110 protein-coding genes, 10 tRNA genes and 2 riboswitches (1 of these 122 only partly in view) are annotated in these 115,343 nt (G+C 29.2%); of the genes, 12 read left to right on the plus strand and 108 right to left on the minus strand.

Annotation, left to right across the window (positions count from 1 at the left end; genetic code table 11):
• From P8F83_RS13845 to P8F83_RS14005, 33 genes are all read right to left on the minus strand, one after another.
• On the minus strand, positions 1–689 hold the 5' portion of the coding sequence (locus P8F83_RS13845) for an N-acetylmuramoyl-L-alanine amidase (RefSeq protein WP_326511615.1). It extends 736 nt beyond the left edge of the window; the window shows 689 of its 1,425 coding nt (coding positions 1–689); it begins with the start codon at positions 687–689; the stop codon falls past the left edge of the window.
• A 314-nt stretch (positions 690–1,003) separates the two neighbouring features.
• Positions 1,004–2,080, minus strand: coding sequence for a glycosyltransferase family 4 protein (locus tag P8F83_RS13850; RefSeq protein ID WP_326511616.1), 1,077 nt, complete (start codon positions 2,078–2,080; stop codon positions 1,004–1,006).
• Positions 2,081–2,092: 12 nt separating this feature from the next.
• Positions 2,093–2,995, minus strand: coding sequence for a glycosyltransferase family 2 protein (locus tag P8F83_RS13855; protein WP_326511617.1), 903 nt, complete (start codon positions 2,993–2,995; stop codon positions 2,093–2,095).
• A gap of 181 nt (positions 2,996–3,176) precedes the next feature.
• Positions 3,177–4,076, minus strand: coding sequence for a glycosyltransferase family 2 protein (locus P8F83_RS13860; protein ID WP_326511618.1), 900 nt, complete (start codon positions 4,074–4,076; stop codon positions 3,177–3,179).
• Positions 4,077–4,104: 28 nt separating this feature from the next.
• Positions 4,105–5,484, minus strand: coding sequence for a hypothetical protein (locus P8F83_RS13865; protein ID WP_326511619.1), 1,380 nt, complete (start codon positions 5,482–5,484; stop codon positions 4,105–4,107).
• Positions 5,485–5,534: 50 nt separating this feature from the next.
• A complete protein-coding gene (cps2T, locus tag P8F83_RS13870) occupies positions 5,535–6,683 on the minus strand; it encodes a beta 1-4 rhamnosyltransferase Cps2T (protein ID WP_326511620.1) in 1,149 nt (382 codons plus the stop codon).
• Positions 6,680–7,816 (minus strand): glycosyltransferase family 4 protein, encoded by a 1,137-nt coding sequence (locus tag P8F83_RS13875; protein ID WP_326511621.1) that lies wholly within the window; start codon positions 7,814–7,816, stop codon positions 6,680–6,682. The genes cps2T and P8F83_RS13875 overlap by 4 nt, the downstream gene beginning before the upstream one ends.
• Before the next feature lie 148 nt (positions 7,817–7,964).
• Entirely contained in the window at positions 7,965–8,618 is a 654-nt protein-coding gene (locus P8F83_RS13880) for a sugar transferase (RefSeq protein WP_326511622.1), read from the minus strand.
• Between the two features lie 598 nt (positions 8,619–9,216).
• Entirely contained in the window at positions 9,217–10,617 is a 1,401-nt protein-coding gene (locus P8F83_RS13885) for an oligosaccharide flippase family protein (protein WP_326511623.1), read from the minus strand.
• Positions 10,614–11,732 carry a glycosyltransferase family 4 protein gene (locus P8F83_RS13890; RefSeq protein WP_326511624.1) on the minus strand — a complete coding sequence of 373 codons (1,119 nt, stop codon included), beginning with the start codon at positions 11,730–11,732 and terminating at the stop codon, positions 10,614–10,616. Before P8F83_RS13890 ends, P8F83_RS13885 begins: the two co-directional genes overlap by 4 nt.
• Before the next feature lie 980 nt (positions 11,733–12,712).
• Complete coding sequence (gene rfbB, locus P8F83_RS13895; RefSeq protein ID WP_326511625.1) at positions 12,713–13,762, minus strand: dTDP-glucose 4,6-dehydratase; 1,050 nt, start codon at positions 13,760–13,762, stop codon at positions 12,713–12,715.
• 18 nt (positions 13,763–13,780) lie between these two features.
• A complete protein-coding gene (locus P8F83_RS13900) occupies positions 13,781–14,887 on the minus strand; it encodes an alginate O-acetyltransferase AlgX-related protein (protein ID WP_326511626.1) in 1,107 nt (368 codons plus the stop codon).
• 10 nt (positions 14,888–14,897) lie between these two features.
• Complete coding sequence (locus P8F83_RS13905; protein ID WP_326514848.1) at positions 14,898–16,151, minus strand: MBOAT family O-acyltransferase; 1,254 nt, start codon at positions 16,149–16,151, stop codon at positions 14,898–14,900.
• 158 nt (positions 16,152–16,309) lie between these two features.
• Positions 16,310–16,885, minus strand: a complete 576-nt coding sequence (rfbC, locus tag P8F83_RS13910; RefSeq protein WP_326511627.1) for a dTDP-4-dehydrorhamnose 3,5-epimerase — start codon at positions 16,883–16,885, stop codon at positions 16,310–16,312.
• Between the two features lie 9 nt (positions 16,886–16,894).
• Entirely contained in the window at positions 16,895–17,788 is an 894-nt protein-coding gene (gene rfbA, locus P8F83_RS13915; RefSeq protein WP_326511628.1) for a glucose-1-phosphate thymidylyltransferase RfbA, read from the minus strand.
• Between the two features lie 20 nt (positions 17,789–17,808).
• Entirely contained in the window at positions 17,809–18,696 is an 888-nt protein-coding gene (locus tag P8F83_RS13920) for a glycosyltransferase family 2 protein (protein WP_326511629.1), read from the minus strand.
• A gap of 34 nt (positions 18,697–18,730) precedes the next feature.
• Positions 18,731–19,933, minus strand: coding sequence for a glycosyltransferase family 4 protein (locus tag P8F83_RS13925; RefSeq protein ID WP_326511630.1), 1,203 nt, complete (start codon positions 19,931–19,933; stop codon positions 18,731–18,733).
• 57 nt (positions 19,934–19,990) lie between these two features.
• Entirely contained in the window at positions 19,991–21,010 is a 1,020-nt protein-coding gene (locus P8F83_RS13930) for an O-antigen ligase family protein (RefSeq protein WP_326511631.1), read from the minus strand.
• Between the two features lie 298 nt (positions 21,011–21,308).
• A complete protein-coding gene (locus P8F83_RS13935; RefSeq protein WP_326511632.1) occupies positions 21,309–22,418 on the minus strand; it encodes a glycosyltransferase family 4 protein in 1,110 nt (369 codons plus the stop codon).
• On the minus strand, positions 22,419–23,531 hold the full coding sequence (locus tag P8F83_RS13940; protein ID WP_326511633.1) for a glycosyltransferase: 1,113 nt from the start codon (positions 23,529–23,531) through the stop codon (positions 22,419–22,421). It lies immediately after the preceding gene.
• On the minus strand, positions 23,531–24,469 hold the full coding sequence (locus P8F83_RS13945; RefSeq protein ID WP_326511634.1) for a GDP-mannose 4,6-dehydratase: 939 nt from the start codon (positions 24,467–24,469) through the stop codon (positions 23,531–23,533). Before P8F83_RS13945 ends, P8F83_RS13940 begins: the two co-directional genes overlap by 1 nt.
• Before the next feature lie 33 nt (positions 24,470–24,502).
• The gene (gene gmd / locus P8F83_RS13950) at positions 24,503–25,540 is read right to left on the minus strand and encodes a GDP-mannose 4,6-dehydratase (protein ID WP_326511635.1); all 1,038 of its coding nucleotides are present in this window, start codon (positions 25,538–25,540) and stop codon (positions 24,503–24,505) included.
• Positions 25,541–25,546: 6 nt separating this feature from the next.
• The gene (locus tag P8F83_RS13955; protein WP_326511636.1) at positions 25,547–26,614 is read right to left on the minus strand and encodes a mannose-1-phosphate guanylyltransferase; all 1,068 of its coding nucleotides are present in this window, start codon (positions 26,612–26,614) and stop codon (positions 25,547–25,549) included.
• Between the two features lie 23 nt (positions 26,615–26,637).
• Complete coding sequence (locus P8F83_RS13960) at positions 26,638–27,252, minus strand: sugar transferase (protein WP_326514849.1); 615 nt, start codon at positions 27,250–27,252, stop codon at positions 26,638–26,640.
• Between the two features lie 249 nt (positions 27,253–27,501).
• A complete protein-coding gene (gene rfbD, locus P8F83_RS13965) occupies positions 27,502–28,380 on the minus strand; it encodes a dTDP-4-dehydrorhamnose reductase (RefSeq protein ID WP_326511637.1) in 879 nt (292 codons plus the stop codon).
• A 179-nt stretch (positions 28,381–28,559) separates the two neighbouring features.
• Positions 28,560–28,635: transfer RNA gene (locus P8F83_RS13970), tRNA-Trp, on the minus strand.
• Positions 28,636–28,707: 72 nt separating this feature from the next.
• Complete coding sequence (locus P8F83_RS13975) at positions 28,708–29,919, minus strand: EAL and HDOD domain-containing protein (RefSeq protein ID WP_326511638.1); 1,212 nt, start codon at positions 29,917–29,919, stop codon at positions 28,708–28,710.
• A gap of 115 nt (positions 29,920–30,034) precedes the next feature.
• Positions 30,035–30,205, minus strand: a complete 171-nt coding sequence (locus P8F83_RS13980; protein WP_021800523.1) for a small, acid-soluble spore protein, alpha/beta type — start codon at positions 30,203–30,205, stop codon at positions 30,035–30,037.
• A gap of 291 nt (positions 30,206–30,496) precedes the next feature.
• Positions 30,497–31,249 (minus strand): chitin disaccharide deacetylase, encoded by a 753-nt coding sequence (gene chbG / locus P8F83_RS13985; RefSeq protein WP_326511639.1) that lies wholly within the window; start codon positions 31,247–31,249, stop codon positions 30,497–30,499.
• Between the two features lie 34 nt (positions 31,250–31,283).
• Positions 31,284–31,790, minus strand: a complete 507-nt coding sequence (locus tag P8F83_RS13990) for a DUF3284 domain-containing protein (protein WP_326511640.1) — start codon at positions 31,788–31,790, stop codon at positions 31,284–31,286.
• A gap of 114 nt (positions 31,791–31,904) precedes the next feature.
• Positions 31,905–33,044 (minus strand): DEAD/DEAH box helicase, encoded by a 1,140-nt coding sequence (locus P8F83_RS13995; RefSeq protein ID WP_326511641.1) that lies wholly within the window; start codon positions 33,042–33,044, stop codon positions 31,905–31,907.
• A 12-nt stretch (positions 33,045–33,056) separates the two neighbouring features.
• Entirely contained in the window at positions 33,057–33,551 is a 495-nt protein-coding gene (locus P8F83_RS14000; protein ID WP_326511642.1) for a hypothetical protein, read from the minus strand.
• Between the two features lie 11 nt (positions 33,552–33,562).
• A complete protein-coding gene (locus tag P8F83_RS14005) occupies positions 33,563–34,936 on the minus strand; it encodes a VgrG-related protein (protein WP_326511643.1) in 1,374 nt (457 codons plus the stop codon).
• Between the two features lie 189 nt (positions 34,937–35,125).
• Between P8F83_RS14005 and P8F83_RS14010 the strand changes: the two genes are divergently transcribed.
• The gene (locus P8F83_RS14010) at positions 35,126–36,193 is read left to right on the plus strand and encodes an NAD(P)H-dependent flavin oxidoreductase (protein WP_021800519.1); all 1,068 of its coding nucleotides are present in this window, start codon (positions 35,126–35,128) and stop codon (positions 36,191–36,193) included.
• A 413-nt stretch (positions 36,194–36,606) separates the two neighbouring features.
• Here the strand turns inward: P8F83_RS14010 and P8F83_RS14015 are convergent, their stop codons facing one another.
• Complete coding sequence (locus P8F83_RS14015; protein WP_326511644.1) at positions 36,607–38,091, minus strand: sensor domain-containing diguanylate cyclase; 1,485 nt, start codon at positions 38,089–38,091, stop codon at positions 36,607–36,609.
• A 177-nt stretch (positions 38,092–38,268) separates the two neighbouring features.
• On the opposite strand from P8F83_RS14015, the gene P8F83_RS14020 reads away from it, so the two are divergent.
• Together P8F83_RS14020 and P8F83_RS14025 are read left to right on the plus strand one after the other, a co-directional pair.
• Positions 38,269–38,676, plus strand: a complete 408-nt coding sequence (locus P8F83_RS14020) for a hypothetical protein (RefSeq protein ID WP_021800517.1) — start codon at positions 38,269–38,271, stop codon at positions 38,674–38,676.
• Between the two features lie 29 nt (positions 38,677–38,705).
• The gene (locus P8F83_RS14025) at positions 38,706–38,891 is read left to right on the plus strand and encodes a Spo0E family sporulation regulatory protein-aspartic acid phosphatase (RefSeq protein ID WP_021800516.1); all 186 of its coding nucleotides are present in this window, start codon (positions 38,706–38,708) and stop codon (positions 38,889–38,891) included.
• A 108-nt stretch (positions 38,892–38,999) separates the two neighbouring features.
• Here P8F83_RS14025 and P8F83_RS14030 read toward each other — a convergent pair.
• Positions 39,000–39,074: transfer RNA gene (locus tag P8F83_RS14030), tRNA-Trp, on the minus strand.
• Between the two features lie 63 nt (positions 39,075–39,137).
• Positions 39,138–40,031, minus strand: coding sequence for a metal ABC transporter substrate-binding protein (locus tag P8F83_RS14035; protein WP_326511645.1), 894 nt, complete (start codon positions 40,029–40,031; stop codon positions 39,138–39,140).
• 176 nt (positions 40,032–40,207) lie between these two features.
• Between P8F83_RS14035 and tsaE the strand changes: the two genes are divergently transcribed.
• Genes tsaE through rimI form a run of 3 tightly spaced genes read left to right on the plus strand, consistent with a single transcriptional unit; the run spans position 40,208 to position 41,825 of the window.
• Entirely contained in the window at positions 40,208–40,669 is a 462-nt protein-coding gene (tsaE, locus tag P8F83_RS14040) for a tRNA (adenosine(37)-N6)-threonylcarbamoyltransferase complex ATPase subunit type 1 TsaE (RefSeq protein ID WP_326511646.1), read from the plus strand.
• Positions 40,666–41,370, plus strand: a complete 705-nt coding sequence (tsaB, locus tag P8F83_RS14045) for a tRNA (adenosine(37)-N6)-threonylcarbamoyltransferase complex dimerization subunit type 1 TsaB (RefSeq protein WP_326511647.1) — start codon at positions 40,666–40,668, stop codon at positions 41,368–41,370. Before tsaE ends, tsaB begins: the two co-directional genes overlap by 4 nt.
• Entirely contained in the window at positions 41,370–41,825 is a 456-nt protein-coding gene (gene rimI, locus P8F83_RS14050) for a ribosomal protein S18-alanine N-acetyltransferase (RefSeq protein ID WP_238906605.1), read from the plus strand. Before tsaB ends, rimI begins: the two co-directional genes overlap by 1 nt.
• A gap of 61 nt (positions 41,826–41,886) precedes the next feature.
• Here the strand turns inward: rimI and P8F83_RS14055 are convergent, their stop codons facing one another.
• Together P8F83_RS14055 and P8F83_RS14060 are read right to left on the minus strand one after the other, a co-directional pair.
• Entirely contained in the window at positions 41,887–42,462 is a 576-nt protein-coding gene (locus P8F83_RS14055) for an ECF transporter S component (RefSeq protein ID WP_073022608.1), read from the minus strand.
• 110 nt (positions 42,463–42,572) lie between these two features.
• A riboswitch (FMN riboswitch) is annotated at positions 42,573–42,692 on the minus strand.
• A 59-nt stretch (positions 42,693–42,751) separates the two neighbouring features.
• Complete coding sequence (locus P8F83_RS14060; RefSeq protein WP_326511648.1) at positions 42,752–44,920, minus strand: Tex family protein; 2,169 nt, start codon at positions 44,918–44,920, stop codon at positions 42,752–42,754.
• Between the two features lie 129 nt (positions 44,921–45,049).
• Between P8F83_RS14060 and P8F83_RS14065 the strand changes: the two genes are divergently transcribed.
• Positions 45,050–46,420: a M28 family metallopeptidase gene (locus P8F83_RS14065; RefSeq protein ID WP_326511649.1), complete on the plus strand. Its 1,371-nt coding sequence runs from the start codon at positions 45,050–45,052 to the stop codon at positions 46,418–46,420.
• A gap of 299 nt (positions 46,421–46,719) precedes the next feature.
• On the opposite strand, the gene P8F83_RS14070 is transcribed toward P8F83_RS14065, so the two are convergent.
• The 12 genes from P8F83_RS14070 to recD2 all read right to left on the minus strand — a co-directional run bounded on the left by P8F83_RS14070 (position 46,720) and on the right by recD2 (position 62,532).
• Entirely contained in the window at positions 46,720–48,117 is a 1,398-nt protein-coding gene (locus P8F83_RS14070) for an FAD-binding oxidoreductase (RefSeq protein WP_073022612.1), read from the minus strand.
• A 4-nt stretch (positions 48,118–48,121) separates the two neighbouring features.
• A complete protein-coding gene (locus P8F83_RS14075) occupies positions 48,122–49,315 on the minus strand; it encodes an electron transfer flavoprotein subunit alpha/FixB family protein (protein WP_315114767.1) in 1,194 nt (397 codons plus the stop codon).
• 13 nt (positions 49,316–49,328) lie between these two features.
• Positions 49,329–50,117 (minus strand): electron transfer flavoprotein subunit beta/FixA family protein, encoded by a 789-nt coding sequence (locus P8F83_RS14080; protein ID WP_073022614.1) that lies wholly within the window; start codon positions 50,115–50,117, stop codon positions 49,329–49,331.
• A gap of 54 nt (positions 50,118–50,171) precedes the next feature.
• Positions 50,172–51,695: an L-lactate permease gene (locus tag P8F83_RS14085; RefSeq protein WP_326511650.1), complete on the minus strand. Its 1,524-nt coding sequence runs from the start codon at positions 51,693–51,695 to the stop codon at positions 50,172–50,174.
• 244 nt (positions 51,696–51,939) lie between these two features.
• Positions 51,940–52,626, minus strand: a complete 687-nt coding sequence (locus tag P8F83_RS14090; RefSeq protein ID WP_315114771.1) for a FadR/GntR family transcriptional regulator — start codon at positions 52,624–52,626, stop codon at positions 51,940–51,942.
• A gap of 98 nt (positions 52,627–52,724) precedes the next feature.
• Positions 52,725–53,832 (minus strand): peptide chain release factor 2 gene (gene prfB, locus P8F83_RS14095; protein ID WP_326511651.1). Its coding sequence is split into 2 segments (ribosomal slippage): positions 52,725–53,759 and positions 53,761–53,832, totalling 1,107 coding nucleotides; the frame shifts between segments, so codons are not numbered across the junction.
• A gap of 82 nt (positions 53,833–53,914) precedes the next feature.
• On the minus strand, positions 53,915–56,431 hold the full coding sequence (gene secA, locus P8F83_RS14100) for a preprotein translocase subunit SecA (RefSeq protein WP_326511652.1): 2,517 nt from the start codon (positions 56,429–56,431) through the stop codon (positions 53,915–53,917).
• Positions 56,432–56,588: 157 nt separating this feature from the next.
• Entirely contained in the window at positions 56,589–57,437 is an 849-nt protein-coding gene (locus P8F83_RS14105; protein ID WP_326511653.1) for a DegV family protein, read from the minus strand.
• A 125-nt stretch (positions 57,438–57,562) separates the two neighbouring features.
• Complete coding sequence (gene hpf, locus P8F83_RS14110; RefSeq protein ID WP_286906447.1) at positions 57,563–58,105, minus strand: ribosome hibernation-promoting factor, HPF/YfiA family; 543 nt, start codon at positions 58,103–58,105, stop codon at positions 57,563–57,565.
• A 516-nt stretch (positions 58,106–58,621) separates the two neighbouring features.
• Complete coding sequence (locus P8F83_RS14115) at positions 58,622–59,299, minus strand: ComF family protein (protein ID WP_326511654.1); 678 nt, start codon at positions 59,297–59,299, stop codon at positions 58,622–58,624.
• Positions 59,272–60,288 (minus strand): hypothetical protein, encoded by a 1,017-nt coding sequence (locus P8F83_RS14120; protein ID WP_315114783.1) that lies wholly within the window; start codon positions 60,286–60,288, stop codon positions 59,272–59,274. Before P8F83_RS14120 ends, P8F83_RS14115 begins: the two co-directional genes overlap by 28 nt.
• A gap of 15 nt (positions 60,289–60,303) precedes the next feature.
• Complete coding sequence (gene recD2, locus P8F83_RS14125; RefSeq protein WP_326511655.1) at positions 60,304–62,532, minus strand: SF1B family DNA helicase RecD2; 2,229 nt, start codon at positions 62,530–62,532, stop codon at positions 60,304–60,306.
• A 142-nt stretch (positions 62,533–62,674) separates the two neighbouring features.
• Here recD2 and nagA point away from each other — a divergent pair, with 142 nt between their 5' ends.
• Positions 62,675–63,817, plus strand: a complete 1,143-nt coding sequence (gene nagA / locus P8F83_RS14130) for an N-acetylglucosamine-6-phosphate deacetylase (RefSeq protein ID WP_326511656.1) — start codon at positions 62,675–62,677, stop codon at positions 63,815–63,817.
• Positions 63,818–63,879: 62 nt separating this feature from the next.
• Here the strand turns inward: nagA and metK are convergent, their stop codons facing one another.
• From metK to P8F83_RS14180, 10 genes are all read right to left on the minus strand, one after another.
• Positions 63,880–65,055: a methionine adenosyltransferase gene (metK, locus tag P8F83_RS14135; protein WP_326511657.1), complete on the minus strand. Its 1,176-nt coding sequence runs from the start codon at positions 65,053–65,055 to the stop codon at positions 63,880–63,882.
• 77 nt (positions 65,056–65,132) lie between these two features.
• Positions 65,133–65,235: riboswitch (SAM riboswitch) on the minus strand.
• 106 nt (positions 65,236–65,341) lie between these two features.
• Positions 65,342–65,426: transfer RNA gene (locus P8F83_RS14140), tRNA-Tyr, on the minus strand.
• A gap of 8 nt (positions 65,427–65,434) precedes the next feature.
• Positions 65,435–65,509: transfer RNA gene (locus P8F83_RS14145), tRNA-Thr, on the minus strand.
• Between the two features lie 63 nt (positions 65,510–65,572).
• A tRNA-Val gene (locus P8F83_RS14150) sits at positions 65,573–65,648 on the minus strand.
• A gap of 14 nt (positions 65,649–65,662) precedes the next feature.
• Positions 65,663–65,747, minus strand: a tRNA-Tyr gene (locus P8F83_RS14155).
• Positions 65,748–65,755: 8 nt separating this feature from the next.
• Positions 65,756–65,830, minus strand: a tRNA-Thr gene (locus P8F83_RS14160).
• 63 nt (positions 65,831–65,893) lie between these two features.
• Positions 65,894–65,969, minus strand: a tRNA-Val gene (locus P8F83_RS14165).
• A 14-nt stretch (positions 65,970–65,983) separates the two neighbouring features.
• Positions 65,984–66,068: transfer RNA gene (locus tag P8F83_RS14170), tRNA-Tyr, on the minus strand.
• Between the two features lie 9 nt (positions 66,069–66,077).
• A tRNA-Thr gene (locus P8F83_RS14175) sits at positions 66,078–66,152 on the minus strand.
• 173 nt (positions 66,153–66,325) lie between these two features.
• On the minus strand, positions 66,326–66,937 hold the full coding sequence (locus P8F83_RS14180) for a hypothetical protein (RefSeq protein WP_326511658.1): 612 nt from the start codon (positions 66,935–66,937) through the stop codon (positions 66,326–66,328).
• Positions 66,938–67,088: 151 nt separating this feature from the next.
• Between P8F83_RS14180 and yyaC the strand changes: the two genes are divergently transcribed.
• Positions 67,089–67,628 (plus strand): spore protease YyaC, encoded by a 540-nt coding sequence (yyaC, locus tag P8F83_RS14185; protein ID WP_073022500.1) that lies wholly within the window; start codon positions 67,089–67,091, stop codon positions 67,626–67,628.
• A 58-nt stretch (positions 67,629–67,686) separates the two neighbouring features.
• Here the strand turns inward: yyaC and mreB are convergent, their stop codons facing one another.
• From mreB to P8F83_RS14360, 35 genes are all read right to left on the minus strand, one after another.
• Positions 67,687–68,709 (minus strand): rod shape-determining protein MreB, encoded by a 1,023-nt coding sequence (mreB, locus tag P8F83_RS14190; protein ID WP_326511659.1) that lies wholly within the window; start codon positions 68,707–68,709, stop codon positions 67,687–67,689.
• Positions 68,710–68,801: 92 nt separating this feature from the next.
• Positions 68,802–69,053 carry a sporulation transcriptional regulator SpoIIID gene (spoIIID, locus tag P8F83_RS14195; RefSeq protein ID WP_021800490.1) on the minus strand — a complete coding sequence of 84 codons (252 nt, stop codon included), beginning with the start codon at positions 69,051–69,053 and terminating at the stop codon, positions 68,802–68,804.
• Positions 69,054–69,153: 100 nt separating this feature from the next.
• On the minus strand, positions 69,154–69,921 hold the full coding sequence (locus tag P8F83_RS14200) for a M23 family metallopeptidase (protein WP_238906096.1): 768 nt from the start codon (positions 69,919–69,921) through the stop codon (positions 69,154–69,156).
• A gap of 154 nt (positions 69,922–70,075) precedes the next feature.
• On the minus strand, positions 70,076–71,137 hold the full coding sequence (gene spoIID, locus P8F83_RS14205) for a stage II sporulation protein D (RefSeq protein ID WP_326511660.1): 1,062 nt from the start codon (positions 71,135–71,137) through the stop codon (positions 70,076–70,078).
• Between the two features lie 94 nt (positions 71,138–71,231).
• A complete protein-coding gene (murA, locus tag P8F83_RS14210) occupies positions 71,232–72,491 on the minus strand; it encodes a UDP-N-acetylglucosamine 1-carboxyvinyltransferase (RefSeq protein ID WP_326511661.1) in 1,260 nt (419 codons plus the stop codon).
• Positions 72,492–72,512: 21 nt separating this feature from the next.
• Positions 72,513–73,163 carry a hypothetical protein gene (locus P8F83_RS14215; RefSeq protein WP_326511662.1) on the minus strand — a complete coding sequence of 217 codons (651 nt, stop codon included), beginning with the start codon at positions 73,161–73,163 and terminating at the stop codon, positions 72,513–72,515.
• A gap of 153 nt (positions 73,164–73,316) precedes the next feature.
• Positions 73,317–73,721: an ATP synthase delta/epsilon chain alpha-helix domain-containing protein gene (locus tag P8F83_RS14220; RefSeq protein ID WP_238906087.1), complete on the minus strand. Its 405-nt coding sequence runs from the start codon at positions 73,719–73,721 to the stop codon at positions 73,317–73,319.
• A gap of 23 nt (positions 73,722–73,744) precedes the next feature.
• On the minus strand, positions 73,745–75,142 hold the full coding sequence (atpD, locus tag P8F83_RS14225) for a F0F1 ATP synthase subunit beta (RefSeq protein WP_073022506.1): 1,398 nt from the start codon (positions 75,140–75,142) through the stop codon (positions 73,745–73,747).
• A 15-nt stretch (positions 75,143–75,157) separates the two neighbouring features.
• Positions 75,158–76,006, minus strand: coding sequence for an ATP synthase F1 subunit gamma (gene atpG / locus P8F83_RS14230; RefSeq protein ID WP_326511663.1), 849 nt, complete (start codon positions 76,004–76,006; stop codon positions 75,158–75,160).
• 125 nt (positions 76,007–76,131) lie between these two features.
• On the minus strand, positions 76,132–77,646 hold the full coding sequence (gene atpA / locus P8F83_RS14235; RefSeq protein WP_326511664.1) for a F0F1 ATP synthase subunit alpha: 1,515 nt from the start codon (positions 77,644–77,646) through the stop codon (positions 76,132–76,134).
• Between the two features lie 10 nt (positions 77,647–77,656).
• On the minus strand, positions 77,657–78,196 hold the full coding sequence (locus tag P8F83_RS14240) for a F0F1 ATP synthase subunit delta (RefSeq protein WP_326511665.1): 540 nt from the start codon (positions 78,194–78,196) through the stop codon (positions 77,657–77,659).
• 1 nt (position 78,197) lies between these two features.
• Positions 78,198–78,677, minus strand: coding sequence for a F0F1 ATP synthase subunit B (locus P8F83_RS14245; RefSeq protein ID WP_326511666.1), 480 nt, complete (start codon positions 78,675–78,677; stop codon positions 78,198–78,200).
• A 58-nt stretch (positions 78,678–78,735) separates the two neighbouring features.
• Positions 78,736–78,966, minus strand: coding sequence for an ATP synthase F0 subunit C (gene atpE / locus P8F83_RS14250; RefSeq protein WP_326511667.1), 231 nt, complete (start codon positions 78,964–78,966; stop codon positions 78,736–78,738).
• Between the two features lie 28 nt (positions 78,967–78,994).
• Positions 78,995–79,678, minus strand: a complete 684-nt coding sequence (locus tag P8F83_RS14255; protein ID WP_326511668.1) for a F0F1 ATP synthase subunit A — start codon at positions 79,676–79,678, stop codon at positions 78,995–78,997.
• 4 nt (positions 79,679–79,682) lie between these two features.
• Positions 79,683–80,039 (minus strand): hypothetical protein, encoded by a 357-nt coding sequence (locus tag P8F83_RS14260; protein ID WP_326511669.1) that lies wholly within the window; start codon positions 80,037–80,039, stop codon positions 79,683–79,685.
• A gap of 492 nt (positions 80,040–80,531) precedes the next feature.
• The gene (locus P8F83_RS14265; RefSeq protein WP_326511670.1) at positions 80,532–80,792 is read right to left on the minus strand and encodes a F0F1 ATP synthase subunit delta/epsilon; all 261 of its coding nucleotides are present in this window, start codon (positions 80,790–80,792) and stop codon (positions 80,532–80,534) included.
• A gap of 17 nt (positions 80,793–80,809) precedes the next feature.
• Complete coding sequence (atpD, locus tag P8F83_RS14270; protein ID WP_326511671.1) at positions 80,810–82,207, minus strand: F0F1 ATP synthase subunit beta; 1,398 nt, start codon at positions 82,205–82,207, stop codon at positions 80,810–80,812.
• Positions 82,208–82,229: 22 nt separating this feature from the next.
• Positions 82,230–83,066, minus strand: coding sequence for an ATP synthase F1 subunit gamma (gene atpG, locus P8F83_RS14275; protein WP_326511672.1), 837 nt, complete (start codon positions 83,064–83,066; stop codon positions 82,230–82,232).
• 29 nt (positions 83,067–83,095) lie between these two features.
• Entirely contained in the window at positions 83,096–84,688 is a 1,593-nt protein-coding gene (gene atpA, locus P8F83_RS14280) for a F0F1 ATP synthase subunit alpha (RefSeq protein WP_326511673.1), read from the minus strand.
• Positions 84,689–84,705: 17 nt separating this feature from the next.
• Positions 84,706–85,254, minus strand: a complete 549-nt coding sequence (atpH, locus tag P8F83_RS14285; RefSeq protein ID WP_326511674.1) for an ATP synthase F1 subunit delta — start codon at positions 85,252–85,254, stop codon at positions 84,706–84,708.
• The gene (gene atpF, locus P8F83_RS14290; protein WP_326511675.1) at positions 85,242–85,754 is read right to left on the minus strand and encodes a F0F1 ATP synthase subunit B; all 513 of its coding nucleotides are present in this window, start codon (positions 85,752–85,754) and stop codon (positions 85,242–85,244) included. Before atpF ends, atpH begins: the two co-directional genes overlap by 13 nt.
• Positions 85,755–85,782: 28 nt before the next feature.
• Complete coding sequence (gene atpE, locus P8F83_RS14295; protein ID WP_326511676.1) at positions 85,783–86,049, minus strand: ATP synthase F0 subunit C; 267 nt, start codon at positions 86,047–86,049, stop codon at positions 85,783–85,785.
• A 24-nt stretch (positions 86,050–86,073) separates the two neighbouring features.
• The gene (gene atpB, locus P8F83_RS14300; RefSeq protein WP_326511677.1) at positions 86,074–86,763 is read right to left on the minus strand and encodes a F0F1 ATP synthase subunit A; all 690 of its coding nucleotides are present in this window, start codon (positions 86,761–86,763) and stop codon (positions 86,074–86,076) included.
• Positions 86,764–86,795: 32 nt separating this feature from the next.
• Positions 86,796–87,191, minus strand: a complete 396-nt coding sequence (locus tag P8F83_RS14305) for an ATP synthase subunit I (protein ID WP_326511678.1) — start codon at positions 87,189–87,191, stop codon at positions 86,796–86,798.
• Positions 87,192–87,416: 225 nt separating this feature from the next.
• On the minus strand, positions 87,417–88,598 hold the full coding sequence (locus P8F83_RS14310; RefSeq protein ID WP_326511679.1) for an acetyl-CoA C-acetyltransferase: 1,182 nt from the start codon (positions 88,596–88,598) through the stop codon (positions 87,417–87,419).
• A 386-nt stretch (positions 88,599–88,984) separates the two neighbouring features.
• Positions 88,985–90,139, minus strand: coding sequence for a non-hydrolyzing UDP-N-acetylglucosamine 2-epimerase (gene wecB, locus P8F83_RS14315; RefSeq protein WP_326511680.1), 1,155 nt, complete (start codon positions 90,137–90,139; stop codon positions 88,985–88,987).
• A 16-nt stretch (positions 90,140–90,155) separates the two neighbouring features.
• Complete coding sequence (locus tag P8F83_RS14320; protein WP_021800475.1) at positions 90,156–90,647, minus strand: dCMP deaminase family protein; 492 nt, start codon at positions 90,645–90,647, stop codon at positions 90,156–90,158.
• 101 nt (positions 90,648–90,748) lie between these two features.
• Positions 90,749–91,378 (minus strand): uracil phosphoribosyltransferase, encoded by a 630-nt coding sequence (gene upp, locus P8F83_RS14325; RefSeq protein WP_238906079.1) that lies wholly within the window; start codon positions 91,376–91,378, stop codon positions 90,749–90,751.
• An 18-nt stretch (positions 91,379–91,396) separates the two neighbouring features.
• Positions 91,397–91,846 carry a ribose 5-phosphate isomerase B gene (gene rpiB / locus P8F83_RS14330; protein ID WP_021800473.1) on the minus strand — a complete coding sequence of 150 codons (450 nt, stop codon included), beginning with the start codon at positions 91,844–91,846 and terminating at the stop codon, positions 91,397–91,399.
• A 60-nt stretch (positions 91,847–91,906) separates the two neighbouring features.
• Entirely contained in the window at positions 91,907–92,365 is a 459-nt protein-coding gene (locus P8F83_RS14335) for a low molecular weight protein arginine phosphatase (RefSeq protein WP_326511681.1), read from the minus strand.
• An 11-nt stretch (positions 92,366–92,376) separates the two neighbouring features.
• Entirely contained in the window at positions 92,377–93,429 is a 1,053-nt protein-coding gene (locus P8F83_RS14340) for an L-threonylcarbamoyladenylate synthase (protein WP_326511682.1), read from the minus strand.
• A gap of 10 nt (positions 93,430–93,439) precedes the next feature.
• Positions 93,440–94,027, minus strand: a complete 588-nt coding sequence (locus tag P8F83_RS14345; RefSeq protein ID WP_073022516.1) for a hypothetical protein — start codon at positions 94,025–94,027, stop codon at positions 93,440–93,442.
• Between the two features lie 200 nt (positions 94,028–94,227).
• On the minus strand, positions 94,228–95,313 hold the full coding sequence (prfA, locus tag P8F83_RS14350) for a peptide chain release factor 1 (RefSeq protein ID WP_073022517.1): 1,086 nt from the start codon (positions 95,311–95,313) through the stop codon (positions 94,228–94,230).
• Between the two features lie 83 nt (positions 95,314–95,396).
• Positions 95,397–97,160 carry a peptide chain release factor N(5)-glutamine methyltransferase gene (gene prmC, locus P8F83_RS14355; protein WP_326511683.1) on the minus strand — a complete coding sequence of 588 codons (1,764 nt, stop codon included), beginning with the start codon at positions 97,158–97,160 and terminating at the stop codon, positions 95,397–95,399.
• Positions 97,161–97,164: 4 nt separating this feature from the next.
• On the minus strand, positions 97,165–97,773 hold the full coding sequence (locus tag P8F83_RS14360; RefSeq protein WP_326511684.1) for a thymidine kinase: 609 nt from the start codon (positions 97,771–97,773) through the stop codon (positions 97,165–97,167).
• Between the two features lie 183 nt (positions 97,774–97,956).
• Between P8F83_RS14360 and rpmE the strand changes: the two genes are divergently transcribed.
• Together rpmE and P8F83_RS14370 are read left to right on the plus strand one after the other, a co-directional pair.
• Positions 97,957–98,163 (plus strand): 50S ribosomal protein L31, encoded by a 207-nt coding sequence (rpmE, locus tag P8F83_RS14365; protein ID WP_021800466.1) that lies wholly within the window; start codon positions 97,957–97,959, stop codon positions 98,161–98,163.
• A 218-nt stretch (positions 98,164–98,381) separates the two neighbouring features.
• Entirely contained in the window at positions 98,382–99,503 is a 1,122-nt protein-coding gene (locus P8F83_RS14370) for an MGDG synthase family glycosyltransferase (protein ID WP_315112323.1), read from the plus strand.
• On the opposite strand, the gene rho is transcribed toward P8F83_RS14370, so the two are convergent.
• From rho to P8F83_RS14435, 13 genes are all read right to left on the minus strand, one after another.
• On the minus strand, positions 99,500–100,939 hold the full coding sequence (gene rho, locus P8F83_RS14375; RefSeq protein WP_326511685.1) for a transcription termination factor Rho: 1,440 nt from the start codon (positions 100,937–100,939) through the stop codon (positions 99,500–99,502). The genes P8F83_RS14370 and rho overlap by 4 nt on opposite strands.
• Positions 100,940–101,164: 225 nt before the next feature.
• A complete protein-coding gene (locus tag P8F83_RS14380) occupies positions 101,165–102,772 on the minus strand; it encodes a CTP synthase (RefSeq protein WP_073022522.1) in 1,608 nt (535 codons plus the stop codon).
• A gap of 163 nt (positions 102,773–102,935) precedes the next feature.
• On the minus strand, positions 102,936–103,298 hold the full coding sequence (locus tag P8F83_RS14385; RefSeq protein ID WP_326511686.1) for a hypothetical protein: 363 nt from the start codon (positions 103,296–103,298) through the stop codon (positions 102,936–102,938).
• Positions 103,299–103,354: 56 nt separating this feature from the next.
• Positions 103,355–103,777: a YwiB family protein gene (locus P8F83_RS14390; RefSeq protein WP_021800461.1), complete on the minus strand. Its 423-nt coding sequence runs from the start codon at positions 103,775–103,777 to the stop codon at positions 103,355–103,357.
• A gap of 136 nt (positions 103,778–103,913) precedes the next feature.
• On the minus strand, positions 103,914–104,555 hold the full coding sequence (gene spoIIR, locus P8F83_RS14395) for a stage II sporulation protein R (RefSeq protein WP_315112315.1): 642 nt from the start codon (positions 104,553–104,555) through the stop codon (positions 103,914–103,916).
• A gap of 58 nt (positions 104,556–104,613) precedes the next feature.
• Positions 104,614–105,459, minus strand: a complete 846-nt coding sequence (ispE, locus tag P8F83_RS14400) for a 4-(cytidine 5'-diphospho)-2-C-methyl-D-erythritol kinase (RefSeq protein ID WP_326511687.1) — start codon at positions 105,457–105,459, stop codon at positions 104,614–104,616.
• A 168-nt stretch (positions 105,460–105,627) separates the two neighbouring features.
• A complete protein-coding gene (gene cphA, locus P8F83_RS14405) occupies positions 105,628–108,240 on the minus strand; it encodes a cyanophycin synthetase (RefSeq protein ID WP_326511688.1) in 2,613 nt (870 codons plus the stop codon).
• Positions 108,227–109,054: a cyanophycinase gene (locus P8F83_RS14410; RefSeq protein ID WP_073022528.1), complete on the minus strand. Its 828-nt coding sequence runs from the start codon at positions 109,052–109,054 to the stop codon at positions 108,227–108,229. The genes cphA and P8F83_RS14410 overlap by 14 nt, the downstream gene beginning before the upstream one ends.
• 137 nt (positions 109,055–109,191) lie before the next feature.
• Positions 109,192–110,757 (minus strand): DUF3794 and LysM peptidoglycan-binding domain-containing protein, encoded by a 1,566-nt coding sequence (locus P8F83_RS14415; protein ID WP_326511689.1) that lies wholly within the window; start codon positions 110,755–110,757, stop codon positions 109,192–109,194.
• 327 nt (positions 110,758–111,084) lie between these two features.
• Positions 111,085–111,321 carry a Veg family protein gene (locus P8F83_RS14420; RefSeq protein ID WP_021800455.1) on the minus strand — a complete coding sequence of 79 codons (237 nt, stop codon included), beginning with the start codon at positions 111,319–111,321 and terminating at the stop codon, positions 111,085–111,087.
• Between the two features lie 345 nt (positions 111,322–111,666).
• On the minus strand, positions 111,667–111,903 hold the full coding sequence (locus tag P8F83_RS14425; protein ID WP_073022563.1) for a Veg family protein: 237 nt from the start codon (positions 111,901–111,903) through the stop codon (positions 111,667–111,669).
• Between the two features lie 58 nt (positions 111,904–111,961).
• Entirely contained in the window at positions 111,962–112,822 is an 861-nt protein-coding gene (gene yabG / locus P8F83_RS14430) for a sporulation peptidase YabG (protein ID WP_073022530.1), read from the minus strand.
• 111 nt (positions 112,823–112,933) lie between these two features.
• The gene (locus P8F83_RS14435) at positions 112,934–113,938 is read right to left on the minus strand and encodes a CotS family spore coat protein (protein ID WP_315112304.1); all 1,005 of its coding nucleotides are present in this window, start codon (positions 113,936–113,938) and stop codon (positions 112,934–112,936) included.
• A 106-nt stretch (positions 113,939–114,044) separates the two neighbouring features.
• Here P8F83_RS14435 and P8F83_RS14440 point away from each other — a divergent pair, with 106 nt between their 5' ends.
• A complete protein-coding gene (locus tag P8F83_RS14440) occupies positions 114,045–115,169 on the plus strand; it encodes a glycosyltransferase family 4 protein (RefSeq protein ID WP_315112301.1) in 1,125 nt (374 codons plus the stop codon).
• The last annotated feature ends 174 nt before the right edge of the window (positions 115,170–115,343 follow it).

Consider the following 115,343-nt stretch of genomic DNA (forward strand, 5'->3'; position numbering starts at 1 on the left):
AATTGTCCAGATGAAACCCAATTTTGCCATCCTATATTCTCTACGTGTCCTTGATAAGATAGTTTCATGTCTGCTGGAGCACCTAACAAATCAACCACTACCCCTTCAACTCTCTTAGAGTATCCTGGAGCTCCTGAAACCTCTCCTTGTGATACTCCATCTTGCCATCCTATATCTTGTACATGAGACTTATAATTAATATTGAGAGAGTTATCTTTTTTAATTTTTATTCTTACCGCTTCTATTCTAAGTGCTTTACCTGTAGTACCAGCAACTTGTCCATCTTTGACCCAATCCATCCAGCCTATATTCTCTACATGCACCTGATATTCAATATGTACCCCTGCTGGTGGATTAACTACCTCAACTTTCAAGGCCTCTACTCTTAAGCACTTTCCTGTAGTTCCAGCTATTTCTCCCCCATTAACCCAATTTTGCCAACCTATATTCTCTACATGTGCTTGATATCTTACATTTAAATTAGTTGGATTATCAATTTTAATTGCTTCTACCCTCAATGCCTTTGCTGTAGTTCCAGACAATTCTCCATTTGCTACATTATTCTGCCATCCTATATTTTGTACATGAGTGGAATACTGAATGCTATACTCTTCACTAGCATACGCCTTCTCACTATTTATACCAATTATAGATAACAATAGTACAATTATAAATATGAATTTTTTCATTTTATTCTATACCTACCCTCCTTTTTATATTTCTACATATTAATTATAACTATCTACATTTTAATTGTCTATAAACTTAATAAAAGACAATATTATACATTTAATTAATTGTCTAGTTCATGTTACATTTAATCAAATAAGTTAGATAGGAGGAGTCATAGAAAAAAATGAGGAGTCCGTTTAACTGCGAACCCCTCCTTACTATATAGTAATTTATTTATTTTTTAAAACACTTAAACTTGAATAAGTCGACTTATTATTATGCTTTATATATAAATCATAACAGAGTTAGTACTATATCTGAACTCTTATACTTAATATAAAAATTTATATATTTTTTTGCATAAACTATCCCATGAAAAATTATCATTAGCATACTTTATTATATTATTATTTAAATTATAATTAATTGTATTTGAATTACAAACACTTAATAGCGCCTCTGCTAAATTGCTATCATTTATATCATCTATTACCTTTCCATATTCACCATTATTAGTAATATCACTAGCTGATAGGATATTTGATGTAATAACATAGCATCCACTTCCTATAGCCTCAGCTAATGCTAAACAAAAGCTTTCATATTTGGAAGTTATACAAAATACTTTTGCTTCATTATATATATCTGATAATTTTTGTTTTTCATTTACTTCGCCACTTACTTCAATATATTTGCTCATCTCAGAATTATCAGATATTTTTTTATTAACTTCCTCCACAAATTCCTTTGTTATTGGCCCTACAAACTTAAGCTTCCATCCTGGAATTTGTTTATATATACTACAAAATGCATTTAATAAAATCTCATTTTGTTTCTCTGGAGCCCCAACTCTTCCAACAAAAAGAATAATATTTTTCTTATTTTTAGTATTAATTTCTTTATCTTGCTTTATGAATCCATTAGGAATATATTCAACCTTTACAGGCCAATTATTATTTAACCACGAATGTAAAGCAATGGTCTCTACACTTATTAAATCTATTTTTTTTAATATTTTATTTGATAAAAAACCAATCTTACTATTTCTTATTGACTCATTAGCATCTAATTTCATAAATACTTTCCCATTAGGTCTTAAAAGTTTATATACCAAAACATATACTAAGTGTATTTTTCTAAAGTGATATAAATTTAAAATATCTATCTTTTTTGAATTTAAAAATAAATATATAATTGAATCTAAGTTCTTATTATTACTTATTTTCTTTAATTTTTCAAGCTTTAATCCCTTAACTTCATTATCCAAATAGTCATATTTATCAGTTTCATAACATATTATACGTGATTCAATCCCGTAATTCTTATGCATTAAATATGGTATATATCCAACATCCTTTGTTAAATGATAATTCATCGCATCGGGAAAAAGTGTATACCATGTTTTCAAAATAACTCACCCTTATAAAATATTTTTTAAAACTGTTTTATAATAATTTAATTCACTAGTATAAGTATTAAACTTCTTAATATATTTATTTCTAAACATATATATAATGGTAAACTTAATATAATGTTCCATGATTTTAACCATTGTCATTAAAATAGCTTCCACTTTGTTTACATTTTTCTTTAAATATTTTATGTTACTCTCTAAAAACACTTTCCTTGAAAATTCAGATACCTTATCTGTACTTGTTCCTTGTAAATGTATAATTCTTGCTTTAGGAAATATGTAATTCTTATAGCCTTTATTCTTAATTGCTAAAGCAAAATCAGTTTCATCAAAATATAAAAAGTATCTTTCATCCATATAACCCACTTCATTAATGAGCTCTTTTCTAAATACAAAATCCGCCCCACAAGGTAAATCAACTTCAATTTTTTCTTTGCTTAAATCAGGCAAATAAAATTTATCTTTTCTAATTTTTGTCGTTCTTATTAATGTATCATATAGTGATGGAAATGAACCTAAACTCATATTTAAATTTAAATCTTTGGTAAAAAGTGCTCCGCCACAAGCCCCTACATTTTTGTCATTTTTCATCTCCTTCAAAATAATAGAAAATGCATCATTTAATAATATTGTATCTGGATTTAATAATGCTATAAATTCACCATTAGCTATTTTAATTCCTCTATTATTTGCTGAATTAAATCCCAGATTAGGAGATTTAATTAATTTAATATTATTATTCAAATCTATAATATTATTTACAATTTCTGTGGTACCATCTGTTGAAGAATTATCTACAACGATTATCTCATAATTTATTTCCAAGGTATTTTTAATAATAGATTCTATACAATTCTTAATATCATCCTTTGAATTATATGTAACAATAATTATTGAAATATCAATCACAAAATTTTCCTCCAAATTTTATATTAAATTTCTTTAAAATAAATTTAAGTATGTAACCTTTTAAATTTAATGTCACTGTAAAGTATAGTACTATCTAAATCATTATGTAAGTTAATAGCAAGTCCATGAAAAACATTCATAAATTACTCTTATATACGTTTCAAGTTCTAATACTTTTATTTTAATAAAAGTATTTCTTTATTTTTATTCCTTCTTTAATACCTGAATATATTGCTTTGGCCTTTTCTCTATTTTTAAATAAGAACTGAATAATTCTTATAAATCTAGTTAAATAGAAATATATATAAGCTCTCAAATATTTTGAATTCCTTACTTTATATCTATACTTTTCCATGAATATTATTTTATTACGCGTTAACCATTTTAAAGTGAAAGGTGAATCTTCACCCCCACTAGAAACACTAACTTTATGATAAATAATTGATTTAGGATTATATACCAATCTATATCCTGCATCAGATACATTTATACAAAACTCAACATCCTCATAATACATAAAATACTCTTCTGGTAAATATCCAACTTTAAGTATTACTTCTGTTTTTATTAACATACAGCATCCAGTAATAAAGCTCACATCTGAAACCTTATTATAATTACCATTATCTTTAATTCCTTTTCCATCGTTTAACCCAACGAAATTAAACCAATCAACATACCCACCGCCATACCAAATTACATCTTTTTGCGGATAATATAATATCTTAGAACCTACAATCCCTATACGTTCTTCTTCATAAAATATAGAAATCATTTGATTTAAAAAGTCTTCTTCAACTATAGTATCATTATTTAATAATAGGATATACTCTGCTCCATTACTAATTGCATACTCAATTCCTATGTTATTACCTTTTGCAAATCCTTCATTTTTATCCGCTTTTAAATATACATATTCTTTATTATTTGAAAGAATACTATCTGAATCATCTGTAGATGCGTTATCTACAACTATAATCCTTAAGTTGTTGTAATTAACTTTTTTCAATGATTTTACACATTCTAATGTATCTTTATAACCATTATAGTTTAACAATATAACATATATCTTTGGTTGCAAAGTAATATCTCCTTATATTTTATTTATATTATTTCACGTATACTTTATTTCTATATATAATACCAATCAGTATAAAATACAAACTAGTCCCCAAGAAACTTATGGCTGATTCTGATAAAAAACACTCAATTAATATACCTATTAGTAAACTAAAAGTAATACAAATAGTATCTTTATCAATAGTTTTACTCTCATAAATTTTTTTTACAAAATATAGATTGTATAATATGTACGCTACAAATCCTACTAATCCTATTTGTCCTAATAAAGTTCCTATAAAACTTTCACCTGAAATAACTTCACTAGAAGGACTTCCAAAAATCTTGGCAAAATTTCCAGACTTTCCAACTCCATTACCTAATATCTTTATATTACTAAAATTATCTATTAAACCATCTATATGATATCCGGTAGAAGTATTCTTTCCGTATGAAGAAATCAATATAAAAGATATAGCTAAAACACCTATTATTCCAATAATTAATGTGAGTTTCTTTTTGTCATAATAAAAATACATCATAAATACAATAAATATTGCCAACAAAAGAATTACACCCTTTGAAATTGTTAGTATTATTGCTAATAATAGTATAGTACATAATATATATTTAATCACTTTTTTGCCATTGTATTTTAAGAAGGTAATAACTAATGAAAAAAATAAAAAATGACCAGTTGATAAAGCTTCTCCAAAAATTGATACTAACCTTCTTACTGGATAATTTACTATGAAACTTAAATCATATGTATAGAAACTCCCCATAATCCCATTCTGTGACCAATCTTCAATTCCTTTATTTCTAAAATAATTTTCACTTCCTATATACTTCCAAAAATTATCTCCTAAAAAAAACAATTCAATTATACCAAAAATAGCGATAAATATACCTACATAAGTCATAACTTCATAAAACTTATTTAAGGATTTATTATTAATGTTTATTTGTTTTCCATATATCATACAAATTACTGGTAATAAAAGTTGCCTTATACACACTATTTTAGCTGTAAAAGTTGCATCTGACATAAAAAATGAAATTATTATAACTATAGCATAAGCAATTGCCAACATATCTATTTTTTCTATTTTTTGTTTACGCTTAACAATATACGTAAAAAATATGGATAAGTATAGTAAAGCTTCTTTCATAATAGTAATCAATTTTGTATCTGTTGCTGTTAAATTTGAACTGAAAATTATCATAATAATATTTTGTAAAACAATTAATATTATGAGAAATTTAAGAGATCTATAATCATTAGTGTAACTATAATAAAAAACAAGTGCTGATAAAATACAAATTGATACAATAGGATAATTCATTATTAATCCCATAAGTATAGATAGTATTACTAAAGAATATATTGCAGCTTTTTTATTATTTTTCATTATATTTATAATATTCATTTTTCACCTCATAATATTTTCTAAAACTTAATTTTTATAAACTAAACAATTTATATATTTTTAAATAAGTCTTCATATGATTTAACTATTGTTATCCATGAATAATATTTAGTAATTCTATTTTTTGCTTTACTCTCAAGCTCATCTATTTCTTCATTACTAAAGTTATCTACCAAATCAATTGTTTTACTAAGTGAACCTTCTTCTTTAGTAAAATATATTGCTCCATCCTCAGCTACTTCTTTGTTAAATCCAACTCCTAACAAAATATTTATTTTAGTTGAACTTAATGCTTCCAATAGAGATGGGTTTGTCCCTCCAACTTCATGGCCATGGATATAACCATAGGCATTTTCTCTAATTATTTTTAATAGTTCTTGTTCATATACTGTACCTACAAATTTTATTCTTTTATCATTATCTATAGTTTTTAATTTATTATAAAATTTATTATTTTCAAGATTAGTTATTATAACTAAATCTTTTTTACTTTTAGATCTTATAAATTCTTTAATAATTAATTCGTAATTATTTTCAGGTACAAATCTTCCGACAATTAAATAGTATTCATTTTGTTTTATACCTTTATCAGTATACCAATTTTTAACCAAGTCATTCTCATATGTTAGCATAGATGGTTCTAAATCTGCCCCATATGATATATATTTTGTTTTAGGATTATATTGTTTATAATCTTCTTTTATATATGCTTCTATATTTTTAGAATCACATATCAAAATGTCAGCATCTTTTACCATTAGCTTCTCTGAAATTTTCCAATATAATCTAATAGCCTTATTCCATTTTGCTCTTTTCCACTCATGACCATCAGGATTAACAAATACAGTAATACCTAATCTATTCAGTTTTCTTTTGAACCCCCACATAAAAGGCCCTATCCGACAAGCTAAAATGTAGATAATTGCATTTTCAATTCTATTATCTTCTATATATCTAATTGTATAACTTAAAGCTTTAACATCATATGCTATAGCTTTTGCTGCACCAATATTAGGCACTTTAATATTAAAGCACCTTGCTTTATTAAATTCAAACTCACTATTAACGTCTGCTAAGCATGAAACGTGATATTTTATTTCATCACTTTTTCTTTTCTCGGTTAATTTATGTACAAATGTCTCAAATCCGCCATAATTAGCTGGAATTCCCTTACTTCCTATTATAAATATGTGTTTCATATTTTTCCTCCAACCTCTTCATATATAGCTGCTACACTCTTTGCTATCTTATCCCATGAAAATTTATCTTCAATATAATCATAGCCTTTTTGTCCCATTTCACTTAAATCATATTGACCATTAAACAATTCTAAAATTGAACTACTTAATTCCTCAGAATTTTTAGTTTCAAATAATTTTCCAGAAATATTATCTAAAACAACTTCTCTAAAAGATGGGATATCTGATGCAACAACTGGTTTCCTATGAGCATAGGCTAGTTGAATTACGCCACTTTGATATACATTTAAATAAGGTAATGCGTTTAAATCACATGCTGAATAGTAATAACTTATATCATTGTCTGGTATATATTTTATATCACATCTTACTACATTAGTAAGTTTATTATCATCAATTATTTTTCTATATTTATCAAATTTATCTTCCCAAACCTTTCCTGCTATAACAAGAATTATATCATCTCTTATTTTATTTATTTTTACCATAGCATTCAATAAATAATCTAATCCTTTTACTTTTTTAATTTGACCAAAGAAAAGAATTATTTTCTTATCTTGAGGAAGGTTCAAATAATCTCTTGCCTCTTTTTTATTAATTTGCTTTGCATAATTCACAAAATTTCCATGAGGTATGTATACAACTTTATTATCTAACCCATCAAATAATTTTATTATTTTCTCTTTATTAATTTGAGCTTGAACAATTATTTTATTAGCTAATTCATAAATTTTCTTATGATACTTATAGTCATAAAATTTTTGATTAAAAGGTAATATATCATGCACAGTAACTACTATTTTTACGCCTTTTGAATTAAGTTTTTTTAGATATAACCAATCTATAGGAGATAAAATGAACCATTGAACATGTATTAAATCAATATCTTCTTTTTCACATTTCTTTACTATATATCTCCAAGTTTTTATATAATTAATTGCCTTTTTAATTTTACTTAAACTTTTATCTGTAGTATTAAACTTCATTTCGACACCACAGTTAACTTCTTTAAAGTCTTTTTTTTCATCTGACACTAATTGAATATTTACATCATATTTATATAAGTTATTTATTAAATTAACTGTATATTTATAATTAACACTCAATATTTGATCTACTATTAAACTTTTCATCGCTAACCCTCAACCTATCTCATTCTTATGTAAAATAATTTTTGAAATTTCTTAAAACTTAAAATTCATCATTAAATACTTTACGATTACTTGGATTAAAATTAATTACCACTACAGAAAGTACACTGAAATCTCCTGTTTTGTATCATTAACTAGCATTCTTATCTCCAAACAAAATAAAAAATGTTTTTAAAATAAGTTTTATATCTATACATATAGATCTATCCTGTACATATTTTATATCTAACTTCATCCATTCTTCAAAGTCTATATTATTCCTTCCGCTTATTTGCCAATAGCAAGTTAACCCTGGTTTTATTTCTAACCTTTTCATCATCCATACTTCAAATTTTTCTACTTCTTCTGGCAAGCTTGGCCTAGGTCCAACTAGGCTCATCTCACCTTTAAGCACATTAAAAAGCTGTGGTAGTTCATCAATGCTTGTTTTTCGAATAAATTTACCTATCTTAGTGACCCTTGGATCATCTTTTATTTTGAACATAGGTCCTGACATTTCATTTTGTTTTAGAATTTTTTTCTTTAAATCTTCAGCATTAACTACCATACTTCTAAATTTATACATTTTAAATAACTTGCCATCTTTACCTATTCTATTCTGAGAGAAAATAACTGAGCCTTTAGAATCTATTTTTATTAATATAGCTACTATAAAAAATATTGGACTTAATAAAATTAATCCAACCAAAGAACCCAAAATATCTATTAATCTCTTAACAACAGTATAAAAGTCATATTTTTTTTCTCTATACAGTATATTTCCCCTTGAATCCTCGAATTGCATAATTCCTCCTCCATACACCAAAATTTTATTATTTTATATAATATAACAAATTCTACTAAAGAATACCTTACTTCAACACGAAAATATATATTTAGCAATCATTTAATAATTATATATTTTTTATCTTATTTATTCAATGGTACACACTATATTATATTAAAGTTTAATATAACAATTTTCGACTTTAACTGTAATTTTTTTCATTTATTTAGTGTAAGATAAGATAGCCTTTTTTCTATCATGTCTACATTTAACATTTTGTCTATAACACTTTAATTATTGGTTTCACTAGTGGAAATCATTGACTATTCTATTTTTTATTATTTTTTATAATAAAACTTGCTTTTTTATAAAGTATCTTTCAATACAAAACCTTTCACAGTTATTGAACATTTATAGGAATTAGATTTATTTATATATTTCTTTTAGACTTAATTATCTAATTTCCTATCACTTAGTATCATCTAAATTAATAGATATTAGGCTATAATCTTATTAATAGATGATGAGATTATGTACTTAATTTTTTAAGTTTATACTTTCGCAAAATAAAATAACCCATATAAAATGAGCCATTTCACCTATTAGAAATAAATTTCTATCTTTTTTTTATTATATTAAACATCTCTTTAATATCTTCTTTATGCTTAATTATTATATAAATTCCAATGAAAAATAAGTAAACTATTAATCCTAATAACCAATTTAAGAAAATAGCACAAATTAAAAAAACAATTACAACATATATATCTAATAATTGACTTTTTAATATATGAATGTCTAACTTTTTCTTAAAATAATAGTCAGAGTAAGCAACCCATAGTATAAATGCGACTAAAGTTGCAATAGAAATAGTAATTACATCTTTATATATAATAATCCCAATGACATTGGTTACAATTGATAATACTAGTGCAATAATATTATTTTTAGTATAGTCTTTAGTTTCTTTCAAAACTTTGTAAAAATTTGATATCAATATAGATATTTGAGCACTGTAAAGTACTGTTGGAACTAAAAATAATAATATGCCAAATGAATCAGTGTATTTAGGGAGAAACTTTATTACTATGACTTTTATTAAAAAATATGATGCCATAGTTATAGCCATTAATATTGTGATTAAAATTCTACTCCTCTCATAAACATTATTAAAATTTTCTTTTTTTGCTCGTGCTAAGTATGGGTATACAACCATAGTGATCGAACCTAAAAGTATGCTAAATAATGAAATAAGCGTGTAAGCAAAAGAATACATTGCAAAATCATTTATTGCAAAGAACTTATCCACAAAAAATCTATCTATTCCTAGAACTAATTGTGTCATTAGATTTCCTATCATTACAAAAAAACCACTTTTTATTAAATACTCATACTCTTTAAAATTTGCAAGAATACTATCTGAATGTCCAAACACAATTTCTTTATTGAAGTACAAATATATAAGCAATATAATTAAATTCACAATTGTTTGCATTATTATAAATTCATTATATCCTTTTATATTGAAGAAAATAAATAAAACACACCCTACAACATAAAAAAGCTTAGTAAATACCATATTTATAGAGTATAATTTAAATCTCTTTGTAAACTGATGTATAAATGCAAACATAGTTGTTAAATTTAAGATTACTATATTAGCTACTACATAATAAAAAACAATACTTCTGTTATATTCTTTTGAAAAAATAAATATCCCAATCGCCATAATTACACTTTCAACTAATTGGAATAAGAACATGAATCTAACATATCCCCTGAATTTTTCTTTAGGTAGTTCTCCATAATCATAGGAACCATATTTCAGATAAATCCCATCTAAAAAACCTAAGTGCAATATACCAACATATCCAGCGTAAAATCCAAACAACTTAATATAAGCATAATTATCTACATCTAAAAATCCAGGAATCAAAAATCCTGTAATAAACCCCATCAAAAAATTAAGTATATTGGCTCCAAATGTATATATAAAGTCCCTTATTTTCTTATTCATTTCATCTCCTTGTAAATATCTCTAATTAATTCATTAATTTTATTAGAAATAATATCCCAGCTAAAATTTTCATAAGCATGTTCTATTATTTTCATGAAGAGATTTTCTAACATTTTTTCATCATTACATGCATTCTGTATATATTCTTCTAACTTAAGTTTATCATTTGACTTAAATATTTTCCCAAACTGTCCATTATTAGTTATGTCATTAGCAGCGAGAACATCTGTAGTTAGTATATAACAACCATTTTTGATTGCCTCAACTAACACTAACCCAAAACTTTCATACAATGAAGTTAAGCAAAATATTTTTGCTTCTCTATAATATTCGTCAAGAACTTCTCTATCTGCTACATGTCCTACTAGGATAACTTTTTCTTTAAATTCTGGCTCTTTATCTACATAATTTTGTAGATATTTTTTAAATGAACCAGTATATTCTCCTACAAATTTCACTTTCCAATTGGGTAATTTCTTATATATTTTGAAGAAAGATTCGATTAGCATTTCATTGTTTTTTTCTGGAGCTCCTATTCTACCTACGCTTAATATTATATTCTTCTTATTTCTAAATTCACTAATATTTGAAATCCTTGATGGAATAAATCCATTAGGAATGTATTCTACATTGACCTCCCAATTTTGCCTTAACCAATTATGAAGAATCTTAGTCTCTACAGTAATTAGATCAACTTTTTTCAACACTCTAAGATTAAACTTATCAAAAAGAGATTTAAATTCTATATTTTTTATATCATCATTCGTATCTAACTTTAAAAAAACTTTACCTTGTTTATTTATTTTTTTATATATCCATATCCATATTAAATGTCCTCTTGTAAGATGATATACTTGAAGAACATCTATATTTCGGGAATTCATTAATAAATATATAGCAGAATCAATAGTCTTTTGTTTGAAAATTCTTTTAATGAAATCAATTTTAAGCCCTTTTACATCTTTATCTAAATAATCATATTTATCATTATTATAACAAACGACTTTACTGTTATATCCATAATTTTTATACATTATATATGGAATATAGCCTACATCTTTTACTAAATGAAAGTTCTTCGCTTGAGGAAAAATTGTTACCCATGTCTTTCCCATATTATTACCTCTTTATTTTTTTATTTACTGTTATGTAAAATTGCAATTACTCTTTACATCCATCAACTCTAGTCAACAAATCTTTTTTATTATATTTATTATTATTAACTTAACTCTATATTCCAATATTTTAACCAAGGTCATTAATCTAGCTTCTAAATAAGAAATATTCATTTTCAAATATTTAACATAACTCTCTAAGAATACTCTTTTAGAAAAATCCGACATAGATTGCGTGCTCTGTCCTTCTAAATGAATGATTTTAACTTCTGAAAAAGAAAACTTTTCAACCCCAATTTATTTATATGATAAGCATAATCTGTTTCATCATAATACAGAAAATAGCTTTCATCCATATATCCTATTAATTCAACAATTCTTCTATCAAACACAAAAGCTGGTCCACATGCTCCTAAATTGTTTAATATTATATATTATTATTGAAAAGGAATCATTGAACTATAGTATCCGTATTAAGTAAAGCTATATATTTACCTTTACTTATTCTAATTCCTTTATTATTACCAACATTAAACTCATCATTTATAGATAATATAACTTTTATATTTTTGTATTTACACTGTATTCTGTAATAACCCCAAATGTTTTATCATTGGACGAATTGTCTACTACTATTATTTCATAGCTTATTCATTTTGTTTTATTAATAATAGAATCCAAACAAATCTTTATATCTCTTTCAAAATTATTAGTAACTATTATTATAGATAAGTAATACAAAAAAATCTACATTCCTTTATTAATTAATATTGAGTCAGTATCTTTTTATTATAAATAAAACTGAGTTCACACACTAGTTTTTCCTTTATAGTCATACTTTTTAACATTAAATTAGGATACTCTAACAAATTTTAAATTATAATTCATCAATCTTAAGAATAAAAAGTAAATGTATGTAATCTTCTTTAGCACACATTTACTTTTTATTTACATACTAAGAATATAGTTGCTTAATTTTTCTATTCATACATCTTTTCATAATACTTCTGATAGTCTCCAGATGTTACATGTTCCATCCATTCTTTATTCTCTAAATACCACTGTATAGTTTTTACTATTCCTACTTCAAATATTGTTTCTGGATACCATCCTAAGTCATTCTTAATTTTTGTTGGGTCAATACCATATCTTCTATCATGGCCTTTTCTATCTTCTACATATTTAATTAAATCTTCTGTTATAGTTTTATCAACATTTTCATGTAAGTAAGCTAGTACTGTTTTAACTATTTGTATGTTTGTTCTTTCATTATGTCCACCTACATTATACACTTGGCCTGTTTTACCTTCTCTAACTACCATATCAATTGCTTTACAATGATCTTCAACATATAACCAATCTCTTATATTCAGTCCATCTCCATACACTGGTAAATCCTTATGATTTAAACAGTTGTTTATTAATAGCGGTATTAATTTTTCTGGGAAATGGTATGGCCCATAGTTATTAGAACATCTAGTTATAGTTACTGGCATCTTGTAAGTATCTGAATACGCCTGAACCATAAAATCTGCTCCAGCTTTACTTGAGGAGTATGGACTATGAGGGTCTAATGGTGTTGTTTCCATAAAGTATCCAATTTCTCCTAGTGATCCATATACTTCGTCTGTAGATACTTGGTGGTATCTAACCCCTTCTTTCCAGCCATCTTTTGTTTCCCATGCATTTTTAGCACAGTTAAGTAAGTTAACAGTTCCTAATACATTCGTTTGAACAAAAATTTCTGGCTCCTTAATACTTCTATCCACATGTGATTCTGCTGCAAAGTTAACTACATAATCAATATCATATTTCTCAAATAAAGATGTAACTAGTTCTTTATCGCATATATCCCCTTGAACGAATATATGCTTTTTATTTCCTTCCAATGATTTTAAATTTTCTAAATTTCCTGCATAAGTTAATTTATCTAAATTTATTATTTTAACATCGTTATATTTATTAAGCATATATATAACAAAGTTCGATCCTATAAATCCAGCTCCCCCAGTTACTAAATAAGTTTTCATTTTTTTATCTCCCTTCATTTAATTATCATTTAATAAATTATCTATATATCTCTCTAAGATAGAGTAAATAAAAACATCAGGTTTTTCTCGTTCTATTAGACTATAATCAAAATTATACTCCCATTTATAAGTTATCCTACTAAAACTATTAGATAAGAATGGTTTCATTGCAATTGTGAATGAATCCCGTTGCATAACACACTTAGGCAGATCCGAGTTTTCTATCTCTGTTATAAGTTCCTTATTGTTTGAAGTTTCAACCTCTTTATATGAGTATTGTTCTTTCGGTTTAAATTCATAGTCCAAATCATTAAAATATCCGTTTAGTGCCAACATATTTTGAAGATCACCAGTTTTTATATTAACAGAATTAATATAAAAATCATCTTCACTTAGCATAGGTGTATTCTCATATACTTTATTAACTGCTTTTATCAACTTCTTATAACCAACAAATCCCCCCATATTATTCCAATGTGTATCTGTAAGATAGTACAATGTCTTTTCTGACTTTAATCTCATTAAGTCATCCCTTACATCAATAACCTCTAAATCTGTATTTTTTGATAAGTAATCCATTAATTGATCTAACTTAGAATAACTTGAAACTTTTAAAATTTTATCAGGATAATATTCATTATAAATAGTCTCTTTATTGGGTGGTATCATCAATATCATCTTACAATTAAAATTATCTAAATATGCCTTATGCTTTAATAAGTTGTTTTTGATTTTTAAAAGTTCTTCTTCACTATACAACTTCGAATTTCTATAAAACTCTAATGATTTTTCTCCAGAATAAAATAGCCAATTATCTTTTCCTACCAGTACCTTGTCTTCATTTGGACTACTTTTGAATAACTTAATATTTATGAAAGAATTAATCCCCGATAATTCTTCTCTAAATAATACATTATCATTAACCCAATTTTCTGTATCTCTCCCTAAGTCACTATTAAAACTCTTATCTTTCATAATTTTAGGTTTTTCACTTTTTCTTCTATTTTCACTCTCTAAGTTACCTCCAGATTTTTTTAATCCTGTTAGAGGTATTAGCATAAGTATAAATATAACTATTATATATATCACCTTAATAACTGAGCTACGCTTTACATCTCTATTCATGACTTTCTCCTTAGAACCTAAAATATATAAATGACTGTGTTGTTGATGTTATAATTAGCATTATACTAATAAATAATATTAGCACTGTATAAATATTAATTAAAACCCTACCTTTAATCAGTTTATCAAATCTATTCAACAAATTATTTATATTCGGATTACTTCCTATTACTGCAATAATAATTATAAATATTATTTTGTTATTAATATATAAATCCGAATAATATACAGTACTCATTCCCTGCCCAAATCCAAACATAGCTTTAAGATAATATAAAGCGTATTCAAAAGAGTTGCTTCTAAAAAACACCCATCCCACCATAACTACTAAAATCGTATATATTCTATTCAGTATTTTTATTCTTGCTATTTTCATATTTGTTATTTTCTCAAAAACTATGAAAAATCCATGAAATAGTCCCCAAAAAATAAAATTCCAGCTTGCTCCATGCCATATTCCAGTACATATAAATACTATCAGTAGATTAATATAATTTCTAATTTTTGCAACTCTGTTTCCACCTAATGGTATGTATAAATAATCCTTAAACCATGTTGATAATGAAATATGCCATCTTCTCCAGAACTCTGTAATACTTTTAGATATATAAGGATAATCAAAGTTTTCTTTAAAACTAAATCCAAACAACCTTGCTAAACCAATAGCCATATCTGAATATCCAGAAAAATCAAAATATATTTGTAGCGTATAGCATATGATACCAAGCCAGGATACCGAAAATGTTAAATCTTGCTGATTAATAGCAAATATCCTATCTGCTACACCTCCTAAGGTATTAGCAATTATTACTTTCTTTCCTAATCCAATTATGAATCTTCTTAATGATAAATATATACTATCAACAGTTATTTTTCTTTTATCTAATTGATCTTCAATATCTGAATATCTAATTATAGGTCCAGCAATTAATCTAGGAAAAAATAGTATATAAAGAGCAAATTTCAGTATATTTTTTTGAACCTTTGCTTTTCCTTTGTAAACATCAACAATATAAGAAATGGCTTGAAATGTAAAATATGAAATTCCAATCGGCATAACAATTTTCAGTAAATCTAGCTTATTATAACCAACTAAAGAGAATACTCTATTTATATTTTCTATAAAAAAGTTAGTATATTTAAATACAAAAAGTGATAATAAGTTTATAATTACACCTAATATTAGTATTGCTTTTGAAGTTCTTATATTATTTTTATATTTGTCAAGCAATAACCCAACTATATAATTAAGTAAAATAGCCATCAATATCACATATATTAATTTTGCATCTCCCCATAAGTAAAATATAATGCTAAATGTTAGCAATATTGTGTTATTTAGTTTTTTGGGTATTAAAATGTATAACAAAAAAAGAACTGGAAAAAATATAAAAAGAAAAACTGTTGAGTTAAAAATCATATTTATTTCTCCTCTTTATATTCAAATGGTAAATTTAATTCCTTTAGCCTTTTTTGTTGTTTATCTTTTTCTGATAATAGAAGTTCTTCTATTCCTTGTAACGGCCACTTTATAGCTACTTCTGAATCATTCCATAAAAGTCCTGAATCATACTCAGGTGCATAAAAATCTGTACACTTATAATTAAATATAGCTTCATCAGAAACCACTAAAAATCCATGTGCAAAGCCTTCTGGTACGTAGAATTGTTTTTTATTTTCTTCTGTTAAAAGAACTCCTTCCCATTGCCCAAATGTAGGTGAACCTTTTCTTAAATCTACAGCTACATCATATACTTCTCCTCTAGTTGCTCTTACAAGCTTTCCTTGGGTATGTTTTGTTTGAAAATGCATACCTCTTAGTACTCCCTTTTTAGACTTAGACTCATTATCTTGAACGAATTCCATAGTCAATCCAGCTTCAAAGAAATCATTCTTATTATAGCTTTCCATAAAATATCCTCTGTTGTCTCCAAACACTTTTGGTTCTATTATATATAAATCTTTTATTTTAGTTTTAATAAATTTAAAATTCCCCATAATCTTCTCCTATTTATTAGAAATATTTTCTTCTTCACACTCTTCAGCTATATCCTCTAAATATTTTCCATATCCAGTCTTTAATAATGGTTTTGCAAGCTCTAATAATTTTTCTTTAGATATCCAGCCTTTTCTATAAGCTATTTCCTCTAAACATGCTATATAAGTTCCTTGAGTATTTTGTACTGCCTCTACAAAGTTTGAAGCTTGTAGCATAGATGAATGAGTTCCAGTATCAAGCCAAGCCATGCCTCTACCTAATAATTCTACCTTTAAAGTAGCTTCTTCTAAATATAATCTATTTAAATCTGTTATTTCTAACTCTCCCCTATCTGAAGGTTTTAAGTTTTTAGCTTTTTCAACTACTGAATTATCATAGAAATATAATCCTGGTATAGCATATTTCGATTTTGGATGTTCTGGTTTTTCTTCTAATGATAGAACATTCCCCTCTGGATCAAACTCTACTACTCCAAAGGCTTTTGGGTTTTGAACATAATATCCAAATACTATTGCGCCTTTTTCTAATATAGATGCATTATGTAAGCTTTTACTAAAACTTTGTCCATAGAATATGTTATCGCCTAAAATCATAGCTACATTATCATTACCTATAAATTCTTCTCCTATAATGAATGCTTCTGCAAGTCCATTCGGAGCAAGCTGCACTTTATATTCTATATTTAAACCTAAATCTGATCCATCTCCAAATAGTTCTTTAAAGTTAGGTAAATCTCTTTCAGTTGATATAATTAATACCTCTCTAATTCCAGCTAACATTAAAACTGACATTGGGTAATAAATCATAGGCTTATCATATATTGGTACCATTTGTTTTGACATTGCTTTTGTTACAGGATATAATCTTGTTCCGGATCCCCCCGCTAATATAATTCCTTTCATAATATAAACCCTCCCAAATTTTAATTATATTTTTTCTTTATAACTTTCCATTCACTTAATCCCCACAAAATAGCTTTAACTCGTTCATCATCTTTTTGTAATTTATACATAAATATTTTCTTAAAAAATGCCAAGTATCTATAAACTTTTGAAAATATTAAATTAGGTGATTTATTTTTATATTTGTTCATAAAAACTTGTATATTTCGTGTCATCCACATTAATGTAAATGGGGAGTCCTCGCCTCCGCTAGATGCACTTACCTTATGATAAATCTTTGCTTTAGGATTGTATATTAGTTTATATCCTGAATCTATAACCTTTGTACAATAATCACAATCTTCAAAATACATGAAATACTCATCTGGTATTAATCCAACATTTTTAAATACATCATTTTTTATAAGCATATTACATCCAGTAATAAATGTAACTTGTCTATCAGAGTCAAATTGACCTCTATCTATTTCTTTTATCCCAAAATGTTCAGAAGTAAATTTAAGCCAATTAACTCTTCCACCAGCATACCAAATTCTATCTGGATCATCATAGTATATTATTTTACTTCCTACAATACCTGCATTTTCATATTTATCAAATGTCGAAACCATCTGCTCTAAAAAGTCTGGCTCAACTTCTGTATCATTGTTTAATAATAATACATACTCTGCACTATCATCTAAAGCCTTTTTTATTCCAATATTATTTCCACCACTCCAACCTTCATTTTTATCTGCACAAATAATATCTATATTTTTTATTGCATTTTTTATTTGTGTCACAGAATCATCATGTGAAGAATTATCAACTACTAAAATCTTTTTATTTTGATATGTTGTTTTATTCAAACTATTTATGCAATCAATAGTATACTTTGGATTTTTATAATTTACTAAAATTATATACACTAACGGGCTCATTGACTAATCACCCCTTTTTAATTTAGCAATTCTTTAATTCTTCTATATAAGAATTAAGTTCCATTCCGATTCGCTCCCAATCATATTTATCTTTTATCAAATTATAACCCTCTTGTTTTATGTTGTTCATTTTATTCTCTAACAATAATTGAATGTTGTTTATAAATTCCATATCAGTGTTAGCAATTAATATATTTTTATTATCTTCTACAAGAATCCCCTCACACCCAACACTAGTTGAAACAACTGGTGCTTTAAATGACATAGCCTCTAGTATTTTTAGTCTCGTTCCACTCCCCATCTTTAATGGAACCACTGTACCTATACAGTTTTTATAATATCCATATATATCTTCTACAAAACCAAGGTATTTTACATCTGGACCATTAATAATGTCTTTCTCATCATATTTGCCTATAACAACTAAATTAAGCTCTTTATATTTTTCTTTAACCTTTGGCCATATATCTTTAATAAACCAAGATATTCCTTCGTAATTAGGTCTATACCATAAAGATCCAACAAATAACAAAAAATCACCATATTCATTTTCTATACTCTTTAAATAATTATCTGCTATACTTATATCAAATCCATTATAAACCACCTTAGATTTTTTCTTATCAAGTTTATATAATTCAATATATCTATCTCTATCCCTTTCAGATACAGTAAATATTAAATCTGCATCATTAGCATATTTATTTTCTATTTTTTTTATCTTTAGATATTCAATTAATGAGTATAGTTTCACACTAACACTACTACTTTCTTTCATCATTCTATAAATTATTTCGTGCTCTACATTTTGAAGATCTACAATTAACTTAGTTTTTTGTCTATCAACTAATGGGTTACTATATATATATTGATACATCCACAAGGATTCAGAAAAAATCACGTCATAGTTTTCAATTTTTAAAATTCTATCTATAGTGTTTTGATATTCTTCAGAATAATTCAAGAATAGTTTATCTGATCTATTTTTTAATATATTCAATATTCTTTCTTTAGATGATTTCTTTGGAGTATAGATAACTTCAATTTTTTTAGTGTATTGTGATAGATGATCTATTTCATTTTTCTCTGGTATGGACTCATTGATACAATAAAAATCTATATCTTTATATTTGTTCGACATTTGCTTTAATATATTATATGTTCTCAGTCTTCCTCCACTAATGGCCGGGAAAGGAAAAACATCTGCCAAAAAAAGAATTTTCATTTGCAATCTCCTAATCTAAAATAAAATATATATTATATTTTTAATAATTTATATCATTTATTCTACTGTATCAATTAAATAAATATAGTTTAAAAAACTCATAAACAAGATTATGAAAAATTGATAATATAACAAATCATTAAAATTACATATTGCTAGAGCTGCCATCATATATCCTAATGTATATCTTCCTATTTTGCTATTATATTTTGAAATATTTTTAAAAACTTTTTTAATATATATTCCAAATGTAATACATAGAAGTATTGTTCCCAAAACACCAAAACAAATAAATGTATTGAAAATAGAAGAATCCAATGCAGTTAACTGTAGGTTTAGATCTACTTTTATATAATTATAACCAATCCCCATTAATATCTTATATATAGAACTTGACATAAATGACGTTGGATCTTCAGGATTTGAACCTGTTAAATGTTCTGCCCCCATTTGCATAGCATCAAATCTATGTAATGCTGAAGGATCATTTTGCATATTAACAAATCTTCCTGTAAGTCTTCCTAGTACCTCACTATTAAATATTAATATTATTGAGATCAATAATATTAATCCTATACTAAATATAATAATTTTCTTATTAAACTTTTCTCTACCTTTAATTATATTATATAAATGAACTATGCCTATAATAAATAATCCTATAGATAATCCCAATACACCTGATCTAGAATACGAGTATATTATACAGTTAATAAAATATAAAGATAATAATAAATATAAATTTATCCCTTTATTACTTTTAAAATACAAATATAAACATAATAATATAGGAAACACTATTATACTAGATGCAAAGTTTGGATCAAAAAAACTTCCATAAAACCTACCAACGTGTGGATCTCCCCCAAAAAATATTCCATACTGTTGTAAAAAATCCCATAATTTATAAGATTCCGGAAATGCAGATAATATACCCCATCCAATTATCGAATATATTACAAATATTCCTATAATGTAATTAATTAATTTAGTGAAATTCTTTCCAAACCTTATAATAAAAATTTCTCCGATAACAAAAGTTGATACTAACTGTCCAACTAATCTTATACAATACAAAAAGGATTGTATATACTGTCCCTTATGGTAAATGATACCGATAACTGAAAATAGAATTATAACGCTTATGAATAGAAAATACACCTTTCTATTTTTTAGAAGATTTATATAATGCTTAAAATTTAATAAACCATATATTGTTATAATTAAAAATAATAATAACTCTGAAATTGAAATATTATTAGGTAATCCAGTTAATGTGATAAACCTTGGAAAATTTCCAAGTATTAAATAAATGGCAAAATATACAACAATTATGGATTGTAAACTATAATTAATTTTCTTCAAAAGGATCACTTCACTTTCTCAATAAATTTTCATATTCTAATATAGTATCCTGTGCAAGTTTTTCCCAAGTAAAGTATTTACTTCTTTTTAGTCCATATGCTTTACATTCTTCATATTTTTTATCATCTATAAATAAATCATTAATCTCTTTCGCTAAAGCTTTTTCATTTAACACTTCAAAAGTAATTCCTTTTTCCCCCACCACTTCCGGTAATGATGAGGTGTCAGAAACTATTGTAGGACATCCACAAGCCATTGCTTCTAAAGGTGGTAATCCAAATCCTTCATATAATGATGGAAAAACAAACATCTTAGCTAAAGTATAAATGCTAGGTAAGTCATTGTCTTCAATAAATCCTATAAACTTAATTTTATCATCCAGCCCAAACTTTTTTACTATTTCCATAAGTTCAGAACTTTCTTTCCCATTAAGAACAAGGCTCACCCCCTCTTTAACTAATGACATTGCTTTTATAAGAGTTTTAACATTTTTATGTGGTTTCTGGTTTCCAACATATAATATAAATGTCTCCGGTACAGAGTACTTATCCTTTATTGTATTTAATAATTTTTGATCATCTATCATCTTAAAACTCTCATCTATCCCGTTATATGTAACTACTATATTCTGGCCACTACACTTGAGCCAAGATTTAATTTCATTCTTTGAAAATTGAGATACAGTTAATATCTTTTCACTTTTAAGTGCTGAAGGCTTAACAATATAATTGTAGTAATACTTATGAAATAGTGAATAAAACTCTGGAAATCTTAAGTGATTTAAGTCATGTATAGTCATTAAAAACTTAATCTTCAAAAAAGGGCTACAAGAAAAAGAAGGAGAGTGAAATATTCCTTCTTCTTTATGCTTATTCAAAATTCTAGGTAACTCTAATTGTTCTCCTAAGGAAAGGAACTTAGATTTCATAACTATATAGTCTATATTTTCTATTCCCTTAAATATATCTTTAGCCATATTTAAATCATTTACTAACAAGGTAAATTTAATCTTATTAGTTTTAGATATATTTTTTATAAGTTCATATGTATATCTCGCTATTCCGTGTAGGTGATAATCCACCATTCTAGCATCTATATATACAGACTTTTTAGTACCCAATTATAACACCGTCCAATGTTTAGTATTTTCAAATTCAATATGCTTTTCTTCTATAAATTTCTGAATTTTCTCTTTAAAAAATACTTCATCCCATTTATATGCATGGGCTCTGATTTCATTTTTATCAAAGCTAATAGTTTCAAATTTTTTAACTGCTTCAACTAATGAGTCCATAGTTTGTTCTTTAAAGAACAAACCAGTTTTATTTTCTACAACCGTTTCCAAGGCTCCTCCTTTACCAAATGCAATTACAGGTCTTCCGCTTGCCATTGCCTCTAATGGAGTTATTCCAAAATCCTCTTCGCCTGGAAAAATGAAACCTCTACATTTAGCATAATAATCTTTTATTGCTTCATCAGGTTGTCTTCCTAAAAACTTTATATTAGATTTAGCCATTTGTTGAAGACTTTCTCTCTCTTCACCATCACCTATTATTACTAAAGGAAGTCCCAACTCATTAAATGCTTTTACCGCTAAATCTATTCTTTTATATTTAACTAATCTAGATAAAATTAAAAAATACGGTTCATCTATTTCACTTATACTAAACATATTCCATCTAACAGATGGGTGTATAACAACAGCTTCTCTTTTATAGTGTTTCCAAATTCTTCTAGCAACATTTTCAGAATTAGCAATAAAATAATCGACTCTATTAGCTGCTGCTAAATCCCAAACTCTCATGTAATTCATTAAATATTTTACTAGTTTTCGTTTTATTTTCCCCATATCTTCTACGTATTCATAGTAAAATTCCCAAGCATATCTCATAGGGGAGTTGCAATAGCATATATGCATCGTTCTAGGATTAGTTATTACACCTTTTGCACAACTAGTACTACTGCTTAATACTATATCATATTCATTTAAATCAAAACTTTCAAATGCCATAGGCATAAATGGAAAGTACTTTTGATGATTAGTTTTAGCACTTCTCATATTCTGTATAAATGAAGTTCTAACATCTATATTTTTTAATTCTTCATCTAGTTTATCTTCATTATATACTGATGTATATATTGGTGCATCAGGATAAATTTCTCTAAAATTTAATACTAATCTCTCTGATCCTGCCATTGAAGTTAACCAATCATGTACAATTGCTAGTTTCACTAATTCATCCTCCTTACATTTCTCCAATAATTAAGAACATCTATTAATGTTTCTTCAATTTCTATTTCAGGCATCCATCCAGTTTCTCTTCTAATTTTACTGTTATCACAGATAATAACGGGTGTATCTACTGGTCTAAATTTGTCTTTATCAATTACAATATTAAAATCACATACAGATTTATCTACTAAAAATTCTAACATGTATTCAAGACTATGAGCACTACCAGATCCTACATTGTAGATTTCTCCATTTTTACCTTTCTCCAATAAAAATCTATAAGCTCTAACTATATCCCTTACATCTGTGAAATCTCTTTTGGCAGTTAAATTACCAACAAAAATATCTGTTACTTTCTGTTTTTTTTCTGCTTCAACAATTTGATTGCAAAAATCTGGAATAGCAAATCCTAATGCTTGTTTAGGGCCTATATGATTAAATGCTCTAACTAATACTATATCCAAATCAAAAGTTTTTATATACATTTCAGCTATTTTTTCCTGAGTTATTTTAGATATACCATAAGGATTCAATGCATTTAATTCATTATTCTCATTTATAGGATTTTCATGTGCTATATTACCATATTGTTCACTTGATCCTATTAGTAAGATTCTAGGATTTGTTTGTAAACTTCTTATAGCTTCAAATAAATTAATTATACCTTTAACATTTATGTCGAACGTGACATCAGGCATTAACCATGACTGTTTAACCGAACTAATTGCAGCTAAATTAACTATATAATCAGGTTGTACTTCTACTAGTATTTTTTCTATCTCATACTTATTCAATAAATTCATTTCATAGTAATTATTACTATTATTACACTTTTTCTTAATATCTGCTCCAAAACAAACAATTTCACTATTTTCCAATTCCTTTATTAAATACTCTCCAACAAAACCTAATGAACCAATAACTAATGCCTTCTTCAATTAATCCCCTCCTAATCAGTTGTAGCTGCTACCTCACCTGATTCTTTTAAAAAAAAAATTATTATTTTTTAATAAATTAATGTCATTATCAACCATTCTTTTAATTAATTCTTCGAAAGATGTTTCTAGCTTCCAGCCTAACTCATTCTTTGCTTTTGTAGGATCTCCAAGCAAAAGTTCCACTTCTGCTGGTCTATAGAAATCAGAATTTATTTTAACTATTACCTCACCATTCTTATTATTAATACCAACTTCTTCAACTCCATGTCCCTTCCAAATAACTTCAATATCAACATGTTTAAAAGCTAATTCTACAAACTCTCTAACTTTATGAGTTTCTCCAGTTGCTATTACATAATCTTCAGCTCTATCTTGTTGTAACATCAGCCACATCGCCTTAACATAATCTTTTGAGTGACCCCAATCTCTTTTTGCATCAAGATTTCCAAGCTCTAAATTTTCCTGCAATCCATGTTTTATCCTAGCAACTGCATCAGTAATTTTTCTAGTTACAAATTCTCTACCACGTCTTTCAGACTCGTGATTAAACAATATGCCTGAACAAGCATACATACCATAACTTTCTCTATAATTTTTTGTTATCCAATGTCCATATAATTTTGCTACCCCGTATGGGCTTCTAGGATAAAACGGTGTTTCTTCTGATTGTGGTACTGCTTGAACTTTACCGTACATTTCACTAGTAGATGCTTGGTAAAATCTTGCATCTGGCTTAGCTATTCTTATTGCTTCTAAAATATTTAAAACGCCAATTCCATCTATATCCGCAGTAGCCACTGGTTGTTCCCACGATGTTCCTACAAAAGACTGAGCAGCTAAATTATATACTTCATCAGGTTTTGATATGTTAATAGCATTTATCAAAGAAACTATATCAATCATATCTCCATAGATAAAATTTATTTTTTCTTTTATATGTTCTACATTGCCATAGTCAACATTACTCTTTCTTCTAATTAATCCATATACCTTATATCCTTTTTCCATAAGTAATTCTGCTAAATAAGATCCATCTTGACCAGTTATTCCTGTTATTAGTGCCTTTTTCATTTATTTCTACCTCTCTAATATACTTATATTATCCAAATATTTTTTGGCCTCTTTAATGTCTTGTTCCTTACTTTTTGATGATATCATTATATACTCATCAGTCTCAACAACAATTAAATTTTTTACATTATTAAGAAGTATAGGTTTGTTTGTTACAACTATATTGTTTTTAGATTCAAATGCTATACCTTCTGTTTTAAACACATTCCCTTTTTCATCCAACTCACTATATCTTTCTATACTAGTCCAATTTCCTACATCATCCCATCCAAATTCACTTGGAATAACATATATGTTCTGAACTTTTTCCATAACTCCAAAATCTATAGATATATTATCAACTTTTTTATAGTTTTCATTTATTATGTCTTGCAAAAAATCCTCATTGATTTGCATAACTTCCTTTAATGCATCATACGTATTTGGTAATAACTCTCTAATAGAGTTAAGTATGGAATCATTATTCCAAATAAACATACCACCATTCCATAGGTATGTACCTGCATCTAAATATTCTAAAGCCTTTTCATAATTAGGCTTTTCTATAAACTTATTAACCTGATATATATCTGAATTTCTTATAGTATCAATTTTCTTATTTAGATTAATGTATCCATAGCCAGTTTCTGGTCTATTAGGTTTCATACCTAAAGTAACAATAGCTTCTTTGTCTTTTTTAGTATATTCATAAGCTGCAAGAAGTTTATTTTTGAATTCTTCCTCATTTTCCACTAAATGATCAGATGGAAGAATTGCTATAGTTGCCTCTTTATAATATCTATTTATAACCATAGCTGATAACGCTATACAAGGCGCAGTATTTCTAGCCTCTGGTTCAATAATTATATTTCTTAAAGGCAAATCTGGCAATTGTTCTCTAACATAATTTATATATCTTTCTCCAGTAGAAATAAATATTCTTTCTACTGGAACCAACCCTTCTAGTCTTTTTATGGTCATTTGAAGCATAGTATCTTCAGTTATTAATGATAAAAATTGTTTTGGTTTTTCCTCTGTTGAAAGTGGCCAAAATCTTGTACCTTTTCCCCCAGCCATTATTAACGCACATAACATAGTTAATGTCATCCCCTCTTACTTTAAATTGCCCCTTCTTTTCTTATAACAGCTATAACTGTCTTAAATAATATCTTTATATCTAATACTATAGATCTATTATCTATATAATACATATCCATTTGTACTCTTTCATCATAGGTAGTATCACTTCTGCCATTTGCTTGCCAAAATCCAGTTAAACCTGGCTTTACAGAAAAAAGTTTTTCTGCATATTTTCCGTATTTAACTACTTCCTTTTGAACTATAGGCCTAGGACCTACTACACTCATATCCCCTTTAATTATATTAATTAATTGAGGAAGTTCATCTAAGCTGGTTTTTCTCAAAAATGCTCCTATTTTAGTAACTCTTGGATCATCATCTAGTTTGAAATTTTTTTCAAACTCCACTTTTTGCTCTGGTGTAAAGTTTTTCAAAACCTCTTCTGCATTCTGAACCATACTTCTAAACTTATAGACACTTATGGTTTCTCCTTTATATCCTATTCTTTTATGTCCAAAAAACACTGGACCTTTTGAATCTAATTTAACTAAGACAATTAAAATCAAAAACAATGGAGATAAAATTATTAATAATAAAGTTGAACTAACAACATCAAATATCCTTTTAAAAAGTGAATATATTTTTAAACTCATGCTTATTTCTCCGTTGATTTTTTTAGGAATATTATAATCTAAATTTTGCATGTTACCCTCCAAAATTAAGAATTTAATTTATTTAAAGTTACTTAAATACCATTTTCTTCATAACTTTTGCAATACAATTCTATCATAATTAACTTACTAGTGTCTATTAAACTACAATTTTGTTACTAAATCTTTATATATAGAGTATAAAAAGGCAACATATTCCTCATAATATTTATAAATAGGTTACTAAATATGTTATTTTTTATTATTTAAAAATACTTTTAGCGCATCTTCCCAGTTTCTCATTTCATCTCCAATAGTGACTCTTAACATCATGTTATCTAAAGATGAATAAGATGGTCTTTTTGCTGCTCTTACATAATCATTAGAAGTAACTGGATCAACTTTACATTCTATATTAGAAAATTCAATGATTTTGCTAGCAAAATCATACCAAGAACACTCTCCAGTTCCTGTACAGTGATAAGTACCATATTCTTCTGTAACAGCAACTTTTAACATATGATGTGCTAAATCTTCTGCATTGGTTGGATTTCCTCTTTGATCATCTACAACTGTTAAATAACCTTTTTCTTTTCCTGCTTTAATTATAGTATACACAAAATTGCTACCTTCATATCCATATAGCCAAGCTGTTCTTATTATATAATATTTGTCAGCTATTTCTCTTACAAATTTTTCTCCAGCTAGTTTAGTTTTTCCATAAACACTTACAGGTATTGTTTCATCATACTCCTTAAATGGCACTGTTCCTTCTCCACTAAATACATAATCAGTAGACACATGGATCACTTTAGCATTTACTTCATTAGATATTATTGCCAAATTTCTAGGTCCTAACGCATTTATTTTAAAAGCTAAATCTTCATTGCTTTCACAGGCATCTACATTTGTATACGCCGCACAATTTATTATAATTTCTGGCTTAACAGCAGTTAAATAACTTCTTACAGCATTTATATCTGTAATATCAAGTACATCAACATCCACACCTATAATTTCAACATTTTCATATTCTTTTGGTAGCTTACCTATTTCTGATTGTCCATTTCTTAATATATTAGTAATTTGCTTTCCTAATTGTCCTTTTGCTCCAGTAATTAAAACTTTCATAAAACAAACCTCTCTTTTTTTAAATTTTACAAATCTATTTTATTAATTGACCTTCTATTTAAATATTCAACAACTTTTATAGTATCATATAGTCATTTTTCATTCAATTAAAAGTCTTTTTTGTAATAAAATTTTAAGCAATAAAAAGACTTTAATCAAAATCTGATTAAAGTCTTTTATGGCAGGGGCAGTAGGACTCGAACCCACAACCAATGGTTTTGGAGACCACTACTCTACCAATTGAGCCATACCCCTATATGTTTTTGAACATTAGTTATATTAACATAAATTTCTTACTAGCGCAAGTTTTATTACTTAAAATACTTGTTATAAATTATTTCTATGACTCCACTCTATAGATTCCATATAACTACTTCTTAATTCATCCGTGCTAATATTAAAATATTCCATAAGTTCAAATATCTTATCTATCTTTCCTTGTTCATAATTTAATATTAAAGATAATAAGAAACCATATTTATTGTTTTTTTCTCCTATTAATGCACTTTTTACTTCCTCATCAACTAAAATTTCCTCAAGTATCTCATCTATTGGTTTTTCTAAAATCACATCAACTAAAGATAACATACCTGTCAAATAAGCATTAAATGAATCATTCTTGAATCTTGTTTTCAGAAATATTAATTCACCAAATTTTGCTCTTGCTAAAGATTCAAATATTATAAAATCAGGTCTGTCATCCCCTATTGCTTTTATTGATACTAAATACAACCATTTTTTTACCTGAGTTTCTCCTGTATATGATAGGGCTTGTTTTATGGATGTAATTTTATACTTTAATCCAAATTCAGCTGAATTTACTATTCTGAGCAATTTATAAGACAAAGATATATCTTTTTTTATCAACTCTTCAACCTTTTCTAATGAAAAGTCCTTAGAGTTTAATTCCTCCATTAATCTCATATGTATAATCTTATTTTCAGGTATTTTTTTACCTGATATAACTACGGGTTTACTTAAGTAATAGCCTTGAAAATACGAATACCCATATTTTACTGCATCATTAAATTCCTTTATGGTCTCCACTTTCTCAGCTAGAAACTTTATATTTTTGTTTTTTATCTTTTTAATAACTTCTTTTCGCTCTTCCCCTTTAGTAATCCTAAAATCGACTTTAATAATATCAACAAACCCCATCAAACTCTTATATTTATCATGAAAAACAAAATCATCTAGGGCTATTGTGTATTTCATTTCCTTAAGCTTTCTACATATGTTAATTATCTCTAGGGTTGGTTCTATATCTTCTAAAATTTCAACTATAACATATTCTGGAGACAACAAATCTAAAATGTTAGATTTTAAAATATTTTCAGTGAAATTAATAAATACCTTTTTACTTTTAGCTATTTTTTCTATTCCAAAATTAAATAAAGTATTTTTTATGACTTCTATTGTTGCATTATCTCCATCTACACTATTATATTTATTTAACATTCCAGTTCTAAATAATAATTCGTAGGCTATTATTTTATTTTTTTTATCAAATATTGGTTGCCTTGCTAAAAAAATATCCATTTAAAATCCCTCTCAACATTTTCTAATTAATACTATTTTAGCCTACTCATTAATTTGTTACAATTTATTTCTATATCCAATAATTGCAAGCAAAATAAAATAGCCCTAAAGGCTATTAACTTTGTTCTGGATCTCTTTTTCTAGGCTCATTTTTGCCAAGTTTTCTTGACTCTTTTGAATAACCTATTTCGTTAGCTGTCTCCATTTTCATTTTATTTAATTCCTTTTGAGTTTTTTGACCTGCTTTTTTATTTTCTTTAGAATTTTTGTTATTTTTGTGAGCCATTTAATATCACTCCTTTTTATTTTCTAGATTTAGTATTACTTCTATTTTTCCATACTATACGGTAAATTGATTGGTACTATAGTCTTTATTTTCTTATAACAATGTTGGAATTAAAAGTTGGTGATACTATCTCTCAGTTACATTTCTAAAACTTTATTTGTGCACCAACTTTTTAATGGAACATTGATATATGCATTTTCATTTTAACTATTACAATATATATTTTCAGTACTTACCTACAAAGAAATAGACACCTCTAAAAATCTATTTTTTAGAAGTGTCTATTTTTGTTTATATTTCTTTAAAGCCTATCAGCTCAATATTATTTTCATTAATATATGTTTTAATTTTTTCTGAAGTTAAAACCCTAAATTCCTCTGCTCTATGTTTGTTATATGAGGTTGCATTTATTAAATCCTCATCTACATATGCTGGATGACACATTATTTCTAATACTTCCTCATCTTTAGCGTCTTCTAATACCTTTATTAAGTAATCTTCACTTACTCCTTCATTATAAAAATCGATACACATATCATCCGTTGTTTTTATATTATTATCTTTGAAGTAATTTAAATTTTCTATAAACGGGCATCTAACTGGAAGGTTATATTCTTTTGCTAGTTCAAATACAACATCTAGCCCCTCATTTGTAAACGCAAATGCATGATGATGTCCATCTAAATGAGTTGGCACTATTCCCATGGAAATAATCTTTTCTATCTGCGCTTTAAATTCTTTTTTAACTTCCTCATAGTTTATATTTTCAACTAAATCTATTCTTCTATGAAAATTTCCCTCTTCTGAAACTATGGATTTTATCTCTTCTCTAGGAAGTATTGGTTTACCCCAGGTTAAAGTTAGGTGAACTCCTACATTTTTTACTCCTCTAACTTTTGCCTCTTCAATAGCTTCCTTTATATATAGTCCATTTGCCATGGCAGTAGTTTCTGTTACTACCCCTTTTTCCATAGAATCTAATATACCTAATGACACACCTTTTGTTAATCCAAAATCATCGGCATTTATTATAACTTTTTTCATTTTACCCTGTCCCTTCATCATTAATTATTATCTTTTATTCTTCTTCTGATGCTATCTCTTCTCCATCATCATCTTCATTCTTTCTTCTGCCACTATTTTCTCTTCTCTCAATTAACTCTTTAGCTTCTGCTTCAAGCCCTTTTACAAAGTATTCAAATCTTCTGTTTATTCTTTTTTTAAATAAGTATTTAACTATAAAAGAATTAATAATTGCAAATATTCCTCCTGAAGCTTCTGTTTCGCTAAGAGATACTTTTGTTTTGTTTTCTTCTAATTCTTCAAACTCATATCTTGAAGTATATACTTGCCCATTAGGACTAGTACTAGTTATCTCATAAACCTTATTTCTCTCAAAATCAGTTATTTCTACAGTCATAGTTGCTGTCTTTCCAGAGTATGCTCCAACCTTTTTTTCAACCTTGGTTCCTACTGCTGTTTTTTCTTTAAAATTAGGAAAATCTCTTTTTGCAACTTTAATAAATATCCCAAATAAGTCCTTAACTGAATAATCTAGTATGACTTCGTTTTCATGCATGCTCATATAGCTTACCTCCAAAGATAATATTATAAAAGGCGGATTATCCGCCCTTTATTTTCTTAATTTCATTATAACTGTTTTTTTATTAGTTTCCAATATTTTATCATGTTAAAACTCTTAGTCTTGCAATACTTTTCCCATGTAAACATATTTTCTATTAAATTTTAGGTTTAAATCTTTTTCATATATTCTTATGTTATTAAGATCTCTATTGTCAACTAAGGAATATGCTTCTCCTTTTTCTCCAGCTCTACCTACTCTACCTACTCTATGAAGATAATTTTTAGGGTCTCTTGGAGTATCTAGATTAATTACATGAGTAACTCCTTTTATATCTAATCCTCTAGCTGCTACATCAGATGCCACTAATACTTGAATTTTTCCTTTTCTAAAACTTTCTAATGCATTTTTTCTTTCATCTTTATCTATCTCTCCATGAATAGTTGCTGCATTTATTTTATGAAACTTCAATTTTTCTAAAGTTTGATCAACATTAAAGCTATTACTTATAAATACTATTGCTCTTTTAGGTCTAGCTGCATGTATAAGCTTTCTCAAATATTCAATCTTTTTTCTTTCCTCAACCATAATATAGTTATGAGTTATATCTTCATTTACTTTATTACTACCCTTTACTCTTATAACTTCTAAATCTTCTACTAATTCCTTAGAAAGTTGTAAACTGCTGTTATTAATAGTTGCAGAAAACATCAAAAATTGATCTACCTTTTGTGTGTTTTTTACTATTTCTTTTATTAAAGGAATATTTTTATTATCTAAAAGTTTATCAACTTCATCTAGAACTATAGTTTTAATTGTACTCGCAGTTATTTTTTTCTTTCTTATTAATTCTAATACTCTTCCAGCTGATCCAACTAATATGTTAGGTTTATCTTTTAATTTTTCTATCTGTCTAGCTATATTAGCACTGCCTATTAATTGAGTAGAAGTTATAGAAACTCCGCTTTCTTTTTTCAGTTCTAAAATTGTATTATGTATCTGCATGCAAAGTTCATAAGTTGGTGCAAGTATTATAGCTTGCATCTCTTTTTTATCTTTTTGAAGTTTTTCTATTAATGGTAATAGATATGCTAAAGTTTTCCCTGTTCCTGTCTCTGATTGTGCTAAAATATTTTTTCCCTCTAAAGCTAATGGTATAGATTTTTCTTGTACCTCTGTAGCCTCTGTTATCTTTAAGTTTTTTAAAGCTTCAACCATGTCTTTATTTAAATTAAGTTTATCAAATGTTATACTCATTGTTTACCTCTTTTATATTTCTTTATATTCATATATTCCTTTATCATTGGCTAATTTTAACTTTATTTCAATGCTCTTTTTTATTTTTTCACTTTTTGTATCAGTTCTTATAGATTCATCTAAAGTTACATATATTTTAAAATCATCTTCTTTTATTTTTTCCACACTATCAATATAATAATCTAAATTATCTATTGTTATATTTTTATCTCTATACTCTTTGATTTTATTTTTAATAACTGAATATGCCTCGCTGTTAGTATTTATTATATCTCCTAAATATGATAAATCTGACTCTTTATTATTAACCATATTCTTAAACATAACACTGAATGATATTACTATTTCTTCTCCATAAGCTTCATCATCTTTTATTCTAGAAGCTTCATCGATAAGATTTTTTTTCCCTTCATCTACACTTTTTGATTGTTGGTAATCCTTAATACCAAATATTACACAAATAATGGTGGCTATAACTAATATTGCTACTAATATTTTCTTAATCATCCATCTCACTCCTAATAGGATATCTCTCTACTATAACTTCTTTTTATATCTTCGCTTTCGTTTGTATATCTATTTTTCACTGCATTATATATATTGGATCCGACTGGATAAGATTTAGCTATTTGATTTAATCTATTATCATAAACATTAGTGATAAAATCATTTAAAGACGAATTTTTATTTATAGGAGAAATTAAATTATATGCTCCAGTAGGCCCATGTTGAATTGAAGTTGAAAATATCATATTTCTAGTTGAATAATAATTTAAAAGTATACCAGGATCATATCCATTATTTTTACATATTCTTAAAAATTGATCATAATATTGACTCTTTACAAATTTCAGTTGAACTCTAAAAAACTCTTCAAAGTTGTTAGTAGCAATACTTCTCCAAGCGGATTTATAGTTCTCTCCATAAGAATCATTATCTGCTATCTTTGCGTTATTTAATATAGTATATATATAATTATTTTCACTCTGCAACCAAATCATAAATGTTCCTAAAGAACCGGTCTTTGATGCAAGCTGAAACATTCCAAATGATGCACCGCCTTTATCCTCCGGGTTATCTGATATTGCACCTACATTGAAACTTGATTCATATTTAGCTGCTATATAACCAAAGTTTGATTCTAAGTTATCATCCTGTATTATATCCAAATATAACTGATGTATATATCCTAATGTAAATGTTCCATCTTCTCTATACAATTTCACTTCATAAAACCCATTGTTTTTTCCTATTATTTCCATCATAACTCCGTTAGACAAAATATTCAATACTCTAGAAGACGTAGATGGTTCTTCTCTAAAGTTCAAACCATTTGTATTAGTTACTCCTATTGTCCTTTTCAAGTTAATTGAATTATTTAAAATTTCTGTTCCGTATTTAGTAAAAACCCTCCCTTCTGATAAATTACCAGTATTTTTTATTGCGTTAAACAAATTGCTATAATTTCCATTAGGAAATTCTCCATTAAAAGTCCAATATGAAGTCTTGTCCCATATAGTTTGTCCATTATCATTGTTAACTACCCTCCCGTTTATGGTAACTGCTAACTGGATAGCTTTATCTATTTCTCCTACTTTAAATGATTGTATTAATACTCCATTGGAATTATACGTTTTATATAAATCACTATTTATATATTTACTTATAATTGTAAAATCATAAATATCAACTATACCATCCTTATTAAAATCAAATTGTTCTCTATTAGTATTGTAGTATTTACTTAATTCATTTAAATCCTCTTCATTAATTATATTATCTCCATTTATATCTGGATTTATTTCTAAAGCATTTACCTCATAACCAAAAATAGAAGTAAAAATAATTAATGATAAATTAGTAACAACCACTTTTAATAATTTATTTTTCATAATCCCCTCCTATATGAATACATATATTCTTATTATACATTAAATTTATATATTTTTTTCATTCAATATTTATATAAAATAAATTTTCTTGTTAATTCTCTAATTATAATCTATAATTACTCTATAAAATACTTTGATTGTGAAAGTATTTTACTTTCAAAGGTTTTTAATATAAAGGAGTTGTGTATGGTGAATATAAAACCTCTACAAATAGGAAACTTAGTATCTAAACTACCAATAATACAAGGAGGAATGGGTGTAGGCGTATCCTCTTCTAAACTAGCTGCGGCTGTTGCTAATGCAGGTGGTATAGGTATAATATCAGGCGCTCAAATAGGTTATGACCAAGAAGATTTTTATACTAACAATCTTGAAGCTAACCTAAGAGCTTTAAAAAAACATATAAAAACAGCTAAAGAAAATGCTTTAAATGGAGTAATAGGTGTTAATCTTATGGTTGCTATGAAACAGTATGATGAGCATGTAAAAGCTGCTATAGAAGCTGGCGTAGACTTAATAATTTCAGGTGCTGGACTTCCAACGGCTTTACCTAAATTAGCTAAAGGTTTTAATGTGAAGCTTGCTCCTATAGTTTCTTCACTAAAGGCCTGTAATGTTATTCTAAAACTTTGGGATAAACACCATGGTGTAGCTCCAGATGCTATAGTGGTAGAAGGCCCTAAGGCTGGAGGACATTTAGGATTTTCTAAAGAAGAACTTATTGAAGATAACATAGATTTCGATAAAATTATAGTTGATATAGTTGAAGCAGTTAAGGTTTATGAGGATAAATATAATAAATCTATTCCTGTAATTGCTGCTGGTGGAATTTTTACTGGTTACGATATTGCAAAGTACTTACAACTTGGTGCCAGTGGAGTTCAAATGGCTACAAGATTTGTAACTACTGAAGAATGTGATGCTCACATCAACTTTAAAAATGCATATTTAAGCAGTTCACGTGAAGATATAGGTATTGTTAAAAGTCCTGCCGGTATGCCTGGTCGTGCTATAAAAAATCCATTCATGAAAAAAGTTGAACTTGAAGGCTCTAAAGTTACTAGGTGTTACGCTTGTTTAACCCCATGTAATCCAGCTACAACCCCATATTGTATAACTGAAGCTTTAATAAATTCAGTTAAAGGCGATGTAGATAATGGGCTAGTATTCTGTGGAGAAAATGCATATCGCTTAGATAAAATAGTCAAGGTTCAAGAACTTATGGATAGTCTTGAAGCTGAGATCTTAGAGGCTTAAAAATATTTTTATTTATTATTCAAGAAAGCAAGAATTTTTCAATTCTTGCTTTCTTGCTTTCTTGCTTTCTTGCTTTCTTGCTTTCTTGCTTTCTTGCTTTCTTGCTTTCTTGCTTTCTTGCTTTCTTGCTTTCTTGCTTTCTTGCTTTCTTGCTTTCTTGCTTTCTTGCTTTCTTGCTTTCTTAACGCAGTCTACTTTTTCTGTGACTTTTTTGCAAGCTTTTTATCAAAAAGTTTACTTTATTCTTAATATAAAAAAGTATTAGACCTGCACTGACATACGCGCCTACCGAATAGTAGTGCAAGTCTCATTAGATTCTTTTTTACCAATATAAAAAAGGATTTTTAAGAAAAATGGTATTAAACAAAAAGAGCTACCGATCTAGGTAGCTCTTCAAAACAAATCTTTTTCTATTATATCTTACAATATTTATCTTTATACATCTCTTCATCAGCCAAATGTATAACCTCTTCCAATGTGATTTGCATATTTGAATTATATTGATATACTCCATGACTTACTGTTATATCATAAGGTTTGTGGTTTGAATTATTTATATTTTTAAATTTAAGATTTATATCTGTCCATATCTTTTCAACTTCTTCTGAGGATTTATCTATAAAGGCAATTATAAATTCATCTCCACCAAATCTAAAGAGAATATCATCTTTATTTATTTCACTTTTCAGTACTTTACAAACTGTAGATATGTAGTAATCCCCTTCTGAATGTCCATAATTATCATTTACATACTTTAACTTATTTATATCTATAAAGCATATGGTTAATTCCAAAAGTTCTTTTGAATCTGAGGTAAGTTTTTTCTGTAATATCTCCATCCCTGTTCTTCTATTGTATACTCCAGTTAAAACATCTGTGGTTGCGTTTTTTATTAATTCAGACTCCATCTTTTTTAGTTCTGTTATATCAGTCATTCCACAGAGAATACATTTTTCTCCTCTATAATTAATAACCTCATAATTAGCAATAACCCATTTACTTAAGCCATCTTTGGTTTTATGTTCTAATATGTAATTATATATATTTCCTTCATTTTCTAACCTTTTTATAATATTATTTCTCTCTTCATGATTAGAATAGAGATCTTTTTCAGTTAAATTTTTACTTTCTTCTAAAGATATATCATAAAATTCTAGTATTTTTTTATTAACCTTTATGATTTTTCCATCCTTAAATCTTTCTATAATTAAAGGATACGGATTTATTTCAAATAATTTTTCTAAGTTACTTTTATTGTAATAATCATCTTTTCTGAATCTATATGTAATTACTACTAATATATAAGTCATTATGACCATAATAGTTGAATTAATTTCTTTGGTTGCCAATTCATATTTATCTTGCACAATTAAATTTAAACCCACTATAAACATAGCGTGATTCATAAAAAAAGTACAAAACATAAAAATTGGTTCCAAAGGAAGTGCTGCTGCAACAAGGACACAAACTATAATATATGAATCTATGTTTCCTGTAAGATATTGACTATTTAAAGATGACAACATCCCTACCAATAAAGTTGAAATTAAGTATATTTTAATAACAAAAGATATATGTTTATCCTTAACATTCTTATTCTTTTTTAAATAAAATTCATAAATACCTAAATATAAAAAACATCCTAAAATTATTATAAAATGCATAACTCTAAGATTTCTAAGATAATATGTACCCTCTAGTTCTTTAAAGGTTACAAAATCTATATAGACATAATAAGCACTTAAAATAATTATAGCTATACATACAAATTTTATTCTAAGTAAAATCAAGTTGTTATTCTCTTTTTCAAATTCCTTATTGACTCTATTTTTATTTTCATCTAAGTTATAGTCAATATTTCTTATATTGTAGCTGAAAAAACTCTTTATCCATTCCATAAAATCAATCCTATCTATCCAAGTAACTAGATTATAACATAGTACTATATTATTAGTAATATCCTATAATTCATTAAAAAAATCTTATATTTTTAGGATATATTGTAAATCAATGAGTTTACATATATAATATTATTATAGTACTATTTATTATCTTATGGAGGCTCGATTGTTTATATGAACATTTTAAAAGAAATTTTTAAAAAACTGTCCATTATAGAAGGCTTTTATGATTATATAAGAATTGTTGACCCCATAAATAAATTAGTCTTTGATTCAGATTCATTGGAATACTCTAATATACCTTGCTACAAGCATTTTGAAAATGAATCTCCATGCAAAAATTGTGTTTGCAGCAAAGCTCTTACTAACAATAATCTTTTCGCGAAATTAGAGAATAAAGGTAAAGAGGTTTTACTTATACTATCATGTCCAATAAATATAGATGATAGCATTTATATTGTGGAAATATTTAAAAGTTTAAATAGAGATATGTCTAATAAATTGCCTAACTTTAAAAGTATAGTGGATAAACTAAATGATACAACTGTTAATGGAGTCTTTGGTAATAATAACTCGCTTTAATACAACTATGCATACCCATGGAGGTGTATATGGATATGGATAAAATAGAAAAAAATCTATTTGAGCTAGATAAGTATATATCAGAAGTTAGAGATACCCTTAACGAAATTAGCGTTACTTGCGACGAGGAAGCTCCTCGCCTTCAGTTAAGCCAATACTTAGACGAGCTTATAGTAGAATATATGAAATTAAAAATGAATAAGATAGAAAAATAAACAAGCTGGATTTTCATCCAGCTTTTTTTGTTTTTATTATTTTAAATTTATGTTCCTATTCTTTATATAAAACAAAAAATCCAACAGAATAATTCTGCTGGACATATATGGCAGGGGCAGTAGGATTTGAACCCACAACCAATGGTTTTGGAGACCACTACTCTACCGTTGAGCCATACCCCTAAGACACAATAGTTATAATATCATAATCCCAATTTATTTGCAACATATTTATCAAATATTTTTTCATTCTAGCTTTTTAGTGCCTAAAGTTAGGTTTAAACTTTTAAATAGCTCATCTATAGCCTCTTCTAAAGTATGAACGTAATCCTTATCTTCACTATAATACTTCACTTTTATTAAGTGAACATTATTTAACTCTAGAGTTTCTCTATATTTATCAATTTGTTTATCATCACTATATAACACTATCTTATTATGAGCTTTAGATTTTATAAGTTTATCTAGCTTATTATTATCTAACGCTTGTACTTTACTGTTTATATATTTGCCAAAGTACTCTAAAGAATAGTCGGCATAATAGAAGTCTGCACTTTCTAAATTCTTAAGTACAGTTAGCTTATCTAGATATGCTTCTTCAAATCCCTTTATAACATCATTATAATTAGTCTCATAGTATTCTTTATTGTTAGGGTCATAAGCTTGGAGCTCATTTTTAATATTAAATAAAGCTATCTTATAGTTTTCAAAGTCCATCCAATAATATGGATTTTCATTTCCACCTTCGATAGTTAATACCTTAGTCCCTCTTGAAATATCTACAACTGATACCTTATCTTTTTTTAATTCTGATATTAAATCAGTAGCCCAAGGTTCAAAATTTTTGCCTGTATATATAAATAAATCCATATTGGAAATATTGTTTATCACATCTTCATCAAAAGTAAAGCTTTTTATTTCTTCTTGGTCTTTCGCCAAATATTCTACGTTATGTTTATCTTTAACTAGCTCATTAACCATTAAATACACTGACTTATTAGATGTCATTATATTAAAAAAAGGTTCTCTAATCTTATTAGACTCATTTGCTTTACTAGATAAAGTCATCTTTGGATATATGGATAAAACTATAAATGCTATAAGATTTATAATTAACATCCCAAAGGTAATCTTTTTCATAATTTTCCTCCGACTTATTTACTTACATTTCTTATTGTATTACATAGTATTATTATATTCAAAGGATATTCCTAACATTTAATAAATTCTTAATTATTTCACTCTTTACTTCTTTTCTTTTTTTACGAAGTTGGATAGAATAGTAAGAAGATACTTTAAAGAAAAGGAGTTTACTTATGGAATTTATTGTTGATTCTGTAGAAAAAACTATGCACATTGGCTATATGCTAGGTGAATTAGCTAAGGCTGGTGATGTATTTTGTTTAACTGGTGATTTAGGAACGGGTAAGACCCATATTTCTAAAGGATTTGCTAAGGGTCTAGGTATATCTGAGCATATTACTTCCCCAACCTTTACAATTGTTAATGAATATAATAGCGGACGACTTCCGCTTTACCACTTTGATGTTTATAGAGTAAATGATTCTGATGAAATTATGGCTATAGGTTTTGATGAATATATTTTTGGTAATGGCGTGAGTCTAATTGAATGGGCTAACTACATAGAGGATATCATTCCAGAAGATTTTGTCCACATAAGCATTAAAAAACTTCCGCACTTAGGAGATGAGTATAGAAAAATATCTATCAGACCTTATGGGGAAGGTTATTCGTACATAAAGGAGTTAAAACTATGAATATATTAAGTGTAGATTCTTCAACAGCTGTTGCAACTGTTGCACTTTTAAATGAAAATGGAGTTTTAGGTGAATATAATTTAAATTATCAAAAGCAACATTCTGTATTACTTTTACCTATGATTGAAACTTTACTTAAAAATAATAATTTAAAGATAAAGGATATAGATGGTTTTGTTATTTCTGAAGGTCCTGGTTCCTTTACTGGACTTAGAATAGGTCTTGCCACCATAAAAGGTATGTCATTAGGTATAAATAAGCCTTTTGTTTCTATTTCAAACCTAGATGGCTTAGCTTATAACGTATTTAACTTTACTGGTATTATATGTCCTGTTATGGATGCTTTAAGAGGTAATGTCTATACAGCTTTATATAAGAATATAGATGGTAAGCTTACAAGGCTTTCTGATTACCTTAATATTTCTCTTAAAGAACTTTCTGAAATATTAAATGAATATAATGAACAGGTTCTTTTTATAGGTGATGGAACAATAAAATATAAGGTGGAGCTTAAGGATTTAAAAAAGGAAGCGGTTTTCCCTCCTCTTCATCTTAATTATACAAGGGCTTCTTCTTTAGGAGAATTAGGTCTTGCTAGACTTTTAAATGGTGAAAAAGATGATATTAATAATTCAATACCTCTTTATTTAAGGAAATCCCAAGCTGAAAGAGAGTATGAAAGGAAATTAGGATTAGAGTAATGGATGAATTTAATTCTAAACAATTCACAATTGTAGACATGACTTCTGAACATCTTGTTGATATATGTGAGATTTCTATTTTTTCATTTCCCATTCCTTGGAGCTATGATTCTTTTAAGAGAGAGCTAAAAAATAAATTAGCTTCTTATTTAGTTGTTATTATGGACAACAGAGTAATAGCTTATGGAGGTATATGGGTGATATTAGAAGAAGCTCATATTACTAATATAGCGGTTCATCCAGATTATAGATGCAAAGGTATAGGTGAAACTTTATTAAATGCGCTTTTAGATAAGGCTTATGCTAGAGGTGCAAAGGAAATAACTTTAGAGGTAAGAGTATCTAATCTTCCTGCTCAGTGGTTATACAAAAAATTAGGTTTTTCTGAAGAAGGAATTAGAAAAAACTACTATGAAGATAATAAAGAAGATGCTCTTATAATGTGGAAAAGATAAATGTCCTAACATTAGAGCAAATATAAAAACCCCGGAATATCCGAGGTTTTTTATTTTTAATCTAATATTTTACTGTTCTTATAGACTGTCTATTTATTACTGCAATTACTGGTTTATATAGTAATACTGTTGCAGTTGATGAAATGGCTCCTTTTAAAATGTTAAATGGTACTGTTGCTACCGCAATAAAACTTCCTATGCTTCCACCTAAATCAACTTTAAAAACATTAACATACATAGGTAGTAATACAAAGTAGTTTAATAATACTGCCATTACAGTCATTGCTAATACTGATGAAACTAAACCTATTATTGCTGTCTTGAAAGTTCTATTTCTATTATATATAAATCCTGCTACAAACACCCAAGTAGCTCCTATAGCAAAGTTCGCGAACTCTCCTATAAACATTGAAGATGATCCTTTAATTAAGGTATAAAGAATATTTTTAATAAGTTCTATAACTATACCTGCTACTGGTCCTAGAGAAAAAGCTCCTATTAAAGCTGGAATATCAGATACATCAATTTTCAAAAATGGTGGAAAAAATGGTAGCGGAAAATCAAAATACATTAGTACAAAAGCTATTCCTGATAATAGTGCAATCCTAATTTGTTTGTTTAATCTTGAATCGTTCATTTATAATACGCCTCCTAAAGATATATCTTCCTGGGCAATATTAGGATAATAAAAAATAACAAAAGCCCTGAATCATGAGATTCAGGGCATAATAACTAAGTAATCCTAATTACTACCTTCTTTCATCCAGACTATACTGTCGGCCTCGGAGTTTCACCGAATCATGCTAAAAAACTTAGCTCGCGGGCTATACCGCCGGTGGGGAATTACGCCCCGCCCTGAAGATAATTTAATTTTTTTCTTCTTGTCTTTATTATATATCCAAGTTTAATTTTTGACAAGATATTTTTTATTCTTGTGAAACATCCTTCATGGACAGGGATATTCTTTTTCTTTTTTCATCAACCTCTATAATCTTAACTTTAATTATATCTCCTAATTTAACTATGTCTAGGGGGTGATTTACTCTTCTATTAGCCATTTGAGATTTATGAACTAATCCATCTTGGTGAACTCCTATATCTACAAAAGCTCCAAAGTCTGATACATTTCTAACAGTTCCCATTAATTCCATTCCAGGTTTTAAATCTTTTAAATCAATTACTCCTGATTTAAATATAGGCTTTGGAAGTTCCTCTCTTGGATCTCTTCCTGGTTTCTTAAGTTCACCTACTATATCTTTTAATGTAGGTTCTCCTACATTAAGTCTTGCTGCAAGTTCTTTTATTCCTATTTCTTGAACTCTTCCTTCAATATCTGTTAAAGAAGCTTTTTTAAGTTCACCTTTCGAATATCCTAATTCTTTTATAAGATTGTTAGCTGTTACGTATGACTCTGGATGTACAGCTGTATTATCTAGAGGCTCGCTGCTTTCCATTACTCTTAAGAAACCTGCACACTGCTCATATGCTTTTTGTCCTAATCTTTTAACCTTTAAAAGTTCTTTTCTATTTTTGAATTTTCCATTTTCTTCTCTATATGCTACTATATTAGCTGCAATAGAGGTATTTATTCCTGATATATAACTAAGTAAAGATGGTGTCGCAACATTTAAGTCTACGCCAACCTTATTTACGCAATCTTCTACTACTCCTTTTAGAGATTCATCAAGTTTTTTAACTGCTACATCATGTTGGTATTGACCTACTCCAATGGATTTAGTGTCTATCTTAACAAGTTCTGCTAGAGGGTCTTGAAGTCTTCTTCCTATTGATATAGCACCTCTTATTGTTACATCTAAATCAGGGTATTCCTTTTGAGCAAGTTCTGACGCAGAATAAACTGATGCTCCTGCTTCTGAAACTATGCAGTAGTATACATCTCTGCCTGTTTCTTTTTTGATTTCAGTAATCATTTCTGCAAGCACTTCTTCTGATTCTCTAGATGCTGTACCATTTCCTAATGATATTACGTCAACACCATATTTATTTATTAACTCTTTTAAAACCTTTATAGTTCCTTTTATATCCTTTTTAGGTACTGTTGGATAAACTGTAGCCTTCTCTAAAAATTTACCCGTATCATCTAAAACAGCTACTTTACATCCTGTTCTAAAGCCTGGGTCATATCCCATAACTACTTTACCTTTTATAGGGGATTGCATAAGTAGGGATTTAAGATTTTCATTGAATATTCTTATAGCTCCCTCTTCTCCCTTTTCTGTTAGCTCACTTCTTATTTCTCTTTCAATAGAAGGATATATAAGTCTTTTTAAGGAATCTTTTATGGCTTCTTCTAAATACTTATCTGTTTCACTATTACCTTTAAGTATTCTATTTTTTAGATAAGTAATTATTTTTTCTTCATTAGCTACTACTTTTACATTTAATATTTTCTCTTTTTCTCCTCTATTTATAGCTAATATTCTATGTGAAGGTAAAAATCTTACAGGCTCTGAATAGTCATAATACATTTCATAAGGAGTTGGTTCTTCTGAACCCCCTTTTGTTTCAAGTACCCCCTCTTTAAATAAGAATTCTCTAAGCCATTTTCTATAATCCGCATTGTCCGAAATTTGTTCTGCTACTATATCCATAGCCCCTGCTAATGCTTCTTCTTCATTTAAAACAGCTTTTTCTTCATCAATAAACTCTTTTGACTTATCTAGTATATCCCCTTTAAATTCTCCTGAGAATATAAGGTCAGCTAATAGCTTTAGACCTTTTTCTAAAGCTATTGTAGCTCTGGTCCTTTTCTTTGGCTTAAAAGGTCTATATATATCTTCAACTTCTGATTGAGTTTCTGCTTTTAATACTTTTTCTTTTATTTCTTCAGTTAAATTTCCTGTTTCTTCTATAATTCTTATTACATTTTCTTTTCTTTCATTAAGATTCCTTAAATAAGTTAACCTTTCAGAAAATTTTCTTAAAACTTCATCCGTTAACCCACCAGTAACTTCTTTTCTATATCTAGCTATAAAAGGTACAGTGTTTCCTCCATCTATTAGTTCTATTACACTTTCTACCTGCTTTAAACTTATATTTAATTCTTTACTTAATACTTCATTAATGTTATTCATTTTCTCCTCCTAAAAATTTACTCCATATATTATTATAATAATAATCCTCATATAATCAAGTTTCCCCTTGTCATAGATTTTGGTTAAATATCATATGTATTTATATAGTTTTTACATAAGGGGTTTAACATGAAAAAATATATTTTGGCTTTTATAAGTCTCCTTTTCTTAACATTATTTTCAATTTCACTCTATTTTAAACTTACATACAAACCTTTTGATACTGATAATGTATTAAATAATATAAAAGAGCTCTCTTCTTCTATATACGAAGGACGGCTTGCTGGAAGTGAGGGAAATATTAAAACCTCAGAATATATAATAAATGAACTTAAGAATAATTCTATTGATAGCTATAATGATGCTTATAGAGAAATGTTTAAAGTTAAAGCACCTAAGCTTATAAATGGTTCGCCAAGTTTAATCCTTAAATCCCCTGGTGGAAATGTATATAAGGAGTTTAAATATGGTGTAGATTTTAAAGAAGATTTATTGAATTTTAAGGAAAATACCTTCTCCTTTGGTGAAAAGTTTAGGGATAGCAAACTATATATTTTTACTCAAAGTATAGTAATTCAAAATTCTCAAGGTTCCTTTATGTTATATGTTTCTGACAATTCTAGTGATTTTAGAAGTTCATTTTTATATAACTCACCTTGTAGCATGTATATTTCTATCACTAAAGAGGTCTACGATGAAATCTTAGATAAACTTGGAGAGGATTATACGCTAGATTGCTTCATACCTATGGAAGTTGTTGATACAAATATACCAAATATAGTTGGGAAAATTAAAGGAAGAGATTCCTCCTTACCTCCTCTTATATTATCTGCTCACTTTGATCACTTAGGAATTGATTTAGGTGGAAACCTATATTCAGGTGCTTTAGATAACGCCTCAGGAATTTCTTTTTTATTAGAATTATCTAAAAATCTTGCTTCTTTACCTAAACCTGATAGAGATATAATTATTTTAGCCTTAAACGGAGAGGAATTTGGTTTACTAGGTTCTCAAGATTTCGCTACAAACAATTTAGATTCTATTAAGGACTCCAAATTAATAAATTTTGATATGGTGGCTTCAACTAAGGATACTTCTTTATCAATTTTTTCAGGTAAGTATGTGCGTAATTCTAAACTTATAGAAGACTTATCAAATATTTTAGAAAATGATAAAATCTACTATGTTAAAAAATTTGAAGATGTTTCAGATCATGCCCCTTTTAACTCTTTAGGTATAGATGGAGTTACTTTAGGCTTTGAGGATTATTCTAACATTCATACTCCTAATGATACTTATGAATATACTAGTTCACATGGGATTAATTTAACCTATGATCTTGTATATAAATATATACTCTCTAACTATTATGGTGGTTTTACTTTCACAATTTATGACTCCAGACTTTTCTACGGATCTTTAGGATTATTTTTAATTTTCTCATGCTTATCTCTATATTTAATTTATAAAGATTTAAAAACTAAGAAGTTAAATAAATAACTACAGGAAGAAATATTTGAGGGAAGGAAATTTTAAAATTGTAAATTATAAAGGAGAACTTTTGAGAGATACAAACTTCTGTGATGAGACTGTTTGTGAGTTTTAACAACTGCACAAATTTTACCAACTTTTATTTCCAACAACGTTACAAGAAGTTGAAGTAAGTATATAAAATCTCATTAGACATAAAACGACAAAGAATCGCTAATTAACATACTATTTACAATAATACAAGAAAAGGACACCATGAGTAACTATTAACATAGCCATCACAGTGTCCCTCTCTTACATTTCTATCACTATATAACCTTACCAGGGTTTAGAATATTGCTTGGGTCAAAGGCTTTCTTTATGCCTTTCATTATAATTAAGTTTTCTTCTGGTACAGCTTTTTTAAGATATGGTCTCTTAGCTAAACCTATACCATGTTCTCCTGAAACTTGTCCTTTTAATTCTCTTCCTTTTGCATACATGTCTTCCATTACTTCAAGAAGTTTTTTATTCCAAGTTTCTTCATCTAAAGCATCTTTTAATATATAAATGTGTAAGTTACCATCTCCAGCATGTCCAAAGCTTCTTATTCTTATTTCATGTTTTTCTTCTAATTGATGTGTATATTTAATAAATTCTGCAACCTTATTTCTTGGAACTACAACGTCAACTTCATCCATTTCAGTTGTTGATGCTTTTATTGCTTCAAGGAAAGCTCCTCTAGCTGACCAAATAGATTCTTGTCTCTCTTCGGTATCTGATATAAGTACATCTAAAGCTCCATTTTCCAAACAAATATTAGCTACTTTTTCATAGCTTGCTTCTATTTCTTCTTTTGAATTACCATCGAAGGTTAATAAAATATATGCATCTGATTGTGAATCAGGGAATTTCTTTCCTAAAAACTCTTCTGCCGCTACTATTGCAGCTCTTTGCATGAACTCTATAGCTGTTGGTATAGTTTTCGATTTTATTATTTTAGGCACAGTTTCAATTGCTCTATCTAAATCTGGGAATGGAATAAGTAGTGATATAGCCTTCTTAGGTAATGGTAATAACTTAAGTATAGCTTTTGTTACTATTCCTAGTGTTCCTTCTGCTCCTATAATTAGATCTTTAAGGGCATAACCAGAACTATTTTTAACTACTTTCCCTCCAAGATTTGTTACTTCTCCATTAGGTAGAACAACTTCTAAACCCCTAACAAAGTCTCTTGTAACACCGTATTTAACAGCTCTCATACCACCTGCATTTGTGCTTATATTACCACCTATTGTAGCTGTTTTTTCACCTGGATCTGGTGGATAAAATAAGTCAAATTCCTCAACATATTTACCTATCTCCATAAGAAGTACACCTGGTTCTAATGTTAATGTTAGGTTTTCTTCATCTATTTCAAGAATTTTGTTCATTCTTGATAAATCAATTACTATTCCACCGTATATTGGAACAGCTGCTCCAACTAGTCCAGTTCCTGAACCTCTAGGAGTAACTACAATATTATTATCATAAGCGTATTTCATAACCTTTGATACATCTTCAGTACATGCAGCTTGAACTACCAAATCAGGCATTTTTTTAACTGCTCCAAGCTCATCATGAGAATAGTCTTCTCCTATTGCTTCTTTATATAAAACTCTTTCATCGTCATTAATCAATGCTTTTATTGCTTCATAATCATTTAATTCAATATTTTTATATTCCATGATATTAAGCCTCCTTTGATAACTTTATATTCTCAATTAATTGTGGTATTATTTCGTACATATCTCCCACTATTCCATAGTGAGCGACTTGGAATATTGGAGCCTTTTCATCCTTATTTATTGAGAATATAACATCTGATTTATTCATTCCTGCTGTAAACTGAACTGCTCCAGAAACTCCTAAGGTTATGATTAGTTTTGGTCTAACGGTCCTTCCACTTAAACCTACTTGTCTCTTAGCATCTGCCCATCCTGACTCTATAAGAGGTCTTGTAACAGCAACTTCTCCTCCTAATAATTTTGCTAGTTCTTCTACCATAGCTAAATCTTTTTCTGTTTTAACTCCTCTACCAGCTACTACTAGAACCTCAGCATCAGATATTCCAGTTTCAGCTTCCTTTTTAAATACTTCTAATACATCTATATTTGAAGCTAATTTTTCATCTTCTATAGTACATCTTATGATTTGTCCATTTACATCTTCACTTCTCTCAGGCGCTAACATAACCTTATATCTAACAGTGGCAAGCTGTGGTCTAGAATTAGGTGTAATAATTTGAGCCATAATGTTTCCACCAAAGGCTGGTCTTATTTGAACTAAATCAGTATTTTCCTTTATATCTAGCACTGTACAATCTGCTGTTAGTCCTGTTCTAAATCTAGCTGCAATTCTAGGAGCTAAACTTCTACCTACAGTAGTTGCACCTACTAATATAGCTGTTGGTTTTACTTTATTTATAAAATCTTCAAAAGCAGCTGTATAAGGTTCAATTCTAAATTCTTTTAACTTTTCACTATCATATACATAAACCTTGTCTACTCCATAATGAAGTAATTCTTCAGCTTTATCCTCTATATCATGTCCTACAAATACACAATAAACTTCTTGATTAACTTTAGCTGCAAGCTCTCTTGCTTTACCTATAAGTTCCAAAGTTACAGGATGTATATCTCCTTCTACATGGTCAACATATACTCCTACTCCCTTCCATAAACTCTTATCTACTGAAGGTTTCTTTTCTCCTTCTACATATTCAAATGCACCTTCTGGACCTTTTCTTACACAAAGTCTACACATTTTGCAACTTGCATTTATTTCTATATTATCATTTACTATATCCATTGCTCCAAAAGGACATAATTTTATTGCTTCACCTTTATTATCAATTTTTTCGTTATGAACTACTAACTTTGCCATAATATTTTCCCTCCTATATAAATCTTAATTCCTTAAGAGTGTGTGACATCTTTTCAACTATTTTTTCACCATCTTCTTTCCACATTTCTCTATGACTATTTACTTCTGGTGGAAAAATTCTTTCAACTTGAGTTGGTGATCCATTAAGTCCATATTTCATTTCATCTTTATCTTCAAAATCATTTAAAGATATCATTCTAATTTCTCTATTTTTTGTTGCCATTTTCTTTTTAAAGGAAGGTAATCTTGGCTGATTTATATCCTTTTCTACTGTTATTAAACAAGGGAATTTTATTTCTGCAACTTCAATTGTGTTTGGCATATCCATTTCTACAACTAAAGCATTGTCTTTAGTTTCTTTTATATTTCTTACGTTAGATATATGAGGTATATTTAGATACTCCGCCATTTCAGGTCCAACTTGAGCTGTATCTCCGTCTGTAGTTTGTTTACCACAAAGTATTAAGTCAAAGTCACCTAATTTTCTTACTCCTTGAGAAATTGTATAAGATGTTGCTAAAACATCAGCTCCTGCAAATTTTCTATCTGATATTATTGTCCCCTCATCTGCTCCCATAGAATAAGCTTCCATTATTACGTCTTTGGCTTGAGGAGGTCCCATAGTAATAACTTTTATTGTACCACCTAACTTTTCCTTAAGTCTTACGGCTGTTTCTAAGGCATATAAGTCATAAGGATTCATCTTTGTGTCTATTCCATCTCTTTTTAAAACTCCAGTAACAGGATCTACTTCTACCTTTGATGTTCCTGGCACTTGTTTAATACAAACAACTATATTCATTATATAACTCCTCCATTTACTAATATATTTATAATAGGTTTTACCCTAGATTCATCAAACTCCTAATAGCCCTCTTCCAAAGAAAACTATTATTCCTAGTATTATTACATATACTAAACAAAACTTTAATGTTGTATTTAATATAGTTCCTTCTTTACCACTTAATCCAGTAGCTGCTGTTGCTACTGCTATGCTTTGTGGCGATATCATCTTTCCTGCTGTTGCTCCTACTGTATTAGCTGCTGCAAGCCAATAAGGGCTTAAACCTAATCCATTTGCTGCTTCTACCTGAAGCCCTCCAAATAAAACGTTTGCAGATGTATCAGAACCTGTTACAAAAGTTCCTAATGCACCTATTATTGGAGATATTATTGGATAGAACGGACCTGTAACTGCAACTAAAACTACAGCTATAGATTTAATCATTCCGCTATACTGCATTACCTTAGCTAGTGCTACGATAGCTAATATAGTTATAAATGATTTGCTCATTTGTTTTATGGTTTGTCCTAAAACTTTTGTAATTCCTCCAAAAGATAATCCTTGAATAAATCCAGCTATATAAGTAGCTATGATAATTAAAGTTCCTGGTGCTGAAAGCCATTGGAAAGTGTATGCTTTTCCGCCTTCACCTGTATACAAATGTACAGATGTTTTTATAGATGCTAATGGTCCATTTATTGCTGGTATTAAAGGTGAAGTTACTAATATAAATGTAAACACTAATATAAATGGTAACCACGCCATAATTCCTTCTTTTAAAGTAACTTTTTCTGCATCTTCTTTTGCTTTATCTTTATGGAACATTTTTGCCCAAAGAATTGTTACTCCCATAGAAACAACTGATCCTAATATAGCTGGCAATTCAGCTCCTAAGTATTTAGCTATGAATATTTGTGGTAATGCAAATGATAATCCTGATATTAATGAAATTCCTAATACTCCTTTTATTGCCTTAACACTTTTTCCTGTTATCATAACAAGTGCTATAGGCACAACCACAATAAGTACAAATAATTGCAATGAAACTGTGTATGATAGAGGTGCTACATCTATTCCTGTAACATTTGCTAATGTTGATACAGGTAGTCCAATAGCTCCAAATGCTGTGGGCGTAGTATTTGCCATAAGGCATATTACTGCAGCAAATATTGGTTCAAATCCTAAGGCAACCATTATACTTGCTGGTATAGCAACTGCTGTTCCAAATCCAGCTATTGCCTCTAGGAATCCTCCAAACCCCCAAGCAAGTATTAAAACTAAAATTCTCTTATCTGTTGTAATACCTGTCATCATTTTTTTTATTGTTTCCATTCCGCCTGTATGAAGGGTTAAATTGTAGGTAAATACAGCTGCAATGATTACTATCATTATGGGCCATAATCCCATGGCAAAACCTTCTAATGTTGCTCCTAATGCATGTGGTACTGAAACTTTCCAAACTAAAACTGCTAAGACTATTGTTATAACTAAAGCTACAGGGATTGCTTTGTATCCTGGTATTTTCAATACACCTAATGATACCATTAGCCAAATTATCGGCAAAAGTGCCAACACAAATAACAAATAACTATTCATTTTTCTCCCCCTTTCGATATTGGTATCACCAATATTAAAATTGGTATTACCAATATCTCTATTTACATTGTAAACATTTTCTTAACAGAATGAAAGCTAAATCTAAAAAAAAACAAGCCTATTTAATATTTTTATTAAATAGGCTTGTTTTTTAAAGATATGCTATCAATAATTGCAAAAAATATAGTTAATTTTTAAATATACTTAAAATTTATTGTTAAAATTATAACTATTTTTCCTATAATTACATCTTAACTGCTTTTTTTATGAGTTCATAATGTTTATTCATAACATCAACTATCTCTTCTTCACTTCTATTTCTAAGTGCTAAATATATACCTTCATGTATTTCCATAAGTTCATTATTGCTTTTGAATAGATTAATTATCTGACTTCTATATTCTTTTATAGATGCTTCTATCAATACAGATATAACATTTAATACATTTATTATTAATTTATTTCCACTTATAGTTGCTACTAAGCTATGTAATTCTTTATCTAATACACTATTCCTTTCTTCATCATCAGTTTCTTTCATCTCACTTATAATTGCACCTAATTTATCTAATTCATAGTCTTTTACATTTTTCACAGCAAGCTTACAACATTCCATTTCTAAAATTTCTCTTAAATTAAATATATCCTTAGGACTACTTTCTTGAAGCATAAACATAACTGATAATGGCTCAAATAAGGACTTTTCAAAATCATTTTTTATATAGTTTCCAGCCCCTTGCCTGCTTTCTATAAGTCCTATAACCTCTAATGCTCTTATAGCTTCTCTTACAGATGTTCTTGATACTTTTAAATTCTCTGCAAGTTCTCTTTCCGTTGGAAGTTTATCTCCTGTTTTTAATTCTTTTCTGAATACTTTATCTTTTATATAATCAATAACTATTTTATATGCTTTTGTATTTTTTACTTCCATCCTTTTTCCCTCATTTCATACTTTATATAATCTATTATATACTAAAAGGTGCTGGAAAAGATTAAAAATCCTTCAACACCTTTTAAGTATTTATTAATTTAATTTTCGCTTAATTGTGCCAAAAATGTGTTTATGAATTCCTGAATATCTCCATCCATTACACCATTTACATTTGAGGTTTCATAGTTTGTTCTATGATCCTTAACCATAGAATAAGGATGAAATACATAGGATCTTATTTGACTTCCCCATCCCATATCCTTAAGCTCACCTGTTAAGTCTTCTATCTTATCTTTATGAGCTCTTTCTTTAAGTTCAACCAACTTAGCTTTAAGCATACTCATTGCAGTTTCTCTATTTTGTATCTGGCTTCGTTCATTTTGACATTGTACCACTACACCTGTAGGAATATGTGTTATTCTTACTGCCGAGTCTGTTGTATTAACATGCTGTCCACCTGCACCACTAGCTCTATAAGTATCAATCTTTAAATCTACTGGATTTATTTCTATGTCTTGCTCTTTTGTAAGTTCTGGTAATATTTCTACTGAAGAAAATGAAGTTTGCCTTTTACCATTAGCATTAAATGGTGATATTCTAACTAGTCTATGAATTCCTTTTTCCGCTTTTAAGTATCCGTAAGCATATTCTCCTTCAACTCTTAGAGTTACACTTTTTATTCCTGCTTCATCACCTTCTAAGTACTCTAGTGTTTGAAGTTTATATCCCATCTTGTCACAATAACGTGTATACATTCTAAGGAGCATTTCTGTCCAATCATTTGCATCCGTTCCACCAACACCTGTATGAAGAGTTAATATAGCATTATTTTTATCATACTCTCCTGAAAGAAGTATTTGAATCTTGAGATTTTCTATTTCCTTAGATATCCCTTTAACTTCCCCTATTATCTCTTTAGGAGTTTCTTCATCATCCTCTTCTAACAGTTCAAATAATATCTCAACATCTTCAACTCTCGTATTTAAAGAACTAAAATAATCTAGTTTATCTTTTATTCTCTTAGCTTCTTGAGTTATTTCTCCTGCCTTATTAATATCCTCCCAAAAAGATGTTTCTTGCATTTTAAATTCTAGTTCTTCAAGCTTTTTCTTTAACCCACCTAGGTCAAAGTGAAGCCCCCATTTCTTTTAAATTTTCTTTTATTAGCTTTAGTCTGCTTATAGAATTTTCCAACTCTAATATCATAAAAAAATCACCACTTTCTTCATTTTTTTTGATAAAGGAAAAAATTCAGACATGCTGAATTTTTCCTAGATGTTGCTTTATATTATATAGAAGTTCTTCCATGACAGTTTTTATATTTTTTACCTGATCCACATGGGCAAGGATCGTTTCTTCCTACTTTTTTATCTTTTTTTACTGGTTCTTGTTTAAGATCTTCTGGCTGTTCTCCATGAGATGCTCCAGTTTCTTTGATTACTCTTTCTCTTTCTGGTTTCTTTTCAACTCTAACATGGAATAATAACTTTATAGTTTCTACCTTTATGTTTTCTATCATTTCTTCAAACATTGCAGAACCCTCAAATTGATATGCTTGAGTTGGGTTTTGTTGTTTATATGCTCTAAGTCCTATACCTTGTTTTAGGTGATCCATACTATCTATATGATCCATCCACTTAGTATCAACTACTCTTAGAAGAACTACTCTTTCAATTTCTCTGATTTGCTCTTCACCAAATTCTAGTTCTTTGCCCTCATATATTTCTTTAGCTTTTTTAAGTATAGCTTCTTTTATTTCATCATTTGAAAGTTTAGCTAACTCATTTACCTCAAAGCTTCCATGTGGTAAGAATATTTCTTCTAAATAAGCAAGCAATTTCTTGATTTCTTCATCAATATTATCAGTTGCATTTTCTAAGTGAGCATCTACAGATCCATCTACAAGTTCTTTTAACATATCTTGAACTTGATCCTTAAGATTTTCACCTTCTAAAACTTCTGATCTTTGTTTGTAGATAACTTCTCTTTGCATATTCATAACATCATCATAGCCAAGTAAAGTTTTTCTTATATCAAAGTTATTTCCTTCAACTTTCTTTTGTGCATTTTCAATAGATTTTGAAACCATTTTACTCTCAATAGCTTCATCATCAGTAAATCCAAACTTCTCTATCATTGGCGTTATTTTTTCTGCACCAAATATTCTCATTAAGTCATCTTCTAATGAAATATAGAATCTTGATGACCCTGGATCTCCTTGTCTTCCTGCACGTCCTCTAAGCTGATTATCTATTCTTCTAGACTCATGTCTTTCAGTACCTATTATCTTTAATCCACCTACGTCTGTAACACCTTCTCCAAGTTTAATATCAGTACCTCTACCAGCCATATTAGTAGCTATTGTTACTGTACCTCTTTCACCTGCATGAGAAACTATTTCAGCTTCTTGCTCATGGTATTTCGCATTTAATACTCTATGAGGAATTCCTTTTCTCTTTAAAAGTTCAGATAAAACTTCTGACTTTTCTATACTTACTGTACCTACTAGAACAGGTTGACCTGTTTGGTAAGTTTCTGTTATTTCTTCTACTACAGCTAAGAACTTACCTTTTTCTGTTTTATATACTACATCTGGTAAATCTTGTCTTGCTATAGGCATATGTGTAGGTATTACAATAACGTCTAAGTTATATATTTCTCTGAATTCCAATTCTTCTGTTAAAGCTGTACCTGTCATACCTGATAATTTGTCATACATTCTAAAGTAATTTTGGAAGGTAATAGTTGCTAGAGTTTTTGATTCCCTCTCAACTTTAACACCTTCTTTTGCTTCTATAGCTTGGTGAAGACCATCTGAATATCTTCTTCCTTCCATAAGTCTTCCTGTAAATTCATCAACTATTATAACTTCGCCATCTTTAACCATGTAATCTTTATCTCTTTTCATTACATAATTAGCTTTAAGAGCTTGAGTTATGTAATGTTGAAGTTCAATATTACCTGCATCTGCATAGTTATCAACTTTGAAAGCACCTTCAGCCATTTCAACACCTGCTTCTGTAAGCATTGCTGCATTAGCTTTTTCATCTATTGTAAAATGCTCTTCTTTATTTAATCTTTTTACAAAATAATCTGCTATTTTATAAAACTCTGTAGACTTTTCCCCTGCTCCAGAAATTATAAGCGGAGTTCTAGCCTCATCTATTAAAATTGAGTCAACTTCATCCACTATGGCAAAGTTTAACTTTCTTTGAACTCTTTCTTCTTTATAAATTACCATGTTATCTCTTAGGTAATCAAATCCATATTCATTATTTGTTCCATAAGTTATATCAGCTGCATAAGCAGTTCTTCTTTGATCATTGTTTAATCCATGAACTATTACACCAGTAGTTAATCCTAAAAATTCGTAAACTTTTCCCATCCAATCTCTATCTCTTTTTGCTAGGTAGTCATTTACTGTTACAATATGAACTCCATTTCCTGATAAAGCATTTAGATAAGCAGGAAGTGTAGCAACAAGAGTTTTACCTTCTCCAGTTTTCATTTCTGAAATTCTACCTTGATGTAAAACTATACCACCAATTAATTGCTCTCTATAATGTTTCATTCCAAGTGTTCTAGAAGCAGCTTCTCTAACAACAGCAAAGGCTTCTGGAAGTATATGATCTAAAGATTCCCCATTTTGTACTCTTTCCTTAAATTCATCAGTTTTTCCTCTAAGTTCATCATCACTTAAAGCTTCCATAGTAGCTTCCAATGAATCTATCTTATCTACAATAGGTCTTATCCTTTTTACTTCTCTCTCACTATAATTTCCAAATAACTTATTTAGTAATCCCATTAATCGATCCTCGCAATCTATATTTTATTTACCGATACACTTTATAAATTATATCACTTATTTATTATAATAATCAACCAAAAACCTTCAAGTATAGTATTTTTAGAGGTTTTTGGTAAAAAAATAAAACCTCCTAATATTAAGAAGGTCTTATTTTCTATTCTTTTTCTACTAAAACAACCCCTACAAGTCCTGGTCCACTATGAACTCCTGATACCGGGCTGATATCTCCACCATAATTAACAGAGCTTACATTATCTATTTTTTCGAATTGATCTATCATATATTTACAATCCTCATCTGAGCATCCATTTAATACAATTATATCATGATGTTTATCGTTAACAATCTCTTTAACTATATTAATCATTTTGTTTAAGGATTGTTTTCTACCTCTAACCTTACTATGAGTGAAGTATCTTCCTTCATCATCTACAGCTACAATTGGCTTTAAATTCAATAAATCTCCTATGGTTCCGGATATTCTACCGATTCTTCCACCCTTTCTTAAATATTCCAAAGTTCCAACTACAAAAAATAATTTAACTTTCTTCCTTAATTCAGACAATATATTTTTTATATAATTGAAGTCTTTTCCTTGTTCTATAAGTTCTGCACATTTTTTTACAAGTATTCCTTCGCCCCAAGATATAGTCTTAGAATCATACACAAAAGATTCAATATTATCATGGTTTTCACTTACCAGTCTCAAGGCATTACTAATTCCAGATAATCCACTTGATAGTGTTATAGCTATAGCATGGGTATATCCTTCCTTCTCTAACGCATCATATAGTTCTTCCATATCTTGAGCTAACGGCAATGAGGATGTTGGAATTTCTTTTTCAAAGTTATCATAAACTTCTTTCGGAGTAATTTCATATTTATCTTTATACTCACGATCTTTATATATAATTCTAAAAGGTAGAATTTTTATATTGTACTTTTCTATAATATCTTGAGGCAAATCACTAGTTGTATCTGTTATTAATGCAATTTTCTCCATTGGTTTCCTCCTAAAATGTTTATGCTACAATTATATCATTATTGATAACCTTATCAATAGCTATATAGTTTTTTTAAGAAAAATAAAATATTTTTAGACATAAAAAAAGAGCTTTTCAGCTCTTTTTAATACATTTCTGGTTCAATCAGACCATATTGTCCGTCTTTTCTCTTATATACAACATTCATATCGTTTGATTCAGAATCTTGGAATACAAAGAAGTTATGTCCTAAAAGTTCCATTTGTAGAATTGCTTCTTCAGTTGACATTGGTTTAACACTAAATCTTTTAGTTTTAACTACATTAAACTCTTCGTCATTATCATCATTTTCTGCTGCTACTTCATTAAATGATGCATATCTTAATGAATCAGCTCCATGATTTCTTCTAGAAAGCTTTGTTCTTTGTTTTCTTATTTGTCTTTCTAACTTTTCTTCTACTAAATCTATAGATTTATATAAATCATCTGTTGCTTCTTCTCCTCTTAATATAACTCCATTAAAAGGAATAGTAACTTCTATTATTTGTCTATTTTTTTGTACACTTAAGGTTGCCCTTGCCTCTACTTCTGGGTTAAAGTATTTTCCAAGCTTTGATATCTTTTTTTCTACTGTTTCCTTCAAGGCCTTTGTTAATTCAATATTTTTTGCTATTACAGTTACTTTCATAAAGTCAACCCCTTCCACCCTTAACTATTAATTAGTTAAGAACCTGTTTGTTATAAACATTTTACAGCTTATTCTACATAATTTCAACTCGTTTTTTCTGAATTTACAGAATATTAAGAGAGTTTTTCTTCTTCAATCTTCTCCATACTTAGTTATTCCCTATATTACATCTTTATGTATATGTTTTCATTAGCTTTTTAATTATAATTTATTATCAAAATGTATATTTAATATTTTTATATTTAAAAAACAAAAAAAAACAGTCCTAAAAGACTGTTATACCGCATGATACATTGTATTGAGACTAGCTGACCTGGTCTTTGACCCCACACTCGCCTGCTGGATTTTTCGCTACCCGGACTTAACCTCTCACTACTGGAACTCTCAGATTTTCTCTGGCAGGACTTACTTCTATACCGCACCATGCTCATTAAAACTTTGCCTAACTTACGTGGATCGTTTTGCCTGCGACTAGCATCGACTTTCAACCACAAACCTAGCCTCATACTCTTTTTATTATATACGACTTTGTCCAACTGTCAATATATTAACTTCTTTTGCGCCCATTTTTTTCAATTCATATGCGCATGCTAAAACTGTAGCTCCTGTTGTTACTACATCATCTATTAATATTATTACTTTATTATTAACAGTATCTCTTTCTATAATTTTAAATGCATTTTCTACATTACTTTTACGTTCTGATTTTGAGAGCTTTTTTTGTTCTTTAATATTATTTTCTTTATACAAGAGAGGTTTCATAGGTATAGAATAAAATTCTGAAACCTTTTTAGCTAAATAGTAACATTGATTAAATCCTCTCTTCTTTTCTTTACTTCTACTTAAAGGAACATAGGTTATTAAGTCTCCTGTTATGTTCCAAAACTTAACTCCATCTATAATTATATCTTTAAGTACTTCACCCGCTAAAAAATTTTTATGAACTTTAAAATCCACTATAAGCTTTTTTAACTCTTTTGTGTAGTGCATACAAGAATGTATTGTAAATTTTTCTCCCTTATATTCATCTAGCATAGTTTTTTCAACTCTTATTAATAAATCTTTGCATTTCTCACAAATATAATCTTCTTCATATTCTTCATCGCATATTAAGCATACCTCTTTATTTGGGTATACTATTGATAAAAAACATTCAAAAAGATACTTTACACTTTTAACAAGCCTCTTTCCCATACTAATTTATTAAAATATCTAGTTATATCCTTAGCTTTTTCCATATCGTCGCTAACTTCTCTAGAAATAAGGATTACTTCACCTAAATACTTCTCTCTAGCACCTACCTTTCCACATAGATATACTATCTTCTTATAATCAAATCTACTATTCTCAGCATTTATAACTATAATATCAATATCATTAATATTATTTAAATTCTCTCCCATATACTCCGTTATTATCATAATTGGTTGATTTTTCATAGTAAGCATTTTTTCTATTTTCTTAATCTCATCGCGCTCTTTAAACCTAATAATTTTAACATCCGATAGTACTTTAATTTTTTTAGTATATAAATCATATATTTTATCTCCACATTCCTCTGTAGGAACATGTAATACTATCTTCCTTTTGCTTTCTTTAAACCACTTCAAGTATTCATATAATATATAAGGCATATCTTCTTCAAGATTTATTCTTGTTGTAATTGCTCGTGGTTCTATTATTGGCCCAACCTTATTAATACTGCTGATCTCCATACTCTCCATATTTCTATATATATCTTCAATAGAGTATACTATTATCTTATGAGCAAACTTATATAAATTATCAACCTTCTCTTTTATCTGGAGTTTAGAATAATTTGAAAAAGAAGTTATATCATCATAAATTATTAACTCTACATCATCTTTTAATACACTTAAGTTAGCTGAATTAATAAAATATAATACTCCTGGCTCTAAAGTGGTATTATAATTTTTTAAATAGGAATATTTTATATTTCGTTGATACCCTTTAATATATTTAATCAGTTCCTTATTCTCTTCATAATCATTAGTAACATATACTACCTTCTTATTAGACTGTAGTAAATCACTTATTAATTTTCCAAATACTATAGAGCTATTATATGGAACAGATAAAACATTTATAATTTTCCCCATTTCTCTGTTATACCATAACTTTAATTTATTTTCTGCATACCTTAATTCATTTATATTCTCCATAATCATCAACCCTCACTAATTAAACGCATCACTTGAAATTATATCCTTTATTCTGAATTTTAATGACGAATATCTTTCTGTAGATCGTGTATTTTCTATCATAAATTTTAATGCTTTAATAGAACCTACTACTACTACTAACTGTTTTGCTCTAGTAATACCCGTATACAATAAATTTCTGTTCATAAGCATAGGTGATCCCATATATGCAGGAGTAATTATAACTGGAAATTCACTTCCCTGACTTTTATGTATTGTAATAGCATAAGCTAAATCCAACTCATCTAAATAAATAAAATCATAAATTACTTTTCTTTCCTCATCGAAAATAATAGTAAAGATCTTCTCTTCTTCATTTATAGACTCTATAAATCCCATGTCTCCATTAAATACTCCCACACCTTCTGGTTCTCCGTGTCCAGCTACCCTTTTCCATTTTAGAGTATAGTTATTTTTAGTTTGCATAACTTTATCCCCAACTCTAAATATATTGTCTCTTATTTTCTTTTCTCTTTTATTGTCACTGGGTGGATTCAAAATTTCTTGAAGTCTATAATTTAAGTTAGTTACTCCTAAATTCCCTTTTTTCATAGGTGTTAGTATTTGAAGATGTTTCATCTTATCCCAACTAGCATTAAACTTTGGAAGCCTGTTATTAATTAAGTCTATAAGTGTTGTCATTATATAATCTAGGTTATCCTCTTTTATGAAAAAAAAGTCCTTATCTCGCTCATTTAAAATAGGCATAGTTCCTTCATTTATCTTATGAGCATTTACGACTATAAGGCTTTCTTTTCCTTGTCTAAATATTTCTTTTAATCTTATTACTTCCGTAAAACCACTTTCTATTAAATCTTTTAATACATTTCCAGGTCCTACTGATGGGAGCTGGTCTACATCTCCAACTAATATTACTCTAGTTCCTACTCTAATAGCTTTTAGTAAGGAGTTCATAAGCATAACATCTATCATAGAAGCCTCATCTATGATTACTACATCAGCTTCTAATGGGCTTCCTTCATCTTTTCCGAATATACTTTTTTCCTCACTATCAGTAACTCCCATTTCTAATAATCTATGAATAGTTTTTGCTTCTTTTCCTGTAGATTCACTCATCCTCTTAGCTGCTCTTCCTGTAGGTGCCGCTAAAATAACTCTATTTCCTGATTTCTCAAATATATTTATTATACATTTAATGATTGTTGTTTTTCCTGTTCCTGGTCCTCCAGTAATTATTTCTATACCATTATTAAAAGCTCCTAAGATAGCTTTTTTTTGTGATGCTGCAAACTTTATATCATTTTTATTTTCAAACATAGATATTTCATACTCTATATCAGTATTAAATTTTTGAAAATTTGCTACTGATAAAGTTAATATTCTCTTTGTTATTCCTATTTCACAATAATAATAAGGTAGTGTAAAAACACCATTATCCTCATTAACCTTCTCCAAAATTAATTTTTGTTCTCTACATGCATTATATAAATTTTCTTCTATAACTTGTTTCGATACAGTTAAAACCTCTATTCCCTCTTTTATAAGAATCTCAACTGGCATATATGTATTTCCATTTGCACAAAATTGATTTATTACATATTTTATTCCACTTTCAATCCTATAAGGGGAATCCTTTTCTATACCTATACTTCTAGCAATTTTATCTGCAGTTTTAAATCCTATTCCTGTAATTTCCTCACATAAAATATATGGATTTTCTTTTACAATATTTATTGAATCTGTTCCAAATCTTTTATATATTTTTATACATTGGTTAGTTGTTACTCCATGAGTTTGAAAAAATATTATTATGTTTTTTAACTCTTTTTGTTCCTCATAGGATTCCTTTATAAGTAAAAATTTTTTTTCTCCAATGCCTTCAATTTCTCTTAACTTATTAATATCTTTGTCTAATATATCTAAAGTGTTCTCTTTAAACTTATCTATAATTTTTTTAGCAGTAATAGGTCCAATCCCATATATAACTCCAGAAGCTAGATACTTCTCTATTCCTTCTAGTGTATTTGGTATAATCTCTTCACACTCTTCTATTTTAATTTGTCTCCCGAAGCTAGGATGCAATACCCATTCACCTTTTATCTTTAAGTGTATGCCTTCTTTTATAAAAGGAACTACTCCAACAGCTGTAAATGACTTTTCTCCATTAGAAAGCTTTGCAACCATATATCCATTTTCTTCATTATGAAATACTATACTTTCTATTATTCCACTTATTTCTTCCATCTAATCTTGCTCCTTAAGTATTCTTAACCTTAAAAGGCATATATTATGATTATACCATAAATTTATATTTATATTTCATTGTTTAGTTTATTGACTGAAATACTCTTTGAAGTTATTCTTAATTTAGGAGGCGATAACAAAAATGTTAATTAAAAATGTTAATATTATATTTTTAGATAAAGTTGAAAAAGGAGATATATTAATAAATGACGGTAAAATCAAGAGCATTAACCCTGATTCTTACGAATTAGATGATAAGATAATTGATGGTACAGGTTTATACTTATCTCCTGGTTTTATAGATGTTCATATACATGGTGCTGGCGGTTACGATACTATGAATGGAACTTATGAATCCTTAAATGAAATCTCAAAAAACATAGTTAAACACGGTACAACTTCATTTACGCCAACAACAATGACTGTTGCTATTAAAGATATATATAAGTCTATGGAAGCTATATCAAAGGCTAAGGAAATAGGTACTGAAGGAGCCAATGTATTAGGTGCTCATTTAGAAGGCCCTTTTATTAGTCTACAAGCAATTGGTGCACAAAACCCTAATTTCCTTCAAAAACCATCTAAGGAAACTTATCATGATATGGTAGGTGAATATGAGAATGCAGTAACTTCTATAACTATAGCTCCAGAAGTAGAAGGGGCATTAGAATTAATTTCTTACTTAGACAATAAAGGTGTTAGAGTTTCATTAGGACATACTAAAGCGACTTATGAGGAGGCAATGGAAGGCATAAAACATGGTGTATCACACTCCACGCATCTTTTTAATGCTATGACTCCATTTCAACATAGAGAAGCTGGAACTGTTGGAGCTATTTTTGATTCTAATATAACTACAGAAACTATTTCTGATGGAATTCATATATCTTATCCTTCTTTAAGAACCGCATATAAAATAAAGACAACTGATAAGGTTTTATTAGTATCTGACGCAATGGAAGCCTGTTGTATGCCTGAAGGCTCTTATTCTTTGGGTGGGCAGCCTGTAATAGTTAAAAATGGTGCTGCAAGGTTAGAAAATGGAGCTCTTGCTGGTTCTATCTTAACACTTGATAATGCTATTAAAAATGTATATAAAAATACTAACTATCCATTACACGAAGTTATTAAGATGGCTACTTACAATCCTGCAAAACATTGTAAGGTTGATGACAAAAAAGGTATAATAAAAGAAGGGTATGATGCTGATTTAGTTTTATTTGATGATAATATTGAAATTAAATATTCAATAATTGGCGGAAAAATAGTTTATTCCAATAATTAGAAGAAAAAGTGGTTTATAAAATGATAACTTACAATCATTTTATAACCACTTTTTTTAATATACTATATTAATTTTTTTATTTCTTCAACCCTTGTTAGTTGTTCCCAAGGAAGTTCTACATCTGTTCTTCCAAAATGTCCATAAGCTGCTGTCCTCTTATATATAGGTCTTCTTAAATCTAAATCTCTTATAATAGCTCCCGGTCTTAAATCAAATACCTTATTTATTATATCGATTATTTTATCATCACCTATTTTAGCAGTCCCAAATGTATCTACTTCTATTGACACTGGTTTAGCAACTCCTATAGCATAAGCTACTTCTATCTCTAATTTATCAGCAACACCAGCTGCTACAAGGTTTTTTGCAACCCATCTAGCTGCATAAGCTGCACTTCTATCTACCTTAGTTGGATCTTTTCCTGAGAAAGCTCCGCCACCATGTCTACCGTATCCGCCATAGGTATCAACAATTATTTTTCTACCAGTTAACCCAGCGTCTCCTTGTGGTCCACCTATAACAAATCTTCCAGTTGGATTTATATAATATTTAGTATTTTCATCTAATAATTCAGCTGGTATAACAGCCTTTATTACATGTTCTAAAATATCACTTTTTATTTGTTCTTGTGATACCTCTGGTCCATGTTGAGTTGACACTACTATAGCATCAATTCTTTTTACTTTATTATCATCATATTCTACTGTAACTTGAGTTTTTCCATCTGGTCTTAAATACTCTAAAGTTCCATTTTTTCTTACTTCAGATAATCTTCTTGAAAGTCTATGCGCCATAGCTATAGGTGCTGGCATTAATTCTGGAGTTTCATTAGTTGCAAAACCAAACATCATTCCTTGATCTCCAGCTCCAACTGCATCTATTTTATCCATTTCGCCTTCTCTAGATTCTAAAGCCTCATCTACTCCTTGAGCTATATCTGATGATTGCTCGTCTATAGTAGTTAATACTGCACAAGTATCACAGTCAAATCCATATTTTGCTCTATCGTAACCTATTTCTCTAATAGTTTGTCTAACCACCTTAGGAATATCCACATAACATTTAGTTGATATTTCCCCCATTACCATTACCATCCCAGTTGTAACTGCTGTCTCACATGCTACTCTAGCATTTGGATCTTGTTCAAATATAGCATCTAAAACTGAATCTGATATTTGATCACAGATTTTATCTGGATGTCCTTCTGTAACTGATTCAGATGTAAATAATCTTTTCATTTTATTTCTCCCTCCGATATATTATTGCAAAAAAATAAAGCCCTCCGATAAGAAGAGACTTGATAAATTAATTCTCTCTCTTATCTCGCAGATTTTTCACTGCAGGAATTGGCACCTTTGTGCATAACACAGGTTGCCGGGTTTCGTAGGGCCCTATCCCTCCACCTCTCTTGATAAGAGTTATCATTATTCATTTCGTGAATAATTATATCATTATTAGATTAATATTTCAATAAAAATTTGTAATAAATAAAAAAAATAAAAAAGTAGAATAATCTACTTTTATTGGTGGAGGAGGACGGATTCGAACCATCGAAACGAAACGTAACAGATTTACAGTCTGCCCCCTTTGGCCACTCGGGAACTCCTCCATGTTTTATGGAGCTGGCAATAGGAATCGAACCTACAACCTGCTGATTACAAGTCAGCTGCTCTACCGTTGAGCCATGCCAGCACATATTCACTTTTAATGCCTATTAATTAAACTTGCTTGGTTATAATTTAATATTATAACTATTGGTGGGCACAACAGGGATCGAACCTGTGACCCCCTGCTTGTAAGGCAGGTGCTCTCCCAGCTGAGCTATGCGCCCTTATTTTTAAAAAATGGTGGAGGAGGACGGATTCGAACCATCGAAACGAAACGTAACAGATTTACAGTCTGCCCCCTTTGGCCACTCGGGAACTCCTCCATGTTTTATGGAGCTGGCAATAGGAATCGAACCTACAACCTGCTGATTACAAGTCAGCTGCTCTACCGTTGAGCCATGCCAGCACATATTCACTTTTAATGCCTATTAATTAAACTTGCTTGGTTATAATTTAATATTATAACTATTGGTGGGCACAACAGGGATCGAACCTGTGACCCCCTGCTTGTAAGGCAGGTGCTCTCCCAGCTGAGCTATGCGCCCTTATTTTTAAAAAATGGTGGAGGAGGACGGATTCGAACCATCGAAACGAAACGTAACAGATTTACAGTCTGCCCCCTTTGGCCACTCGGGAACTCCTCCATGTTTTTGTGGAGCTGGCAATAGGAATCGAACCTACAACCTGCTGATTACAAGTCAGCTGCTCTACCGTTGAGCCATGCCAGCGGATTTATATTGATTCTTTCACAGAACCGACAATGATTAGTATAAGGGGATAAGTAATAAGTTTCAACTCTTAAAATACCTCATTTACAGATATTATTACACTTAAACTCCTATTTTCTATATTTTTCTCCTTATTAGTCTATTATTTGATTTTTTCAAACTTTCTTTTAAACCTATACACTAATATGATTTTCTATTTTTTCTATATCTATATAAGGGCTGAGAATTTTTTTAACTTCTTCATAATCACTTGCTTTTAATCTATTTTTTAATATTTTAACTATATCTTTAGCTCCATCCACTTCATCTCCATTATCTAATATATCTTTGATTTGTGCATAATCAAAATTAGATAATTTACTTGCATAATAAAGCAATTTTGCTTTGTTAGATACAGAAATTTTCTTCTCTATTGTATTTTTATCAACCTTAAAAATCATACTTGCAGTCAAAGCCTCTTCTTCTTTTTTATCAGGTTTATTATAATTATTTTTAGAATTATCTATATATGAATCTTCATACTCATTACCCTCAACTTTAATTAATGGGTCACTATTTTCAGCCTTACCTTTGTCGTCTGCTTTCTTTTCCGTTTCTAATTTATCATTTTTTACACTAGTATTATTTTCATTATTTGCTTTATCTGCAACTTGTTTCTTAGATGTATTATTTTTAACTTGTACGCTTTGTTCCGTTGTTTTTTTAGGATTACTTGGGTATAAGATAAAGACTACACTTATAATTGTTGCTAATATAACTAATATCGTTAAAATTTTTTTATTCATTTTATCACCTCTCTACTATTAACCTTTATTGCCATTATTTATCATTTTTATACTTTTGATATTATAATTTTTTATTATATATAATAAGGTTCTTTTTGCTTGCATATATAATAAAGTACCGTTTATACATCAAGTAGAAAGGATGGTTTTTTTGAATAAAGTTAAAGTAAATTATAAAGAAAATATGGCCTATTACGAAATAGCTTACTTCTTGAGAGACTATATAAAAGACAATACTGTAATAGTCTGTATAGGAACTGATAAATGTATAGGAGATTCTCTTGGACCACTAGTAGGTACATTACTAAAAGAAACTCTAATACCCTTACCAATTTACGGAACTTTATCTTCACCTATCCACGCATTAAATATAGATAAAAAATTAGTTGAGATTAATAAAAATCATCCTAATTCTTTAATAATAGGCATAGATGCTTGTCTAGGAGATATTAATTCAATAGGTGAAATTCATGTAAGAGATTATGCTATACATCCTGGAAAGGGTGTTGGAAAAACTCTTCCTGATGTAGGTAATGCTTCTATTATAGGCATTGTTGATTCAAGTAGCGCTACCGAAATTTTTTCTAATAGAACTATACGCCTTTCTTTAATAATGGATATGAGTAAATCTATTGTTAAAGGAATAGTTCACTCTTACTATTTGAGTGATATAAAAAAACTTTCTATATAAAAATAAAATGCTACTAAAAATATAGAATTTTTAGTAGCATTTTATTTTTATAAATACTCTATTTATTTGAGATTAAAAACTCACCATGTCCTTTTTCTAAAGACGTTAATGCTTTTCCAGATCCTAAAACAACACAATCTACTGAATTATCAGCTACATTAACTTTTACTCCAGTTTCTATCTCAATTAATTTATCGAATCCATAAAGCAAGGCCCCTCCACCAGTCATTAATATTCCTTTATCTATTATATCTGCCGCTAGCTCAGGTGGGGTTTTTTCTAATACATCTCGAATTTTATCTATTATTAATCTTACTGGTTCTTCTAATGCCTTTGTAAGTTCTTCAGTAGTTACTTCTATATTATCTGGCAATCCAGTAATTAAATTTCTTCCTTTTACTATAGCCGTAACATTTCTTGAGCCTCTTAGTGCCGATCCAGCAGTTATTTTAAGCTCTTCTGCTGATTTTTCTCCGATCATAAGCTTGTATTTACTTCTTATAAATCTGATAATAGATTCATCAAACTTATCTCCAGCAACCTTAATTGACGCTCTTACAACTACACCATTTAGAGATATAATTGCTATATCAGTGGTTCCTCCACCAATATCTATAACCATTGTTCCATTTGGTTTTGAAATATCTAATCCAGCTCCTATTGCAGCTGCAAGTGGTTCCTCTATTAAAAATACGGACTTAGCTCCTGAATTTTTAGCAGCATCTACTACTGCTCTCTTTTCAACTTCAGTTGATTGTGATGGTACACATACCATAACTTTTGGGGCAGAAATTTTTCTTTTACCGCAGCTTTTTTGAATAAAATGTTTTAACATTTTTTCAGTAATATCGTAATCAGATATTACGCCATCTCTTAGTGGACGTACTGCAACGATATTCCCTGGGGTACGGCCAATCATTTTTCTTGCTTCTTCTCCTACAGCTAGTACCTTATTTGAATTTTTATCTACCGCTACTACTGAAGGTTCTTTTAAAATAATCCCTTTTCCTGCCATATAAACTAACACAGTAGCTGTACCTAAATCTATGGCTAAGTCGTTTCCAATCTTCCAAAACCACATTTTATATTCACTCCTATAATGATAAAATTCGAAAATATTTAAAGTTTTTCAACAATATTCTCCTTTTTATATTATAATATGGAATAATGAATCTATTCAATAGCCTTGTACTTTAATTTTGTAGCTTTTCCACCTCTAATATGCCTTTCAGCTTTATTTAAATCTAAAATATATTTTGCTTCCTGTGCTATAGATGGGTTAATTTTAGGTAATCTTTCAGTCATATCTTTATGAATAGTACTTTTGCTAACACCAAAAACCTTTGCAGTTTTTCTAATTGTAGCTTTCGAATCTATTATATACTGAGCAACCTCTAGTACCCTTTCTTCAATATAGTCTTTCAAAGCTGGATCCTCCTCATTTAGTTATATTAGTTAATATTTATTTAATGTTTTTAGAAATCAGCCATTTTATAAAATGACTGATTTCAATTATATAAATCAATTATTGTGTCTTAAGTGTAAAATATTTTAATGGATCAACTTGTTCACCCTTTGAATCTACCATTTGGAATTTCAAATGTTCTCCAACATCTTTATTAGTAAATTTCTTAGCTGTATTTCCAACTTTACCGATAACAGCTCCCTGAGTAACTTTTTGATCCTTTTTAACTTTGATATTTGAATCTAAGTTTGCATATTTACTCTTCATACCATTAGTATGTTTTATAACAACATACCATCCACTTAAATCACCATCTTCTTCTCCAACTTCTTCAACAACTCCTTCAGCTACAGCTACAACATCAGTTCCAACTTTTGCTGAAATATCGATTCCTTTTATACTTTCATAATTATTGGTATCAACTTTTACCATCTCAATACCATATGAAAACTTTCTTAATAATGTACCATCTAAAGGTTTATTAAATTTAACAGTATTTGTATTTGAAACGGTGGTTGATTTTTGTGTTGTGTTTTGAGAAGTTTTATTAGCATCTTTATTGTTGTCTGATTTTTCTTCATTTGACTTATCATTAGTATTTTTAACCTGATCAGCGTTATCAATTACATTATTTCCACTAGAATCATTTATATTAATTGGTAAGTCATCCGAACTATCCGCTACAGGTGGAGTTAAATCCGCTTTAGCTTTTCTTACTGAAATTGCTGCTGCACTAGCTACCACACATAGACACAAAAATAAAATTACGTAAAAACTCTCCTTTCTAAGTAAGTTTTTTAATTTTTCAAATCTGTTCTTTTTATCCATTAGTTATGAACACCTCCATTTGGTAGTCTGTCCTTTATAAACTAAAAAAATACAATTTTTCCATTACTTTTTTCTATTTTATTTCGACATTTTTTACATAAAAAAAGTTATATATGAATTAAAAATCTAATTCCTATATAACTTCTAAAATATTTTAATTTAGGTTAATTTCCTTTATATCTTTTATTTCTACCCCTTTATAATAATGCTTAAGTATCTCTTCACTTTTAGTGCCAGCTTTAGCCATTACATTTGCTCCTCTTTGACTCATTCCTACCCCATGACCATAACCAATACACTCGATATTTACCTTTCCGTTAGCTACCTTAATAGTAAAATTAGCTGACTTTAGATTTAATAATGTCCTAAATTCAGTTCCTTTTATCTTAGCTCCTCCTAATTTAACTTCCGCAACAGATCCCCCAGGATTTTTACTTAATATACTTACTGAACCATTTAGATTAGAAGCACTTAACTTCGCTTCTTTATATTTATTGTTAACCAACTTAATAAACTCTTCTACAGTTAATTCTTTATTTGATTTATAACTTTTTGAATCTTCTTCTCCAGGAGAATCTACAGATTTTAAATAAGGTACATCTGATGCAAATACGGAAGCTGAATCTTCTGTCTTACCCCAGCTTGTTGAAAAAAACTGTGGATATAAAACGAGCTTACCTTCATAACTTAATACTTTTCCTTTAGTTTCTTGTACCGCCTGTTGAAACTTCTTCCAATAATTTTCTTCTTCCTCCTGAGATTTATCCCACATTCCCATTCTCTTCTCTTTACTAATATATACCTGGCAATGAACCGTATCGCATATATCAGCTCCATTAGCCTGCTCACAATGAGTTACTATTCTTTTTAATGCATAAGTTCTTGCAGCAATAGCTTGTGCCTTTAAAGCCTCTATTTCAAATTCTGCTGGCATTTCTGCAGCTATTACTCCCACTATATACTCTTCTAAATCCATCTCTTCATTTGAATTACTTTCAACATGATGAACTTTTATTTTTGAAAAGTCTTTATTATTATTAGAATCATTATTTATGTTTGTATTTTCATCATCTTTAATTGTAGTATCATCTTTATTCTTAGGAGTAGCAATTTCTCCATTTAGCACCATTATAGGAATTAATATCAAACATAATATAGAGGAAAAATATAATGCAACTTTTCTCATAATACCTGCATCAAAATTATATCTTTTCATAGCTATCACCTCATAATTAATTTACATAACTATATATACTCAGAAATATGAAACCTATGACAAATAATAAAAAAATCAGCATAAGCTGATTTTTTTATTCATATATTCTCTCTATATCTGCACCTAACATTTTTAATTTTTCTTCAATATTAACGTATCCTCTATCTATATGATATACCTCGTTTATTTCTGTTTCTCCTTCTGCTACTAATCCTGCTAGTATCATTGCTGCTCCTGCTCTTAAATCTGTTGCTTTAACTCCTGCACCTGTTAATCTATCAACGCCTTCTATAATTGCTGTTCTACCATCAATTTTTATATTTGCTCCCATTCTTAGTAGTTCTTGGACATGCATAAATCTATTTTCAAAAACTGTTTCTGATATAATACTTGAACCTTTGGTGAGACTTAAAAGAGCCATCATCTGAGCTTGCATATCAGTAGGAAAACCTGGATATGGCAGAGTTTTTATATCTACTGGTCTTAATTCTCCTCTTCCATCAACTCTCATTTTCCCATTTACAAGTTCCATTATTACTCCACATTCTTTAAGTTTTTCAATAGTAGGTCTTAAATGTTCTTCATTAACTCCATTTATGGTTATTTCACTTTTAGTTATAGCTGCAGCAACCATAAACGTTCCTGCTTCTATTCTGTCAAATATAGGCTTATATACTACTGGTTTTAGAGAATTAACTCCTTCAATAGTTATTTTTCCCTGTCCAGCTCCATAAACCTTTGCTCCCATAGAATTTAAGAAATTTGCTAAATCCCATATTTCTGGTTCCTCAGCAGCATTTTCTATTATGGTGGTACCTTTAGCAAAAACTGCTGCCATCATTATATTTTCTGTTGCTCCTACAGAAGGAAAGTCTAAATAAATTCGATTCCCTATAAGTTCTTTTGCCTTAGCTTCTACATATCCATGTCCTATGGATATTTCTGCGCCCAAAGCTTTTAATCCTTTTAAGTGAAGATCTATAGGCCTTGTTCCTATATTACATCCACCTGGATGCGATAACTTACAATAACCAAACTTAGTTATCATAGGTCCTATTATTAAAAATGATGCCCTCATTTTTTTTATTAGTTCACTATTTGCATTATTAGGAATTAAATTTTTTGTATTAATTTTTAATTCTCTTGTTATTTTATTTATTTCTACTTCAGCATTTAATTCTTTTAATACATTACATATAACATATACATCCTCTAAGAGTGGTGCCTCTTTTATTGTAATTTCATCTCCGCATAAAATACATGCTACTATTATTGGGAGCACAGAATTTTTTGCAGAACTAATATTAACTTCACCAGCTAAAGTATTTCCACCTTTTACTCTGATTTTTTCCATGTTATCCTCCATAAACTATTGTTAATATGTTGAAACTATTAATGGTTCGCCAATAACCATATAAGAGTTTTTTTCATATGTGCAAATAGCGAAGTTTATAGTACTATTAGCCAATTCTGCCTTCCCAGTATATCCATTATTAATTTTTAAAGATGTATAGCTCTTTATTCCTACTGCTTTCAGCTCCTTGTCTAATACTTCTTCTAAATCTCCTTGTATATCTATTCTTCCCTTAAGTTCTTTAAAATATCTCACATCATATGATACTTCCTCTAGGAGATGATTTATATTTTTTTTAACCTCTTCTAGATTTTCCTTTTTATTCTTTGTTGAATATATAATTCTAAAAGAATTTTCTTCATCATTATATACATCTACTTGAATATCATCTAATTCATTTAATATTTTATAAGAGAAAGAAGTAGTATTTTCTTCTAAAGATTTTTCTCCGTAAAATTCACTATTCATTTTGTTTTTTATTAAATCTTTAAAATCATGGTTATTTAAATAACTTTTACCTTCAACTATTAAAGTTCTCTCAACATCCTTATAGTTCTCTAAAAACTTTCCTTCTAAACTTTGAAAACCTTGGCATTTTAAATTGTACAAATTTAAAAAAGTTAAGAGAGAAAAAAGGAAAAGTACAACCATTGCAATTTTTTTGTACTTCATTATACCCCCTACCTTTCCTCTTAATTATTGTCAAGGCAAAAAGCTTTTATTCACTTAGATATATTATTATTATATTAATTTTTTGTTTTTTTGTGAATATTTTCCATATTATAAGCATAAAATAAAACCCTAACACTGCTAGGGTTTTATTTATTACAAATTATTTTTAATATCTATTCTAACTAGAGCTCTACTTAATGCCAGTTTAGCTCTTTTTTCATCAAATTTACTTGAATCTTTTATTCTATTTTCTGCTCTCATTTTGGCGTCCTCAGCTCTAGCAATATCTATTTCCTCTGGCCATTCACCTGATTCACAACAAAAAGTAAGCATACCATCATTAAAAGTTACAACTCCACTTGATGTAAATAGTACTTTTTTATTTTCTGCTTCATCTACAAACTCAGTTTTATTTGGAACAGTTATAACTGTTATAGGTGTATGATTAGCATATATCTCTATATTTCCATCATTAGTTGGAATTACAGTTTTACTTACCTCACCTTCAAATAATTCTCTATCGGGAGTTATAATTTTTAAAGTATATTTTTTAGACATAATATTCTCCCTTCATAAAACTACTATGAATTAGCAATCTTCTTACCTTTCTCTACAGCTTCTTCTATAGATCCAACAAAAAGGAATGCTGATTCTGGAATATCATCATGTTTTCCTTCAAGAATTTCTTTAAAACCTCTAACAGTTTCAGCTACAGGTACATACTTACCTTGAAATCCTGTAAATTGTTCAGCTACAGTGAAAGGTTGAGATAAGAATCTTTGTATTTTTCTTGCTCTAGAAACTATTTGTTTATCTTCTTCTGAAAGTTCATCTATACCTAAGATAGCTATTATATCTTGTAATTCTTTATATCTTTCAAGAATATGCTTAACCTTAGAAGCTACTTCATAATGCTCTTCACCAACTATTCTAGGATCAAGTATTCTAGAACTTGACTCTAATGGGTTAACAGCTGGATAAATACCAAGTTCTGATATTTCTCTTGATAAAACTGTTGTTGCATCTAAGTGAGCAAATGTTGTCGCTGGAGCTGGGTCCGTTAAATCATCCGCTGGAACATATACTGCTTGAACTGATGTTATAGAACCATTAGTTGTTGATGTGATTCTTTCTTGAAGAGCACCCATTTCTGTTGCTAATGTAGGTTGGTATCCAACAGCTGATGGAATTCTTCCAAGTAAAGCTGATACTTCTGAACCAGCTTGAGTAAATCTGAATATATTATCTATAAACAATAATACATCTTGACCTTTATCTCTAAAATATTCTGCCATAGTAAGTCCTGTTAATGCTACTCTCATTCTAGCTCCAGGTGGTTCATTCATTTGACCAAATACTAAAGCAGTCTTATTTATAACTCCTGAATCCATCATTTCATGATAAAGATCATTACCTTCTCTTGATCTTTCTCCAACACCAGTAAACACTGAAAGTCCACCGTGTTGTTTAGCTATGTTATTTATAAGTTCTTGTATAAGAACTGTTTTACCAACTCCAGCTCCTCCAAATAGGCCTATTTTTCCACCTCTTTGGTATGGAGCAATTAAGTCTATTACCTTAATACCAGTTTCAAACATCTCTGGTTCAACAGATTGTTCTTGGAATGTTGGAGCAGGTCTATGAATTGGGTAATACTTTTCAGCCTTTACCTCTTCCTTTTCATCCATAGGGCTACCTAGGACATTAAATAATCTACCTAAAACTTGTTCTCCTACAGGTACTGTTATAGCTTTTCCAGTGTCTAAAGCGTCCATACCCCTTTTTAATCCTTCAGTAGCTTCCATCGCTATAGCTCTAACTATATCATCACCTATATGTTGTTCAACTTCAGCTACAACTTTATGTTCTCCCATACAAATTTCAATTGCATTATATATGTTTGGAAGAGCATCTGTATCAAATTTTATATCAATAACTGGTCCAATTACTTGAACTACTTTTCCGATAGTACCAGGCATTAGTATACCTCCTCACTATTTTTGAGCCTCAGCTCCACCAACTATTTCAGAAATTTCTTGAGTTATAGCGGTTTGTCTGATTCTATTATATTTAGTATTTAATGCATCTAATAAATCACTTGCATTATTAGTTGCTCCATCCATTGCAGTCATTCTAGCACTTTGCTCACTTGCCTTAGAATTAAGCATGCAATTTAATATATATGATTTCAAATAAATATCCAAAGTTCCTTCAACAACTTCTTCAATATTAGGTTCTGCTATAATGTTAGCTTTTTTACCTTCTATTTTATCCATTGGAAGTAGTTTAACTTTTTTCATATTCTGTTTAACAGGGGAAATAAATTCAGCATATATTACATTTATTTCTGAAATACTTCCTTCTTTATAAAGTCTAATTGCATGTTCATAAATTATCTTAGCTTCCTTAACCGTTGGTACATCTGGTATATCAACATATTCTGCTAATGTACTTTGATTATACCTCTTAAGATAAGATAATCCTTTTTGCCCTACAACCATAACCTCAGCATTTTCTGCATTTACGCTTTGAGTCATAAAATAGTTTACTATATTTCCGTTAAACCCTCCACATAGTCCTGTATCGGATGCAATTAAAATATATAATGCAGGTCCCTGATTGTTAGCTTTAAAATAAATACTATTGTCATCTTCCTCTATAGAACTTATTAAACTTTCTGTTAAATCTTTTAAAGAATTAAAGTATTTATCATTAAAAGAAAGTTGTTTTCTTGTTTTTCTAAGTTTTGAAGTGGCAACAAGTCCCATGGCTTTTGTAATTTTCTTTGTATTAGTTATAGACTTAATTCTTCTTTTTATCTGGATAAGTCCTGCTCCTGCCATATATCCACCTCCTAAAAGATGGCATAGCTTTTAGCTATGCACCTTATTATATTAGGCTTTAAATTCCTTCACTTATATCTAGGTATCAATTCCTTACACCTTATTGTATAGGTTAAAATTTGCTGTTACGCATTTTGTAGAAACATCTTCTTAAACTCGAATATAGCTGATTCTAAACCAGTCTTAATTTCATCACTTAATACTTTTTGCTCTACTATAGCTTTTCCTATTTCTCTATGGTGCGTATCCATAAATTCTAAAAACTCTGCTTCAAATTTCTTAATATCAGAAACTTTGATATCTGATAAGAAGTCATTAACGGCAGAATAAAGAATCATTATCTGCTTTTCAACATCCATAGGTTTATATTGAGCTTGTTTTAATATCTCTACTAATCTCTTACCTTTTTCTAATCTCATTTTAGCATCTTTATCTAAATCAGATCCAAATTGAGCAAAAGCTGCAAGTTCTCTGTATTGAGCTAACTCTATTCTTAATGTTCCTGAAGCTTGCTTCATAGCTTTTATCTGCGCGTTACCACCAACTCTTGATACAGAAATACCTGCATTAACAGCTGGTCTTTGCCCTGCATAAAATAATTCTGACTCAAGGAATATCTGTCCATCAGTTATGGATATTACGTTTGTTGGTATATAAGCAGTAACGTCTCCTGCTAATGTTTCAATTATAGGAAGAGCTGTAAGTGATCCTGAACCATTCTTCTCTGAAAGCTTCGCAGCTCTTTCTAGAAGTCTTGAATGTATATAGAATACATCCCCAGGATAAGCTTCTCTTCCTGGTGGTCTCCTAAGTAGTAATGACATTGTTCTATAAGCAACCGCGTGTTTAGACAAATCATCATATACTATAAGAACATCTTTTCCTTTATTCATGAAGTATTCTCCCATAGTACATCCTGCATAAGGAGCAAGATATTGAAGAGGAGCACTATCAGAAGCTGTGGAAGTTACTACGATTGTATAATCCATAGATCCCATTTCAGTAAGTGTGTTAACTATATGTGCAACTGTAGATTGTTTTTGACCAATAGCTACATATATACATATAACATCTTTGCCTCTTTGATTTATAATAGCATCTAAAGCTAATGCTGTTTTTCCAGTCTGTCTGTCTCCTATTATTAATTCTCTTTGACCTTTACCTATAGGAATCATTGTGTCTATAGCTTTTATTCCAGTTTGTAGAGGTTCATTAACTGAACTTCTATCAATTATACTTGGTGCTGGAACTTCTATTGGTCTAAAACCATCATTTTTTATAGGTCCTTTTCCATCTATAGCTACTCCTAAAGAGTTAACAACTCTACCAACAAGTGCGTCTCCAACTGGTACCTCAACTATTTTTCCGGTTCTCTTTACAATGTCGCCTTCTTTTATTCCTTCTTCTGATCCTAAAAGAACACATCCAACATTGTCTTGTTCTAAGTTTAGTGCCATTCCATATATGTTATTAGGAAATTCTAAAAGCTCTCCTTCCATACAATCGTCAAGGCCATAAACTCTAGAAACACCGTCACCTATTTGAATTATAGTACCAGAATCCACTGTTTTTATTTGTTTTTCATATTTTTGAATTTCACTTTTTATAATGGATGTAATTTCTTCTGGTTTGATATTCATAGACTCACCTCTATTCTCTCTTTAGCATACGAGCTTTCATTTCATCGAGTTTGGATTTTACTGTTCCATCTATTACATCATTTCCAACTCTAACGTATAACCCACCAATTATGCTTTTATCAATTTCCTCTTGAAGAACCACTTTTTTGTCATATTTATTCTGTAAATTTTCTGTCAGCTTATTATTCTGTTCTTCTGTAAGAGGAATAACACTTTTAACTTTAGCAATTAAAGTATTATTTCTCTCTAAATGAATTTTTTCCATTTCATTTAGCTTTTCTTTTAAATAAAGGATTCTATCTTTCTCTATAAGTAATAATAGGAAAGATAATAATTCTTCATCAATTTTTCCTTTAAATATATTTACAAAAGTACTTTTCTTCTTTGATGTACTTATTTGAGGGTGTTTTATAACTTCATAAAACTCTGGATTATTATCTACAAGATCACAGATTTCTCTCAAATCACGTAAATATTCTTCTACCTTACCTTTTTCTTCTCCAACCTGATAAAGAGCTAAAGCATATCTTCTATCCAAATATTCGTACATATTAAATACCTACCTTAGCTATAAAGTCATTAATAAGTTTTCTGTGTTTTTCCTCATCAATACTTTCTTCTAAAGCTCTTACAGATAGCATCACTGCTAAATCAACAACTTGCTTCTTTAATTCAGCTTCTGCTTTATTTTTTTCTCTTTCTACTTCAATTTTCGCTCTTTCCATTATTACATTTGCTTCTTTATTAGCTTCTTGAAGAATTTCGCTGTGAACTTTATCAGCTTTTTTCTTATACTCTTCAGTAATCTGTTTACCTTCGTCTCTTGCTGATTTAAGCATTCTTTCATTTTCAAGCTTAAATATTCTAGCTTTTTCTAAATCTTCATCTGCCCTTATTATTTTGTCTTCAATTTCACTTTGTCTATCATCTACAATAGTCTTAACTTTATTAAAGAAAAAGTGCTTCAAAATCCATAACAAAATAATGAAGTTCATAATGGTTCCCAAAATTAATGATAAATTTATTTCCATCTTGAAGCCCATGCCTCCCTTCCGGAGTCAGTAATTAATTATAATTTATAATTTCTTATTATTTCACTCCAACAAATAATAGTAGTATTGATATTAACAATCCATAGATAGCTGTTGCTTCAGCAAAACCACAACCAATTAATAAAGCAGTAGTTATTTTACCACTGTGCTCTGGTTGTCTAGAAATACCTTCTACTGCCTTACCAGTAGCATTTCCTATACCGATACCAGCTCCAATACCTACTAATACAGCTATAGCTGCCCCTAATGCTCTCATTGCGTTTTCCATTGTAAATTCCTCCTAAAATAAATAATTTTTAATGTTCTGCTACAGTTCTTATATTAAGCATGGTTAACATGACAAATATAACCATTTGTATAACGCCGTCAAATATATCAAAATATGCATGCAATGGAATAGGTAATCCTAACTGCGCAAAAAATGATATGCTGCTCAAGGCTTCATAAGCCAATTCTATTAATACTGTGGCTGCCATAACATTACCAAAAAGTCTCAATGAAAGTGATACTGGTAACATTAATCTTTCCATAATATTTAATGGTAACATAGGTAAAAGTGGTTTACCATACCCTAAGAAATAATGTCCTAATCCTACTTTTTTTATTGCATTAGCCTGAATTACTACAAAAACTATAAGTGCAAGCCCAATTGTAACGCTAAAGTTTTCAGTAGGTGGTGATACTCCAACCAATCCTGTTAAATTAAGAATTAATATAAATACAGCCAAAGTTCCTATAAATGGTACAAATGATCCATATTTATCACCCATATTTTCTATTACTACATTTTTTATTGCATTATATATCAATTCTACTACTGTTTGTTTTTTATTAGGATGCTTTTTCATACCTCTTGTAGCCCAATATGCTAGTGTTATAATTACTAACATAACTACCCATTGAACAACTAATTCAGTTTTTATTTCAACTGGAAAGCTTCCAATATTAAACGAATATAATGGCTTTGACTCTTCTAACATCTACTCACTTCCTTTCTTTAATAAAAATCCAATAAAAAATTAAACATATATGATGAGATATAAATCCACCTAAATATGCTAAAAACATAATTAAGTCATTTGTGAAAGGAATTGCCACTAATATTATTAGTAATATCCTTAATATATATCCTATATTTATGAGAATTGGTTTTTTTAAAAAATATTTTCCCATAATAATTCCACTAGACATGAAATTTATTAATCCTAAAATTGCACCTATAAAATATGCAAATGCAATTTTTATACCTAATAATGGTAATAATAAAACTGTAACAACTAATACTATTATCGTGGTAAACCTAAAGTTCTTGACTAGTAGTTCTTTTAAGGATTTATCCATAAGTTTGACTCCTTTTTGTAATGCCTGTGATTATTATATCCTGTTAAAAATTTTTAACAAAACATCGTATCTGACTAAAATACATCTTATTTCGTCAAATTCACCTAATAGCTCAAAATATTGAGGTTTATATCCTGATATCTTAATAATTTTCTACTTATCTATAAAAGTAAATAATCCGGTCTCATTGATTCATTTTCAAGAATTTTCTGATTATTGTATTTTTATGAGTAACTTCTATTGACAACATTTTCAATTAACACTTTTTTGATATTTTTTTATATAAAATAGATATTTTTGATATATTTTAAATTTAATTAAACTTGCTTCATCAAACATTTTCTTCTCTTACTCCACAATTGAATAATGTCATTCACTTTTATTCACAAAATATTTATCAATATATACTTTATTTTTTATTTTTAACTATTTTAAATAAAAAAAGAGATAAACCAGAGCCTTACAGCCTTAATTTACCTCTTTTTTTAATATTTAATTCTTCCATTCAATATAATCACACATTATGATTGTATTCTTTTCTTTTACATGAATATATCCGCCATCTATAAAAGCTTCTTTTATTACTCCATCTCTTTTTATTTTCATTTTGCCTTTTCCAAGCAATGATACTAAGGGAGTATGCCTATCCATTATTCCTATATCGCCATCTATGGTTCTAACTATAACCATATCTATATTTTCATTAAAAACAATGTTTTCAGGAGTCGCGATTTTCAATCTAAATTTTTTCACCTATGCTCCCCCTTACTTTATTGAAGGCTTTTAGCCTTTTCTACTACTTGTTCTATAGTTCCAACGAATAAAAATGCTGATTCTGGTACATCATCATGTTTTCCGTCTAGTATTTCTCTAAAACCTCTTACTGTATCTTTTACACTAACATATTCACCCTTAATTCCAGTAAAATGTTCTGCAACACTAAATGGTTGAGATAAAAATCTCTGTATTCTTCTTGCTCTTCCAACAATCAATTTATCAGTTTCAGATAACTCATCTATTCCTAATACAGCTATTATATATTGAAGTTCCTTATACTTTTGAAGTATCTTTTGAACTTCCCTTGCAGTTTTGTAATGTTCCTCCCCAACAATAGAAGCATCTAATATTCTAGATGTTGAATCAAGCGGGTCAACAGCTGGATATATTCCAAGGCTTGAAATATTACGTGATAATACTGTTGTTGCATCAAGGTGAGTAAATGTAGTTGCAGGAGCTGGATCAGTTAAATCATCTGCTGGAACATAAACAGCCTGAACAGATGTAATAGACCCGAACTTAGTAGAAGTTATTCTCTCTTGAAGTTGCCCCATTTCTGTAGCTAAAGTTGGCTGATATCCAACTGCACTAGGTATTCTTCCAAGTAAAGCTGATACTTCTGAACCAGCTTGACTAAATCTAAATATATTATCTATAAATAGAAGAACATCTCTTTCTTGTTCATCTCTAAAATATTCAGCCATTGTTAGTCCCGTAAGAGCCACTCTCATTCTTGCACCTGGGGGTTCATTCATCTGACCAAATACCAATGCAGTATTACCAATTACTCCCGACTCTTTCATTTCATGATATAAATCGTTTCCTTCTCTTGTTCTTTCACCAACTCCAGTAAAAACTGAAAGTCCACCATGCTTTTTTGCAACATTATTTATAAGTTCTTGTATAAGAACAGTTTTCCCAACTCCAGCTCCTCCAAAAAGGCCTATTTTACCACCCTTTACGTAAGGAGTCATAAGATCTATTACCTTTATTCCAGTTTCAAGTATTTCACTTCCTGATTTTTGTTCTTCAAGAGAAGGCGCTTGTCTGTGAATAGGTCTATATTCCTTGGAATTTATAGTTTCACCATTATCTATAGTTTCACCTAAAACATTAAATAATCTTCCTAAAGTTATATTTCCTACTGGAACACTTATAGGTGCTTCTGTATCTATTGCAAGCATTCCTCTTTCCAATCCATCAGTAGAAGCCATTGCAATACACCTTGCCGTATCATCACCAATGTGTTGCGCTACTTCAACCATAACCTTTTTATTTGTTCCTTGTACTTCTATAATGTTATAGATTTTAGGTAACATTTCCTTCTTAAATCTTATATCTAAAACTGGTCCAATTACTTGTAAGACCTTTCCAGTATTTCTCTCTTTCATTCGCTCAACTCCTTCACCATACTTATTTTAATGCCTCAGCACCACTTACTATTTCTGTAATCTCTCTTGTTATAGAAGCTTGGCGAATTCTATTGTATGCAAGCTCAAGGTCATATATCATTTCATCAGCATTATTAGTTGCAGACTCCATAGATAATTTTCTAGAAGCTTGCTCGCTAACTGCAGATTCACTTAATTGACTAAAAATATTCATATAAATATACTTTTTGAAAAAATATTCATATATACTTTCTCTTGATGGAATATATTCTATATGCTCTTTTTTCTTTTCGCTATTCTCTATTGGAAATAATTTTTCTACTATAGGTTTTTGTGACAATATATTTTCAAACTTTGTATATATAACATTTATTTCACTTACTTCACCTTTTTTATATAAATCCATTATCAAATCCCCAACATACATAGCACTTTTATACTCAGGATTCTCCGAAATATCTGTAATATATTTATTAACATTGTACTTCTTCTTTTTAAAGTAAACTTTGCCTTTTTGTCCTATAGATATCACTAACATTTTTTCTTTATCTATTTCAAGGTCTTCTACTAAATTTAATATATTAGCATTATATCCACCAGCTAAACCTGTATCAGACGTAATTACTATATAAGCCTTTAAACCTTTATCATTTCTATTATCTAAAGATATATCCGAAATAGATGCTAATACATCTTTTACACTTTTAAGCACCGTTTCATTATAAACTTTATTGTCTTCAAACTTTGTTCTATATTTTTTCAATTTAGAAGATGAAACTAGTTCCATTGCCATAGTTATTTGTTTAGTATTTTCTACACTTCTCATTTTTGATTTGATATCATTTAAACTATCTGGCATATTTTCACCTCATCTCTTTTTAGGTTTAGTTATTTAAAATTTGATTTAAACTCGTTTATAGCTTCAATAAGTTTTTCTTCTGTATCTTTACTTAAGTCACCAGTTTTAAGTATTTCACTCTTTATATCAGAATAACTTTCACCAATATATTCTAAAAACATTTTTTCAAATTCCTTTATTTTTTCTACTTTAATATCGCTTAAATAGTTATTAGAAGCCACATAAAGGATTATTACTTGATCTTCTACAGACATTGTATTATATTGTTCTTGTTTCAATATTTCCATTATTCTCTTTCCATACTCTAAACTTTTTCTAGTTTCTTTATCAAGTTCAGAACCAAATTGTGCAAAAGCTAAAAGTTCCCTGTATTGAGCTAACTCTAACTTTAATCCAGCTGATACTTTTTTCATAGCCTTAGTCTGCGCAGCTCCACCAACTCTAGATACTGAAAAACCTGAATTTACAGCTGGCCTTTGTCCTGATGAAAATAATTCCTGCTCCAAGAATATCTGCCCATCTGTTATAGAAATTATATTAGTTGGTATATAAGCTGATATATCACCTGCCAAAGTTTCTACTATAGGAAGCGCTGTTATAGATCCACCGCCATAATCTTTATGTAATCTTGCAGCTCTCTCTAGAAGCCTTGCATGTAGATAAAACACATCTCCTGGATATGCCTCACGTCCTGGTGGTCTCCTAAGTAGTAGTGACATAGTTCTATAAGCTACAGCATGTTTTGATAAATCATCATATATTATCAAAACATCTTTTCCAGAATACATAAACTCTTCTGCTATAGCTACACCAGAATAAGGAGCTATATACTGTAATGAAGCAAGCTCACTTGCACTTGAAGATACTACAATAGAATATTCCATAGCATCATTTTTCTCTAATACATCAATAATTTGAGCAACAGATGACCTTTTTTGTCCTATAGCTACATAGATACATATTACGTCTTTACCTTTTTGATTTATTATAGTATCTATAGCAATAGCTGTTTTTCCTGTTTGTCTATCTCCTATTATAAGTTCTCTTTGACCTCTACCTATAGGGATTATAGAATCTATAGCTTTTATACCAGTTTGAAGTGGAACTGTTACGCCTTCTCTCATTATAACTCCAGAAGCCTCTGCCTCTATTGCTCTATACTTTTTAGAATTTATAACACCTTTTCCATCAATAGGCTCTCCTAGGGGATTAATAACTCTACCTATAAGTTCATCTCCTACTGGAACTTCAATTATTTTACCAGTTCTTTTTACTATATCCCCTTCTTTAATATCATCATATTTTCCTAACAAAACACATCCGATACTATCCTCTTCTAAGTTAAGAACTAATCCATATACTCCGTTAGGAAATTCAAGAAGTTCTGAAGACATACATCTTTCAAGTCCATGTATTCTCGCTATACCATCTCCAACTTGAATTACAGTGCCTATATCATCTATATTAAACTTACTTTCATACCTCTTAAGTTGTTCTCTTATTATTGAACTTACATCCTTAGGACTAACGCTATAATCAATATCTAAACTATCTAATTCTTTTTCATACTTTTCAATATGATTCTTTATAATAGACTTAATCTCATCTTTTCTTGAACTCATATAGTCGTTCTCTCCTATCATAAATTTGCAACATTATGTTTTAACTCATTATAAATATCCTTAATTTGTTTCTTTATGCTACCATCTATTATTTTATTATTAACTCTTAGTATTACGCCTCCTACTATAGACTTATCTATAATATTTTGAACTATAACCTTTTTATTAAACTTTTTCTCTAAGATATTTTCTAATCTTACTATTTCCTCTTTATCCATATAAACAGAGGTAAAAGCCTGAGCTTTTATCACTCCTAGTTTTTTATTTAACTTTTCACTAAGATCACCATATATTCTAATAAGCTGATTTTCTATAGATTTATTTATTAATTGATGAATTAAACTTAATACTTCCCCTTCAATTCTCCCTTTAAAAATTGAATCTATAATTTCCTTTTTCTCTTCATAAGAATATTTAGGATGCTCTAATATAGCTTTAAATTTCGTCTCTTCCGATAAAATATCTAATACAAGTCTTATATCTTCTTTAAACCTCTGAAGTTTTTCTTCCTCAAACAGCAAGTTACTCATGATTTCTTTATACATTCTATCAGTTAGTTCTGCCATTCCATTCCCTCTACTTCATCAATAAACTTTTTTATAACTTCTCTATGGGTATCCTCGTTTAAAGATTCATTAACTAATTTAGATGCCATTACTACAGCTGTTTCAACAGCCTCATATTTCACCGCATTCATAGCCTTCTCTTTTTGGACTTGTATATCATTTTTAGCCTTTAAGAACAAACCTTCCACTTCGATTTTAACTTCTTTTAATGTCTCTTTTTTAAATTCATCTTCTCTATGTTTTGCAACATTAACTATATGTCTTGCTTCATCTTTTGCATTTTCTATCTTTAATGTATATTGGCTCTTTAATTCCTCTACATCTTGCATTCTCTTATTAGCTTCAAATACATCATTCTGTATTTTTTCTTTTCTCTCATTTACCATTACTGTAACTGGTTTAAATAAAAAATACTTTACAACAATAAATAGTACTAAAGTTGATAAAATTTGAGCTATAAAAGTGGACCATTCAGGAATTACACTTATTTCAAAATTCATATGTTAGTCCCCCTTATATTAAAAGTCATTATAGAGCTTGCATTAATGGTCTAACTATTAAAAGTAGAATAGCTATTATTAATCCATATATACCACTTGTCTCAGCTACAGCTTGACCTAATATCATTGTTTGAATAACATCTGACTTAGCTTCTGGTTGTTTTGCAACTGCTTCAGCTGCCTTACCTGCTGCATACCCTTGTCCTAATCCTGGTCCAGCAGCTGCTAATACTGCTATCCCCGCTCCTATTGCTGAACATCCTAATACAAATGCTTCACTTGAAATTCCATCCATTTCAATTTCCTCCTTAAATTTTAGTTAATTTATGTTCATCTTATTACTTATAAATACCATTGTAAGCATGGAAAATATAAACGTCTGAACTAGACCTACGAAAACATCGAAATATAAATTAATAAACGGCCCTATTATAGGTACTGTAATTATAGATATACTGTTTAATACACTAAATATTAGTGCAATTATTACAGTTCCACTTAACATGTTTCCAAAAAGCCTAAACGACATAGAAATAGGCGTTGCTATTTCTGATATTAAATTGATTGGCAACATAACGGCTGTCGGTTTTGCAAATCCCTTTAAGTATTTCTTTACTCCTGCTGACCTTATTCCCGAGAAATGTATCATCACAAAAGTAATCATAGCTAAGGCTAAAGTCACGCTATAGTTTGATGTAGGAGTCTCTAATCCTAATAGTCCCAATAAATTAGCAAATACTAAAAATATAAGTAAAGTAGCTATATAGGGCGCAAAATGCACTCCGTTATCCCCCATTGTATTTCTTACTAAATCTTCAACCTTCTCTACAAAAAACTCCATTATACTAACCAAAGTACCAGGAGTTTCTCCAGCTTTCACTTTCTTTATCTTTCTACTAACTAAGATAATAAATATGGATATAACCATAACTATCAACCAAGAGTTAATTGCTGCTCCACTTAACTTTATGGAATGGTTAAACATTGTAAATTTAATAGTTGCCTTCATTCTACACCTCCTTAGTTCTTCATATGCTGTTGTTATTTATTTTTAAATCTATCTAAAATCCACTCTATTAGTGCATCTGATATTATAACTATTTTTATAGTAAATAGACCAAATAAAGCTGTGTATATGTTAATGTAATCAGCTAAGAAGGATATAATAACTGCAATTCCATAAATTATGTATCTAAATGTATAATTAACTAATATGTATTTATTAATATTTTTACCTGGCATGTCTATAGCTTTCTCAATATTCATACTCATAAGTCTAAAATTTAATATGGTTATAGTAGTTGTAAACATAAGTCCATATATATAAGACTTTGGGTTAGGTATAGTAATAAGCATTATTCCAGACAGTATACTAGCTATTGCCATTGCCCCAAGCATTGTCTTTAATTGATAATTTCCTTCTTTGAGATTTATCAATATACCACTCCTAAAAATTTATAAGTCACATTTTTTCAATTAAGTTCACTTTTTATTTACATTATACATCAATTAGTAAAAAAATAAAAGTATAATTGATTATTTAACATTTTTTAACGTACAATTGATAATTTTGTAATAACTAATACATCATTATCTAAACAAAAAAAATACCTACCAACCAACGACTAAAATCATTGTTTGATAGGTATTTTATATAATTAATTATTCTCTTTCAACTATTAAAGCTGTTCCAAGTCCACCACCTATGCATAAAGTAGCTAGACCTTTTTTAGCGTCTCTTTTTTCCATTTCATGAAGTAATGTAACTAATATTCTTGCTCCTGAAGCTCCAACTGGATGACCCAATGCTATAGCTCCTCCATTAACATTAACTTTACTCATATCAAATTCTAAATCTTTAGCAACTGCTAAACTTTGAGCTGCAAAAGCTTCATTTGATTCTATTAAATCTAAATCACTAACTGTTAATCCTGTTCCTTCTAATGCTTTTTTAGTAGCATGGAATGGTCCATATCCCATTATTGAAGGATCTAATCCTTTTGAACCATAAGAAAGAATTTTTGCTAATGGTTTTATTCCTAATTCCTTAGCTTTATCTGCACTCATAACAATTATTGCTGCTGCTCCATCATTAATTCCTGATGCATTACCAGCTGTTACTATTCCATCTTTCTTAAATGCAGGTCTAAGTTTTCCTAATGATTCTTTAGTTGTTCCGAATCTTGGGAACTCATCAGTATCAAATACTTTTGGTTCTCCTTTTCTTTGTGGAATAACAACTGGAACTATTTCATCTTTAAATCTTCCTGATTTTATAGCTTCTTCTGCTTTTTGTTGAGAAGCTGCTGAGAAAGCATCTAATTCGTCTCTAGTAAGTCCCCATTGTTCTCCTATATTTTCAGCTGTAACTCCCATGTGATAGTCATTGAATGCATCCCATAGAGCATCATTTATCATAGAGTCAACCATTTTTCCATCGCCCATTCTTTGGCCCCATCTTGATGATTTTAATAAATATGGAGCTTGTGACATGTTTTCCATACCACCAGCAACTACTACATCTGCATCTCCAGCTTTAATCATTTGAGCCGCTAGAGCAACTGCTCTTAATCCTGATCCACATACTTTATTTATTGTCATAGCTGGTACTTCTAATGGCAATCCTGCCTTTACAGCTGATTGTCTTGCAACATTTTGACCTAATCCAGCTTGAATAACATTTCCTAATACAACTTCATCAACATTTTCAGGGTTTATTCCAGCTCTTTTAACTGCTTCTTTTACTACAATTGCACCTAAATCTGCTGCTGATACATCCTTTAAGCTTCCTCCAAAGGTTCCTAATGCAGTTCTAACTGCACTTACAATAACAACTTCTCTCATTTTGATAACCCTCCCACGGATATATTTAAAGATTTTATTTTCATTTATAACTTCTCTTTTATTATAACTTCTATTTTATCTTTAATCAAGATTTTTGATAAAAAAATAACAAACTTTTATCTCTATAAGCTTATTATTTATTTCTATATACACAATTTTGTATATATTAATTTCCTTATTTATATTATTTTAAATATTTACTACCATTATATCATTCTTACTTAGATAATTTTATATCAATATTTTAGCCAGAAATCTGGTTATCTGGATTTCTGGATTTCTGGATTTCTGGTTATATGGTTATATGGTTATTAAACATAATGTAAAAATCCAACTAATTCTCTTGATTAAAATAAAAAACTCAGACTTATAGCTGAGTTTTTACTTTAATTATTTTTAAATTCCTCTATTTCTTTATCGCTTAATCCAAAATATTTTTCTATAGCATCCACTATTCTTTCAGATGCTTTACCATCTCCATATGGATTAACAGATTTGCTCATTTTTTCGTAAGCTTCTTTATTTCTTATTAAATCGTTAGCTTCTTTAATTATAGTTTCTACATCTGTTCCAACAAGCTTTACAGTTCCTGCTTCTACAGCCTCAGGTCTTTCTGTTACATCTCTTAAAACTAATACAGGTTTTCCTAAGTGAGGAGCTTCTTCTTGTAAGCCTCCTGAATCAGTCATTACCATAAAACACTTATTCATAAGATTATGAGTTTCTTTTGTATCCTGAGGAGTAAGTAGATGAACTCTTTCTTTGTCATTTAGATGTTTATATACCACATCTTTTACAACTGGGTTTAAATGCACTAAGTAAACTAATTCTACATCTTTATTTTCTTCTACTATAGTTTTTAAAGCAGTGCATATATTTTCTATTCCCTCTCCCCAATTTTCTCTTCTATGAGCTGTTATCATTATTACTTTCTTTTTGTTAAAGTCTATGTGATTAAGCTCTTCTGTTTCAAATACATATTCTTCTTTTACTGTATGCTCCATAGCATCTATAACAGTGTTTCCTGTAACATATATATCTTCTTCTTTTACACCTTCTCTTAAAAGATTGTTTTTAGATCCTACCGTTGGAGCAAAGTGTATATCTGCTAAAGCTCCTGTAAGCTTTCTATTCATCTCTTCTGGAAAAGGAAAATATTTATCAAAGGTTCTTAGTCCAGCTTCTACATGCCCAACCTTTATCTGTTTATAAAAAGCTGCAAGTGCTCCACCAAATGTTGTAGTAGTATCACCATGAACTAATATCATATCGGGCTTCTCTTCTTCAAAAACTTCTTCTAAACCTTCTAACACTTTGGTGGTTATTCCTGTTAGAGTTTGCTTACTCTTCATTATGTTTAAGTCATAATCTGTCTTAATATCAAAATAATTTAAAACTTGGTCTAGCATTTCTCTATGTTGTGCTGTTACACATACCTTTGAAATTATGCCTTCTCTTTTTTCTAATTCTTTTACTAATGGTGCCATTTTTATTGCTTCTGGTCTTGTACCAAATATAGTAAATATTTTTATCTTTTTCATGTTTCCTCCATTAGGATTAATATCCTTTAACCTCATAATTTAACGACTCATCATTTTCTATCCACTCATCTACATAGAATATTTTAAATTCATCTTTAGAGTTTCTTATTATTATCTTTTCAATTCCAGAATTAATTATTAATCTTTTGCACATGGAACAAGAATTGGCATCTTTTACATATTCTTTTGTTTTTGAGTCTTTTCCTACTAAATATAAAGTTGCACCTATCATATCTCTTCTAGCTGCACTTATTATAGCATTTGCTTCACTATGTACACTTCTACAGAGCTCGTAATGAGTTCCTCTTGGAACATTTAGTTTTTCTCTAACACATGTTCCTATGTCAAGACAATTCTTTCTTCCTCTAGGTGCTCCAGTATAACCCGTAGATATAATCTCATCATTTTTTACAATTATAGATCCATAGTTTCTTCTTAAACACGTTCCTCTTTCTAAAACGGTTTCTGCTATATCCAGATAATAATTGTATTTATCTCTCCGCTCCATTATCCCACCTCAAAGAATATTTTGATATAATTATAAAATAAATCTGCCTTAATGTAAATAAAGGTTGGATTAACCAACCTCATTTACTTAAATCTATTTTTTTACTTTGTGCCAAATAATCTGTCTCCAGCATCACCTAGACCTGGAACTATGTAGCCATGTTCGTTTAATTTTTCATCTATTGCCCCAACATATATATCTACATCTGGATGTGTTTCTTGTACATATTTGATTCCTTCTGGAGCTGATATTAAACATACAAGTCTAAGGTTTTTAGCTCCTTTTTCTTTAAGTAATGTTAAAGCATCTGCTGCTGATCCACCAGTTGCAAGCATAGGATCTACTACCATTATATCTCTTTCAGCTATATCTTGTGGCAATTTGCAGAAGTATTCTACTGGTTTAAGAGTTTCTTCATCTCTATATAATCCAATGTGTCCAACTTTTGCAGCTGGTATTAATTTCAGCATACCATCAACCATACCAAGACCTGCTCTTAATATAGGAACTATTGCCAATTTCTTTCCTGATAAAACTCTGTGTTTAGTTTTACATATAGGTGTTTCTATTTCAACATATTCTGTTTGAAGATCTCTAGTAACTTCATAAGCCATTAACATTGAAACTTCTTCTACAAGCTCTCTAAAGTCTTTAGCCCCTGTATTTTTATCTCTTATAAGCGCCATCTTGTGGAATATTAATGGGTGGTTTAATTGTGTTAATTTGCTCATTTAAAAATCCTCCTAATATTATCTATAATATTTTTCTTCTATTTTAGTTATTTTGTCTATTCTATTTTGATGTCTATCTCCTTGAAATTCAGAATTTAAGAAGGTATCAACTATATCTATTGCAAGTCCTGGACCAACAACTCTTTCTCCTAATGCTAAAATATTAGCATTATTATGTTCTCTTGTTGCATGTGCACTAAAAGTGTCACTACATAATGCAGCCCTTACTCCTGGAACTTTATTTGCAGCTATACTGATTCCTATACCAGTTCCACATATTAAAATTCCAAAATCGTATTCCTTGCTTACTACAGCTTCTGCTACATTTAAAGCATAATCTGGATAGTCGCAAGATTCCTTAGTAAAGGTTCCATAATCCTTATATTCAATTGATTTACTTTCTAAATAATTGATTATTTCACCTTTTAAATTGTATCCACCATGATCACAGCCAATTGCTATCTTCATCGTTATACACCTCCATATTAAATTTGTGGTAATCTATCCAAAAAAAAGAAGAAAAAGTATCTAAAGAATACCTTCTTCCTCTTTAATTTTTAGCAATAATTTATTTATTAACTTTTCTAATTGAGAATATGTCTTCTCATAAATAGCTAAGTCTCCACCATATGGGTCTATTACATCCCCATTTTCACCTACATACTCACAAAGTGTATAAACTTTTTGAGAACCATAAGTTAGAGCATCTATTAATGCTCTTTTCATTGATGAAGTCATAGTTAGAATTATATGGGCATCATCTAATTCTATATTAGTTAACTGCACTGCTTTTCTATTTGAGAAATCAACTCCTAAATTTGAAAAAATAAGTTCCTTAGAGTTATTAGATGTTTTACTACCAGGAAATACGCTAATTCCAGCAGAATGAGCTATTATATCTTTACTTTTATTCAAATTATTAAATATAGCTTCAGCTATAGGACTTCTGCAAGTGTTTCCTGTACAAACAAAAAGAATCTTTTTCATCAAAACCTCCATTAAACTTCTAAAATATCGTAAGCAGCAGCTTTTTTTAACCTATTCATTATAGCAATTCCTAAATCTTTTTCTTCATATCCTTCTGCGAGGATTATATCTACACCTTTATCATCAAAACTTCTTAAAGCTTCAAAAAGGTTTTTTGCTATCTCATCCAATTTCTTTCTTGACCCTAAAGAAATTATTTCAACCTGATTAGAATAATAGTTAATGTGCTCATCACAAGTCATTACTCCAACCCTTAATTTATTGTCTATATAATTTTGCAACAAATCTTTAATTTTTTCAATAGTTTTTTCTGTATTTCCATTTATTATTTTGATTTTAGCTTTAGGAGCATAGTGTCTGTACTTCATTCCTGGTGCTTTTGGTTTTATATTTTCATTACTTTTTTTCATTATTGCAGGATCTATATATATTCTTTCATCTATCTCTTTAAGCATTTCCAAAGTAATTCCACCTGGTCTTAAAATACAAGGAGGATCTACACTTAAATCTAATATTGTAGATTCTACACCTACATCGCTTCTACTTCCGCCTAATATGTATTCAATTTTTCCCTCTAAGTCTTCAATACATCTTTCTACATCTGTAGGGCTTGGTCTACCTGAAATATTAGCTGATGGTGCTGCTATTGGTGTACCTGAACTTTCTATTAACTTTAAAGCAATCTCATTACTAGGCATCCTCACTCCTATTGTATCTAAATTGGCAGAAGTCACATCAGGTATTATATCCTTTTTATTAAATATTAAAGTTAATGGTCCTGGCCAAAACCTATCCATAATTTTATTTGCAATACTTGGAATTTCCTGAACTAGGCTTTCAAGATTCTTGTTAGCTACATGAATTATAAGAGGATTATCTTGAGGTCTTCCTTTTGCTTCAAATATCTTTTTTACTGCTAGTGGATTTAACGCGTCAGCTCCCAATCCATAAACTGTTTCTGTAGGAAATGCAACAACTCCTCCCTCTTTAATTACACTTGCTGCCTCTTCTATGTCTTTAATATTTTTGTGTATATCTTTAATTATAGAAATTTTAGTGTCCATACGATTCTCCTTAAATCTCTTTTTGACCTCTAGCTATTTTTATGTTCTCTATAGCATCAAGTGTATATGTAGCTTTAACACAATTTTTAAAAATAATATCTAATAAGTTATACTTTACTAAAGAACCTTTTCTAATAATTAGAAAATAAAACATATTCTCTGGATCTAATTTTTTTATTTTTATGTATTCTTCATTTACCATCGGATACTTTTTTAGAAATCCTTGAGTTATAGGTTTATAACTTTTATTTTTAAATCTTACTGTTGATATTATTATTATTTCCATATCATCTTTTGATTTTTCTGTGTGAACTAATTGTACTTTATCGCACAATATCAGCAATTCTTTTGAAAATAATCCACACTTATATTTCAATTTATTGTTATGGCAGCTAAACTCAATTTTCTCCCAGTTAACTTTATGTATTAATGCCAGTAATATAAGGGCTTCTATAAAAACTAAATATGCTATAAAAAATGCTTGAGTCATATCTGTTAACAAAACTATAATAGGCAGTAATATAAAAATAAATATCATTAGAATTTTGAATCTTTTAGAGGACTTTTTTTGTTTTTTAATGGCCTTTGATATATTCATAAACTACCTCCTTTAGGATTAACAGTTATATAATTTTATATGTTATCCGATGTCTAGCCACTGTAACAGTGGCTAGACACTAGATAAGTTCAACTAAGATTCAGATGAGGAGAAAACCTCGACTGAATCAAGTTTCACTTGATAAAAAAACTCAGCATAGCTGAGTTTTTTATGTTAAGGATTTAGTTGACTTATATGAATTAATAGCTATCATTATTTCCCATTAACTTCATTTTCTCTGCTTGATCTGCTGTTATTAGAGAGTTTATCATTTCAGTTAAATCTCCATCCATAAAGGCATCTAGCTTATATAGAGTTAATCCTATTCTATGGTCTGTTATTCTACCTTGTGGATAGTTGTATGTTCTAATTCTTTCAGATCTATCCCCTGTTCCAACTTGGCTCTTTCTATCTTCTGCTATTCCAGCTGTTCTTTCTGCCTCTGCTATTTCAAATAATCTAGATCTTAATATCTTCATAGCTTTTTCTTTATTTTTAAGCTGTGACTTTTCATCTTGACAAGCAACTACAAGTCCAGATGGAATATGTGTTATTCTTACAGCTGAGTCTGTTGTATTTACCGATTGACCCCCATTACCTGAAGATCTATAAACATCTATTCTTAAGTCTTTTTCACTTATTTCAACTTCAACATCATCAACTTCTGGAAGAACTGCTACAGTAGCTGTTGAAGTGTGTATTCTTCCTGATGATTCTGTATCTGGAACTCTTTGTACTCTGTGTACTCCACTTTCATACTTAAGTTTAGAGTAAGCTCCATCTCCCTTAATCATAAATACAACTTCTTTAAACCCACCAATGTCTGTTTCATTTACACTCATAAGTTCTACTTTCCATCTTTGAGTTTCTGCATATCTTGTGTACATTCTAAAAAGATTATAACCAAATAGAGCTGCTTCTTCTCCACCTGCTCCCCCTCTTATTTCCACAAATACGTTTTTATCATCATTTGGGTCTTTAGGAAGTAATAAAATTTGAATTTCATTAGCTAGAATTTCTTCTCTTTCTGTTAATTCTCTTATTTCTTCTTGAATCATTTCTTTCATTTCTTTGTCATTTTCAGAACCAAGCATTTCTTTGTTTACTTCTAGGTCTTCAGTTGCAGCTTTATATTCTCTATATTTATTAACTATTATCTCTAAATCAGCATGTTCCTTACAAAGTTTTCTCCATTCATTTTGGTTTGCCATAATAGATGGATCACTTATTTTTACTGATAACTCATCATATTTATTCTCTATAAAATTTAATCTGTCTAGTAACATTATTATCACTCCGTACAATTATTTTTAAACTAATCTATAGTATAATTTTTCACATCTAATTATTATATCATAATTGATTATTTCTAATCAACTTTTCTTGTTCCAATTACTATTCTATCTAAGTTAACCATATCTTTTTTAACATATACATCAGTATATCCGTTAGATTCCATTATTTTTTTAACCTCTTCTCCTTGATCATGACCAATTTCAAAAGCTAATATACCGTCTTTCTTTAAAACCTTGACACTGTCTTCTACTATCTTTCTATAAAAGTCCAAACCATCATCCCCGCCATCTAAAGCTACCATAGGCTCATAATTTTTAACATCGTCCATCAATGTATCTATTACTTCTTTTTTAATATATGGTGGATTGGAAACTATAATATCATATTCCTCGTTATTACTTATAGGCTTATCTAACAAATCTGAATGTATAAATCTAACTTTACTCTCCAAAGAAAATTTTTCTATATTTATATTAGTAACTTCTTCTGGTACTTTCTCAATATCTATACAATCTACACTTACATTATTTCTTAAATTTGCTAATGATATACCTATAGCTCCACTACCTGTACATAAATCACATATCTTATATTCTTTATCTACCTTAATAATATCTAGTAGTTCATGTACTAGTATTTCAGTATCTCCTCTAGGAACAAGAACTCCTTCTTTAATATAAAACTCCATTCCCATAAACTCAGCTGAATTAGTAATATATTTTAAAGGTTTTTTCTTTCTTCTTTCTTCTATATAAGTGTTCATTAAAATTTCTTGCTCTTTTGAAATTAGCTCTTCTTTATGTGTAATTATATATAATCTATCTTTACCAATAACTTTTGCTAATAAAAGCTGTGCATCAATAATATAGCTATCTATATCTGCTGTCTTAAGTATTTCTGTAGACTTACCAAGTAATTCTCCAATACTTATTTCTGTTGGCTTTATTCCTTCTGCTTCTTTTAACGCTCTTATAGCAACCTCTATTTGATCATCATCTGGTTCCTTTGTTGTTAATAGTTGTAGTTTTAATCCCGGAGTTGCTACTATTCTCGAAATTACTCCTTCGTTTCTACCTAGCCACTTTATTAACTCATAAGTTATCCCAGTAATTAGAGGCAATAATACTATTCTTAAAATTAACCTTTCGCCTACTGAACTAAAACTAGTAAATGAAAATACTATTATACTTATAAACATTATTAAAAATATGAAATTTGTTCCACATCTAGGATGAAGCCTTGTATGTTTTTTTACATTTTCAACTGTCAACTCATCGTTGCTAGCATAACATGATATTGTTTTATGCTCTGCTCCATGATATTGATATAGCCTTTTTATATCCTCAAGTCTTCCCACCCCTACCATGTAAGAGATAAGTATAATTATTCTAATAACTGCTTCTATTATGTTTAAAACAATTGATGATGTTGTTATCCCTCTAAATAGGGAAGCTATAAAAGTGGGGATTAATACAAAAAGACCCATTGCCATAGCAAAAGATATAGCTAAGCTTATGTATATCAATATATCATTGCTTTTCTCACCAAACTTTTTATTAAACCATTCATCAAATTTAGACGGTTCATCATCTTCGTCAAAAAAGCTAGCCGAGTAATTTAATGACTTTACTCCTAATAACAATGAATCTATAAAAACAAAAAAACCTCTTATAAAAGGTATGTTTAATATTGAGTACTTCTTTGTTATAGGAACTTCTTTTGAAAACTCTACCTCAATTTTTCCACTAGGAGTTCGTACTGCTGTAGCTGTTCCCTTAGTGCCTCTCATCATTACTCCTTCTATTACTGCTTGGCCTCCTACATCTTCCTTTTTCATACAATCATTCCTTTAAATAATTATTTTTTTCTTCCTTTTTGTATTTTAAGTAACATTCTCCACATAATGACTCATATTCTACATTATCTATATTGTCTATTGCTATTTGCTCTCCTTCGAAAACATATCTATCATTTATTTTTCTTCCATTTAATATAGCTTTTTTACCACATTTACATATAGTTTTCATCTCTTCTATTGAGTGAGCAATTAATAGTAATCTTTCACTTCCTTCAAAACCATTCATCAAAAAATCTGTTCTTAATCCATAACATATTACAGGTATATTCATAGTAACAGCTACTTCAAAAAGACCATCTATATGTTCCTTTTTTAAAAACTGAACTTCATCTACTAAAATACAATGAATTTCTCCGTTTGTTTTTTTCTCTTCTTCTAATAAAGTACAGATATTATCTTCATCAGCTATCATTAAATCTACTTTTCTTTCAACACCTAATCTTGATAGAAGTTTTTCACCTGCTTTTTTATCTTTTGAGGGTTTTAATATCAGAACTCTCATACCTCTTTCTTCATAATTATGTGCCACCTGCATTAAGTGAGTAGATTTCCCTGAGTTCATAGCACCATATCTAAAATAAAGCTTGCTCATCCCTATACTTCCTCTCATTTCTTTCGTTCTTTTTCGATTATATCACACCTTTAACTTCTATAAAAACATATTTTACGGTTATTACTTTAAGTTTTATTGACAACTCCTACCTATCATGATATATTCTAATAGTTACATTAGGTTACGTGTTATAATTTACTTAATTTGAAAGAGGTGAATATAATGAGAGAAGGCATACATCCAGAATACACTCATGAAGCAGTTGTTAAGTGTGCATGTGGAAATACTTTTACAACAGGTTCTGTTAAACCAGAATTAAAAGTAGAAATATGCTCTAAATGTCATCCATTCTTCACTGGAAAACAAAAAATTGTTGACGTTGGCGGAAGAGTTGATAAATTTAATAAGAGATTCAATCTTAACAAGTAATTTAATTTATCTAGATTTTAATTTCTAGATAGGTTCAGATATGATTCAGGTGGAGTTTTTTCTCCACCTTGAATTATGTTTAATTTAAGGTGGGGAAGACAGGTTCTTTCCCACCTTAAATTTATAAAAACTATTTCTACCTTTTATTATTTACTTTAATTTAAAAAATGTTAAACTATTTATAGAAACGTTACCATCTAGAAAAGTGAGTGAATTGAATGAGAAAAATACTAATTTTAACAACATCCACAGGTCAAGGTCATAATCAAGCAGCTAATTCTTTAAAGGAAGTCTTTAACTCAAGAGGATTTGATGTTGAAACTTATGATTTTTTAAGAAGTAATTCAACTTTTTTAAATAGCACCATTACAAAAGGTTATGAATTTTTAGCATCTACAATTCCCGACCTTTATGGCTTTCTTTATAAAGTTACAGATAAAAAGTACACTAATACATTATTAAAATATGTATTTTGGAATACTGAAAAAAAGCTATATAATTATATTCTTGATACAAAACCAGATTTAATAATAGGTACTCATCCTTTATCTGTAAATATCGTAACTCACTTAAAGAGAAAAAATTTAATTAATATACCTTTTATATCGATAATTACCGATTTTATGGTTCATTATTCTTATATAGATAAATATACTGACAGTTATATAACTGCCAATGAATATACAAAAGAGTATTTATATGCAAGAGGTATTGATAAAGATATAATATATCCTTATGGAATACCTATAAATCCTATATTTTATAATAAAGATATTAGTATTTTAGAAACAAGGGACTCAGAATATTTTAATATCTTGTTGATGGGGGGAAGCATGGGGCTAGACAGTATTTCCCATGTTCTCAAGGAACTTATCAAAAATAAAAACAAACTTAGAATTACAGTGATATGCGGAAACAATACTCATCTAAAATCAAAACTGTTAAGTGAGTACTCTTCAAAAAGCATACCTAATAAAAAACTTCATATTTTAGGCTTTACTAAAGATGTATCTTCAATTATGGATTATTGTGACTTAGTAATCTCAAAACCTGGAGGTCTTACTGTTACTGAATCTTTAGCAAAACAGTTGCCTATTATGATACCTTTTGCAATACCTGGACAAGAAGTTCAGAATACATCTTTTTTAACTAAAGCAGGTTGCGCATTATATGTGAAAAACATACGAGACATAAACTCAGATATTAATTTACTTATAGAAAATCCCGATATATTAAACAACATGAAGAATAATATAGCTAAAATAAAAAAACCACAATCAATAGAAAATATCTGTTCTCTTAGTGAAAAGCTAATAGATAACAAAAACACTAGAAATTAATTTCTAGTGTTTTTGTTATCTAAATCGCTTTTTTGGAATACAGCCATAAACTCTTTGTTATTTTTTGTTTTAGATAATATATTTATAAGCTTCTCAGCTATACTTTCTATATTGCCATCTCTATACATAACTCTTCTAATTGTGAACGCAACTTCTTTTTCTTCTGGAGTTAAAAGTAAATCTTCTTTTCTAGTTCCAGATTTATATATATCTATAGCTGGGAATATTCTTCTTTCTTGAAGCCTTCTATCTAAATGAACTTCCATATTACCAGTTCCCTTAAATTCTTCAAATATCATATCATCCATTCTACTTCCCGTTTCAATTAAAGCGGTTGCTAATATAGTAAGACTTCCTCCCTCTTCTATATTTCTTGCAGCCCCAAAAAATTTCTTAGGCATTATTAACGCCCCCGGGTCTAGTCCACCTGATAAAGTTCTTCCTGTAGGATTTATAGTTAAGTTATACGCTCTCGCAAGCCTAGTTATGCTATCTAATAATATAACTACATCCTGACCTTGTTCCACCATTCTTTTGGCTCTTTCTAAAACCATTTGTGCAACCTTAGCATGATTTTGAGGTTCTTCGTCAAAAGTTGAGTATATAACCTCTCCATTAATACTTCTTTGCATATCTGTTACTTCTTCTGGTCTTTCATCAATTAGTAATACTATTAGTTTAACATCAGGATAATTACCTGATATATTCTGAGCTACTTTTTTAAGAAGTGTTGTTTTACCAGCCTTAGGAGGAGCTACAATGATTCCTCTTTGTCCCTTTCCAACTGGTGAGATAATATCCATAAGCCTTGAACTTAAATCATTTGGGTTACCAGTCTCCAATCTAAGCCTTTCCTTAGGATATATAGGTGTTAATGTTTCAAAAGACTTTCTACCAACAGCCTTGTCAGGATTATCTCCGTTTACCTTCTCTACATATATTAAAGCTCTGAATTTTTCACCTTCTTTAGGTTCTCTCACTTTACCTTCTACCTGATCCCCTGTCCTAAGATTAAATCTTCTTATTTGAGATGGAGATATATATATGTCGTTATCACCAGTTAAATAATTTCTACATCTTAAAAAACCAAAGTTATTATTTTCTAATATCTCTAGAACACCTTTATCGCTAGCAGCTTCTCCAATATTATCTCTTGGCCTTTCTCTTCTTTCTGTAACCTGAGGTTCTCTCACCTGATTAGCCCTAAATGTACTATTAGTTTTCACTTCTTCTTTTACGACTTCTGTTTCACTTACTTTAGGAGTAATCTTTTCTCTTAAAATAACTCCATCCTTTTCTATTAAGTTTGGAGAATTTAATAGAATATCTTCTATTATTTCATTTTTCTTTTTTTTAGACAAATTTTTTATACCTAACTCTTTAGCTATTTCCTTTAGCTCAATAAGAGTCATACTTTCATATTTTTCTTTTGACAACATTGCACCTCCGCATTTTTCTATCTTAAAAGGGGATTTTTTTAGAGAAGTATCTCTAATAATAAAGGCGTGAATTTATAAGCTGAGACTTTTATCTTATTATTATACCACTTTTTTGTATTTTTAATCCAATAAGAAAACGAGTAAAGTTAAACTTTACTCGTTTAATATATCATTTATATTATGAGTTAATTTCTGTACATTTTCAAGCATTTTCTTGTTATTTTACTTTTTGCCCTCATTTACAGATGCTTTTATAAAATCTTTAAACAAAGGATGTGGTCTATTAGGTCTTGATTTCAATTCTGGATGGAACTGTACAGCTACAAACCACGGATGATCCTTAACCTCAACAACCTCTACTAATCTTCCATCTGGGCTAGTTCCTGCTAAAGTCATTCCAGCATCAATTATAGCCTTCTTATATTCATTGTTGAATTCATATCTATGTCTGTGTCTTTCATATATTAAATCTGAGTTATAAGCTTCTTTAGAGAATGAATCCATTTCTAACTTACATGGATATAAACCCAATCTCATAGTTCCACCTAGATCTTCTATATCTTTTTGGTCTGGCATTAAATCAATAACAGGATATTGAGTTTCTGGATCTATCTCAGATGAATTAGCATCTTTATATCCTAAAACATTTCTAGCAAATTCTATAACTGCACATTGCATACCTAGACATATACCTAAAAATGGTTTTTTATTTTCTCTAGCCCATTGTATAGCTTTTATCTTTCCTTCTATTCCTCTATCACCAAAACCACCTGGTACTAATACTCCATCTACATCTTTTAATTGGCTTTCAATATTTTCATCATTTAAATCCACAGCATTTATCCACTTAATCTCCACATCTGCATCATTTGCGTACCCACCATGACTTAATGCTTCTACTACAGATATATATGCATCATGTAACTCTACGTATTTTCCCACAAGTGCTATCTTCACTTTTTTAGATAGATTTTTAATATTATTAACCATAGATACCCATTCACTGTTATCTATTTCATTAGGTACAATATTTAGTTTCTCACATACTAAAGTGTCTAATCCTTCTTCATACATCATTAGAGGAACTTCATATAAGTTTTCAGCATCTAAATTTTGTATAACACTTCTTCCATCTATGTTACAGAAAAGACCTATTTTCTTCTTAAGATCTTCAGATATCTCTTTTTCTGATCTACATACTATTATATCAGGCTGAATACCTATACTTCTTAACTCTTTAACAGAATGTTGAGTAGGCTTTGTTTTAAGTTCTCCAGCCTTACCTAAATATGGAACTAAAGTTACATGTATGAAACATACATTTTCTCTACCTACATCATATTTGATTTGTCTTATTGCTTCCAAAAATGGTTGAGACTCAATATCTCCAACTGTTCCACCAATTTCTGTTATTACAACATCAACATCTCTTTCTTTTGAAACTCTATGTATTCTATTTTTTATCTCATTAGTTATATGTGGTATAACTTGAACAGTACCTCCAAGATACTCCCCTTTTCTTTCTTTAGATATAACTGACCAGTATACTCTACCTGTAGTAACATTAGAGCTTTGTGATAGGTTTTCATCTATAAATCTTTCATAATGACCTAAATCTAAGTCTGTTTCTGCACCATCATCAGTTACAAAAACTTCCCCATGTTGATATGGACTCATTGTTCCTGGATCCACGTTTAAATATGGATCAAATTTTTGAATTACAACCTTTAATCCTCTATTTTTTAACAATCTTCCTAATGAAGCTGCGGTTATTCCTTTACCTAATGATGAAACTACACCACCAGTTACGAATACATATTTAGTAGCCATAAAAAATAATTCCTCCTATTTTAATAAATATATATTGACAGTAATTACTCTTAGTGATAAAATAAAAATTACCCTTCAATAAAATGGGTTTACTATGTTTATTAACAACATAAAATATATATTAACATAAACTGATGTCCTAATCCAGTGTTTTTTTTATTTTTTAAATTATTTTATTAATAATCCCATCAATTTGAAAATATTTCTCCCTAAAGTTCTTACTTATAAGTATCTTCTCTTCTGCTCTCTTTAAATTATTATTAATACTTCTATCTTTTATACCTAATAACTCTTTAACTCTCTCATCGTTTATATTCCCATACTTTTTTAATATGAGAAGAAGTAAATATCTATTTTCTCTCTTTTTAATAAAGGCCATGAGATTATCCTTATTTAATCCATTTACCTTACAAAAATATTCAATTATGTTCGATAATCTATCTTCGATATTATACATTCTTCCACCTCTATACTTTGTTCTTATATTATCATTCTTACCTATTATTGCTATAATTATAATCAACATTTATTATTCGAGAAAAAATAAAAACTCGGCTATACCGAGTTTTTAATAATATATAATTAATTAGCTGTTGAATTTATTTTTATTTTTAATTGAGTCTCCTGTGGTGGTTGACCAGATATACTTAAATTATAATCAATCTGAACTTCGCCACCATCATCACTCATATCAATTTTTAAATTCTTAGTATTTATTTTCAGTTCTAACATTCCGTAAGGCGTGTTATATAAGGTAATATAGTTATTATTTTTTTTGAAATCCATCTTAGTAGTAGTAGTTCCTTCTCGTTCTAAAGAAATTTCATTCCCAAAAATTTTTAACTTAGTAGTGGTTCCTTCCATTCCAGATATCTCTGTTTCTTCATATATAGCTTCATAGCCATCATTGTTTATATAAAATTCACCTGGAGTTACAACCTCTATTACATCATCATCTTCATAATTTTGATTTGATATTATTGATATTATTGCTTTCTTTTTCACAAAACCAGCCTCCTTATAAAGTATAAAACTCAAATCTCTAGCGTCTCGCTGGCTTAATTTACATTAAACTCCTAGCTTTTTGCTAATTAATTTTATATCTTTATTTTAAGTATTTTGTAAACTTTAATCAATATATTTATTTATCTATCAAATCTTTTATAATTTCAACTATTTTAAATTTTATTTTTATCTTATTCTTGTCATTTTTATTAGATATTTCAGTATATTCATCATCATCTAAAACTCTTTTCATTGTCTCCTCAGTTTCTTTATCTGAGACTTGTCCCTTAGTAACATCTACGAAACATAGTGGAGGAAACATTACACACCACCAATTCTTACCTTGTCCACTTCCTATTATTACTCTATAAGCTTCATATTCGCCTTGAGGCAATGTTATATTTCCATAATTTTTTTCCGGAAAATTTTCTCTATCTAAAGTTGAATTGACAGTATAGTTGTATCCATTTTCCTTTATGGTTTTCTCAGCTATTTTAAGTATTTGCTTGTTGTTATTACGCAAAATGTCTCTTGATTCATCTATTGATTTAGAATCTTTTAATTTTGGGAAAATATAATTTATTATATTATCCTTAACCTTAATTTTCAGCTGTTGATCAGCCTCTTCATCACTGTTAGCTATAACATGGAACCTAATTAATTTTTCACTTATATCCTTAACAATTTCTTCATCAGACTTTACCTGTTTCGCACCAACAAAAAAATATAAATTAACTATTGCTATTATCCCTAATAAAAAACAAAATATTTTTTTCATTCTATCAACCTCCTGTATCTTGAATTGTTGACAGAAGAAATTTATTTTATACACATATTTATATAGTTCTTGTTATAAATACATCATTAAATTGCTTTTTCATTCTTTCATAACAGCTTTGAGCTTTAAGCATATCATCAAAAAAACCGAAAACTGTAGGACCACTTCCACTCATCATAGATCCTATTGATCCCATCTTCATCATATCTTCTTTTATTTTTATAATAAGTGGATGCCTTCTCAACGTAACATTCTCAAGATGGTTTTTCATGTTTTGCGCTACAAATAGCAAGTCATCTTTCTCAATCGCTTCAATTAGTTCATTTACTAAAACTTTTTTAAATATCTTATTTATATCTATAGCTCCATATACGTCTTTTGTTGAAACTCCAAAAGGTGGTTTAACTAAAACCAGTATTTTATCCTTAAAGGATTTAAGTTCAGATATTTTTTCTCCAATCCCCTCACACAAACATGTGCCACCTTTAATACAATACGGTATATCAGCCCCAAGTTTCACTCCAAGATCCATTAAATCCTGTTCGCTAGCCCCTACATCGAACATTTCATTTAGAGCTTTAAGTACAGCAGCAGCGTTTGTACTTCCGCCAGCTAAACCAGCAGCAACCGGTATGTTTTTAATTATATCTATATGTATTCCTCTATTGATTTTATATGTATCCATAAATAATCTAGCAGCTTTATACGCAAGGTTTCTATCATCTTTTGGAACATAAGGCTTATTACACTCTATTGTAATATCGTTGCTTCTTTTTTCATTTATTTCTATCAAATCATATAAATCAATATTTTGCATTATCATTCTTAAAAGATGATATCCATCTTCCCTTTTACCTACTACCTCTAACGCAATATTGATTTTGCCATAGGCCTTAATTTTCATAAAATCTATTCCTTTCAACTTCAAATCACTATTTATATTATTATTTAATATATTTATCTTGTAAAGATATTAAATAATAATATAAATGTCATTACGCATAAATCATTATACATTCTATATTAAAAATAAGAAACCCAACTTTTGTTGAGTTTCAAAATTAATTTTATATTATTGTACTGCAACTTCCTTTAATACTCCTTGAGAGGATTTTAAATAATTAAATAATCTATCAAATTTTTCATAGAATACTACTATTAAATCACCTTTTTGAGCAATATTCAAAGCTTCTCTTAGTGCTTCTAATTCATCTAAGACAACTTTTACATTGTTTTTTTCCTTAATAGTTTTTAATACTCCTCGCTCTAATATCTCAGCTACTTCTCTTTCTTTTCTTCCACGTTTGTCTTTATCTTCTTTTATAAACACTTTATCAAAATGTTCTCCACATAGTTCTGCTATTTTAATAGAGGAACCATCCTCTCTGTCCCCCGGAACTCCAATTACTCCAATTAAATTTTTAACTTTCATATCTACTAAAGATGATATTACAGATTTATAACCTTGGTAGTTATGACCGTAATCTAAAATTACATTTACTCCATTAATCTCAAATTGATTAAATCTTCCTCTGTTTGTTTTTTCGTCACTTTTAAAACTCTCTAATCCTTTAGCTATAATACAATAGTCTACATTCATCGCTACCAATGCACCTACAGCTGCCATGGCATTACCTATATTATATTTTAACTTCCCATCTAATGATATTCCTATTTTATCAATCGCGCATATCTTATAAGTTTTATTATTGTTTGTAACCATAAGATTGTTTTCATCTAAATAGATAGCAATCCCTCCGTTAGATATATTTTCCATAATATATCTATTATCCTTATCAAAGGAGAAAAATACTTTCTTGCTCTTTATTCTAGACAATGCCTGCAAACTCCAGTAGTCATCTGCATTTATAACAGCATAGCCACCCTCTCTGATTTCTTCTACTACTAAGGACTTTACAAACATTAATTCCTCCATAGAATTAATGCCATCTAAACCCAAATGATCTTCAGTTATATTAGTTATTATCCCAACATCAGCAAAATCATAAGCTAGTCCTTTTCTTATTATTCCACCTCTAGCTGTCTCTAATACTGCTACTTCAACATCTTTATTTAAGAAAATTGTTTTGGCACTTTCTGCACCGGTATCATCGCCCGTATCTATACACTTATCTCCAACAAAGATTCCATCCGTTGATGTCATTCCAACCTTATATCCTATAAGATTGAAAATATAAGAAATTAATCTAGTAGTAGTAGTTTTACCGTTAGTACCTGTAACTGAAATAACTGGAATATTTTTAGGATTATCATTATATAAAAGATTAACTATAGGTTTAGCTACATCAACTGCTTTACCTTCAGTAGGATAGCAATGCATTCTTATACCAGGAGCTGCATTTACCTCCATTACTATGCCAATATCACCTAAAGGCTTACTTATATCTTCTGTACATATATCTACTCCACATATATCTAACCCAACTGCATTAGCCGCTCTAATGGCTATATCTTTATTTTCTTCACAAATAATATCTGTACAATCTATTGCATATCCTCCCGTAGAAAGATTTGCATTCTCTCTAAGATATAATCTCTTACTTTTTTCAATTATACTATTTAAAGTTAAATTTTCTTTAATTAATAAAGATAAGAGTTGTTCATCGATTTTTATCTTTGTTAATGGTTTTTCATGATCTTCCCCTCTATTTGGATCTTTATTAGCATTGTATATAAGTTCCCTTACACTCCTCTTTCCATCCCCCTCTATAAAAGGCGGAACCCTAAGAGAAGCCGCAATCACTTTGCCATCAACAATTAATACTCTGTAATCTTTTCCGCATATATATTTCTCTAAAAGTATATCTTCAGTTTGTTCCTTTAGTCTTTTAAATGCATTTATAAGCTCTTTATCATCGTTAATATTTAAAACTACACCCTTCCCCTTACTTCCATATTGTGGCTTCAAAACTAGAGGATATTTTAATTCTTTACTATAATTTATCAATTGCATTATATTATTAACTTTATATCCATTAGCTACAGGAATATATTGATATTTAAGCAAAGTCTTAGTCAGTAATTTATCACACGCTATATCTGTAGCAACACAAGACGTATTGCTACCTATAGTAGCTTCTATTATTCTACCAGCAGAGCCATATCCTATTTGATACATTCCACTTTCTCCTAGCTTAACAACTGGTAATCCAATTTTTCTAGCATAGTCACATATGGCTTTTGTACTTGGTCCTTCTGCTTCATCTTTAATCATATTCTTTATTAGGTCAAATCTTTCTGAGAATTTTATCGGCACCTGATTTATTAAAGAATTAATTAAGTCAATTGCTAGTTTAGCACATTCTAAAGCTACATTCTTATATTGATACTGAAATATTATATAGTAGTGGTCATCTTTAACTTCTCTAGCCTTGCCATAAGCAACATCTATGTTAAGCATATTTTGAATAGCAATTATACAATGCTCACATATATGTGCTAAGTAAGTTCCTTCATTAAGACGTTTTACAAATCCGCTATCTTCGTCTATTCCACATCTATGTTTATAAAGTTCTGGTAATATTTTCAACAAATTAAAATTGAAATTAGGTATATCTTTGCTTGGAATTTCACAGTAACCTTCTAAATCTAAATCCATTCTAATGCATTTTTTATGAGAGTATATATTTTTCCCGTCATATACTCTTTGACTAACTATTTTCATTTCTAGTAATTTCCTCCTCAAAAGGTACTCTCTTTTGCAAATCAAATCTGTTTCCTGCAGTTAAAATATGCATCTTAACATTATACATACTTAAAATCTCTTCCTGATATTTTTCTGATACATTTGAAAAAGTTAAATCTGCACCATCAAGAAAATAAACCGCACCATTTCCAATAACCTTAATCTCATTTTTATCAACAACTATGGCTGTATCTTCATCTATTCCTATTCCCAAAGTTTCCGGATTTTGAGCTATACCTGCTAACAATCTTCCTATTCTACCTCTTTGTGCAAAATGTTGATCTATTATAACTTTTTTAATAAATCCAAAACCAGGCGCCATTTTTAAAGTGCATTTTCTTGGAGATTTTTCATCATCTCCTTTGACAATCATTGTGCTACTCATTATAGAGGCACCCGCTGATGTACCAACCAAAACGCATCCTTCTTGAAATGCCTTGTTAAACTCGTCAAATAAAGGAGTACCTCCAACTAAACTTGTTATTCTAAGTTGGTCTCCTCCTGTGAAAAATATTATGGATGAATCCCTTACTATATTTAAATTATTTTCATCAAAAGAATCTTTTCTATTACTTACATCTAAAACTTTAAGATTTTTTACGCCTAGTTCAGAAAAAACTTTTTTATATTTATCCCATGCCTCTTTAGGATACTCTGTTGCTAAGGTTGCTATTGTTAAAGCTTTAGATTTATTTTTAAGTTCTAATGATACATTTTTTAATATTTCTTTTCTTCCTTCTTTATCTTCAGCTCCTCCTATAATTATTAGTTTTCCATCACAATAGTTATCCAAAAAAATCACCTCAAATCATGCATTTCTATTGTATCCATGAATTTACATAATTATTCATTATTTTATGTCTCAATCTTTAAGTGATTAGATAACATAAAAAGACTTAGCTAAACAGCCAAGTCTTCTTTCATAACATTTTATATTACAGCTCTTCCAGGAATCAGCAACTTACATCCAGGTTTTAAAGTTTCTTTCTCATCCAAGTCATTTAGTTTTACCAAATCCATAACTGTTGTTGAATATTTTTTAGCTAATGACCATAATGTATCTCCAGCTTGTATAACATATATTATTATACTAGCAACTTTTTTTTGAAGTTCATCTTCTACCATTTCTAGCGCAGAAACCCACTTCTTAGAAGCATTATATATTACCTTTCCCACTGTGGAAACTGTAGCTTTTATAGCTATGGTTGCACCTTCTATCGACGCTTGAATATTCTCAATAAAAGCATTAACTATACCTTTCATTTCTTTAAGTGCATTAGCAATATCTAGAGAAGTCTTAAAAGGTATCTCTCCCTTTATCTTAATAACCTCTTTATCCATGCTATCAGTTTTATATATTACTTCTGCTTTTACAATTCCTTCAATTAAAATTTTCCCATCTGTAACCTCATTATTAGTTATTAGTACATTTCCTTTTGTATATATTATACTCACAGGCTCTGGCATATCTTCAGTTAGTGTTATATTATCTTTAACTATAACTTCTCCCATTTCTTGCCCTTGCACTATACCTATCTTTGCCTCATCTGTACTTAATTCTATTTTAGTAGAAGGTGAATATGCATCCTTAATAAAATCTACTTCTTCTTTTTGTACTACTTTTAAATCTACTCTTGTAAGTACATTGAAATCTACATTTCTTGTTTCACCTAAATCATCTTCTCTTATTTGTACATCATTGCTTAGCATATTAAAATCAGCATAAGCAATCATATCAGACGTAACTCCTATAACCTCTTCTTCTCTATTTATATATATATCATCTTCTAAAGTCACTAATTCTCTTCCATCAGCAGCTCTATATAATATATCAACTTTACAAAAACATGAGGTTCCAACTCTATCTTCATAAAGTTTAACGTCTTTTTTATGAATATTTATAGAAGCTTTCAATATTTTTCCTATTTGAGGTTTATCCATACCTACTACCAAAGTTCCTTTACCTGATATCTCAAGTTCTTTTTTTGCAGATATTTTATCAATAGTTTCTTTACTCTTTAATATTTGTACATCTTTTAATCCCGTAACATCTTTTAAAAAATCTAGGTGTGAATTTTTGTAACATTGACTCTTTATCATTAAATTTCCTTCTATAGCTACTTTTCTTTCATTGATTATCTTACCTTCAATATGTTCAATTATACAATTTGCTTCACAGGAAACTCTATGTTCTGAATCTAGCGCTTCAATATAGCTATTAAACCTATCGCTATAAGAAACACTATTTACAACTACCCCATCTTCTTCTCTTGCTAAATATAAAACTAGATATTCTATAGTTCCGTCAATTGAAATTCTATCTCCCATAGATTCTTTGCTATTTATTATAGTCTTTGCATCCACTGAAATAATCTCTTGGACATCCGGATGCGTATCTGGAATTAAAAACTCTCCTCTTAATGGTAATTCATTAGTATCTTCTCTAAGTAATTGCTCATACTCTACACTTTCTCTTATAACATCTATCTGTGACATCATATCCCTCCCATAAAATACAAAATACCTAATACTATTTATACTTTCTTTCCTATAATATATGAATACTTTATAGCGTATTTAAAATAATTATTACGACATATTTAAACATATATTTTATTAATTTTGTCGAAACATATATAATATTAAGTTTTTTTCTCAAAAGTTATTGACATGGTAATTAAAATGTCGTATTATAAAAGAGGTTATTGACCATATAACCTCTCATAAATTCTCAATACCCTTTTATACCATAGTTGAAAGATGGAAACCCACCATCTTTCTTTTTTTATACAATAAAAAAACTTCGATTTTTTTAATCGAAGTTTATCCTGCAAAGTATAATTGAACTGTCTTTGTCAAAACATCTGAATAACTATATGTCACTGTCCTTTGGGTGTCACTTTCTAATCTTACAACGAAAATACTAGGGTATACTCCTTCAAGTACTCCATTATTTACTAGGATCTTTTTTCTTCCACCGTTAGCCCTTAAGGTTACTTTTTCACCTACATGGCCTTCAAGGTCTCTTTTTATGGAAGCTAAGGTTCTATTCTTTTCCAAATTAAACACCCTCTTTCCATTATATATTTTACCTCAAAACCTCATAATTGTCAAATTAAAATTTTAATTTTATCACTATTTACTCCAACTTGTCAATCTAATTTTTAAATTCCAAAAATTTAATCTTATATTTTTTTATAATTTGTTGCTTAACATACAAATAAATTTTAATTTTACACTGGTATTTATTTATAATGTATACAGCAATATTTTAATTCTTAGTATGAGTTCTATAGTAGTATATCCATATAATTAATTATTATTTATATTTAGTAAATATTATTGATTTATCTATTTGAAACTTTTATTTATAAAAAATAAGAACTTCGATTTTTAAATCGAAGTTTATCCTCCAAAATACAATTGGACGGTTTTTGTTAATATATCGGAATAACTATATGTCACAGTCCTTTGTGCTCCAGTTTCTAGTCTAACGACAAAGATACTTGGATATACTCCTTCAAGTACTCCACTATCAACAAAAATTTTCTTTCTCCCTCCGTTAGCTTTTAATGTAACTTTTTCTCCAATGTGTGCTTCTAGATATTTCTTTATAGACGCAATCGTCGTATTTTTCTCCAACACTCACATCCTCCTTGTATTTTATTACTAGCAAAATTACTTTTAAATATTTCTAATATTATACATAGGGTGATTTAGGATATCCTTCTCTGTATTTACCTCTTGTCTGTAATCCTCCTATCCCCTTTATACCGGTTATAGTGTTTTCTATTACGTCAGTAATAGAAACTACCTTATCTATTCTTGTATAAGCTATTTTTTCGCATACAAATACAGGATCCAAGCAATGAATCAATACTCGACTTGGTGAAGATGCAAAATTTGCTCCTGCATCTAATATACTTTCATAACAAGATTGGCAAGCACCTGCAAAAATCACTAATTCATCATAACTAGTATTAAAATTTCTAAGTGCCTTTACTGATTCAATATAGTATTTAGAATTCCTGTAGTTATTTAAATCTAAATAATCTTTTGAATTTTTTAATACACCATCATGCCCAGTTAATACCACTATATCTGGCTTTATTTCTTTCACCAGTTCTACTACCTGTATAGGCTGTTCTTTTTCAACTATCGCTTTTCCTACAGCATCAAGATTTAACTGTTTATATACTTTTAAACAATTTTCCATGTAAACACTATCCCCATCTATGTGCAGAACTTTTCCAGGCCTCCCAAACATCAACTCTTTTTCTTGTATGATTTTGGGAGACTTTGTAATTCTATAAGCGCCATCTCTGGAAGTTATAGCCTTTTTTATTGCTTGATTGACTCTAGCATTAAGTATCTTGTCTTTCTCTCCTTGAAACTCGTCATTTACATGTTCTAAATCATCGATAGATGCGTCAGCTATAATTCTTATATTTATGCCTTTTAAAACATAAACTACTCCGTCCTCATTTTCTTTTATATCAATTATTTTAAAAGTAATATCTTTTCCATATGACTTCCTAACTACAATATCACCTATTCCCATATTTATCTCCTCATAAATACTGATATATACTATAATATGCCGAAACCCATATTGTGTGCCTTATAATACAAAAGAATAGAGTAAGAGGTTTAGCTCTTACTCTTTGATAAATTATTCTTTTAAATTATATGCTTCTTTAAATTCATCAATAAATTTTAAATAATCATCTTTCTCTTTACCCAATGACTCTAGTTTATTACCAAAAGTAACTTGTCCCCAATTAACCTCATTATAATAATAACGATTAGCTAATCTCCAATATCTTTGAGGAAATAATAGAAATGCATATATAATACTATATTCCTCTTCTTTAATCTTAGAAATAGAATCATACGCCTTAAGTATTTCCTTAGCATAATCCACATTCCACCCAACTCTCTTTAGTACCTTTATCATAAAATTGGATATATCATATGATCTTACTTCTCTTTTACAATAATCAAAATCAATTATATTCACATTATTATCTTTGTCTAAAATTATATTGTGATAAGTATAGTCATGATGGCAAAAACTCTTTTCCTGTTCTGTAATATTACATATCTCTAAATAATTAGAATTCTTCAATACTGAAAGCGCTCTTTTACCTAATTCTTTATAAAATTCTACAGTTTTAATATAATTTAAATCGAAAGTTCCTTTGTTACTTTTTTTCCTAGCCATGTCTCTCATTTTATCTAATGCCCTTATCCTTTTTTCCATAAGATTAGGCCATCTTCCTAAATCAGTTTTTAATTTACTGTTTTCTGGAGGATCATACCCCTTACTGATTTCATGTAGTCTTGCCAATTCTTTTGCTGCGATTATAACCTCATCTAATTTATGAAAATCACATTCCTTTCCCTCTATCCACTCAGATAAAGTATATATATCTTCATTAACTAGTGCATAAGGTTCTCCGTCAATATTCAAAAAATATCTATCTACATTTTGATAACCTTTATTAATAATATATTCCTTTGCACCATATACAAATAAAAGTTTTTGAATTCCATAATTAATTTTTTTTAAGCACCTTTCACCTTTATCTGTTTTTAGATGGTATATCCCTTTATTGGGTTTAATGCTTTCTATCCTTATACCAAACTGTCTTTCAATTTCTGATTCCCTCATCATAGTTAATCACCCCCTAAATATTTATATGTGCTATCGCTAACAATTATTAACAATTATCAAAAGAAGTTAATATAATAAATTATAACTACTGCGAAAGGATTTAATAATGCATATTGGTATAGATGGTAGAGCTGCTAAATGGTATAGAGGTACTGGAATCGGCACATACACCTATCAACTAATATATAACCTAAATTTAGTTGACAAGATCAATGATTATTCACTCTTTCTTCCTAATAACTCAAATTTAGATAACCTTAATAGCAACTTTAAATTTATCAATACAGTTCATGATACCCAAGAAAACTTTTGGGAAGAGGTCTCTCTACCAAATATCCTTAAAGATGAAAATTTAGATATTTATCATGTCCCTCAAAATGGAGTAGGTTTACCAAATAATTTAGACAGTTCCTCAATAATTACTCTTCATGATATAATCCCTCTTAGAATGCCTGAAACAGTAAGTGATAGGTATCTAAAGATATTTAATAATGATATGAAAAAAATCATTGATGGAGTACAAGGAATTATTACTGTGTCTAACTTCTCAAAAGATGATATTTCTAAAGAATTTAATTACCCTAAAGATAAGATTTTTGTAACCCATTTAGCAGCTGAAAATATATATAAACCTATGGATAAAATTAAATGTAAAAAATTCTTAAGATTAAATTATTTAATAGATAGTAATTTCATATTATATGTGGGTGGTTTTAGCCCTAGAAAAAATATAACTGGTCTCATTGAAGCATTCTCATTACTAAAAGGCATATATACCCAAGATTTAAAACTTGTTATTGTTGGTAAACAAGGTATTTCTTACGAGAAATACAAAAATAGAGCCCTTGAACTTGGAATTGAAGATCAAGTTATCTTTCCTGGTTTTATCACACTAGAACATATGCCTGTTTTTTATAACGCTTGTGAGACTCTAGTTTATCCTTCATTTTATGAAGGCTTTGGATTACCTCCACTTGAAGCAATGGCCTGTGGTACCCCTGTTATAGCCTCTAACTGCACTTCTATCCCTGAGATATTAGGAAACTCTGCACTTTTAATTAATCCTAAAGATGTATATGAGATTATGAATGCTATGTATAGCATATTAACAAATATAGATTTAAAGATAAAACTTACAGTTGAAGGCATTGAAAGAAACAAAATATATAATTGGAATAAAACTGCCTTAGACACACTATCTGCTTATAAATTTATAAATAAAATAAGATAATTGTAAAAAGTGCATTATATATATCTTAATGTCATATATAATAAGAGTTTAAGACTAAACTTTAAAAGCTCCAATCCATGAAATTATTATGGATTGGAGCTTCTTTAGCACCTAATAAACACTATATATTATAATCCCCCTTTACTTAGAACATATGTTTGCTATATAATATAC

Origin of the sequence: Clostridium intestinale (genome assembly GCF_035905475.1) — a bacterium.
Taxonomy (GTDB): domain Bacteria; phylum Bacillota; class Clostridia; order Clostridiales; family Clostridiaceae; genus Clostridium_T; species Clostridium_T intestinale.

What these genes read in the sequence shown, in the direction of transcription:
- P8F83_RS14075 (WP_315114767.1), bottom strand. Translation starts at nt 49,315, where the DNA reads ATGGCAAAGTTAGTAGTTCATAACGAAAAAATTGATAATAAAGGTGAA.
- cphA (WP_326511688.1), bottom strand. Translation starts at nt 108,240, where the DNA reads ATGAAAATAGTTAGTCAAAGAGTATATGACGGGAAAAATATATACTCT.
- P8F83_RS13900 (WP_326511626.1), bottom strand. Translation starts at nt 14,887, where the DNA reads ATGAATAGAGATGTAAAGCGTAGCTCAGTTATTAAGGTGATATATATA.
- P8F83_RS13980 (WP_021800523.1), bottom strand. Translation starts at nt 30,205, where the DNA reads ATGGCTCACAAAAATAACAAAAATTCTAAAGAAAATAAAAAAGCAGGT.
- chbG (WP_326511639.1), bottom strand. Translation starts at nt 31,249, where the DNA reads ATGAAAAAAGTTATAATAAATGCCGATGATTTTGGATTAACAAAAGGT.
- P8F83_RS14025 (WP_021800516.1), top strand. Translation starts at nt 38,706, where the DNA reads ATGGATATGGATAAAATAGAAAAAAATCTATTTGAGCTAGATAAGTAT.
- P8F83_RS13890 (WP_326511624.1), bottom strand. Translation starts at nt 11,732, where the DNA reads ATGGGAAAGACATGGGTAACAATTTTTCCTCAAGCGAAGAACTTTCAT.
- P8F83_RS14435 (WP_315112304.1), bottom strand. Translation starts at nt 113,938, where the DNA reads ATGATGAGGGAATCAGAAATTGAAAGACAGTTTGGTATAAGGATAGAA.
- P8F83_RS13990 (WP_326511640.1), bottom strand. Translation starts at nt 31,790, where the DNA reads ATGAGCATGCATGAAAACGAAGTCATACTAGATTATTCAGTTAAGGAC.
- P8F83_RS13925 (WP_326511630.1), bottom strand. Translation starts at nt 19,933, where the DNA reads ATGAAAATTCTTTTTTTGGCAGATGTTTTTCCTTTCCCGGCCATTAGT.
- atpA (WP_326511673.1), bottom strand. Translation starts at nt 84,688, where the DNA reads ATGAGTTCAAGAAAAGATGAGATTAAGTCTATTATAAAGAATCATATT.
- rpiB (WP_021800473.1), bottom strand. Translation starts at nt 91,846, where the DNA reads ATGAAGATAGCAATTGGCTGTGATCATGGTGGATACAATTTAAAAGGT.
- P8F83_RS14440 (WP_315112301.1), top strand. Translation starts at nt 114,045, where the DNA reads ATGCATATTGGTATAGATGGTAGAGCTGCTAAATGGTATAGAGGTACT.
- P8F83_RS14380 (WP_073022522.1), bottom strand. Translation starts at nt 102,772, where the DNA reads ATGGCTACTAAATATGTATTCGTAACTGGTGGTGTAGTTTCATCATTA.
- P8F83_RS14000 (WP_326511642.1), bottom strand. Translation starts at nt 33,551, where the DNA reads ATGATTAAGAAAATATTAGTAGCAATATTAGTTATAGCCACCATTATT.
- rfbC (WP_326511627.1), bottom strand. Translation starts at nt 16,885, where the DNA reads ATGGGGAATTTTAAATTTATTAAAACTAAAATAAAAGATTTATATATA.
- P8F83_RS14345 (WP_073022516.1), bottom strand. Translation starts at nt 94,027, where the DNA reads ATGAATATATCAAAGGCCATTAAAAAACAAAAAAAGTCCTCTAAAAGA.
- prfA (WP_073022517.1), bottom strand. Translation starts at nt 95,313, where the DNA reads ATGTTACTAGACAGATTAAATTTTATAGAGAATAAATATGATGAGTTA.
- P8F83_RS14310 (WP_326511679.1), bottom strand. Translation starts at nt 88,598, where the DNA reads ATGAGAGAAGTTGTTATTGTAAGTGCAGTTAGAACTGCATTAGGAACC.
- rfbB (WP_326511625.1), bottom strand. Translation starts at nt 13,762, where the DNA reads ATGAAAACTTATTTAGTAACTGGGGGAGCTGGATTTATAGGATCGAAC.
- P8F83_RS14065 (WP_326511649.1), top strand. Translation starts at nt 45,050, where the DNA reads ATGAAAAAATATATTTTGGCTTTTATAAGTCTCCTTTTCTTAACATTA.
- atpH (WP_326511674.1), bottom strand. Translation starts at nt 85,254, where the DNA reads ATGGCAGAACTAACTGATAGAATGTATAAAGAAATCATGAGTAACTTG.
- P8F83_RS14090 (WP_315114771.1), bottom strand. Translation starts at nt 52,626, where the DNA reads ATGGAAGTAAAAAATACAAAAGCATATAAAATAGTTATTGATTATATA.
- atpD (WP_073022506.1), bottom strand. Translation starts at nt 75,142, where the DNA reads ATGCCTGGTACTATCGGAAAAGTAGTTCAAGTAATTGGACCAGTTATT.
- atpG (WP_326511663.1), bottom strand. Translation starts at nt 76,006, where the DNA reads ATGGCAGGAGCAGGACTTATCCAGATAAAAAGAAGAATTAAGTCTATA.
- P8F83_RS13885 (WP_326511623.1), bottom strand. Translation starts at nt 10,617, where the DNA reads ATGAATAAGAAAATAAGGGACTTTATATATACATTTGGAGCCAATATA.
- cps2T (WP_326511620.1), bottom strand. Translation starts at nt 6,683, where the DNA reads ATGAAACACATATTTATAATAGGAAGTAAGGGAATTCCAGCTAATTAT.
- ispE (WP_326511687.1), bottom strand. Translation starts at nt 105,459, where the DNA reads ATGAAAATTAAGGCCTATGGCAAAATCAATATTGCGTTAGAGGTAGTA.
- P8F83_RS13865 (WP_326511619.1), bottom strand. Translation starts at nt 5,484, where the DNA reads ATGAATATTATAAATATAATGAAAAATAATAAAAAAGCTGCAATATAT.
- tsaE (WP_326511646.1), top strand. Translation starts at nt 40,208, where the DNA reads ATGGAATTTATTGTTGATTCTGTAGAAAAAACTATGCACATTGGCTAT.
- P8F83_RS14215 (WP_326511662.1), bottom strand. Translation starts at nt 73,163, where the DNA reads ATGAAGTACAAAAAAATTGCAATGGTTGTACTTTTCCTTTTTTCTCTC.
- atpF (WP_326511675.1), bottom strand. Translation starts at nt 85,754, where the DNA reads ATGAATTTTGAAATAAGTGTAATTCCTGAATGGTCCACTTTTATAGCT.
- rimI (WP_238906605.1), top strand. Translation starts at nt 41,370, where the DNA reads ATGGATGAATTTAATTCTAAACAATTCACAATTGTAGACATGACTTCT.
- P8F83_RS14055 (WP_073022608.1), bottom strand. Translation starts at nt 42,462, where the DNA reads ATGAACGATTCAAGATTAAACAAACAAATTAGGATTGCACTATTATCA.
- P8F83_RS14240 (WP_326511665.1), bottom strand. Translation starts at nt 78,196, where the DNA reads ATGTACGAATATTTGGATAGAAGATATGCTTTAGCTCTTTATCAGGTT.
- metK (WP_326511657.1), bottom strand. Translation starts at nt 65,055, where the DNA reads ATGAAAAGATTATTTACATCTGAATCAGTTACAGAAGGACATCCAGAT.
- tsaB (WP_326511647.1), top strand. Translation starts at nt 40,666, where the DNA reads ATGAATATATTAAGTGTAGATTCTTCAACAGCTGTTGCAACTGTTGCA.
- P8F83_RS14080 (WP_073022614.1), bottom strand. Translation starts at nt 50,117, where the DNA reads ATGAATATAGTTGTTTGTATTAAACAAGTGCCAGGAACATCAAAGGTA.
- P8F83_RS14200 (WP_238906096.1), bottom strand. Translation starts at nt 69,921, where the DNA reads ATGGATAAAAAGAACAGATTTGAAAAATTAAAAAACTTACTTAGAAAG.
- P8F83_RS14085 (WP_326511650.1), bottom strand. Translation starts at nt 51,695, where the DNA reads ATGAATAGTTATTTGTTATTTGTGTTGGCACTTTTGCCGATAATTTGG.
- secA (WP_326511652.1), bottom strand. Translation starts at nt 56,431, where the DNA reads ATGGGATTACTAAATAAGTTATTTGGAAATTATAGTGAGAGAGAAGTA.
- P8F83_RS14220 (WP_238906087.1), bottom strand. Translation starts at nt 73,721, where the DNA reads ATGTCTAAAAAATATACTTTAAAAATTATAACTCCCGATAGAGAATTA.
- P8F83_RS14245 (WP_326511666.1), bottom strand. Translation starts at nt 78,677, where the DNA reads ATGGAAATAAATTTATCATTAATTTTGGGAACCATTATGAACTTCATT.
- P8F83_RS14415 (WP_326511689.1), bottom strand. Translation starts at nt 110,757, where the DNA reads ATGTCACAGATAGATGTTATAAGAGAAAGTGTAGAGTATGAGCAATTA.
- atpE (WP_326511667.1), bottom strand. Translation starts at nt 78,966, where the DNA reads ATGGAAAACGCAATGAGAGCATTAGGGGCAGCTATAGCTGTATTAGTA.
- P8F83_RS14360 (WP_326511684.1), bottom strand. Translation starts at nt 97,773, where the DNA reads ATGAGCAAGCTTTATTTTAGATATGGTGCTATGAACTCAGGGAAATCT.
- hpf (WP_286906447.1), bottom strand. Translation starts at nt 58,105, where the DNA reads ATGAAAGTAACTGTAATAGCAAAAAATATTGAATTAACAAAGGCCTTG.
- P8F83_RS13960 (WP_326514849.1), bottom strand. Translation starts at nt 27,252, where the DNA reads ATGAGTTTAAAAATATATTCACTTTTTAAAAGGATATTTGATGTTGTT.
- gmd (WP_326511635.1), bottom strand. Translation starts at nt 25,540, where the DNA reads ATGAAAAAGGCACTAATAACAGGAATAACTGGTCAAGATGGATCTTAT.
- P8F83_RS14060 (WP_326511648.1), bottom strand. Translation starts at nt 44,920, where the DNA reads ATGAATAACATTAATGAAGTATTAAGTAAAGAATTAAATATAAGTTTA.
- rfbA (WP_326511628.1), bottom strand. Translation starts at nt 17,788, where the DNA reads ATGAAAGGAATTATATTAGCGGGGGGATCCGGAACAAGATTATATCCT.
- atpB (WP_326511677.1), bottom strand. Translation starts at nt 86,763, where the DNA reads ATGAAGGCAACTATTAAATTTACAATGTTTAACCATTCCATAAAGTTA.
- P8F83_RS13875 (WP_326511621.1), bottom strand. Translation starts at nt 7,816, where the DNA reads ATGAAAAGTTTAATAGTAGATCAAATATTGAGTGTTAATTATAAATAT.
- atpD (WP_326511671.1), bottom strand. Translation starts at nt 82,207, where the DNA reads ATGAAAGAGAGAAATACTGGAAAGGTCTTACAAGTAATTGGACCAGTT.
- P8F83_RS14005 (WP_326511643.1), bottom strand. Translation starts at nt 34,936, where the DNA reads ATGAAAAATAAATTATTAAAAGTGGTTGTTACTAATTTATCATTAATT.
- P8F83_RS14370 (WP_315112323.1), top strand. Translation starts at nt 98,382, where the DNA reads ATGAGAAAAATACTAATTTTAACAACATCCACAGGTCAAGGTCATAAT.
- P8F83_RS14180 (WP_326511658.1), bottom strand. Translation starts at nt 66,937, where the DNA reads ATGAATAAAAAAATTTTAACGATATTAGTTATATTAGCAACAATTATA.
- nagA (WP_326511656.1), top strand. Translation starts at nt 62,675, where the DNA reads ATGTTAATTAAAAATGTTAATATTATATTTTTAGATAAAGTTGAAAAA.
- upp (WP_238906079.1), bottom strand. Translation starts at nt 91,378, where the DNA reads ATGAGCAAATTAACACAATTAAACCACCCATTAATATTCCACAAGATG.
- P8F83_RS14105 (WP_326511653.1), bottom strand. Translation starts at nt 57,437, where the DNA reads ATGGAGAAAATTGCATTAATAACAGATACAACTAGTGATTTGCCTCAA.
- P8F83_RS14070 (WP_073022612.1), bottom strand. Translation starts at nt 48,117, where the DNA reads ATGGAATATAAAAATATTGAATTAAATGATTATGAAGCAATAAAAGCA.
- spoIIR (WP_315112315.1), bottom strand. Translation starts at nt 104,555, where the DNA reads ATGAAAAAAATATTTTGTTTTTTATTAGGGATAATAGCAATAGTTAAT.
- P8F83_RS14335 (WP_326511681.1), bottom strand. Translation starts at nt 92,365, where the DNA reads ATGAAAAAGATTCTTTTTGTTTGTACAGGAAACACTTGCAGAAGTCCT.
- recD2 (WP_326511655.1), bottom strand. Translation starts at nt 62,532, where the DNA reads ATGGAAGAAATAAGTGGAATAATAGAAAGTATAGTATTTCATAATGAA.
- spoIID (WP_326511660.1), bottom strand. Translation starts at nt 71,137, where the DNA reads ATGAAAAGATATAATTTTGATGCAGGTATTATGAGAAAAGTTGCATTA.
- rpmE (WP_021800466.1), top strand. Translation starts at nt 97,957, where the DNA reads ATGAGAGAAGGCATACATCCAGAATACACTCATGAAGCAGTTGTTAAG.
- murA (WP_326511661.1), bottom strand. Translation starts at nt 72,491, where the DNA reads ATGGAAAAAATCAGAGTAAAAGGTGGAAATACTTTAGCTGGTGAAGTT.
- rfbD (WP_326511637.1), bottom strand. Translation starts at nt 28,380, where the DNA reads ATGAAAGTTTTAATTACTGGAGCAAAAGGACAATTAGGAAAGCAAATT.
- atpE (WP_326511676.1), bottom strand. Translation starts at nt 86,049, where the DNA reads ATGGATGGAATTTCAAGTGAAGCATTTGTATTAGGATGTTCAGCAATA.
- P8F83_RS13995 (WP_326511641.1), bottom strand. Translation starts at nt 33,044, where the DNA reads ATGAGTATAACATTTGATAAACTTAATTTAAATAAAGACATGGTTGAA.
- P8F83_RS13975 (WP_326511638.1), bottom strand. Translation starts at nt 29,919, where the DNA reads ATGGATATTTTTTTAGCAAGGCAACCAATATTTGATAAAAAAAATAAA.
- yabG (WP_073022530.1), bottom strand. Translation starts at nt 112,822, where the DNA reads ATGGGAATAGGTGATATTGTAGTTAGGAAGTCATATGGAAAAGATATT.
- P8F83_RS14320 (WP_021800475.1), bottom strand. Translation starts at nt 90,647, where the DNA reads ATGGAGCGGAGAGATAAATACAATTATTATCTGGATATAGCAGAAACC.
- P8F83_RS14115 (WP_326511654.1), bottom strand. Translation starts at nt 59,299, where the DNA reads ATGGGAAAGAGGCTTGTTAAAAGTGTAAAGTATCTTTTTGAATGTTTT.
- wecB (WP_326511680.1), bottom strand. Translation starts at nt 90,139, where the DNA reads ATGAAAAAGATAAAAATATTTACTATATTTGGTACAAGACCAGAAGCA.
- P8F83_RS14120 (WP_315114783.1), bottom strand. Translation starts at nt 60,288, where the DNA reads ATGGAGAATATAAATGAATTAAGGTATGCAGAAAATAAATTAAAGTTA.
- P8F83_RS14340 (WP_326511682.1), bottom strand. Translation starts at nt 93,429, where the DNA reads ATGGACACTAAAATTTCTATAATTAAAGATATACACAAAAATATTAAA.
- mreB (WP_326511659.1), bottom strand. Translation starts at nt 68,709, where the DNA reads ATGTGGTTTTGGAAGATTGGAAACGACTTAGCCATAGATTTAGGTACA.
- P8F83_RS14015 (WP_326511644.1), bottom strand. Translation starts at nt 38,091, where the DNA reads ATGGAATGGATAAAGAGTTTTTTCAGCTACAATATAAGAAATATTGAC.
- P8F83_RS14385 (WP_326511686.1), bottom strand. Translation starts at nt 103,298, where the DNA reads ATGTTGATTATAATTATAGCAATAATAGGTAAGAATGATAATATAAGA.
- P8F83_RS14260 (WP_326511669.1), bottom strand. Translation starts at nt 80,039, where the DNA reads ATGGATAAATCCTTAAAAGAACTACTAGTCAAGAACTTTAGGTTTACC.
- P8F83_RS14035 (WP_326511645.1), bottom strand. Translation starts at nt 40,031, where the DNA reads ATGAAAAAGATTACCTTTGGGATGTTAATTATAAATCTTATAGCATTT.
- P8F83_RS14020 (WP_021800517.1), top strand. Translation starts at nt 38,269, where the DNA reads ATGAACATTTTAAAAGAAATTTTTAAAAAACTGTCCATTATAGAAGGC.
- atpG (WP_326511672.1), bottom strand. Translation starts at nt 83,066, where the DNA reads ATGCCAGATAGTTTAAATGATATCAAATCAAAAATGAGAAGTGTAGAA.
- P8F83_RS13905 (WP_326514848.1), bottom strand. Translation starts at nt 16,151, where the DNA reads ATGGCTATTTTACTTAATTATATAGTTGGGTTATTGCTTGACAAATAT.
- P8F83_RS13955 (WP_326511636.1), bottom strand. Translation starts at nt 26,614, where the DNA reads ATGTTATGTGCGTTAATAATGGCTGGGGGAAAAGGTACAAGATTTTGG.
- atpA (WP_326511664.1), bottom strand. Translation starts at nt 77,646, where the DNA reads ATGAATATCAAACCAGAAGAAATTACATCCATTATAAAAAGTGAAATT.
- P8F83_RS13880 (WP_326511622.1), bottom strand. Translation starts at nt 8,618, where the DNA reads ATGCAATTCGAGGATTCAAGGGGAAATATACTGTATAGAGAAAAAAAA.
- prmC (WP_326511683.1), bottom strand. Translation starts at nt 97,160, where the DNA reads ATGAAAAAGGAAGATGTAGGAGGCCAAGCAGTAATAGAAGGAGTAATG.
- P8F83_RS14255 (WP_326511668.1), bottom strand. Translation starts at nt 79,678, where the DNA reads ATGTTAGAAGAGTCAAAGCCATTATATTCGTTTAATATTGGAAGCTTT.